The 115,343-nt window shown below is 49.6% G+C and carries 110 protein-coding genes, 3 pseudogenes and 1 riboswitch (1 of these 114 cut by a window edge); of the genes and pseudogenes, 68 read left to right on the plus strand and 45 right to left on the minus strand.

All coding sequences use genetic code 11. From position 1 onward, the window contains the following. Both IC804_RS13140 and IC804_RS13145 read right to left on the minus strand, forming a co-directional pair. Positions 1–63: the 5' end (the start) of an IS1182 family transposase gene (locus tag IC804_RS13140; protein WP_190300613.1), read on the minus strand. It extends 1,506 nt beyond the left edge of the window; 63 of the gene's 1,569 nt are visible here — the first part of the coding sequence; its start codon is at positions 61–63; its stop codon lies beyond the left edge, outside the window. 165 nt (positions 64–228) lie between these two features. Next, a complete protein-coding gene (locus IC804_RS13145; protein WP_008881613.1) occupies positions 229–441 on the minus strand; it encodes an alpha/beta-type small acid-soluble spore protein in 213 nt (70 codons plus the stop codon). A 286-nt stretch (positions 442–727) separates the two neighbouring features. On the opposite strand from IC804_RS13145, the gene IC804_RS13150 reads away from it, so the two are divergent. Continuing rightward, positions 728–970, plus strand: a complete 243-nt coding sequence (locus IC804_RS13150; RefSeq protein WP_008881612.1) for a hypothetical protein — start codon at positions 728–730, stop codon at positions 968–970. Between the two features lie 52 nt (positions 971–1,022). Here the strand turns inward: IC804_RS13150 and IC804_RS13155 are convergent, their stop codons facing one another. From IC804_RS13155 to IC804_RS13165, 3 genes are all read right to left on the minus strand, one after another. Beyond that, positions 1,023–2,135, minus strand: a complete 1,113-nt coding sequence (locus tag IC804_RS13155; protein ID WP_008881611.1) for an ABC transporter ATP-binding protein — start codon at positions 2,133–2,135, stop codon at positions 1,023–1,025. Positions 2,136–2,269: 134 nt separating this feature from the next. Further along, complete coding sequence (locus IC804_RS13160) at positions 2,270–3,157, minus strand: PucR family transcriptional regulator (protein ID WP_008881610.1); 888 nt, start codon at positions 3,155–3,157, stop codon at positions 2,270–2,272. Positions 3,158–3,239: 82 nt separating this feature from the next. Further along, a complete protein-coding gene (locus IC804_RS13165; RefSeq protein ID WP_008881609.1) occupies positions 3,240–3,428 on the minus strand; it encodes a hypothetical protein in 189 nt (62 codons plus the stop codon). Between the two features lie 107 nt (positions 3,429–3,535). Between IC804_RS13165 and IC804_RS13170 the strand changes: the two genes are divergently transcribed. Continuing rightward, complete coding sequence (locus IC804_RS13170) at positions 3,536–3,940, plus strand: hypothetical protein (RefSeq protein WP_029761453.1); 405 nt, start codon at positions 3,536–3,538, stop codon at positions 3,938–3,940. On the opposite strand, the gene IC804_RS13175 is transcribed toward IC804_RS13170, so the two are convergent. The 4 genes from IC804_RS13175 to IC804_RS13190 are packed head-to-tail and all read right to left on the minus strand — an operon-like array spanning position 3,900 to position 8,559. Further along, entirely contained in the window at positions 3,900–5,066 is a 1,167-nt protein-coding gene (locus tag IC804_RS13175) for a YheC/YheD family endospore coat-associated protein (protein ID WP_011886854.1), read from the minus strand. The genes IC804_RS13170 and IC804_RS13175 overlap by 41 nt on opposite strands. Continuing rightward, positions 5,063–6,412 (minus strand): YheC/YheD family endospore coat-associated protein, encoded by a 1,350-nt coding sequence (locus IC804_RS13180; RefSeq protein WP_011886855.1) that lies wholly within the window; start codon positions 6,410–6,412, stop codon positions 5,063–5,065. Before IC804_RS13180 ends, IC804_RS13175 begins: the two co-directional genes overlap by 4 nt. Next, positions 6,409–7,476, minus strand: coding sequence for a YheC/YheD family endospore coat-associated protein (locus IC804_RS13185; protein ID WP_172437898.1), 1,068 nt, complete (start codon positions 7,474–7,476; stop codon positions 6,409–6,411). The genes IC804_RS13180 and IC804_RS13185 overlap by 4 nt, the downstream gene beginning before the upstream one ends. A 6-nt stretch (positions 7,477–7,482) precedes the next feature. Continuing rightward, on the minus strand, positions 7,483–8,559 hold the full coding sequence (locus IC804_RS13190; RefSeq protein ID WP_008881604.1) for a YheC/YheD family endospore coat-associated protein: 1,077 nt from the start codon (positions 8,557–8,559) through the stop codon (positions 7,483–7,485). A 125-nt stretch (positions 8,560–8,684) separates the two neighbouring features. On the opposite strand from IC804_RS13190, the gene IC804_RS13195 reads away from it, so the two are divergent. The 4 genes from IC804_RS13195 to IC804_RS13210 all read left to right on the plus strand — a co-directional run bounded on the left by IC804_RS13195 (position 8,685) and on the right by IC804_RS13210 (position 12,989). Beyond that, entirely contained in the window at positions 8,685–9,818 is a 1,134-nt protein-coding gene (locus IC804_RS13195; protein WP_011886857.1) for a DUF445 domain-containing protein, read from the plus strand. A gap of 72 nt (positions 9,819–9,890) precedes the next feature. After that, on the plus strand, positions 9,891–10,250 hold the full coding sequence (locus IC804_RS13200) for a YlbF/YmcA family competence regulator (RefSeq protein WP_008881602.1): 360 nt from the start codon (positions 9,891–9,893) through the stop codon (positions 10,248–10,250). 144 nt (positions 10,251–10,394) lie between these two features. Further along, positions 10,395–11,261 (plus strand): Cof-type HAD-IIB family hydrolase, encoded by an 867-nt coding sequence (locus IC804_RS13205; protein ID WP_008881601.1) that lies wholly within the window; start codon positions 10,395–10,397, stop codon positions 11,259–11,261. Positions 11,262–11,483: 222 nt separating this feature from the next. Continuing rightward, complete coding sequence (locus IC804_RS13210; protein WP_081157532.1) at positions 11,484–12,989, plus strand: coproporphyrinogen III oxidase; 1,506 nt, start codon at positions 11,484–11,486, stop codon at positions 12,987–12,989. Positions 12,990–13,023: 34 nt separating this feature from the next. On the opposite strand, the gene IC804_RS13215 is transcribed toward IC804_RS13210, so the two are convergent. Next, positions 13,024–13,209: a YhzD family protein gene (locus tag IC804_RS13215; RefSeq protein ID WP_008881599.1), complete on the minus strand. Its 186-nt coding sequence runs from the start codon at positions 13,207–13,209 to the stop codon at positions 13,024–13,026. Positions 13,210–13,356: 147 nt separating this feature from the next. Between IC804_RS13215 and IC804_RS13220 the strand changes: the two genes are divergently transcribed. The 7 genes and pseudogenes from IC804_RS13220 (at position 13,357) to IC804_RS13250 (ending at position 20,400) form a co-directional block, all read left to right on the plus strand. Then, entirely contained in the window at positions 13,357–14,256 is a 900-nt protein-coding gene (locus tag IC804_RS13220; protein WP_060475655.1) for an ABC transporter ATP-binding protein, read from the plus strand. Continuing rightward, complete coding sequence (locus IC804_RS13225) at positions 14,249–15,478, plus strand: ABC transporter permease (protein WP_081157531.1); 1,230 nt, start codon at positions 14,249–14,251, stop codon at positions 15,476–15,478. The genes IC804_RS13220 and IC804_RS13225 overlap by 8 nt, the downstream gene beginning before the upstream one ends. 118 nt (positions 15,479–15,596) lie before the next feature. Then, positions 15,597–16,574 (plus strand): 3'-5' exoribonuclease YhaM, encoded by a 978-nt coding sequence (gene yhaM, locus IC804_RS13230; protein ID WP_008882068.1) that lies wholly within the window; start codon positions 15,597–15,599, stop codon positions 16,572–16,574. Positions 16,575–16,826: 252 nt separating this feature from the next. Then, a pseudogene (locus tag IC804_RS13235) lies at positions 16,827–18,371 on the plus strand (IS1182 family transposase). A 13-nt stretch (positions 18,372–18,384) separates the two neighbouring features. Then, positions 18,385–18,570: a sporulation YhaL family protein gene (locus tag IC804_RS13240; protein ID WP_008882066.1), complete on the plus strand. Its 186-nt coding sequence runs from the start codon at positions 18,385–18,387 to the stop codon at positions 18,568–18,570. 128 nt (positions 18,571–18,698) lie between these two features. Next, positions 18,699–19,781, plus strand: a complete 1,083-nt coding sequence (serC, locus tag IC804_RS13245; protein ID WP_171355418.1) for a 3-phosphoserine/phosphohydroxythreonine transaminase — start codon at positions 18,699–18,701, stop codon at positions 19,779–19,781. A 94-nt stretch (positions 19,782–19,875) separates the two neighbouring features. Further along, on the plus strand, positions 19,876–20,400 hold the full coding sequence (locus tag IC804_RS13250) for a tryptophan transporter (protein ID WP_011886865.1): 525 nt from the start codon (positions 19,876–19,878) through the stop codon (positions 20,398–20,400). A gap of 116 nt (positions 20,401–20,516) precedes the next feature. Here the strand turns inward: IC804_RS13250 and IC804_RS13255 are convergent, their stop codons facing one another. Beyond that, positions 20,517–20,705, minus strand: a complete 189-nt coding sequence (locus IC804_RS13255) for a membrane protein YhzF (RefSeq protein ID WP_029761445.1) — start codon at positions 20,703–20,705, stop codon at positions 20,517–20,519. A gap of 155 nt (positions 20,706–20,860) precedes the next feature. Here IC804_RS13255 and IC804_RS13260 point away from each other — a divergent pair, with 155 nt between their 5' ends. Further along, a complete protein-coding gene (locus IC804_RS13260; protein ID WP_029761444.1) occupies positions 20,861–21,466 on the plus strand; it encodes an HTH-type transcriptional regulator Hpr in 606 nt (201 codons plus the stop codon). Here the strand turns inward: IC804_RS13260 and IC804_RS13265 are convergent. Further along, on the minus strand, positions 21,459–21,800 hold the full coding sequence (locus IC804_RS13265) for a YhaI family protein (protein ID WP_008882061.1): 342 nt from the start codon (positions 21,798–21,800) through the stop codon (positions 21,459–21,461). The two genes, IC804_RS13260 and IC804_RS13265, sit on opposite strands and share 8 nt — an antisense overlap. A gap of 195 nt (positions 21,801–21,995) precedes the next feature. On the opposite strand from IC804_RS13265, the gene IC804_RS13270 reads away from it, so the two are divergent. Further along, entirely contained in the window at positions 21,996–22,175 is a 180-nt protein-coding gene (locus IC804_RS13270) for a hypothetical protein (protein ID WP_008882060.1), read from the plus strand. Between the two features lie 82 nt (positions 22,176–22,257). On the opposite strand, the gene IC804_RS13275 is transcribed toward IC804_RS13270, so the two are convergent. Beyond that, positions 22,258–22,347: a YjcZ family sporulation protein gene (locus IC804_RS13275; protein WP_078172610.1), complete on the minus strand. Its 90-nt coding sequence runs from the start codon at positions 22,345–22,347 to the stop codon at positions 22,258–22,260. Positions 22,348–22,625: 278 nt separating this feature from the next. On the opposite strand from IC804_RS13275, the gene IC804_RS13280 reads away from it, so the two are divergent. Beyond that, the gene (locus tag IC804_RS13280; RefSeq protein ID WP_008882059.1) at positions 22,626–23,462 is read left to right on the plus strand and encodes a peptidylprolyl isomerase; all 837 of its coding nucleotides are present in this window, start codon (positions 22,626–22,628) and stop codon (positions 23,460–23,462) included. Positions 23,463–23,496: 34 nt separating this feature from the next. Here IC804_RS13280 and IC804_RS13285 read toward each other — a convergent pair whose 3' ends face one another. Further along, positions 23,497–23,919 carry an HIT family protein gene (locus IC804_RS13285; RefSeq protein WP_029761443.1) on the minus strand — a complete coding sequence of 141 codons (423 nt, stop codon included), beginning with the start codon at positions 23,917–23,919 and terminating at the stop codon, positions 23,497–23,499. A 473-nt stretch (positions 23,920–24,392) separates the two neighbouring features. Here IC804_RS13285 and IC804_RS13290 point away from each other — a divergent pair, with 473 nt between their 5' ends. The 8 genes from IC804_RS13290 (at position 24,393) to IC804_RS13325 (ending at position 34,861) form a co-directional block, all read left to right on the plus strand. Continuing rightward, positions 24,393–25,130, plus strand: a complete 738-nt coding sequence (locus IC804_RS13290; protein WP_008882056.1) for an ABC transporter ATP-binding protein — start codon at positions 24,393–24,395, stop codon at positions 25,128–25,130. Next, entirely contained in the window at positions 25,127–26,341 is a 1,215-nt protein-coding gene (locus tag IC804_RS13295) for an ABC transporter permease (protein WP_008882055.1), read from the plus strand. Before IC804_RS13290 ends, IC804_RS13295 begins: the two co-directional genes overlap by 4 nt. Before the next feature lie 246 nt (positions 26,342–26,587). Then, on the plus strand, positions 26,588–27,988 hold the full coding sequence (locus IC804_RS13300) for a hypothetical protein (protein ID WP_081156977.1): 1,401 nt from the start codon (positions 26,588–26,590) through the stop codon (positions 27,986–27,988). 203 nt (positions 27,989–28,191) lie between these two features. Continuing rightward, the gene (gene hemE / locus IC804_RS13305; RefSeq protein ID WP_081157087.1) at positions 28,192–29,229 is read left to right on the plus strand and encodes a uroporphyrinogen decarboxylase; all 1,038 of its coding nucleotides are present in this window, start codon (positions 28,192–28,194) and stop codon (positions 29,227–29,229) included. A 15-nt stretch (positions 29,230–29,244) separates the two neighbouring features. After that, positions 29,245–30,195: a ferrochelatase gene (hemH, locus tag IC804_RS13310; RefSeq protein ID WP_081156979.1), complete on the plus strand. Its 951-nt coding sequence runs from the start codon at positions 29,245–29,247 to the stop codon at positions 30,193–30,195. Continuing rightward, positions 30,188–31,630: a protoporphyrinogen oxidase gene (hemY, locus tag IC804_RS13315; RefSeq protein WP_011886874.1), complete on the plus strand. Its 1,443-nt coding sequence runs from the start codon at positions 30,188–30,190 to the stop codon at positions 31,628–31,630. The genes hemH and hemY overlap by 8 nt, the downstream gene beginning before the upstream one ends. A 199-nt stretch (positions 31,631–31,829) precedes the next feature. Beyond that, positions 31,830–32,402, plus strand: a complete 573-nt coding sequence (locus IC804_RS13320) for a TetR/AcrR family transcriptional regulator (protein WP_008879110.1) — start codon at positions 31,830–31,832, stop codon at positions 32,400–32,402. A gap of 74 nt (positions 32,403–32,476) precedes the next feature. Beyond that, the gene (locus tag IC804_RS13325) at positions 32,477–34,861 is read left to right on the plus strand and encodes a YhgE/Pip domain-containing protein (RefSeq protein WP_081156980.1); all 2,385 of its coding nucleotides are present in this window, start codon (positions 32,477–32,479) and stop codon (positions 34,859–34,861) included. A gap of 331 nt (positions 34,862–35,192) precedes the next feature. On the opposite strand, the gene yhfH is transcribed toward IC804_RS13325, so the two are convergent. Next, the gene (gene yhfH / locus IC804_RS18960; protein WP_008879108.1) at positions 35,193–35,330 is read right to left on the minus strand and encodes a protein YhfH; all 138 of its coding nucleotides are present in this window, start codon (positions 35,328–35,330) and stop codon (positions 35,193–35,195) included. A 152-nt stretch (positions 35,331–35,482) separates the two neighbouring features. Here yhfH and IC804_RS13335 point away from each other — a divergent pair, with 152 nt between their 5' ends. The 5 genes from IC804_RS13335 (at position 35,483) to IC804_RS13355 (ending at position 40,866) form a co-directional block, all read left to right on the plus strand. Further along, positions 35,483–36,217: an MBL fold metallo-hydrolase gene (locus IC804_RS13335; protein ID WP_011886876.1), complete on the plus strand. Its 735-nt coding sequence runs from the start codon at positions 35,483–35,485 to the stop codon at positions 36,215–36,217. A 132-nt stretch (positions 36,218–36,349) separates the two neighbouring features. Next, positions 36,350–37,894 (plus strand): fatty acid--CoA ligase family protein, encoded by a 1,545-nt coding sequence (locus IC804_RS13340; protein WP_041264243.1) that lies wholly within the window; start codon positions 36,350–36,352, stop codon positions 37,892–37,894. Between the two features lie 136 nt (positions 37,895–38,030). Then, complete coding sequence (locus tag IC804_RS13345; protein WP_011886878.1) at positions 38,031–39,041, plus strand: ABC transporter substrate-binding protein; 1,011 nt, start codon at positions 38,031–38,033, stop codon at positions 39,039–39,041. A gap of 69 nt (positions 39,042–39,110) precedes the next feature. After that, positions 39,111–40,103 (plus strand): ABC transporter permease, encoded by a 993-nt coding sequence (locus IC804_RS13350; RefSeq protein WP_035498507.1) that lies wholly within the window; start codon positions 39,111–39,113, stop codon positions 40,101–40,103. After that, complete coding sequence (locus IC804_RS13355; protein WP_011886880.1) at positions 40,069–40,866, plus strand: ABC transporter ATP-binding protein; 798 nt, start codon at positions 40,069–40,071, stop codon at positions 40,864–40,866. The genes IC804_RS13350 and IC804_RS13355 overlap by 35 nt, the downstream gene beginning before the upstream one ends. A gap of 59 nt (positions 40,867–40,925) precedes the next feature. On the opposite strand, the gene dat is transcribed toward IC804_RS13355, so the two are convergent. Next, complete coding sequence (gene dat / locus IC804_RS13360) at positions 40,926–41,789, minus strand: D-amino-acid transaminase (protein ID WP_011886881.1); 864 nt, start codon at positions 41,787–41,789, stop codon at positions 40,926–40,928. A 204-nt stretch (positions 41,790–41,993) separates the two neighbouring features. On the opposite strand from dat, the gene IC804_RS13365 reads away from it, so the two are divergent. Both IC804_RS13365 and IC804_RS13370 read left to right on the plus strand, forming a co-directional pair. Beyond that, positions 41,994–42,710 carry an AzlC family ABC transporter permease gene (locus IC804_RS13365; RefSeq protein ID WP_008879100.1) on the plus strand — a complete coding sequence of 239 codons (717 nt, stop codon included), beginning with the start codon at positions 41,994–41,996 and terminating at the stop codon, positions 42,708–42,710. Beyond that, positions 42,703–43,008, plus strand: a complete 306-nt coding sequence (locus IC804_RS13370; RefSeq protein WP_008879099.1) for an AzlD domain-containing protein — start codon at positions 42,703–42,705, stop codon at positions 43,006–43,008. The genes IC804_RS13365 and IC804_RS13370 overlap by 8 nt, the downstream gene beginning before the upstream one ends. A gap of 91 nt (positions 43,009–43,099) precedes the next feature. On the opposite strand, the gene IC804_RS13375 is transcribed toward IC804_RS13370, so the two are convergent. Further along, the gene (locus tag IC804_RS13375) at positions 43,100–43,690 is read right to left on the minus strand and encodes an SCO family protein (protein WP_011886882.1); all 591 of its coding nucleotides are present in this window, start codon (positions 43,688–43,690) and stop codon (positions 43,100–43,102) included. Between the two features lie 192 nt (positions 43,691–43,882). Between IC804_RS13375 and aceA the strand changes: the two genes are divergently transcribed. From aceA to IC804_RS13420, 9 genes are all read left to right on the plus strand, one after another. Next, positions 43,883–45,169, plus strand: coding sequence for an isocitrate lyase (aceA, locus tag IC804_RS13380; RefSeq protein ID WP_011886883.1), 1,287 nt, complete (start codon positions 43,883–43,885; stop codon positions 45,167–45,169). A 105-nt stretch (positions 45,170–45,274) separates the two neighbouring features. Continuing rightward, positions 45,275–45,469, plus strand: coding sequence for a hypothetical protein (locus IC804_RS13385; RefSeq protein ID WP_008879094.1), 195 nt, complete (start codon positions 45,275–45,277; stop codon positions 45,467–45,469). Between the two features lie 132 nt (positions 45,470–45,601). Further along, the gene (locus tag IC804_RS13390; protein WP_008879093.1) at positions 45,602–46,150 is read left to right on the plus strand and encodes a competence protein ComK; all 549 of its coding nucleotides are present in this window, start codon (positions 45,602–45,604) and stop codon (positions 46,148–46,150) included. A gap of 93 nt (positions 46,151–46,243) precedes the next feature. Further along, complete coding sequence (locus tag IC804_RS13395) at positions 46,244–46,867, plus strand: TVP38/TMEM64 family protein (RefSeq protein WP_011886884.1); 624 nt, start codon at positions 46,244–46,246, stop codon at positions 46,865–46,867. Continuing rightward, entirely contained in the window at positions 46,864–47,418 is a 555-nt protein-coding gene (gene lepB / locus IC804_RS13400) for a signal peptidase I (RefSeq protein WP_011886885.1), read from the plus strand. The genes IC804_RS13395 and lepB overlap by 4 nt, the downstream gene beginning before the upstream one ends. Positions 47,419–47,680: 262 nt before the next feature. After that, a complete protein-coding gene (addB, locus tag IC804_RS13405) occupies positions 47,681–51,184 on the plus strand; it encodes a helicase-exonuclease AddAB subunit AddB (RefSeq protein ID WP_301336406.1) in 3,504 nt (1,167 codons plus the stop codon). Then, on the plus strand, positions 51,181–54,909 hold the full coding sequence (addA, locus tag IC804_RS13410) for a helicase-exonuclease AddAB subunit AddA (RefSeq protein WP_011886886.1): 3,729 nt from the start codon (positions 51,181–51,183) through the stop codon (positions 54,907–54,909). The genes addB and addA overlap by 4 nt, the downstream gene beginning before the upstream one ends. A gap of 17 nt (positions 54,910–54,926) precedes the next feature. Continuing rightward, the gene (locus IC804_RS13415) at positions 54,927–56,105 is read left to right on the plus strand and encodes an exonuclease SbcCD subunit D (protein WP_011886887.1); all 1,179 of its coding nucleotides are present in this window, start codon (positions 54,927–54,929) and stop codon (positions 56,103–56,105) included. Then, complete coding sequence (locus tag IC804_RS13420; protein WP_081156982.1) at positions 56,102–59,446, plus strand: AAA family ATPase; 3,345 nt, start codon at positions 56,102–56,104, stop codon at positions 59,444–59,446. Before IC804_RS13415 ends, IC804_RS13420 begins: the two co-directional genes overlap by 4 nt. 89 nt (positions 59,447–59,535) lie before the next feature. Here IC804_RS13420 and IC804_RS13425 read toward each other — a convergent pair whose 3' ends face one another. The 7 genes from IC804_RS13425 to IC804_RS13455 form a co-directional block, all read right to left on the minus strand. Beyond that, positions 59,536–59,757 (minus strand): spore germination protein, encoded by a 222-nt coding sequence (locus IC804_RS13425; protein ID WP_008879086.1) that lies wholly within the window; start codon positions 59,755–59,757, stop codon positions 59,536–59,538. Further along, positions 59,757–60,146 (minus strand): spore germination protein GerPE, encoded by a 390-nt coding sequence (locus IC804_RS13430; protein WP_008879085.1) that lies wholly within the window; start codon positions 60,144–60,146, stop codon positions 59,757–59,759. Before IC804_RS13430 ends, IC804_RS13425 begins: the two co-directional genes overlap by 1 nt. Further along, entirely contained in the window at positions 60,143–60,334 is a 192-nt protein-coding gene (locus IC804_RS13435; protein WP_008879084.1) for a hypothetical protein, read from the minus strand. Before IC804_RS13435 ends, IC804_RS13430 begins: the two co-directional genes overlap by 4 nt. 2 nt (positions 60,335–60,336) lie before the next feature. Beyond that, entirely contained in the window at positions 60,337–60,933 is a 597-nt protein-coding gene (locus IC804_RS13440) for a spore germination protein GerPC (protein ID WP_011886889.1), read from the minus strand. A gap of 83 nt (positions 60,934–61,016) precedes the next feature. Further along, positions 61,017–61,241 carry a spore germination protein GerPB gene (locus IC804_RS13445; RefSeq protein WP_011886890.1) on the minus strand — a complete coding sequence of 75 codons (225 nt, stop codon included), beginning with the start codon at positions 61,239–61,241 and terminating at the stop codon, positions 61,017–61,019. Positions 61,242–61,256: 15 nt separating this feature from the next. Beyond that, the gene (locus IC804_RS13450) at positions 61,257–61,478 is read right to left on the minus strand and encodes a spore germination protein (RefSeq protein ID WP_008879081.1); all 222 of its coding nucleotides are present in this window, start codon (positions 61,476–61,478) and stop codon (positions 61,257–61,259) included. Positions 61,479–61,546: 68 nt separating this feature from the next. Further along, the gene (locus IC804_RS13455; RefSeq protein ID WP_008879080.1) at positions 61,547–61,771 is read right to left on the minus strand and encodes a spore germination protein; all 225 of its coding nucleotides are present in this window, start codon (positions 61,769–61,771) and stop codon (positions 61,547–61,549) included. A 146-nt stretch (positions 61,772–61,917) separates the two neighbouring features. Here IC804_RS13455 and IC804_RS13460 point away from each other — a divergent pair, with 146 nt between their 5' ends. The 3 genes and pseudogenes from IC804_RS13460 (at position 61,918) to IC804_RS13470 (ending at position 64,196) form a co-directional block, all read left to right on the plus strand. Next, the gene (locus IC804_RS13460) at positions 61,918–62,142 is read left to right on the plus strand and encodes a spore germination protein (RefSeq protein WP_008879079.1); all 225 of its coding nucleotides are present in this window, start codon (positions 61,918–61,920) and stop codon (positions 62,140–62,142) included. Between the two features lie 146 nt (positions 62,143–62,288). After that, positions 62,289–62,775 (plus strand): annotated as a pseudogene (locus tag IC804_RS13465) (AMP-dependent synthetase); the annotation flags it as partial. Positions 62,776–63,026: 251 nt separating this feature from the next. Next, complete coding sequence (locus tag IC804_RS13470) at positions 63,027–64,196, plus strand: DUF418 domain-containing protein (RefSeq protein ID WP_081156984.1); 1,170 nt, start codon at positions 63,027–63,029, stop codon at positions 64,194–64,196. Positions 64,197–64,208: 12 nt separating this feature from the next. On the opposite strand, the gene IC804_RS13475 is transcribed toward IC804_RS13470, so the two are convergent. After that, on the minus strand, positions 64,209–64,391 hold the full coding sequence (locus IC804_RS13475) for an aspartyl-phosphate phosphatase Spo0E family protein (protein ID WP_223812822.1): 183 nt from the start codon (positions 64,389–64,391) through the stop codon (positions 64,209–64,211). A gap of 309 nt (positions 64,392–64,700) precedes the next feature. On the opposite strand from IC804_RS13475, the gene IC804_RS13480 reads away from it, so the two are divergent. The 3 genes from IC804_RS13480 to IC804_RS13490 all read left to right on the plus strand — a co-directional run bounded on the left by IC804_RS13480 (position 64,701) and on the right by IC804_RS13490 (position 69,066). Then, positions 64,701–65,609: a fumarylacetoacetate hydrolase family protein gene (locus IC804_RS13480; RefSeq protein ID WP_081156986.1), complete on the plus strand. Its 909-nt coding sequence runs from the start codon at positions 64,701–64,703 to the stop codon at positions 65,607–65,609. Between the two features lie 140 nt (positions 65,610–65,749). Continuing rightward, positions 65,750–66,103: a YisL family protein gene (locus tag IC804_RS13485; protein WP_008879076.1), complete on the plus strand. Its 354-nt coding sequence runs from the start codon at positions 65,750–65,752 to the stop codon at positions 66,101–66,103. A gap of 122 nt (positions 66,104–66,225) precedes the next feature. After that, positions 66,226–69,066, plus strand: a complete 2,841-nt coding sequence (locus tag IC804_RS13490; protein ID WP_011886894.1) for an EAL domain-containing protein — start codon at positions 66,226–66,228, stop codon at positions 69,064–69,066. Between the two features lie 130 nt (positions 69,067–69,196). On the opposite strand, the gene IC804_RS13495 is transcribed toward IC804_RS13490, so the two are convergent. Beyond that, on the minus strand, positions 69,197–69,745 hold the full coding sequence (locus IC804_RS13495; RefSeq protein ID WP_081157088.1) for a DUF2777 domain-containing protein: 549 nt from the start codon (positions 69,743–69,745) through the stop codon (positions 69,197–69,199). A gap of 269 nt (positions 69,746–70,014) precedes the next feature. Between IC804_RS13495 and asnB the strand changes: the two genes are divergently transcribed. Beyond that, entirely contained in the window at positions 70,015–71,862 is a 1,848-nt protein-coding gene (gene asnB / locus IC804_RS13500; RefSeq protein WP_081156988.1) for an asparagine synthase (glutamine-hydrolyzing), read from the plus strand. 52 nt (positions 71,863–71,914) lie between these two features. Here the strand turns inward: asnB and IC804_RS13505 are convergent, their stop codons facing one another. Further along, entirely contained in the window at positions 71,915–73,267 is a 1,353-nt protein-coding gene (locus IC804_RS13505; protein WP_081156990.1) for an MATE family efflux transporter, read from the minus strand. Between the two features lie 127 nt (positions 73,268–73,394). Between IC804_RS13505 and IC804_RS13510 the strand changes: the two genes are divergently transcribed. Continuing rightward, positions 73,395–74,255, plus strand: a complete 861-nt coding sequence (locus IC804_RS13510) for a helix-turn-helix transcriptional regulator (RefSeq protein WP_081156992.1) — start codon at positions 73,395–73,397, stop codon at positions 74,253–74,255. A gap of 66 nt (positions 74,256–74,321) precedes the next feature. Here the strand turns inward: IC804_RS13510 and IC804_RS13515 are convergent, their stop codons facing one another. Beyond that, complete coding sequence (locus IC804_RS13515) at positions 74,322–76,088, minus strand: alpha-glycosidase (RefSeq protein WP_081157003.1); 1,767 nt, start codon at positions 76,086–76,088, stop codon at positions 74,322–74,324. Between the two features lie 248 nt (positions 76,089–76,336). On the opposite strand from IC804_RS13515, the gene IC804_RS13520 reads away from it, so the two are divergent. The 9 genes from IC804_RS13520 to IC804_RS13560 all read left to right on the plus strand — a co-directional run bounded on the left by IC804_RS13520 (position 76,337) and on the right by IC804_RS13560 (position 88,063). Then, positions 76,337–77,611, plus strand: a complete 1,275-nt coding sequence (locus IC804_RS13520; protein WP_081157005.1) for a sugar ABC transporter substrate-binding protein — start codon at positions 76,337–76,339, stop codon at positions 77,609–77,611. 69 nt (positions 77,612–77,680) lie between these two features. Beyond that, entirely contained in the window at positions 77,681–78,961 is a 1,281-nt protein-coding gene (locus tag IC804_RS13525) for a sugar ABC transporter permease (RefSeq protein ID WP_081157007.1), read from the plus strand. Continuing rightward, positions 78,961–79,803, plus strand: coding sequence for a sugar ABC transporter permease (locus IC804_RS13530; RefSeq protein WP_008879065.1), 843 nt, complete (start codon positions 78,961–78,963; stop codon positions 79,801–79,803). The genes IC804_RS13525 and IC804_RS13530 overlap by 1 nt, the downstream gene beginning before the upstream one ends. 73 nt (positions 79,804–79,876) lie before the next feature. Next, complete coding sequence (locus tag IC804_RS13535; RefSeq protein WP_008879064.1) at positions 79,877–81,412, plus strand: alpha-amylase family glycosyl hydrolase; 1,536 nt, start codon at positions 79,877–79,879, stop codon at positions 81,410–81,412. A gap of 16 nt (positions 81,413–81,428) precedes the next feature. Beyond that, positions 81,429–82,448, plus strand: coding sequence for a LacI family DNA-binding transcriptional regulator (locus IC804_RS13540; protein WP_008879063.1), 1,020 nt, complete (start codon positions 81,429–81,431; stop codon positions 82,446–82,448). A gap of 115 nt (positions 82,449–82,563) precedes the next feature. Further along, positions 82,564–84,489, plus strand: a complete 1,926-nt coding sequence (locus IC804_RS13545; protein ID WP_035499118.1) for a sigma-54-dependent Fis family transcriptional regulator — start codon at positions 82,564–82,566, stop codon at positions 84,487–84,489. Between the two features lie 199 nt (positions 84,490–84,688). Continuing rightward, complete coding sequence (locus tag IC804_RS13550) at positions 84,689–85,675, plus strand: thiamine pyrophosphate-dependent dehydrogenase E1 component subunit alpha (RefSeq protein ID WP_008879061.1); 987 nt, start codon at positions 84,689–84,691, stop codon at positions 85,673–85,675. 28 nt (positions 85,676–85,703) lie between these two features. Beyond that, positions 85,704–86,723 carry an alpha-ketoacid dehydrogenase subunit beta gene (locus tag IC804_RS13555; protein WP_008879060.1) on the plus strand — a complete coding sequence of 340 codons (1,020 nt, stop codon included), beginning with the start codon at positions 85,704–85,706 and terminating at the stop codon, positions 86,721–86,723. 29 nt (positions 86,724–86,752) lie between these two features. Further along, complete coding sequence (locus IC804_RS13560) at positions 86,753–88,063, plus strand: dihydrolipoamide acetyltransferase family protein (RefSeq protein ID WP_008879059.1); 1,311 nt, start codon at positions 86,753–86,755, stop codon at positions 88,061–88,063. A 172-nt stretch (positions 88,064–88,235) separates the two neighbouring features. Here the strand turns inward: IC804_RS13560 and IC804_RS13565 are convergent, their stop codons facing one another. The 3 genes from IC804_RS13565 to IC804_RS13575 all read right to left on the minus strand — a co-directional run bounded on the left by IC804_RS13565 (position 88,236) and on the right by IC804_RS13575 (position 94,696). Then, complete coding sequence (locus IC804_RS13565; RefSeq protein ID WP_008879058.1) at positions 88,236–89,099, minus strand: SDR family oxidoreductase; 864 nt, start codon at positions 89,097–89,099, stop codon at positions 88,236–88,238. 343 nt (positions 89,100–89,442) lie between these two features. Next, positions 89,443–92,853 (minus strand): methionine synthase, encoded by a 3,411-nt coding sequence (gene metH / locus IC804_RS13570; RefSeq protein ID WP_029761419.1) that lies wholly within the window; start codon positions 92,851–92,853, stop codon positions 89,443–89,445. Continuing rightward, the gene (locus tag IC804_RS13575) at positions 92,846–94,696 is read right to left on the minus strand and encodes a bifunctional homocysteine S-methyltransferase/methylenetetrahydrofolate reductase (protein ID WP_029761418.1); all 1,851 of its coding nucleotides are present in this window, start codon (positions 94,694–94,696) and stop codon (positions 92,846–92,848) included. The genes metH and IC804_RS13575 overlap by 8 nt, the downstream gene beginning before the upstream one ends. A 72-nt stretch (positions 94,697–94,768) precedes the next feature. Continuing rightward, positions 94,769–94,870: riboswitch (SAM riboswitch) on the minus strand. A gap of 619 nt (positions 94,871–95,489) precedes the next feature. Between IC804_RS13575 and IC804_RS13580 the strand changes: the two genes are divergently transcribed. The 4 genes from IC804_RS13580 to IC804_RS13595 are packed head-to-tail and all read left to right on the plus strand — an operon-like array spanning position 95,490 to position 99,231. After that, positions 95,490–96,581, plus strand: a complete 1,092-nt coding sequence (locus IC804_RS13580; RefSeq protein ID WP_051358533.1) for an ABC transporter ATP-binding protein — start codon at positions 95,490–95,492, stop codon at positions 96,579–96,581. After that, positions 96,551–97,357: an ABC transporter permease gene (locus IC804_RS13585; RefSeq protein ID WP_060475665.1), complete on the plus strand. Its 807-nt coding sequence runs from the start codon at positions 96,551–96,553 to the stop codon at positions 97,355–97,357. The genes IC804_RS13580 and IC804_RS13585 overlap by 31 nt, the downstream gene beginning before the upstream one ends. Then, positions 97,354–98,157, plus strand: a complete 804-nt coding sequence (locus IC804_RS13590; RefSeq protein ID WP_008879051.1) for an ABC transporter permease — start codon at positions 97,354–97,356, stop codon at positions 98,155–98,157. The genes IC804_RS13585 and IC804_RS13590 overlap by 4 nt, the downstream gene beginning before the upstream one ends. Further along, positions 98,158–99,231, plus strand: coding sequence for an ABC transporter substrate-binding protein (locus IC804_RS13595; RefSeq protein WP_029761831.1), 1,074 nt, complete (start codon positions 98,158–98,160; stop codon positions 99,229–99,231). 67 nt (positions 99,232–99,298) lie between these two features. On the opposite strand, the pseudogene IC804_RS13600 reads toward IC804_RS13595, so the two are convergent. Together IC804_RS13600 and IC804_RS13605 are read right to left on the minus strand one after the other, a co-directional pair. Further along, positions 99,299–99,538: pseudogene (locus IC804_RS13600) on the minus strand (DUF1572 family protein); the annotation flags it as partial. A 179-nt stretch (positions 99,539–99,717) separates the two neighbouring features. After that, a complete protein-coding gene (locus IC804_RS13605) occupies positions 99,718–99,924 on the minus strand; it encodes a hypothetical protein (protein WP_081157009.1) in 207 nt (68 codons plus the stop codon). Between the two features lie 176 nt (positions 99,925–100,100). Here IC804_RS13605 and IC804_RS13610 point away from each other — a divergent pair, with 176 nt between their 5' ends. Next, positions 100,101–100,256 (plus strand): hypothetical protein, encoded by a 156-nt coding sequence (locus IC804_RS13610; protein WP_172825300.1) that lies wholly within the window; start codon positions 100,101–100,103, stop codon positions 100,254–100,256. 186 nt (positions 100,257–100,442) lie between these two features. Here the strand turns inward: IC804_RS13610 and IC804_RS13615 are convergent, their stop codons facing one another. From IC804_RS13615 to IC804_RS13640, 6 genes are all read right to left on the minus strand, one after another. Beyond that, complete coding sequence (locus IC804_RS13615) at positions 100,443–100,934, minus strand: YajQ family cyclic di-GMP-binding protein (protein WP_008879048.1); 492 nt, start codon at positions 100,932–100,934, stop codon at positions 100,443–100,445. A 193-nt stretch (positions 100,935–101,127) separates the two neighbouring features. Next, positions 101,128–101,259 carry a DUF3941 domain-containing protein gene (locus tag IC804_RS13620; protein ID WP_008879040.1) on the minus strand — a complete coding sequence of 44 codons (132 nt, stop codon included), beginning with the start codon at positions 101,257–101,259 and terminating at the stop codon, positions 101,128–101,130. A gap of 365 nt (positions 101,260–101,624) precedes the next feature. Further along, on the minus strand, positions 101,625–102,488 hold the full coding sequence (locus tag IC804_RS13625; RefSeq protein ID WP_081157011.1) for a DegV family protein: 864 nt from the start codon (positions 102,486–102,488) through the stop codon (positions 101,625–101,627). Between the two features lie 174 nt (positions 102,489–102,662). Continuing rightward, positions 102,663–102,863, minus strand: a complete 201-nt coding sequence (locus tag IC804_RS13630; RefSeq protein WP_008879038.1) for a DUF3813 domain-containing protein — start codon at positions 102,861–102,863, stop codon at positions 102,663–102,665. Between the two features lie 2 nt (positions 102,864–102,865). Continuing rightward, a complete protein-coding gene (locus tag IC804_RS13635; RefSeq protein ID WP_008879037.1) occupies positions 102,866–103,018 on the minus strand; it encodes a hypothetical protein in 153 nt (50 codons plus the stop codon). A gap of 211 nt (positions 103,019–103,229) precedes the next feature. Further along, on the minus strand, positions 103,230–104,036 hold the full coding sequence (locus IC804_RS13640; RefSeq protein ID WP_008879036.1) for a Cof-type HAD-IIB family hydrolase: 807 nt from the start codon (positions 104,034–104,036) through the stop codon (positions 103,230–103,232). Between the two features lie 118 nt (positions 104,037–104,154). On the opposite strand from IC804_RS13640, the gene IC804_RS13645 reads away from it, so the two are divergent. The 3 genes from IC804_RS13645 (at position 104,155) to IC804_RS13655 (ending at position 107,607) form a co-directional block, all read left to right on the plus strand. Then, entirely contained in the window at positions 104,155–104,922 is a 768-nt protein-coding gene (locus IC804_RS13645) for an alpha/beta fold hydrolase (protein ID WP_008879035.1), read from the plus strand. Positions 104,923–105,119: 197 nt separating this feature from the next. Next, positions 105,120–105,491 (plus strand): ArsR/SmtB family transcription factor, encoded by a 372-nt coding sequence (locus IC804_RS13650; RefSeq protein WP_008879034.1) that lies wholly within the window; start codon positions 105,120–105,122, stop codon positions 105,489–105,491. Next, positions 105,481–107,607, plus strand: a complete 2,127-nt coding sequence (locus IC804_RS13655) for a heavy metal translocating P-type ATPase (RefSeq protein ID WP_029761838.1) — start codon at positions 105,481–105,483, stop codon at positions 107,605–107,607. Before IC804_RS13650 ends, IC804_RS13655 begins: the two co-directional genes overlap by 11 nt. Positions 107,608–108,073: 466 nt before the next feature. Here IC804_RS13655 and IC804_RS13660 read toward each other — a convergent pair whose 3' ends face one another. The 5 genes from IC804_RS13660 to IC804_RS13680 form a co-directional block, all read right to left on the minus strand. Continuing rightward, positions 108,074–108,376: a metal-sulfur cluster assembly factor gene (locus IC804_RS13660; RefSeq protein ID WP_008879032.1), complete on the minus strand. Its 303-nt coding sequence runs from the start codon at positions 108,374–108,376 to the stop codon at positions 108,074–108,076. Positions 108,377–108,546: 170 nt separating this feature from the next. Then, a complete protein-coding gene (locus tag IC804_RS13665; protein ID WP_081157013.1) occupies positions 108,547–109,797 on the minus strand; it encodes a hypothetical protein in 1,251 nt (416 codons plus the stop codon). Beyond that, complete coding sequence (locus IC804_RS13670; RefSeq protein WP_008879030.1) at positions 109,794–110,003, minus strand: DUF2249 domain-containing protein; 210 nt, start codon at positions 110,001–110,003, stop codon at positions 109,794–109,796. The genes IC804_RS13665 and IC804_RS13670 overlap by 4 nt, the downstream gene beginning before the upstream one ends. Then, positions 110,000–110,239, minus strand: coding sequence for a DUF2249 domain-containing protein (locus tag IC804_RS13675; protein ID WP_008879029.1), 240 nt, complete (start codon positions 110,237–110,239; stop codon positions 110,000–110,002). The genes IC804_RS13670 and IC804_RS13675 overlap by 4 nt, the downstream gene beginning before the upstream one ends. 375 nt (positions 110,240–110,614) lie before the next feature. After that, positions 110,615–111,307, minus strand: a complete 693-nt coding sequence (locus tag IC804_RS13680; protein WP_008879028.1) for a Crp/Fnr family transcriptional regulator — start codon at positions 111,305–111,307, stop codon at positions 110,615–110,617. A gap of 229 nt (positions 111,308–111,536) precedes the next feature. On the opposite strand from IC804_RS13680, the gene IC804_RS13685 reads away from it, so the two are divergent. After that, positions 111,537–113,900, plus strand: a complete 2,364-nt coding sequence (locus IC804_RS13685) for a nitric-oxide reductase large subunit (RefSeq protein WP_041264255.1) — start codon at positions 111,537–111,539, stop codon at positions 113,898–113,900. A 67-nt stretch (positions 113,901–113,967) separates the two neighbouring features. Here IC804_RS13685 and IC804_RS13690 read toward each other — a convergent pair whose 3' ends face one another. Beyond that, the gene (locus IC804_RS13690) at positions 113,968–114,135 is read right to left on the minus strand and encodes a hypothetical protein (RefSeq protein WP_008879026.1); all 168 of its coding nucleotides are present in this window, start codon (positions 114,133–114,135) and stop codon (positions 113,968–113,970) included. Positions 114,136–114,263: 128 nt separating this feature from the next. Here IC804_RS13690 and IC804_RS13695 point away from each other — a divergent pair, with 128 nt between their 5' ends. Next, the gene (locus IC804_RS13695; RefSeq protein WP_008879025.1) at positions 114,264–114,497 is read left to right on the plus strand and encodes a DUF2249 domain-containing protein; all 234 of its coding nucleotides are present in this window, start codon (positions 114,264–114,266) and stop codon (positions 114,495–114,497) included. Between the two features lie 104 nt (positions 114,498–114,601). Then, a complete protein-coding gene (locus tag IC804_RS13700) occupies positions 114,602–115,183 on the plus strand; it encodes a molybdenum cofactor guanylyltransferase (RefSeq protein WP_171355370.1) in 582 nt (193 codons plus the stop codon). The last annotated feature ends 160 nt before the right edge of the window (positions 115,184–115,343 follow it).

Here is a 115,343-nt window from a genome sequence, read left to right on the forward strand (position 1 = left end):
GGGAATGAAAATTTCAAGATCCATTGGCAAAATGAGTTGATCTCGGTTATAATAAATGTACATAAGAAAACCGTCCTTTCTTTGGTAGGGTTGTGGTGACTCTATTATACCAAAAGAGGAACGGTTTTCTTCTTTTTTATCCAAAAAAGTGTCCCAAAAGCGAACGCTATGCGAACACTTTTGGGACATCCTCTTTTGCCATCTATTATGAAGTTGTCTGTGAAATGATTATTGAACGTTACCGAATTGGCCACCGAGTTGTTGTTGAGCCATTGCTACAAGGCGTTTCGTAATTTCGCCGCCGACCGAACCGTTTGCACGGGAAGTCGTATCAGCGCCAAGGTTGACACCAAACTCTTGAGCGATCTCGAATTTCATTTGGTCGATGGCTTGTTGGGCGCCAGCGACTAACAGTTGGTTATTGTTATTGTTGCGTGCCATAACTGATCATCTCCTCTTGTAAATTTTAATGGCTGGGTTGGCTGGATTTGCACCAGCACTACACGCCGTAAGGCGTGCTGCCAAGCTTGGCTGAACCCAACGTCCACCCGCTTTTGCCTTCGCCAGCATAGGTGTTGTGGCGAGTGCCTCTTTTGCTGGTGGTACTCATAGTTTGAGTTGTTTTTAGTCCGTTATTCATCTTGATTATATGGTAATTTTTTACGTTTTATCGCTGCTATCATTAGGGAATATGTAAAATAAGGAGCATCTTATAGGAGGAAACAGCATGAATGTATGCCCGCTTTGCAACGGGCTGCGCCAGATAACGGTATATTGCAGCTACTGCCGGCAGCCAATGGAAGACCAAGGAAAAATTACGGACTATTTTGATGATTACAGTCCGTATATGGATGGGGACCTTATGAAGCTTGTTGATGGTTACCCGTACACATATACGAATCATGAGTGTGTTCATTTGTTTTATTGTCCGCATTGTCAAGAAGAGGAAGTACGTTTTATTAAAGAGTAGGCTCTAGCACAATGCTAGAGCCTACTAAATCTATATAGAAACAAATGGGGGCTTACTTTTCATCTGCAGAGCGAATACGCCGTTCCGTTTCGATGTCAAAGAAATGCGCTTTGTTCATATCGAGTGCAAGATCGAGGCGGTGACCCGGCTTAATTTCGGTGCGAGCATCAATGCGAGCGACAAACTCTTGGCCGTCGATGTTCGAGTAAATCATCGATTCAGCACCAAGCAGCTCAGCGACTTCGACGTGAGCCGTAATTTTTGTTGCCGGTGAAGCCTCTAAGAAGAGCGGCTCGTCGTGAATATCTTCCGGACGAATCCCTAAAATGACTTCCTTGCCAATGTACCCTTGGTCGCGCAATACTTTCATTTTTCCTTCCGGAATGCCAAACGATGTGTTACCGACAACAAACTTGCCGTCTTGCAGCGTCCCTTTAATAAAGTTCATGGCCGGGGAACCGATAAAGCCGCCGACAAAAACATTTTCCGGTCTTTCATACACTTCGCGCGGCGTTCCAACTTGCTGGATGACGCCGTCTTTCATGACAACAAGGCGAGTTGCCATCGTCATCGCTTCCGTTTGGTCGTGGGTAACGTAAATCGTCGTCGTTTCCAAACGTTGGTGGAGCTTGGCGATTTCCGAACGCATTTGCACGCGCAGTTTCGCATCCAAGTTCGAAAGCGGTTCATCCATTAAAAATACTTTCGCGTCGCGGACAATCGCACGTCCCAACGCTACGCGTTGACGCTGTCCACCGGAGAGCGCTTTCGGTTTCCGGTCTAAGTATTGTTCGAGTCCGAGGATGCGAGCTGCCTCGCGGACGCGTTTGTCGATTTCTGCTTTCGGGAACTTGCGCAACTTTAAGCCGAATGCCATGTTGTCATAAACGCTCATATGTGGATAAAGGGCATAGTTTTGGAACACCATGGCGATGTCACGGTCTTTCGGCGGCACATCGTTCATCCGCTTGCCATCGATATAGAGATCACCTTTTGAAATTTCCTCAAGACCGGCGACCATCCGCAATGTTGTCGATTTGCCGCAGCCGGACGGACCGACAAAGACGATAAATTCCTTATCTTGAATATGTAAATTAAAGTCTTTAACGGCGGTGACATTGTTGTCGTAAATTTTGTAAATATGGTCAAGAATGAGTTCTGCCATCGTGAATCCCCCTGTTATTGAAATCGTTTTCCTATAGTAATAGTGTATAGAAAAATACGAACATTCGTAAATGGACAAGGTGCACAAAAAATGCCGCCTGTTTTCGGCGACATGACGAGATGGCGTATCAGCGGTTAAGTAAGGCGGCGATGCAAAATAGCTAAGTAGATCGCCACTGCTCCCTTAAATCGCTTGATGTCAATACCGGTTTGCTCCGTCCACTTATCGATCCGGTATTGCAAACTGTTTCGGTGCATGTATAGTTTTTTCGCCGCCATGGAGACGTTTAAATTGCATTGTAAAAATGTCTCCATCGCTCGTATTTCATCTTCATCAAATTGATCAAGGAACGATAAGATTCGGTCGGTCTTATCATCGCTCTCAGCGCTAAGGAGAGGAAGTGGAATGGCATCTTCCCACTCATACACCGTTTGCTTCGGCCAAAAGCGACGAGCGGCGGAAAAACATTCTTTTTCGAGGAGAAACGACTCGTGTAATCGATCATCGACAGGGCGGACCGGGCCGATGAATAGATGGATCGTAGTGTAAAAATCGGCGGCGAGCGCGTCAGCCATTTCCGCCAGCAAGGGCAGTTCAGCCGTCCGTTTTTGCTTGGCTTCGATGATTAGTCCGTTCTTGTCTTTGTCCCAAACGATCGTTATCGGGGACTCAAACAAGTTGTGGATCGTTTCGGCAAACTCGGTTTTATTTGTGATCGGCTGATTGACGGTAAAGTGAATCAGACGGCAGTACGGGGTGGTCAACATGGCAGGCGCTGACGGGTCACCGTTTTCCATCCACCGTTTCCACACTCGCTCCTCTTCACTTTCACGTTCCCGACGATGTTCGGTTGGAGTCAAAAACAGCGCTAACAATCGCCGTTCTCGTTTCGTTAACCGCTGTTTGGCGATGCCGATTTCATCGCCATCGGCGGTGTAAAACCATTCATATGCCTCTGGGTGTTCCGGCTGGCCGTTAATGACGATATCCCCTTCATAAAGTGACTCGAGCTCCTTTAACATCGCGGCGCAACCCTTTCTATCGTTTTTCATTCATTATAACAAAAAGCCGACTTTCCCGGCGGAGGGAAAATCGGCTCATCGGTCAATCGCCTGCTTCATAAGGCGGTTCCTCTTTTACAAGGTCGCGCGCTTCTTCGATATTCACCTCATCATCGTGGCCGTACACATTACCGCCGGCCATCCCTTCATTAATCATGCGGTCGATATCCATATAATACTCATCGCGGCCTTCGTATAAAGCGTCTTGGCGTCCGGCTTCTTTCCGTTCCATCGTCTTGCTCCTTCCTCATTGTTTTTTCTAGTTTGTGCGGAATCGGCATACATTATCCGCTGGCTTCATATGGATAGAGCAGAACAAGCGAGGAGGAGTGATATGGCATGATCGTTCCCATTCAAAAGTTGATCAAAACGACCATCGTAGCTGAGAAAAAGGCGAGGCAGCTTGCCGAGATCAGAAAGGACGAGCCAACATGGACTAGCTACTTAGATGAGGCGCGGCGGCAACGGCAACTCTGGCAATATGTGCACTATTTAGTGGCTGGCGTTGATGTACAATGCGGTGAAGGAAGAGAGAGAAAAGAAGTGGAGACCAGCCGTTTTGACTTGCTGCAATCTCTTGCTGAGGCAGAATGGGAAAAGGCAAAGTTATGCCAGGACATTAGTGGACGACTGGATGGCGCGGCCAAACAGGCAGTCAGCCAAGTGTTTCGCCAAGCTCTTCGATACAGCAGTGAGTTTTTGGCTATGGCGCAAGATGAGCTAATTCGGCAAACAGCTGATTGAGCCTCCTGAGCCGATGCATTTCAATTTCCGGCTCATCAAACACCATCGGTTTGGCATTGATTTCATAAATGTACAGCTGCCGCTCACGACTGACGCCGATGTCAGCGGAAAACTCTCCGACAAAGCCGAATCGCTCGCTGAGCCGCTTTCCGCTCAGCGCAATCAGCTGCTCGAGCTCCTGTTCATCGATACGTTCTTTGACTTCTGTGTATGGCAACACCGTTCCACCATGAAAGACATGGGTTGTCACTGACTGTGTCCTAGCAAGACGGACACCGATGCCGGTAATTGTGTAGCGGTCGTGTTGCCAATGAGCAAGCACGCGCAAATCGTAGCGGCAACCATTCCATGTGTCGGCGTCCGCTGCTGCTTGAACAATGTAACGGCACGATTGGACAAGCGGTGCCAGTTCATCGAGCGACTCCAGCCGTTTTTGGCTGCGGGGGGATTCGCAGACAACCGCCGCCCCAGGCAAAGCGGTGAGGCGGAACAATCCACTTCCTCTTGACCCATTATCTTGTTTTACATAGATGCAACCGTATTGATCAAGCCAGGCGCGTACATCGTCCACCTTGTCAACAAGTGCAGTCGGCAACAAATACGGCCAAAGCCGACGATCAGTCCGCAATGCGTCGTAAACGTCCGATTTGCGGAAAAAGGAGCGGTTGACGAGCGGGATGTTATGGGCGGCAAGCCGGGCGACTGCGGTTTGAAACGGCTCGGTTTGTTCTTCTTTCCAGCTTTTTATTCGATTGTAGACGACATCTGGCAACGGAGTGAGTGCTTCAACAAAACGCTCAAGCGACGGGACGAATACATAGCCGGAAACTGTTTTTTCACCGATGCTGGTGGCCGCACTGACGATGGCGATGCCACCGTCGGCATGGATCGAGCGAATGACTGTCTCAAGCCATCGCTTTTTCCTGCTAAGCAAGGCAGGGATAGATGATTCGCTCACTAAAATACCGACAAGCGGCCCGACCCGTCTGCCTTTCGTTCGGACAGCAAACGTGAGATCAGGAAGAGAAGCGGCGAAGGCGAGCTGACCGTTGCCAAATCGGTAAAGTCCCTTCCTTTCCTTGCAAACCCACTCACCGGTGTCGCGTCGGAAGCCGATTGTGATCATGACCAAAGCGCCTCTGGTTCGGTGATGGCTGTTTTGCTTAGGTGGACAGCATAAGCGAGCGGCAGCAATACCGTGCGCTCATCGGCTTCTTTGAGCCCTGGGTGCTGAAAAATCGAACGTCCTGGTTTGGAGTTGGCTTCGAACATCCAAATTTCCCCTTGTTTATCTACACCAAGATCAAAGCCAATTTCACCGATCAATGTTTCTGATGTTTCATCAAGGCACCGGCTAAGCGTGAGAGCGACATGATTCAGGCGGGTTAGCATGTTGTTTCGCTGAGCAGTGTCCGGAAAAATTTCTTCGAGCGTTTTGACGATTCCACCGCTGTTCATATGAGTGGTGATGCTTTGTCTTCCGGCGATTTTGGCCGCGATAGCGCTCACTTGCCATTGGCCGTATTCGTTTTTATTGGTGTGGACGCGAAAATCCGTCGGTCGACCATTGACGGTCATGAGCGGCACAGCCTGCTGAATGACATAGCGATGAAGCGGCGCGTCGGTGAGTAAATGATGCCATAGCGCCATGGCAGTTGGAAACACGGCGGTTTTCGTTTCTCCTTGTTCGTCGCGAGAGCGGCATTCGTAGACATTGTTTTTTTTCGTCAAATGATAGATGCCGCGGCCGAGGCTGCCATCAGCCGGTTTCACGTATGCTTCCGTGTAGCGGGTGAGAAACTGTTCGATCGTCTGCTTTGTGATGTGTGCGGATGTCGCTGGCAAATATGGTTGTGCTTCAGGATGGGCGGCAAGCCGGCGGTAAATATCCCATTTGTTAAAAAAATGGCCGTTAAAGACCGGAATGCCATAGGCGGTTTGCAGTGTCTCGGTGACCGTTTGAAACATTTCGCTATTTTCGATGCGCCGGTTTGGCAGGCGGTTGTAAATGACCGTTGGCAATGGAACCGTATGGCGTTCCCAGCCTCGTTCTGTATAAAAATAGCCGTTGACCGTTCCGTTTTCCCAATCGATATGGGGGGTGCCGAACAAAAAGGCAAATCCACCGACTTGCTTCTCTTGCGCCAACAACTTGGCGAAAAAGAAGCTCCGGCTTCCAACAGGGCGATGGAGCGACTTGGTGAACCCAGCGGTCAAAATGCCGACAAGCGGGCCGAAATGGACGGCTTCTGCAGTCAAAAAGACATGAACGTTAGCGGCAAATGGAATGGATAGGCGCCGGGCGACGTCACTTGTTATGATCACACAGTCAGTGAGTGTGGAAGAGGATACAATTCGGCATGGGACAAGCAGGCTGCCAAACGCAGCTGCCGTTTGTCCAGACGCTTGAACTGAAGCCGGCAAGGTGACCGTGTTTTCTCCTGTTTCGTCAATCATTAACGTATAAGTCATCGGCTATTCACCCCGCTTGCTAAAAACAAACAGTAGCGGAGCGGTGCTTCATAGATCGCGTTTTGCTGCTCGGGTGGGAGAATGTTGATCACTTTTCTTCCCGGTTTCGAATTCACATCCAAAATCCAGACCGCCCCGTTGTCAGCCACGCCAAGGTCTAAGCCAATCTCAAACAGCGAGCCGAATTCGTTGTCGATATAAGTTGGCAGTGTGCGGATGATCGTTTCGATGCCATCAAGGACTAAGACGCGCTTTGGAGAAGGCAGGTAATCGAGCCAATCGGCAAACGGTCGAATATCGGCGCCAGATCGGATGTTCGCTACCCATGTTCCCGGACGTCCGACTCGCACAGCCCGTACCCGTTCGACCCAACGGCCGCCTTCATCTTTTTGCAATAAAAAGCGGAGATCAAACGGTTCGTGTGCCGGGGTGGACAGCGAAAGAAGAGGCTGCAGCATATAACTATCGCGGCGGTTCAAAGAGGTAACGAGCTTCTCAAGCTCTCTCCGGCGTGCAATGACCGCCCGTTCTTGACCGAGCCCGTCTTGGACGGATAACGTTTTTCCTTGTTTTTGAATAACGTAAATGCCGCGCCCGCTGGAACCGTGCATCGGTTTGGCGACGACGGCTTGTTCATGGCGGAGAAGCTCGAGTATGTCATCGGTGTGTTCAAGGCGAACAGTAGGCGGTACATACGCTGACAAAAGCGGATGGGTAGAAAGCGATTCAAACACATCCCATTTGCCCGGCAATCCGTAGCCTAAAAAGACTAAATCAGGTCGCTGTTTCAGCCAATGCATAATCGGTTTTGCTTTTTTTGAACGGTCGTCATGACCGTAAAAGCAGCGGTCGTATAAAAACGGCGGAATAGTAAAAACGGCATCCATCCATTCGTTCGTCTCCGGCTGAAAGACAAAGCCGTGAACATGTTCTGTCTGTGGGTCGATATTTAGTGGCGAAAAACGATAAACCGAAATGCCATAGTGATTGGCGCGTTTGGCCACCTCGGTAAAATATGTGAGCTCTTGTTGTTCGTCAAGAGTGACAAAACCGAGTGAAATCAACATCGTTCACTCCTTTTCCTCCATCAATGTCAAACAATACTCGATGATCGCTTTCGCCGATGGGCGAACAGTTTGTGGAGCGGACGTCATATCCGTTTGTTTCGACGGCTTTGTATTCACTTCAATGATCCATGGCTGATCATGAACATCGATGGCGAGATCAATGCCCAACTCCCCGTATAACCCTTCCGCCTCAAGCGCCAGCACGGTTGCTGCTTCCATCGCAATTTCTTTGAGAAGTTGTTTTTGTTGGAAAGCGTCTGACGCCGTATACCATTCCCTCAATACCGTATTGATCGCCATCAGTTCCCCGCCGCGAGCGAGGTTGGCGACAAACTGGTCGGGCGGCGCCACACGGGCAACCGCTGAGGTGACGCGCCAATGATTGTTGCGGACGCGATGGCAAAGGAGTCGGAAATCGACCGGTCGGCCGTCAATCGTGTGGATCTCCAGTCCTTGCTGAATGATCATTGGAGCCTTCGTTCGACGTCGCAAAGCGGAAACTAAAGTATCTATCGAGCTGTATGTGGTTGTCGAAGCGGAAGTGGAATGACGGAGGCGAATGGTGCCGTCCGAACGTTCAAGACGGAAAATTCCCCGCCCTTGGCTGCCGTGGATCGGTTTAAGAAAGACAGATGGGAAGGCGGTGAGAAAGGCTTCAAGCGTATCTTCATTGCTCCATAACGCCGTTTTTGGCAAATACGGATGCAAGTACTCATGTTGCTCGAAGTAGCGGTACACTTCCCATTTGTGCAAAAAACGATGATTGAACATCGATCCGCCTTCTACAGCAAGCCGGGTGAGCAATTCAGCAAACAAAGGGGAATGTTCCGATTGTCGCGAGTGGAGCCGGTTGTAGATGACGTCAGCTGGAGGCACGTCCCGTTTCATCCATTCGCCGCCAATCCACTGGTAGCCGATGCGTTGCAAATAAAGCGACGGCGATGTGACGTAAAAAAAGAGGCCGCGCTCTTTTGCGCACTGCGCTAATTCCTCACAAAAACAATGAATAGAGCCAAACGATGGTTGTTCAGTTGTTTCCGTTATTTCCGTTAACACTGCAACGGTTCGTTGTTCGCTCATCGCAGTCCCTCATTTGCGCATTCATCAGGCAAGCTCTATAATGAAAAATTAGGCAAACGTTTATATCGTATCGTATGATGAGGGCTGCCGTTTGGTGACAGCGGCACAGACGAAAGGGGAAGGCGATGAACACGTTCGTTTATTTGTTGTTTATGATGGCAGTCGGGGCGCTCATTGGCGGGATGACGAATTTTATCGCTATCGTCATGTTGTTTCGCCCGTATGAGCCGATATACATATTTGGAAAGCGACTGCCGCTAACTCCCGGTTTGATCCCAAAACGGAGGCGAGAACTTGCCGAGCAACTCGGGAAAACAGTCGTTGAGCATTTAGTGACGCCGGAAGGGCTGCGGCGTAAGCTTACGGATCCCGTCTTCGTCGCAGAGGTGGCCGATTGGGGGCGCGAATGGTTGAAACGATGGCTTTCACGTCGGGAAACGCCGGCACAGCTGCTTGAACGCCTTGGCGTTCATGCGCCGGATGAATGGCTTAGTGAACTGGCAGCTAAGCAAGCAGGGCGGGCGTATGAACAATGGAGTGAAACATGGCGTCTGCGGCCCATTCGCGATCTATTGTCGCCGGAACTGAAAGAAACGATGGAATCACGCATTGAAAGCTTGGCCGACTACTTGGCCGACCGGGTGATCGACTATTTCAGCAGCGAAGAAGGGAAGCGGCAGATTGCTGGCATGATCGACCGTTTTTTTCAAGAGAGAGGGATGGTCGGAGGTATGATGCAAATGTTGCTCGGCAATGTTAATTTCGTCGATAAAGTGCAGTCAGAGCTTGGCAAATTTTTACGCCATGCCGGTACAAGGGCGATGTTAGCCCGTCTTCTTTGGACGGAATGGAACAAATGGATCAGCTATCCATTAGCTGCGGTCGAAGAGATGATCGGCCGCCAGCGCATCAAGGAGACGGTGAGCGCCGCCGCCCGTGGTCTTGTGCGAAACAATGACTGGCTCGACCGTCCGCTCGCCGAGCTGATCGCTCCGTATGAACGAGAACTGTTCGACCGCTTCGTTCCGCAAGCAGCGAACGCAGCGATCCATGCGCTCAGTGATAAGATCGAGGGAATCGTGGGGAAGCTCGGATTGGCGGACATTGTCCGCAATCAAGTTGAGTCGTTTTCACTGAGGCGATTAGAGGTGATTATTTTATCGATCGCCCGCCGCGAGCTGAAAATGATTACGTATTTGGGCGCTTTGCTTGGCGCAATGATCGGCGCCGTTCAAGGAATCATCGGCTTATGGCTGTAGCTGGAGGCATATCGCCGACCGCCGGCGCATACGTTAGAACGTGAACAATATTGATGTAGGAGGATCCTTTTCATGTCTGAATCTCTTCACGCACTTGCCAGACAGCTTGAGCAGGCAATTCGGGCGAGCCAGCCATTTCAGCAATTGAAACAGGCGTACGAAGATGTCCGTCGTGATGAAACGGCCTATCAGATGTTTGCGAATTTCCGCGACATTCAGCTTCGGCTTCACGAAAAACAAATGCGCGGAGCAGCCATTTTGCCCGATGAAATCGAACAGGCGCAAAAGGCGATGGCACTCGCTCAACAAAATGCGAAACTAGCTCGCCTAATGGCGCTTGAACAACAAATGAGCATGACGATTGCCGAAGTCCAACAAATCGCGATGAAACCGCTCGAAGAGTTGCATCGTTCGTTGATGGAAGAAAAATAGGGAAGAACACCCGGTCGGGTGTTCTTTTTTTGTCCGTTTTGTCATAGTCATGAGAATGATAAGAAATGCAAAGCTGCCGCTAGCAGATGAAGAGGCGGCTTTAGTTGACGGAAAACGAGGCACAGACAAAAGGGGGAGACAGCCGTGTATTATAAGCTGTTAGCACTCAACATTGATGGAACGATTTTGAAAAATAACGGCCGCCTGCCACGTGAAACGAAAGAGGCGGTCGCCTATGTGAAGCGAAAAGGAGTTTACGTCACGTTAATGACAAGTCGCAATTTGCTCTCCGCCCGCAAGGTGGCAAAAGCACTGCGACTTGATGGGATGCTCATCACCTTTCAAGGGGCGATGATCGGCAAAACGCTTGATGACAAACTGTTTGAAGCGGTGATTCCTGAAGAGCGGACGTTTAACATCGTGCAAATTTTAGAAAACTTTAACTGCAATATTCGTCTTATGCATGAGCGGTATTCACTCGGTAACCGGAAAAAAGTGAAAAAAAATCTCGTCGTACAGACGGTGCTCTCGTCAAGCGACCCATTTTTCTACCCGACCCAGTTTGTTGATTCACTCGGCGATGTGCTGATCGATGAACCGGTGGCCGTGCCGAAAATCGATGTTTATTTTGCCGAGGATGAGGAGCGAGATGAGGCCGCAGCTGTGCTGGCAAAATCTGTTCCATCCATTGATATGATTATGCATCCGAACGGAAAAATGGAAATTGTCCCGCAAGGGGTATCTAAGCTCACTGGACTGCGTCGGCTTGCTCAACATATCGGTGTATCGCTCAAAGAAACGGTAGTGATTGGCGATGGTGTTGACGATTTGCCGGCAATTGAGGCAGCTGGGCTTGGCGTCGCCATGGGCAATGCACCGGTCGAGGTGAAGAGGGCAGCCGATTGGGTGACGCGCTCAAACGAACAGCTCGGCGTCGCTTACATGGTGAAGGAACATTTCCGCAAACAACAACGAATAGAGTTTTTGCAAAAGCTCAAAACGAAACAGTAAAGGGCAAGGGAGGGTGTTCCAAAAGAAGAGGGACACCTTTTTTCTTGTCTATGCGCATGAAACAATATATTTTACTTCTCAAAGAAAAATGAGCTGTTCAGAATTTATATCGCTCGTTTGAAGCGGCACCTTTCCACAAAGGGCAGCGAAGGAGGTGTATTCTTCCGCTTGACGAGGGAAACAGCAGTTCTGTACACTGAAAGAAGTTTGACAGAAAAGGTGATGAACGTGCGTATCGAAATTCAAGGACTGCCGAATCCTGAACGGTTTCAGCGTCCGCTTGAAGTGATAACCGAGCTGTTTTTCGAATCGCCTGTGCTTTCGTTTGCGTCGCTTCTTGAAGCGGATGCCTCCGTTTCGTTTACCGTTAACGAAAACGGTCGCATCACCGTTTCCGGAATGCTTGTCGACAAGGCGACCGGGCGCGTCGAGGAAGCTACGTATGAGTATGATGCACCAATAGGAGCGGACGGGAAAGCGCGTGAAAAACGGTTGAAAAACGCCATCTTCCATGTGTATGTAACGCTTCTTGAACGCTATACCAACATCATTCAGCCATGGGGCATTTTAACCGGGGTCCGTCCGGTGAAACTGCTTCATCAGCTGCTGCGTTCCGGGATGACGAAAGAAGAGGCGCATCAGAAGCTAGCGGAAGAATATTTAGTAACAAAAGAAAAAATTGAGCTAATGCAAGCGATCGTTGACCGCCAGCTCACGGTTGTGCCGGATTTGTACGATTTGTCCCATGAAGTGAGCATTTATATCGGCATTCCATTTTGTCCGACGAAATGCGCTTATTGCACGTTTCCGGCGTACGCGATCAACGGCCGCCAAGGGTCGGTTGACGCCTTTTTAGCCGGGCTTCATTACGAAATGGAAGCGGTCGGCCGCTTTTTGCGTGAACGCGGTATCCGGATTACAACGATTTATTACGGCGGCGGGACGCCGACGAGCATTACAGCTGAGGAGATGGACCAATTATACGCTCATATGTATAAGGTGTTTCCGGATGTCGACCGCGTCCGCGAAATTACAGTCGAAGCCGGACGACCAGACACCATTACCCCTGAAAAGCTCGACGTCTTGAAAAAATGGCAGATCGATCGTATTAGCATCAACCCGCAGTCATACATTCAAGAGACGTTAAAAGCGATCGGCCGCCATCATACCGTTGAAGAAACGATCAACAAGTTTCACTTGGCACGAAAAATGGGGATGAACAACATTAATATGGATTTAATTATCGGTCTGCCTGGCGAAGGGCTGCCGGAGTTTACGCATACGCTTGCCGAGACAGAACAGCTCATGCCGGAGTCGCTCACCGTTCATACGCTATCGTTCAAGCGGGCCTCAGAAATGACGAAAAACAAACAAAAGTATAAAGTCGCCGACCGTGAAGAAATACAAGCGATGATGAAAGCGGCCGAAGAGTGGACGAGCAAGCATGGTTATGTGCCGTATTATTTGTATCGACAAAAAAATATTCTCGGCAATCTCGAAAATGTCGGTTACGCCTTGCCAGGACATGAGAGCATTTACAATATTATGATCATGGAAGAGCAGCAGTCGATCATCGGACTCGGCTGCGGGGCGTCAAGCAAATTTGTCGACCCGAAAACAAGGAAAATCACCCGCCAAGCGAATCCAAAAGAGCCAAAAGTGTACAACGAACATTTTATGGAATACACAGAAGAAAAACTAAAAATCATGGAAGCCATTTTTGGTTAAATGAAAACACCCCGGGCGTTCCGGGGTGTTTTGCTTAGCGGTGAAACAAAATCAACTTGCCGCTCGCGTTGACGCAGCGGTGGGTTTTATCAAAACAGCCGCGCTCGCGAAGCTTTTGTTCGCCGATTTTTTTTGCTTCCTCATCATTGGCAGCTTCAAATGTCTCATCAAGCAACTTTTCTCCGTTACGTTCAAAAGCGGTCAACGTATACGTCGGCATGTGAACATCTCCCTTCGCTGAATCATGATTCACTTCTTTTTCATTAGCGAGTCATAAGGAAAATTCCTGCTTGTGGTTGAAACTTTTTTTAGGTGGTAGACGTTATATATAGGGGTGGAAATTTCATTTTATTTTGGGGGAATGTGGATGAGTTTAGAGATCATTGATGTGACGAAGCGATTTGGTCAGACGACGGCTGTTGATCATTTGACGTTGACGGTTCCAGAAGGGAAAATGTTTGGATTGCTTGGGGCAAATGGAGCGGGAAAAACGACGACCTTTCGGATGATTTTAGGGCTCCTATTGCCGACAGAAGGCACGATTCGGTGGCAAGGAGAATCGATTGATTACTCTAAAAGTCATCTGATCGGTTATTTGCCGGAAGAGCGCGGATTGTATCCGAAGTTGAAAGTGCAAGAGCAGCTTTTGTATTTAGGACGGTTGCGCGGAATGAAAAAGGCCGATATTGTCCCAGAAATCAATCGCTGGCTCGAGCGTTTTCATATCCGTGATTACGCCAACAAGCGGGTTGAGGAGTTGTCGAAAGGCAACCAACAAAAAATCCAGTTTATTGCCGCTGTGCTTCATCGACCGAATCTATTAATCTTAGATGAGCCTTTCAGTGGACTTGATCCGGTAAACGTCGAGCTGTTGAAAGAGGCGGTGCTTGATTTAAAACGAAACGGAACAACCATTGTTTTTTCAAGTCATCGGATGGAACACGTCGAAGAGTTGTGCGAGCATGTATGCATTTTGCGAAGTGGGCAAGCAATTGTATCTGGGGCGCTGCGCGAGTTGAAACGGTCATTTGGCAGGAAAAATCTTCTCATTCGCGGCGAAGGAGCATTTGAAGAATTGAAAGATTTTCCTGGCGTCCTTCGATACAGTCAAACGGCTGAAGGGGTGCGATTGCAAATCGCCAATGAAGAGACAGCGCAAGCTATCTTCCGCCATATCGCAGATCGGGTGACGGTGCGTCTATTTGCTTTGGAAGAGCCGTCTTTGCATGATATTTTTATCGAAAAAGTAGGTGCTGCGTATGAATAAATTTTGGCTTGTATTAGGACATACGTATGTGACAAAGCTCAAGGCGAAGGCGTTCCTGATTACAACCGCTATTACCTGTCTCTTGATCATCGGATTGGCCAATATTAAGACGATCATCGAGTTTTTCACCAGCGATGAACAGGAGCATGTCGCGGTCATTGACCGTACGGAATCTTTGTACAAAGCGCTCGAAAAGCAGGTGAATCGTGAAGAAATCACGTTAACTAAAATTACCGATATGGAAGACGAAGCAAAAAGGGCTGTCAAAGAAGGAGAATGGGATGGATTGCTCATATTGTCTATGGATGCGGAAGGATTACCGGAGGCAGCTTATTATGCGAATACGATTGCAGATAATCGAACGCCTGAAGAACTGGAGCGAGTGTTAAATGAGCTGAAAACAGCACTTTCTGCTGCTAAAATCGGCCTCACAGAGGAACAAATGGCCGTGCTTTACCAACCAGTTCCGTTTCAAAAGGTGGCGCTAGAAGAAAACGCGAAAACCGAAGAGGAGTTGAACCAAGCGCGTTCACTTGTTTACGTCCTTCTGTTCGCAATGTATATGTTTGTCCTCATGTACGGAGGTATGATGGCTACCGAAGTCGCGACAGAAAAATCGTCGCGTGTGATGGAGATTTTAGTGTCGAGTGTTTCTCCCGTTCAACATCTGTTTGGCAAAATTATCGGCGTGGCGCTTGTCAGCTTGACACAGTTTTTCGTTTTCTTTGCTGTTGGGTTCACCGCTCTCAAAATGAACGGTCAGGAATTGTGGCGCTTTCTAGGGTTTGACAATGTGTCGATGTCGATATGGGTGTATGCGCTCATTTTCTTCCTGCTTGGTTATCTCTTGTATGCGGTGTTATTTGCTGTGCTCGGTTCGCTCGTCAGCCGTGTGGAGGATGTGCAGTCAGCGATTACCCCGGCAATGATATTGGTTATCGTCGCATTTATGATCGCCATGTCTGGATTGAATATGCCGGAATCAGCGTTTATCATTGGTGCCTCGTTCATTCCTTTTTTCACCCCGATGCTCATGTTTTTGCGCGTCGGTCTCGTTTCAGTACCGATGTGGGAAGTAGCGCTCAGTTTTGCCTTGTTATTAGCGACGATTGCTGTGCTCATTTATATCGGCGCGAAAGTGTATCGCGGCGGTGTGCTCATGTATGGGCGGATGAATATTTTCAAAGATATGAAACAAGCCGTTCAGCTGACAAAAAAATAAGTGGTGTAAAGAGACGATGGAGCCCGGTTTCCTTGCCTAGTCGGCAAGGCTTTCTTTTTGCGGTTCGACCGTTATGATATACTAAAGGGTACGTAAAGAGAAACGGAGGAGAACAAACGTGGCGAAAGGCATTATTCATTATGAAGTCGGGGAACAAGTCGATTTGTTTTTGCTCATTAAATCAGCAACCAAAGGCATTGCCAGCAACGGCAAGCCGTTTTTAACATTAATTTTACAAGATAAAAGCGGCGACATTGAAGCAAAGCTGTGGGATGTGTCTCCTGACGATGAGGAACGGTACGCGCCGGAATGCATTGTCAAAGTGGTCGGTGATATTCATAATTACCGCGGCAAACTGCAGCTTCGCATCCGCTCGATCCGCCCCGCCCATCCGAGCGAAGCGGTGCGTGTTGATGATTTTTTAGAGACTGCTCCGCTTACTCGTGAGGAAATGAAGGCGAAAGTGATGGATTACATATTTTCCATGGAAAATCCAAATATTCAGCGCATTACGCGTTATTTGCTAAAAAAATATGAAACGCCGTTTTTTGAGTATCCGGCAGCGACGAAAAACCATCATGAATTTATTTCCGGACTGGCGTATCACGTCGTCTCTATGCTCGAACTCGCTGAGGCGCTCGTTCGCTTGTATCCGTCGCTCAATAAAGACTTGCTTTATGCCGGCATTATTTTGCATGACCTTGGCAAAGTGATCGAACTGTCCGGCCCAGTATCGGCGGTGTATACGCTTGAAGGCAATTTGCTCGGTCATATTTCAATCATGGTCAGCGAAATTAGCAAGGCGGCTGAACAGCTCGGCATTCAAGGCGAAGAGGTCGTCATTTTGCAACATCTCGTGTTGTCGCACCACGGAAAAGCGGAGTGGGGCAGCCCGAAGCCGCCGCTTGTCAAAGAGGCGGAAGTGCTTCATTATATTGATAATTTAGATGCGAAGATGAATATGATCGACCGTGCACTGGAAAAAGTGAAGCCAGGCGAGTTTACCGAGCGCATTTTTGCCCTTGACAACCGTTCATTTTACAAGCCGGCGTTTTTGGCTGTTTCAGCGCCAAAGACAGCGGGTAATGAGAAATAGCTACAGGGATAGGAGGGATGAGACGGGATCGAACCGATCATGGAAATCATCCCAATTCTCCAACATAGTTGAAAGAAGGCTCGAACGAGCGGCGATGACAGAGGAGGAAAGCAAAGGGGAAAGAAAAAACGAGACGAGCATAAGCGTTGTCCCGAAGAAAGAGGCGGTATATCCGCCTCTCAGCTTGTCGACAAAGTCGACAAGCTGTTTTATTATGAAGGTAAGACGAGGGAGAAATGGAGGAAAGGAACGATGCTTCGGCCACACCAAGAAGATGGGCGCTATACCGAAACCACGGTGAAACTGGATGATCTGGTTCCAGAGGATCACTTGGTAAGAAAGCTGGATGCGGCCATTGATTTTTCTTTTATCTATGATGTGGTGAAAGATCTCTACTCTCCTGATCATGGACGTCCGAGCATTGATCCAGTGATGTTGTTTAAAATGTATTTGATTCAGTATGTATTTGGGATTCGCTCCATGCGTGAAACCGTCGAACAAATCCGAACCAACGTCGCCTACCGTTGGTTTTTAGGACTTAGTCTTCATGATCCCGTTCCTCATCACTCGACGCCAAGTAAAAACTATGCGCGTCGTTTCGCTGGAACGGATGTATTCCATCAAATTTTTTCACGGATTTTAAAAGAAGCCTTTGAACACGGATTGGTAGATTCGAGTGTCTTGTACGTAGACTCCACTCATGTCAAAGCAAGCGCCAATAAAAAAGAAGTTTACAACGGAAATGGCAGAAGTCGAAGCCAAAGCCTACCAACAGGAACTCGAAAAAGAAATCGAACGGGATCGGATCGCTCATGGAAAATCGCCGTTGCCATCTGAGAAAAAAAAAAACGGGAAGTAAAAGTAAGCAAAACGGATCCGGAGAGCGGACTGTTGGTGAAAAATGAACGGGAGCGAGTGTTTGCCTATTCGTATCATACAGCTTGTGATCGCAACGGATGGATTCTACAGACCTACGTGACGGCAGCCAACGTCCATGACAGTCAAGCGTTTTTTGTGCTGTTCGAACGAGTGAAACGGGAAATCCAATCATGTCCGGAAGCCGTGTGTGTAGACGCAGGATATAAAACTCCTGCCATTGCCAAGTATTTACTCGAACAAGGGGTAAAGCCGATTTGGCCGTACACTCGCCCGAAAACAAAAGATGGATTCTTTCGGAAATCAGATTTTGTGTATGACGAATATTTTGATTGTTATCTATGCCCCAATGATCAAGTTCTATCTTACTCTACTACGAATCGGGAAGGGTACCGGGAATACAAATCGGACCCGGCGGTGTGCCGAAGCTGTCCGTATCTTCATCAGTGCACGCAAAGCAAGAGCTACACCAAAGTAGTCACTCGCCACGTATGGCAGGACTACTATGAAGAAGCAGAGCATTTGCGGTATGTTCCGGAATACCGGGAACTCTATGCCCTCCGAAAAGAGACGATTGAACGGGATTTCGCCGATATGAAAGAGAAGCATGGTCTGCGCTGGACGCATTACCGGGGATTGGAAAAAAATGAGGCGCAGGCGATGCTTGTTTGTGCTGCCATGAATTTAAAAAAACTGGCGAATTACCTATGGAAGGCGAAGCACCGCCCTTTCTTTTCCTTTGCATGGCTTCCCATCCTACCCACTTTTTTTGAAAACATAGTCTATTTATGGAACAAAATGGGTTTCAGACATTCGTCTGAAACCCATTTTGTCAACAGTCTGGAGGCGGTATATCCGCCTCTTTCTTTATGCATACGGTTGCCTGCTTGTGCGTATAGTTTAGTAAGACAAGCACAGTAAAAGGGGGATGGAGATGCTTAGCTTGCCGTGGTGGATCTACTTAGTTGTTGCCGGTATTATTTTCAGCGGTTATATGACCGTGAAAACAGCAGCGCGCGAGCGGGAAATCGATGAGGCGTTCATTGAAAAAGAAGGGGAGATTTATATGGAGCGCATCCGTCAGGAGCGCGAGCGGCGAAAGCAAGCAAAGTCCTTGTAATCAAGGGCTTTTTTTTTGGGGACATCATTTGAAAGCGCTTTTTCAAAAAATTCCCTTTCTTTTTTAAAAATTCGTGTTAGGATAATAATATCAAAGGGACTACCTGGAGAATAAAGTGAGGGATGACAGTGGAACGCGTGTACAATTTTAACGCCGGCCCGTCGGCGCTGCCGTTGCCGGTACTCGAGCGGGCGCAAAAGGAGCTGCTCAACTTCCAGAACACTGGCATGTCGGTGATGGAATTAAGCCATCGCAGCAAGGAATATGACGCCGTCCACAATGCGGCGAAAGAGCGGCTCAAGCGACTCCTCAACGTACCGGATGGCTATGACATTTTATTTTTGCAAGGTGGGGCGAGTCTGCAGTTTTCGATGGTGCCGATGAATTTCCTCACCGAAGGGAAAATCGGCTGCTATGTTTTAACCGGTTCATGGTCGGAAAAAGCGCTGAAAGAAGCGCAAAAAATCGGTTTGACGACGGTCGTCGCTTCAAGTAAGGAGGCGAACTACACGTATATTCCATCGTTGGACGACGTGAAATGGCCGAAAGATGCTTCCTACGTCCATATTACGTCCAACAACACTATTTTTGGTACACAATGGAATGAGTTTCCAGACGTGCCGGTTGATCTTGTTGCTGATATGTCAAGTGATATTTTGAGCCGGCCGTTTGATGTCAGCAAGTTTGCCTTGATTTACGCTGGAGCGCAAAAAAATCTTGGCCCGTCGGGAGTCACGGTCGTCATCATCCGCAACGATTTGCTTGAACGCATTCCGGATGGGCTGCCGACGATGCTCGACTACCGGACGCACCAAAAAAGCAATTCGTTATACAACACACCACCGACGTTTGCGATTTATATGCTGTCGCTCGTGCTCGAATGGGTTGAAGAACAGGGCGGAGTGGCGGCAATCGAAGCGCGCAACCAGCAAAAAGCAGCTGTGCTGTATGAGGCCATTGACGAAAGCGGAGGCTTTTACAAACCGCATGCGGAAAAAGGAAGTCGCTCGCTCATGAACGTCACGTTCACACTGCCGAGTGAAGAACTGACGAAGGCATTCCTCGCAGAAGCGAAGGAGCGAAACTTTGTCGGACTTGGTGGACACCGATCGGTTGGGGGCTGCCGAGCGTCGATTTACAACGCTGTACCGCTTGAGGCGTGCGAGGCACTCGCGGCATTTATGAACGACTTCCGTCGCCGTTTTGCCTGAAAATTTTTTCTTCACTTTTATACTGCAAAGTGATATAATGATAGAAAAATTCTCAAGCAAGAGAATAGGTGAGGAGAGAAGAGGAGAGATGAGCATGAATGTGAGAACATTAGTATCGATGGCGCTGTTAGTCGGAATCGGAGCTGTGCTGCACGCGGTCATTCCCGGGTTGTTTGCCGGCATGAAGCCGGACATGATGCTGGCGATGATGTTTTTGGCAATTTTGTTGTTTCCAAGTGCTAAAGCGGCTGGTATTGTCGGTGTCGCCACCGGCTTGATCTCGGCAATGACGACGACGTTCCCGGGCGGGCAGCTGCCAAATGTGATCGATAAAATCATCACCGCCTTTGTTGTGTTTGCCCTAGTGACATTGCTGAAAAAATATAGCCAAACGGTTATCGGAGCCGCGGTGCTGACGGCTGTCGGCACCGTCATCTCCGGTGTGGTGTTTTTGACGGCGGTGCTTTTGATCGTCGGGTTGCCAGGTGAAGCGGCGTTTTCGACGCTGTTTGTCACCGTTGTGCTGCCAGCTGCGGCGTTGAACACGGTGGCGATGGTCATCGTCTATCCGATCGTGGCATCGATTTTCCGACGGATGAACGTCACAGCGCACGTGTAAACGGCAAAAAACCCGATCATTGTTGGTCGGGTTTTTTGCTATCAAAGTGGGTAGGCAAAAAAAGCCCATTGCTAGCCTGGTTACTACCTTCTGTTATGTGAAAATTCAAATAAGTGCTAGGCGTAGCCGAGAAGCCAGGCAACGAGCAGACAAATGGACGCTATTCCAATATAGCGCACTGCCTGCTCTTTCAACAGCGCTTTCGGCGGATACGCCCGCGCTTTCCATAAGGAAACAAACGCGTTTATAAAAAAACAGAAAAATAAGAATCCAACAGCAGCAAACAGCCATTGTATATACATCATTATGTTCTCCCCCTGTATGCAGCAAGCGCTTTTATACTTACTAATATGAATATGCAGAAAAAATTATAAAAATAAATATTTTTGTCTTTATTCCTTTTTGTTTTATTGATATAATAGAAAGTAAAAAATACGGTGAGGGAAGAGTGGGTGGAACGATGAAATCGACGGAACAACATTATTCCATCAAAGAGGCCATGTTATTTAGCCAACGGATCGCCCAGCTGAGCAAGGCGCTGTGGAAATCGATTGAAAAAGATTGGCAACAATGGATTAAACCGTTTAACTTGAACATTAACGAACACCATATTTTATGGATTGCGTACCATTTTAAAGGCGCCTCCATTTCGGAAATCGCCAAGTTTGGTGTGATGCACGTCTCGACAGCATTTAATTTCTCGAAGAAGTTGGAAGAAAAAGGGTTGCTTTCGTTTTCTAAAAAACAAGATGATAAGCGCAATACGTACATTGAGCTGACGGAAAAAGGCGAAGAAGTGCTGATGAAATTGATGGAGACATACGACCCAACAAGAAATGCCGTCTTTAACGGGGCGCTGCCGTTACGCGAGTTATATGGTAAGTTTCCTGAAATTTTAGAAATGATGTGCATCGTCCGCAATATTTATGGGGACGACTTTATGGAGATTTTTGAACGGGCGTTCGAAAACATTAAAGAAGATTTTGTTGAGCAAGATGGCAAACTCGTCAAGCGGGCGCCAAAAGCGGAAGAGCACGAGAAAGAACTGGCCAGCCAGGCTAACTGACAGTTCGGATGAGTGTTTTTAGCTCTGTCATGAGCGGCACGAACATTTGTTGAGCCAACATGGCATCAACTGTTTGTTCAAGCGGAAGGTTCGGATGAAGCATCCCGGCAAATTGCACGAGCAGGGGAGTGAAGATTGTCAATCCTTCCGCTTTTTGCTGCTCATATTGTTCAGCGAGCTCCTGGCAAAACGAAAGGAACGCGTCGACTTCTTCTTTTGTTAAATCAGCGCGGATGATGAGAGAATAAAACGGTTTTTTTGCTTCATCCACCATTTCCATCAGCAATGACTGGTGAAATTCGAGCTTGGCCACTCGCTTTTCCAATGATTCCATACACCGTGCTCCTTTGGCTGACATAAAATTATGACGGCTTTTACGTATATTTTACCGAATTTGTTCACATTAACCAATAGAAAAAATCGGTTCGCCATGCTCGGAAGAGAAAAAAAGATTGATTTCTCACTATGAACGATGTAAAGTTAAAGCCATGGGCGGCGTTTGGCTAAGATGGGGAGGAGGGGAACAGCTTTGGCGCTTTATTTTATCCCTCTGGCGGTTATGATTTTGTTTTTGGTGAACAAGCTCACCCACTCGCTCTGTGCACAGCGCGATATTCCGGAGGAGCAACAGCCGGCCGTTTTTCGCACGATTAATGTACTTATTACGATTTTATTGATTTCTTCCTATTTCGAAGTATTGTTTACATAAAAAGCTGCCCGCCCTGCTCACAGGTGAAGATGGGGACGATGAAGAAAAAGGGTGCTCCCGGCGTGGGAGCACCCTCTTTCATTTAGTAGATGACACAAGCACAGCCGACAATGATTAGCAAAATAAACAGCACGACAATTAACGAAAACCCTCCGCTATAAGGTGCGCTCATCGTAACACCCCCTTTCGGCAAGGAGAACACCAGCACAGTGCTTCATCCCCATCATATGTATGGCAAGCGTACATGTGATGGGCAGATGACTAAAATGGAAAGAGGTTTTTTTTTGGCTGTAAATGTGATATAGTTATTGTCGTGGTTTAGGCGGACAGGTGTTTTGTTTCCCCGTGCCGTTGACATGTTGAACAGGTCTAAAAGCTTGATGCCGGAACATCAATAGCCGGCCTCGCGGAAAAGGAAAAACGAAAAAAGATATAGGGGTTGTGAAACAAATGAAAAAATGGATGATGGCTACCGCCGTTGTTTCGCTTATGGCTTTGTCGGCCTGCAATAACGGCGATTCAGAAGCAGTTGTGGAAACGAAAAACGGTGCTATTACGAAAGATGAATTTTATAATGAGATGAAAGAGCGTGTCGGCAAGACAGTGCTACGCGACTTGATTGATGAAAAAGTGTTGAGCAAAAAGTACAAGGTGACCGATGAGGAAATTGACCGTGAAATCGAACGGATTAAGGAAGCGTACGGCACACAGTACGACCTAGCTGTACAGCAAAATGGAGAAAAAGTGATCCGCGAGATGATCAAGCTCGACCTGCTACGGGCGAAAGCGGCTATTGAAGACATTAAAGTGACGGATAAAGAGCTGAAAGAGTATTATGACAATTACAAGCCGAAAGTTCGCGCCAGCCATATTTTAGTGGAAGATGAAAAAACGGCGAAAGAAGTGAAAGCGAAGTTGGACAAAGGCGAGGACTTCGCCAAGTTGGCGAAAGAATACTCGCAAGATCCTGGCTCGGCTTCTAACGGCGGCGACTTAGGCTGGTTTGGCGCAGGGAAAATGGTCAAAGAGTTTGAAGAGGCTGCCTACAAGCTGAAAGTCGGTGAAGTGAGCGACCCGATCAAGACGGATTACGGTTACCATATCATTAAAGTGACGGATAAGGAAAAGAAAAAAACGTTTGACAAAATGAAAGAAGAAATAACGTTTGAAGTGAAACGGAGCAAACTCGACCCGTCAACGATGCAGTCGAAAGTGGACAAGCTTGTGAAAGATGCTAATGTCAAAATCAAAGACAAAGATTTGCAAGATGTGCTTGAGCAACAATAAAAACCGGAAGCAGGAAACCCCTGCTTCCGGTTTTTTAGTTGAGCTGTTCGCGGATTGTGGCGGCGATCGCTTGCAAGTCGGCAGGCGTATAGTCGCTTGCATGTGACTTCCAAACAGCTCCGAACCCGTCGCCTTTGCCATAGCGCGGAATAAGGTGGAGATGGTAATGGAACACCGTTTGCCCGGCTGCTTCGCCATTGTTGTTCAGCAAATTGAGCCCGGCTGGTGAGAACGCTTTATTCAATGCGTTGGCGATCGTCGGTACGACGCTAAACAGCCGGCTGGCCATATCAGGAGTGAGGGTAAAAACGTTTTCTGTATGTACTTTCGGGATGACAAGCGTATGCCCTTTTGTCACTTGGCTGATGTCTAAAAATGCGAGCACGTGCTCGTCTTCGTACACTTTCGCCGCCGGCAGTTCGCCCTTAATAATTTTGCAAAAAATGCAATCGCTCACGGAAACGGTCACCCTTTCCTTTCGTTTTCTTCATTTTACCATAAAAAAACCGGGATGTAATCCCGTGAAACGATTACATCCCGGTCGATGAAAAGGGGAGAGGATCATTCAAATGTGCGTTTGATGAACACCCCATTTGCGACAAAGTCGTTTAGACGTGAGCGCTTCCTTTGTTCAAGGTGACCATCCCCTTTTGGACAGGTTCGTTGCTTTCGAGCAACAAATAGATGGTCTTTATTTATGAACAGTTACAACGTCTTGCAGCTCACAAAGGTGTCTTTGACAAACACCCCATTTCAGATGGATTGTTCATCGGTTTTTATTTGGTGATTCCCCATCCCCTCTTCGCTATTTATCATGCCCGGGATAAGAGCATTTATACAGGACGACGAAAAGAACTTTTTTGGTAACGATAGACGTTCTTTGGTAAAATGGGGACAAACGTGATTCAAGATACGGAAAGGAAGCGAACGATGACGCTTTTGCAAGTGGAGCACTTATACGGGGGATATACTTCGCAAAACGTGCTTGAGGATGTGACGTTTACGGTTGAACGTGGAGAAATGGTCGCATTAATCGGCTTAAATGGTGCTGGCAAAAGTACGACGATCAAACATATTATCGGGCTGATGGAACCGCGTCGCGGTACAATTTCGGTCAACGGATATACGTTGGCTGCGAAGCCGGAAACGTACCGGAAGCAATTTGCTTTTATTCCCGAAACACCGGTGTTGTATGAAGAATTGACGCTTGAAGAGCACTTGCGGCTAGCGGCGATGGCGTACGGACTTAGTGAAGAGGAATATGAGCGCCGCCTTCCGCCACTGCTTCGTGAGTTTCGCTTAGAGCGGCGGCTTTGCTCGTTTCCAGCGCACTTTTCCAAAGGGATGAAACAAAAAGTGATGATTGTTTGTGCTTTTTTGCTTGAGCCGCCGCTTTATGTTATCGATGAGCCGTTTCTCGGCCTTGACCCGCTCGCCATACATGCGTTGCTGGAGCGGATGAATGAACAAAAGGCGAAGGGGGCAGGCATCTTGTTGTCGACACACATTTTAGCGACAGCGGAGCGATATTGTGATTCGTTCATCATTTTGCATCAAGGACGCGTCAAAGCGAAAGGGACACTTGACGATATTCGCCGCCAGTTCGGGCTTAAAGCGGCGACGCTCGATGAAGTATATATCGAATTGACAAAGGACGATGCGCCATGATCGATGCCCGTAAGCTTTGGTGGCAGCGTCTCCGAGCCGAGGGGAAAAAGAGGGCGCGCTATTTGCGCTATATGTTGAACGATCACTTGCTCGTTGGTTTAATCATCGTTCTTAGCGGTGTAGCGGTCACGTACAAGCGTTGGGTCGAGACGCTTCCCGACTCGTTTCCATATGCGGCCATTGCTGCGGTGGCGTTCGGCTGGGCAGCTGCAGCGGGGACGGTGCGCACGTTGTTTCGTGAGGCGGATACAGTGTTTTTGCTGGCTGCTGAATGGCAGCTGCGCCCGTATATTCGCCGGGCATTTCTCTTCTCAGCCATGTGGCATGTATACGGCCTCTGCTTGCTGCTTTTGTTGGCCGGCCCGCTTCACTCCCGGTTTTCTTCGGTGCCGTGGCCGCTTTTTTTGCTTGGACTCGTCGGCTTAAAGTTTTGGAATTTATGGGCCGCTTGGAAAGGAAGTTACATCGCCGAGCCGTCTTTTCACCGCCAAAGCGCGCTCGCCCGCTTTGGGTTAGCCACATTAGCCGTTTATTTTTGGCTGGCAGAGGCGCCATGGCTGTTTTTAGTGACGATTGTTGCGCTGATGGTGGCTCTTTCGATTTACTTAGCACGTTTAACGAAAGATAAAATGTGGAAATGGGATCGGCTTATTGCCGAAGAGCAGCGCGCAGCAAGAGCGTTTTATCGATTGGCGAACTTGTTTACCGATGTCCCCGAATGGAAGGAGGAAGCGAAGCGGCGACGCTGGCTTGACCCGTTGCTTCGTCTGATCCCGTACGGGCAAGGGAACGCCTTTTTTTACTTGTACGTACGCACATTTCTTCGCGCTGGCGGGTATGCGGGGTTATACATCCGTTTGACGATGATTGGGAGCGTGTTGCTCGTTGTGGTCGATCACGAATATGCACAGGCAGCCATCTTGTTTTTGTTTCTTTATGCGACCGCCATTCAGTTATCGGTACTACCTTCTCGCCATCGGTATTTGCTATGGACACAACTGTACCCGCTGCCGCGAACGCAGCCGGCTGCTGCTGCCATTCGGTTGTTCTCCATCTTGCTTATCGGACAAAATACCGTGTTTCATCTTGTGTTGTTTGCTGTTTCCCCGCACTTTCTTTGGCTTGTCACATGGGTGGGTGGAATCGTTTGGGGCGTTTGGACGGCCAAACGATATGTACGCCCGCGACACGAGCGAAAAGCCGGGCGCTAACGCTTTTTGGTGTTGGCGCCGGCATTTTTTACTTTTGGTGAACATGTCTCCGCACTATACACCTTTGTCCACACTCACACTTCTGCTTGTGCTTCTTCCTCACATCTCTGTTCCCGGATTGTGCTTCAGACTGTTGTTTGCACTTTGTTCTCACACCTCTGAGCACGTTTCATATGCTGTAGTACACCGGCCTAGGTGCACGTCCGGGGGGACGGGCTGGAAGTTGGGGAGAAAGGGGATTAGTTTATGGGTGTAGAGCTTGTGGCACTGCACTGGATTTACTTGCTGTTTATCATGCTCATTATTGGGTTTATGGTTGCCCGCAAAGATACATCGCTCGTTTGCATTGCCGGCATTTTTTTGTTGGCGGCGGTCGCCACCCATTCACTGAGCGCGGCAGTGAGCGGGGTGTTTAACAGCTTTATTTACGCCATTACCGAACTGTTGCCGACGATTTTAGTCATCTCGATTATTGTCGCGATGAGCAAAGTGCTGTCGGTGACTGGTATTAACGATGTGATGGTGTCGCCATTTGTCCGTTTTATTCGCACGCCGGCTTGGGCGTATTGGACGATCGGGATGTTGATGATGGTGATTTCTTGGTTTTTCTGGCCGTCTCCGGCCGTTGCCCTGATGGGGGCGGTGCTATTGCCAGCGGCGGTCCGCGTCGGGCTGCCCGCGCTAGGGGTGGCGATGGCGATGAACTTGTTCGGACACGGTATCGCCCTTTCTGGTGATTTTATCATTCAAGCGGCGCCGAAATTGACGGCTGATGCAGCCGGATTGCCGGTTAGCGAGGTAATTGCTGCTAGTGTACCACTCGTTTTTGTTATGGGGGTGGTCACGACTGTCACCGCATTTTATTTGTTGCGCCGCGACATGAAGCGAGGGCGCTTGACGAGTGGGGATGCAGAAATCGCTGCGGCCACCGATTCGACGCTCGAGAAAACGGGTGGGCTGCTGGCCGAGCCAACCAAAAAATGGCTGGCGTTTTTGATTCCGGTGCTGTTTGCTCTTGATGTTGTTGCGATGTTTTATTTGCACTTGCAAGGCGGCGAGGCAACGGCTCTAGTTGGCGGCACAGCGATTTTTATTTTAATTCTCATTTCTATTTTAGCTCACCGACAAGAAAGCTTTGAGGAAGTGACGAATTATTTTATCGAGGGATTCCAGTTCGGGTTTAAAGTGTTCGGCCCTGTTATTCCCATTGCTGCCTTTTTCTATCTTGGCGATGCCGGGTTCGCGAAAATTATCGGTGACTATTTGCCACAGGCGTCACAGGGCATTGTCAACGATTTAGGGGTGGCTTTAGCCCATGCGGTGCCGTTGAGCAATGAGATCGGAGCGGTGACGCTCACAATCGTCGGGGCCATTACCGGTCTTGACGGCTCCGGGTTTTCTGGTATCTCGCTTGCCGGTTCGGTCGCCCATTTGTTCGCAGTTGCCATTGGTGGCGGAGCGGCTACGTTAACGGCACTTGGCCAGATTGCCGCCATTTGGGTCGGCGGTGGCACGCTCGTTCCATGGGCGCTCATTCCGGCGGCTGCCATTTGCGGAGTCGACCCATTTGAATTGGCGCGCCGCAACTTAATTCCAGTCGCTGTCGGTTTAGCGGTCACGACCGTTGTCGCCATGTTTCTCATTTAAAGAAAACGCTGTCCCGTGCGGCCGGGGCGGCTTTTTTGTTATAATAAGCATGTGTTGAAAAATCGGGCGATTTTTTGACAGTTTGTTTCCTTCTCTATACATTGGACAGCGAAAGCTGTATAGTGAAAAAGAGATAAGCAATGTGAATGTGCAAAAAATGAGAAAACGGTTGTCTGGAATAGATGAAAGAAAGGCGGATGGAGATGACAAGACGAATCAACGATACCTTTTTGCGTGCCTGCCGGGGTGAAAAAACGGCTTATGTGCCGGTCTGGTACATGAGGCAAGCTGGACGGTCGCAGCCGGAGTATCGGGCGCTGAAAGAAAAATATTCACTATTTGAGATTACGCACCAGCCGGAGCTTTGCGCTTACGTCACGAGGCTTCCGGTTGAGCAATATGGCGTTGATGCTGCCATTTTATACAAAGACATTATGACCCCGCTGCCAGCGATCGGTGTGGATGTAGAAATTCGCGGCGGCGTCGGGCCGGTGATCGCCAACCCGATCCGCTCGCTCCATGATGTTGAACGGCTAGGGGAGATCGATCCAGAACATGATGTGCCGTACGTGCTTGAGACGATCCGGCTCCTAGTCAACGAACAACTCGATGTGCCGCTCATCGGGTTTGCCGGCGCGCCGTTTACGTTGGCCAGCTACATGATTGAAGGAGGTCCATCCAAAAACTATCATAAGACAAAGGCGTTTATGTATGCCGAACCGAAAGCGTGGTTCGCTTTAATGGACAAGCTCGCTGAGATGACGATCCGCTACGTGAAAGCACAAATTCAAGCCGGGGCAAGCGCGGTGCAAATTTTTGACTCTTGGGTTGGCGCTGTCAATGCAGACGATTACCGGACATTTATTAAGCCGGCGATGGCGCGTATTTTTGCTGCCTTGCGTGAAGAAGGAGCGCCGCTCATCATGTTTGGCGTCGGTGCGAGCCACTTGGCACACGAATGGAATGACTTGCCGCTTGATGTCATCGGTCTTGATTGGCGGTTATCGATTCGCGAGGCGCGCCGTCGAGGCATTACAAAATCCATTCAAGGCAACTTGGATCCAGCAGTGCTGCTTGCGCCGTGGGATGTGATCGAGGAGCGGGTGAAGCGTATTTTGGACGAAGGGATGGAGCAGCCGGGCTATATTTTCAACTTAGGTCATGGCATTTTCCCGGATGTCCAACCGGCGACATTGAAACGGCTGACTGCCTTTATCCATGACTATACTTCAACGAAATAAAAGAGGTGCAACACAATGGCGAAAAAAACGGTCGGACTGCTTGTTATGGCGTATGGAACCCCGTATAAAGAAGACGATATCGAACGGTATTACACGCATATCCGCCATGGAAGGAAGCCGCCACAAGAACAAATTGACGACTTAAAAGCGCGCTACCGAGCGATCGGCGGGCTGTCACCGCTCGCTAAAATCACGGAAGCGCAGGCGAAACAGCTCGAGAAGCGGCTGAACGAAATGCAGGATGAAGTCGAGTTTTGCATGTATTTAGGGCTGAAACATATCGAGCCATTTATCGAGGATGCGGTCGAGCGCATGCATGCTGACGGTGTGAAAGAGGCGGTGGCAATCGTTTTGGCGCCGCATTATTCCACATTCAGCATCCGCTCGTACAACGAGCGGGCAAAAGCGGCGGCGGAAAAGCTTGGTGGCCCGGTCATTTACACGATCGATCAATGGTATGACGAACCAAAGTTTTTGCAATATTGGTCGGAAAAAGTGAAAGCTATTTTCGACGCCATGAAGGAACGTGAACGGGAGCAGGCGGTGCTCATCGTATCAGCCCACAGCCTGCCGGAAAAAATCATCCAAGCTGGTGATCCGTATCCGGCGCAACTTGAAGACACGGCAAAGCGCATCGCCGAGCAAGCCGGTGTCACTCATTACGCCGTTGGTTGGCAAAGTGCTGGAAATACACCGGAGCCTTGGTTAGGCCCGGATGTGCAAGATTTGACGCGCCAGTTGCACGATGAACAAGGTTATACATCGTTTGTTTATGCGCCGGTCGGCTTTGTCGCCGATCATTTAGAAGTGTTGTATGATAATGATATTGAATGTAAACAAGTGACCGAAGAAATTGGCGCCCGCTATTACCGGCCAGAAATGCCGAACACCGATCCACTGTTTATTGATGCGTTGGCGACGGTCGTGCTAAAACGGCTTGCAAAAGAAGGCGATGAGCATGAGTGAAGAGAAACGGACGGTTGTCATTATCGGCGGTGGCATTACTGGTCTCACTGCTGCCTACTACTTGCAAAAAGCGATCAAAGAACAGCGTCTGCCGCTGACATGTAAGCTTGTCGAAGCAACACACCGGCTCGGTGGAAAAGTGCAGACGGTCATCCGTGACGGCTATGTCATTGAGCGTGGCCCAGACTCTTTTTTGGCAAGGAAAACGAGCGCGTTCCGTCTTGTAAAGGAAGTTGGCCTTGAACATGAAATCGTCCACAATGCGACTGGGAAATCGTACATTTTAGTAAACGGCCAATTATATCCGATCCCAGGCGGAGCGGTGATGGGCATTCCGACGCGCATCGCCCCGTTTTTAACGACTGGGCTGTTTTCTCCAGTCGGCAAGCTGCGAGCGGCACTCGATTTCGTGTTGCCGCCGGTGAAAACAAACGGTGACATGCCGCTCGGCCAATTTTTTCGCCGCCGTTTAGGCGACGAAGTGGTGGACAATTTGATCGAACCGCTGCTGTCTGGCATTTATGCCGGTGACATTGACGAAATGAGTTTAATGGCGACGTTCCCACAGTTTTTTCAGCTCGAACAAAAATACGGCAGCCTCGTTCGAGGAGCAAAACGAACGACGCCAAAAGAACAGAAAGAGCGAAAAGGAGCGTTTCAGACATTAAAAACCGGCTTGCAGTCGCTCGTTGAAGAAGTGGAAAAGCGGCTTGAACCGGGCAGTGTCATCAAAGGGACGCGTGTCGAGCGGATCACCCGGGCTGGTTCGGTGTACCGTCTTCAATTGAGCACTGGTGAAACATGGGAGGCGGACAGCGTGATCATCACTGTGCCGCACCACATTGTACCGGACATGCTCGCTGATTATCCGTTTTTCGCCCCATTTCGTTCGGTACCGCTGACATCGGTGGCGACGGTGGCGCTTGCTTTTCCGGAGAAAGCGATCCGCCAAGATATTGATGGCACTGGGTTTGTCGTCTCGCGACGCAGCGATTACACAATGACGGCGTGCACGTGGACGCATAAAAAATGGCCGCATACGACACCGCCTGGCAAAGCGCTTTTGCGTGGCTATGTCGGACGACCGGGGGATGAAGACATCGTTGATCAGCCGGACGATGAGATCGTCCGCATCGTGCTTGATGACTTAAACAAAGTGATGAAAATTGATGGCCATCCGGAATTTGCCGTCATCTCCCGTTGGAAGCGGGCGATGCCGCAATATACAGTCGGGCATCGAGAGCGGCTGGCGGCGATTAAGCAGCATATGGCGGCGGAGCTGCCAGGGGTGTTTTTAGCTGGCAGCTCCTATGAAGGTCTCGGATTGCCTGATTGCATTGATCAAGGGGAGAAGGCGGTCCGTGATGTGCTTGATTATTTGCGGCAAGGGGAATCAAACCGATCGGCAGAAGCCGTGTACAGCAGCGCTCAATAAGCCGTTTAGTCATCGACTCATCAGCCCCCAGGCAATGCTTTGCCTGGGGATGAATGGTGTCGTTTCTTTAGGTAGAGGGTGCCGCAACTGTGTCTTAAGATGTGTATTATTTTTGCCCTTTACGCCGGAGGCAGGTCTATGATAGGATAAAAATGAATTGACCAAATCGTTCATTCAGTCATATTAAAGGATGAGGCTAATGGCAAGCGATCGTAAACGGCAGATTATCGAAGCAGCAGCTCAATCGTTTGCTGCTTTCGGCTACAAGGCAACGACGATGGAACAGATCGCCAAGCTCGCCAACGTCGGCAAAGGGACGATTTACACGTTTTTTAAAAGCAAAGAGGAGTTGCTTGATGAAATCGTTTCGTCCTTGATCGCGGAAATCAAAGTAGAAGCTGAGCAAGCGATGGATTCGTCGTTGCCGTTTTCCGAAAACGTTCATCGAGCTCTGTACCGTATTTTAGAATTCCGCCAGCGCCACCAGCTGACAGCGAAGCTGCTCCAAGAAATGCGCAGTATTGGCACGATAGCGGTGCAGGAAGTGCTGACTAAGTTCGACCGGGCGATGGTTGAGTTTATTCGGCAAAAAATTGAGGCGGCGGTGGAAAAAGGGGAAATCCGCCCATGCAATGCGGAAATAACGGCGTTTTTAATGCTAAAGATGTACATTGCTCTCATTGTCGATTGGGAGAAAGATCATCAACCGCTGACAAAAGAACAAATTGCCGAATTGTTTGCGCTTTATTTTTTACAAGGATTGTCCAAGTAGATAATCCTATCTTTTTTTGATCTTTTTGACTAAATGAACGAATTGGTCATTTGTTTAAAGGAGGGAGCCACTCTATGTTGATAAAAGAACTGCGCACGATTATCTTCCGCCCGAAAGTGCTCATTCCGATTCTAGCGATTTTGCTCATTCCTCTTCTTTATAGCGGATCGTTTTTATGGGCGTTTTGGGATCCGTACGGCCATGTAGATCAGCTGCCGGTGGCGGTCGTCAATGAAGATAAGGGAGCGGTGCTTGACGGCAAGAAAATTAACCTTGGCGACGATGTGGTAAAGCGGCTGAAAGAAAATGGAACGTTTGATTGGCAGTTCGTCAGTCGCAAGCAAGTGGATGATGGTTTGAAGAACCAAAGGTATTACATGGCCGTCATTATTCCCAGTGATTTTTCTGCTAACGCAACAACGGTGCAAAGCGGCAACCCAAAGCCGCTGAGACTCGTATACATCCCAAATGAAGGGGCGAATTATTTAGCTGGAAAGATTGGCGATTCTGCCATTGAGGCAATAAAAGAAGAAATTTCGAAAAATGTAACAAAAACGTATGCAGAAACAATGTTGACGAACATGAAGGCAGCAGCCGACGGGCTCGATAAGGCAAGTCAAGGAGCAAATCAGCTGCACGATGGGCTCCGAACAGCGGGACAAGGAAGCCGTTCACTTTCCGACGGAATGGAAGCGGCGGAGCGAGGAAGCGCTAGTTTGGCCGCTGGAGCGGAAAAAGTCAAGGACGGGGCGTCTGATTTGTCCCATTATTTAACCGAGTTAGCTGAGAAATCATTGACGTTTGAAAACGGGTTACAAGAGGCGAGTGACGGGGCAAAACAACTACAAACTGGAGCGACGGCACTTCAGGATGGGCTTGGAAAATTGGCAGTCGGCAGCCAAAAACTTGCTTCTGGCGCTGTAGAAGCTCAAAATGGGGCATCGTCGCTCGCGAATGGATTGCACACTTCGCTTCATAGTATGAAAGAACTGCAATCACAATTGCCATCTCTCACTAGTGGGGCGAACGAGCTTCGTGACGGGGCGGCTGAGCTGGGTGAAGGAATTCAAGCGTGGCAACAAAAGGCGGGTGAGGCGGCTGACGGAGCGAGTGAAGTGAACATAGGGCTGCAGCAGTATGCGGCTCAACTTGAAAGGCTGATTGAGCAAACGGACGATCCGCAGCAAAAAGCAACTTTGCAGACGCTTTATGAGCAGCTTCAACCGCTTGTAAAGGGAAGCGAGAGTGTAGCAACTGGCATTCGCGGGCTAGCTGACCAAGCGGGACGCATCAAAAACGGTGCTTCTCAGCTTGCTGACGGTGCAGCGGCGTTCGCTTCGGGGCAGCAGGCAGTGCAAGAAGGCATCGGAAAGCTCGTTAACGGACAACAGCAGCTTGTCGATGGCGCTGATCGCTTAGTGGCCGGCCAACAAACACTGGTCGATGGTGCGAAGGAGCTTGAAAACCAGCTTCAAGCCGCTTATCAAGGGGCACAAACAGTCGCAGTCGGCAGCAGCAAGCTGGCTGATGGAGTCAACCAACTTGCTACTGGTTCCAGCCAGCTTGTTTCCGGAACAAGTGAGTTGGCGGACGGGGCGAACAAACTTTCCGACGGCGTTTCTGCTGTGGCTGAAGGTGCGACTTCGCTCCATCAAGGATTTGATAGTCTTCTCCGCGGTGGACGATCGCTGTCAACCGGACTCGTACGGCTTGAACAAGGAGCGGGTGAGTTGGCTGACCGCTTAAGCGAAGGAGCGGAAAAGGCAGATAGTATTCAAGCGAACGAGCGTGTATCCGAGATGATCGCAGATCCAGTACAAAACGACAAACGGCCACTCCACCACGTGCCGAATTATGGAACTGGCTTTGCTCCGTACTTTTTATCGCTTGGCTTGTTTGTTGGGGCTCTGCTATTGACGATCGTCTTTCCGTTGCGTGAACCAGTCGAACGGCCGTCGTCCGGGGTGGCTTGGTTTTTTGGAAAATGGGGAGTATTGGCTATTGTGTCGGCGGCACAAACACTGTTGGCCGATGCATGGGTGTTGTACGGGCTTGACTTGCATGTACAAAGCGTTTGGCGCTTCCTGCTGTTTACGTGGATCATTAGTATGGCATTTATGATGATTGTCCAATTTCTCGTCACCTTGTTTGACAATCCGGGCCGGTTCCTGGCCATTTTGCTGCTCATCGCCCAGCTTATAGGAAGCGCCGGCACGTACCCACTTGAGCTCATTCCGGACGCACTGCAATCGCTTCATCCGTGGTTGCCGATGACCCATGCCATCCATGGGCTGCGGACCGTTATTTCGGGCGGTGATTTCGTGTTAATGTGGAAGGAGGCGGCGATATTGGCTATAGTGGCGACAGTCTTTGCTTTAGGGACACTTGCGTATTTCTGCCTTCTTTATCGCCGCCGCTATGCGGTATGGACAGAAACTGAAACAACGGTTGAAGCGTGATTGGTTTTGACTTGAAGAGCGTCATTTCATGAGCAAAGGGTTGATCCCAAAAGGTTGTAAAACGTCCTTTTGAGATCAGCCCTTTTGTTTGATTTTCATTGTTTCGGAAAGGAATTTCCCTCCCTTTTAAAGCAGCAATCCGTTGTTTCTTTGTCGCAGCGGTGCTATGGTATTATGAGATGAATGAGAGATGTTAGCTGTGCGTCAGGCTTAGCGTCAAAAAAAAGCCCCCTTGGAAGGAGGCATTACGGAAAAGGCAGGCTGCATCGGGGAACAGCCTATCGCCGGCGGGGCAGCCGGCAAACGTGACGCAAGGGCAGCGTCCGCTCACCTATTGGCGGTAAGCGGAGCCAAGGCAGTCAGAACAGATGTTGCCGTAACATTCATGCTGTTCATCCATTTCTTTACCGCAGTGCATGCATTTTTTGGGCGGTAGGTTTTTGAAAAATTCTAACACTTTTACTAACATTTCGATCCCCTCCGTTGTCTTGGTAGCTTTATTGTACTATAACACAAAACGATGTGTCAATATGTGTTTTAAAACAAAAAGGCGACAAAGATGAAAAAATGAACACAATTGTGTATGATGAAGACAAAATGAATGAAGGGAGAGAACAGGAAATGAAAGTAACGGTCATCGGCTATTGGGGAGGGTTTCCAGCCGTCAATGAAGCAACATCGGCGTATTTGTTCGAGCATGACGGTTTTCGCCTACTTGTCGATTGTGGGAGCGGAGCACTTGCTAAGCTGCAAAATTATACGACCGTAGAAGATTTAGATGCGGTCATCCTTTCTCATTACCATTACGACCATATCGCTGATATTGGCCCGCTTCAATACGCGCGCCTCATCCATAAAACATTAGGAGCTGACTTGCCGGTGCTGCCGATTTATGGTCACACGGAAGACGAGGAAGCATTTGAGCGCTTAACGCATAACGGCATTACGGAAGGGATCGCCTATGATCCGAAAGGGGAGCTTGCTGTTGGGCCGTTTTCAATTACATTTCTAAAAACGGTTCATCCGGTGCCTTGCTACGCGATGCGTATTACCGCCGGCGACAACACGATCGTGTATACGGCTGATTCTAGCTATATACCGGAGTTTGTGCCGTTTGCTAAAGGAGCTGATTTGCTCATTTGTGAATGCAACTTTTACGCTGGACAAAACGCAGCGCCTGCCGGACATATGACGAGTGAAGAAGCGGCAACCATCGCTGAAGGAGCGGGCGTTGGTGAACTATGGTTGACGCATTTGCCGCACATTGGCCGTCATGAACAGCTCATCGAGGAGGCGGGACGGACGTTTCGCGGTGTCATTCGCCTTGCCCGAACCGGTCTTGTCTGGGAGCGATAAGTTGAGCAACGAAAGAACAGCAAAGGAAACGCTTTCTCTTGCTCTTTGCTGTTCTTTTTTTTATAATTGGTATAGTTCGAATTTTTTTACTTATAAAATGAATGGGTATTCATTCATTTTGGGGGGATGATGATGAATTTAACAGCGCGGCTAGCGCAAATGGCGAAACAACTACCAGACAAGGATGCATATGTGTTTATGGGGGAACGATGCACGTATCGGCAATTGAATGCTGCCATATCACAATTTGCTGATGGACTGGCGCAACTTGGCATTCGCCAAGGAGACCATGTCGCCCTGTTGCTTGGCAATTCTCCTCAGTTTGTCGTCAGTCTGTATGGAGCGCTTCGGCTTGGGGCGACAGTGATTCCGATTAATCCGATTTATACGCCGGAGGAGATTTCCTACATTTTACATAATGGCGATGTCAAGGCGGCGATCGGACTCGATTTGCTCGCCCCGCTGTTTGCCGAAGCGAAGAAGCGGCTGCCACTATTGAAGTATGCGATCGTTTGTGAAACGCCACAAGGGAAAGAAAAAGGTATTTCATTGTCGGGAGAGATGAAATCGTTTGCAGAAGTGTTGGCTGCCGGCAGCCCAGATTTTACAGGGCCGGAGCTGAAGGATGATGATGTCGCTGTTATATTGTATACGTCCGGAACGACCGGTAAGCCAAAAGGAGCGATGCTTACCCATAAAAACTTGTACAGCAATGCTCAAGACACGGCGGATTATTTAGGCATTAATGAAAATGACCGCGTGATTGCTGCCTTGCCGATGTTCCATGTCTTTTGTCTGACAGTGGCGCTCAACGCTCCGCTGATGAATGGAGGAACAGTACTTATCATGCCAAAGTTCAGCCCATCACAATTGTTTGCGCTAGCCCGCGAAGAAAAGGCAACGATTTTTGCCGGTGTGCCGACAATGTACAACTTCCTTTATCAACATGAAGAAGGAAGTGCAGACGATTTGCGGACGCTTCGTCTTTGCATCTCGGGTGGTGCTTCTATGCCGGTCGCGTTGCTTGAAAACTTTGAGAAAAAATTCAATGTGATCGTTTCAGAAGGGTATGGACTGTCGGAAGCGTCGCCGGTTACGTGTTTCAATCCGCTCGACCGGCCGCGCAAGCCCGGTTCAATTGGAACGAGCATTAAAAACGTTGAAAACAAAGTCGTCAATGAATATGGTGAAGAAGTGCCGATCGGAGAAGTAGGCGAGCTTGTCGTCCGCGGTCCCAATGTCATGAAAGGGTATTACAAAATGCCGGAAGAAACAGCCGCTGCCTTGCGAGACGGTTGGCTGCACACCGGTGATTTGGCGCGCATGGACGAAGATGGTTATTTCTATATCGTCGACCGAAAGAAAGAGATGATTATCGTCGGTGGATACAACGTGTACCCGCGCGAAGTCGAGGAAGTGTTGTATAGCCATCCGGATGTCGTTGAAGCCGCTGTGATCGGTGTGCCAGATCCGGATTACGGCGAGATGGTACGGGCGTTTGTCGTCACGAAAAATCCAGAACTAACGGAGGAGCAATTGCTCGCCTACTGCCGCGAGCGGTTAGCGAAGTATAAAGTGCCGGGTGAAATCGACTTTTTAGAGGAACTTCCGAAAAATGCGACAGGAAAAATTTTACGGAGAGCATTGAAAGAACGGTTGACTGCTTCTCACACTTAATAGTGCTGAATGTTCAGCACTTTTTCTTTTTTTTGAATAGTATATTGAAATTAAAGAGATAAACTTATATAATTTGACACATAAAAGCATAAACGTTCAAAAGGACTAAATTTATCTACATAGGGGGGATCGGATGATGGGCAAACATATGCAGCGGCTTGTGGCGTTATGCGCAGCAAGTATTTTGGCGCTTAGCGGCTGCACTGGAGCGAAAGAAACGGGAAACAGCCAAGGAAACGACGACGGGCAGGAAGCGAAGGAAAAAACATATAAAATTGGGGTGACACAAATCGTCGAGCATCCGTCACTTGATGCGGCGCGCGAAGGATTTGAGCAGGCGCTAAAGGACAAGGGGCTGTCCGTCAAGTATGATGTACAAATCGCCCAAGGCGACCAAAGCAATAACCAAACGATTGCTACAAACTTTGCCTCCGATGGCGTTGACTTGATTTTCGCCAACTCGACGCCAAGCGCACAGGCGGCGCTTAATGCAACAAAAGACATTCCAATTATTTTTACGTCAGTGACCGACCCGGTTGGCGCCCAACTGGTTCAATCGATGGAACAGCCAGGCGGCAATGTGACAGGTACGACCGACACACATCCGGAGGCGATTCCGAAAACAGTGGAGTTTATTACTAAGTATATTAAAGGTAACCGTGTCGGTATGGTGTATAACGCCGGTGAACAAAATTCAGTCGCCCAAGTCGATCAAGTGAAAAAAGCAATGGAAGGCACCGATTTGAAAATCGTTTCTGCATCAGTATCTACGTCGGCCGAAGTGAAACAGGCGACTGAATCACTCGTTGGCAAAGTTGACTGTCTGTACATCATTACCGACAATACGGTCGTGTCAGCACTTGAGTCGGTCATTCAAGTCGCCAATGAACATGACATTCCTCTTTTCGTCGGCGAGCTCGACTCGGTGAAGCGCGGCGGGTTTGCAGCATATGGGTTTGACTATTATGACATCGGTTACGAAGCTGGGGAAATGGCGGCGCAAATTTTGCAAGACGGCAAGAAGCCGGCCGATCTGCCGGTTCAATACCCACAAAAATTAAAGCTTGTCATTAACAAAAAAGCGGCGCAAGAAATGGGAATTGAACTCAACCCAGAATGGGATTCGATCGCTGAATATATCGAATAAACGGTTATCCCTCCTTCCGTGAAGGGGGGATTTATTGCCAAAAAGTAGGTGAGAATTGTGTGGACAGCGATGTTTGGTTCTGTGGAAGTGGGCTTGATTTATGCCATCATGGCGCTTGGCGTCTACTTGTCATTTCGCATTCTGGATTTTCCTGATTTAACGGTTGACGGCAGCTTTGTTACCGGCGCATCGGTCGCTGCCGTGATGATTGTCGGTGGAGCGAATCCGTTTGCTGCTTCGGCCGCAGCGCTTTTAGCAGGTTTTGCTGCAGGGACGTTGACCGGGCTGCTGCATACGAAAGGGAAAATTAACCCGCTTTTATCCGGCATTTTAATGATGATCGCTTTGTATTCAATTAATCTGCGTATTATGGGAAAATCGAATGTACCGCTGTTGCAGCAGGAGACGGTCATTACGAAGATCACAGCTGCTTGGCAACAAACTGGATTCGATGCGGTGCTCAATCAACTGCTTTCCTTTACGGGATTTGCACCGCGGACATGGGCTATCTTATGTTCGATGGCGGTGCTGACGTTGGTGGTCAAAGGGGTTCTTGATTGGTTAATGAAAACAGAGGTTGGGATCGCGCTGCGGGCGGCCGGAGACAACAAACCGATGGTAGCGAGCTTTTCCGCCAACACAGATTGGCTCATCGTCTTTGGACTCGGGCTGTCAAATGCGCTTGTCGCCTTTTCTGGAGCGCTTATCGCCCAGTATGGGGGATTCAGTGATGTCAACATGGGGGTCGGGATGATTGTCATCGGTTTAGCTTCGGTGATTATCGGCGAGGCGTTGTTCGGCGCCCATTCGGTTGTGCGCGCGACGTGGGCGGTCATCGGCGGCGCTATCGTTTATCGTCTTATTTTGGCGCTCGCTTTACGTGTCGAGTTTTTGGAGACGGGCGATGTGAAATTGATTACCGCACTCATTGTCATATCGGCGCTCATCGTGCCAAACGTGTGGGCGGCACAAAAAGAAAAGCGGCGGAAAAAGCGGAAAGCGCAGCAATTGGAAAGGGGGGAGCCCGTTGCTGGAGCTAAAACGAATTACAAAAGTATTTAATGAAGGCACGGCTGATGAGAAAATTGCGTTGCGCGGCATTGATTTAACGCTTTCCCCCGGCGATTTCGTCACCGTCATCGGCAGCAACGGTGCTGGAAAGTCGACGTTGATGAACATCATCGCTGGGCGGCTGTCTCCTGACACGGGTGAAGTATGGATCAACGGCCGCAACGTGACGACGCTCAAGGAGCACGTGCGCGCCCGCTATATCGGACGCGTCTTTCAAGATCCAATGGCTGGCACTGCACCGCATATGACGATTGAAGAAAATTTAGTGCTCGCCTACAATCGGACGAAGCGGCGCACGCTTCGCCTCGGCGTCACGAGGCAAAAGCGTGAATGGTTTCGGGAAACGCTGCAATCGCTCCATTTAGGGCTGGAAAATCGGCTTACCGCCAAAGTGGGCCTTCTTTCCGGTGGAGAGCGGCAGGCGCTCTCGTTATTGATGGCGACGTTTACGAAGCCGGATGTGCTTTTGCTTGACGAGCATACTGCTGCCCTCGATCCGGCGCGGGCCGAGCTTGTGACCGAACTGACGAAGCAAATCGTCGCCCAACACAATTTGACGACACTGATGGTGACGCACAATATGGAGCAGGCGATTCGCCTTGGTAATCGGCTCATCATGATGGATGGCGGACAAGTCATTTTTTCCGCCGAAGGAAAGGAAAAAGAGGAATTGACGGTCGAGCGGCTACTTGAGGAGTTTCAGCGCATCCGAGGCAGCCAATTCGCCAGCGACCGCGCTGTGCTCAGCTCATAAACAAAACGAGGTGTCCCAAGGAAGAGCGTGGGGACACCTCGTTTGTTCAACTAAGCCAGTCAAGCGTTGCTTGTGGCCGGTTGTGTCGCCTTTTGGTAAGCGGCTTGCAACGATTTTGTTACCGTTCCTGGCTGGCCGTTGCCGATTGTTGTGTCATCGACTTGAATGATCGGAATAATAGCTGAGGTTGTGCTTGTTAAAAATAGTTCGTCTGCTTCGGCAATATCATGAACCGAAAACGCTTTTTCAATCAGTGGGATGCCAAGATCGGCGCAAAACTGCTTCACTTTCGTGCGGACGATGCCGTTTAAAATCCGTTCTGTCGCCGGATGGGTGTACACCGTTTCGCCTTTGACAAGAAACATATTGGACGAACTGCCTTCGGTCACGACGCCGTCACGGTGGAGAATGGCTTCAAACGCTCCACGCTCGACCGCTTCTTGTTTCGCTAGCACGTTCGGCAACAAATTCAAGCTTTTAATATAGCAGTACTCCCAACGAACGTCTTTCGTTAAAATGGCGCGTACGCCGTGTGTCATTTCATCTGTTTTTCTTGCCATCGGTTGGATGTAGGCATACAAATTGGGACGATTTTCTGTCGGGAACGCATGGTTGCGCGGAAAGCTGCCTCTTGTCACTTGCAAATACAAAATCGCATCTTCGTGCACATCATTCATACGGCGAAGCTGTTCAAGCCGCTCGGACAGCTCTTCGGGAGCAAATGGGACAGACAAGCGAATAGCCGCTGCCGAACGGTACAGGCGGTCGAGATGTTCTTGAAGCCAAATATATGCTCCGTTGTATAGGCTCACTACCTCATAGACGCCATCGCCAAACTGCAAGCCGCGTTCTTCCATGGGATATGTTACTTGCTCGCAGCGGAGAACGCCACGTTCGGTCAATACATACGGTTTCACTGACATAAAAGTGCACTCCTTTTCAATTGCGCGAATAATAAATCAATTCGATTATATCATAAATTGATTTCCTCCCCTACTCCCGCTTTGCTCTAAGCGGGGGTTTCCTGATTAATAGAAATAAAAGAATTGACATATGTTCGGGTTGCGAAATGACAGCAATTTTTAGACAATAAACATATCAAACTAGTGAAACGGGGGAATGGATGGATGGAAACGACATGGACGGCTAGTAAAATGGCGCCGTTTCGTCAAGGGATGCAGGCCGGAGTGGCGATCGCCATCGGCTATATGCCGATTGCCCTGACGTTTGGGCTGCTTGCCAAGACGACCGGGCTGACGCTCGCGGAAACAGTGCTTATGAGCGTCATCGTCTTTGCTGGTGCCTCGCAATATATTGCGCTCAGCTTGCTTTCGGTCGGTACCGGTATATTTGAAATCATTTTAACGACATTCATTTTAAACATTCGCCATTTTTTAATGTCCGCTTCCCTCAGCGAAAAAGCGGAGCCGGATGAGCTTTGGAAAAAGGCGCTGTATGCATTTGGCATTACGGATGAAACGTTTTCTGTTGCGGCTATGAAAGAGGGAACGGTCAACGCCTCGTATATGTTTGGATTGATTATGATGGCGTACGGTAGTTGGGTTGTCAATTCCGGCATCGGTTATGCTGTCGGGAAGAGTTTGCCGGAAAGCTTGCAAGACAGCATGTCAGTCGCTTTGTACGCCATGTTTATCGGCTTGCTCGTCCCGGCGCTAAAAAAGCAGCGGAAAACGGTATGGTTGGCAGGATTGGCCGCCGTATTCAACTCGCTCGGTACCTTTGTCTTTCATCTATCTAAAGGATGGTCGATCGTACTGGCGACGCTTCTTTCGGCAGTCGTTGTTCAATGGTTGGCGAAAGAGGGAGGGAATAAGGATGAATAACGCGATCATTTGGATGATTATTGGCATGGGACTCGTCACTTACTTGCCGCGAATGTTACCGCTTGTGCTGTTCGGACGCGTCGAGCTGTCGCCATTTTGGCAAGGGGTGCTGAAAAATGTGCCGTACGCTGCACTTGGTGCACTCGTTATTCCTGATATTTTTTTCATTCAAGACGATATTCTTTTTGGGATCATCGGTTTTGCGGCGGCTGTGATTGCGGCCTGGCTAGGAGCGAATGTCATTATTGTCGTGCTTGCTTCGGTCGCAGTTCTTAGTTGTTATTCTATGCTTATTTAAAGTGTCAATCGTTCAATGCGAATGGTCAATAAAAAAGGGAGCAGACAATGCTCCCTTTTTCATTTCCATAGGTTGCCCGTATATCGAACCTTCATGATAATTCATCCATAATCACTTCGTACACTTCATCAACACGAAATCGTGATTCCCCCATGCCGATCTGTTCAATGACCCGTCCGTCCCGATTGAGCAAGTAAGCGAGTGACGTATGCACCATCATGCCGTTTCCGGGGTCACGGTATTGGAAGTTGAAGGCGTCTGCCGTCTTTTTTGTCTCTGCTTCACTGCCACGCAAAAACACCCACCCTTGTCCATCAGCAGTCACTCCAAACGTATTCGCATATGTTTGCAGTTTTTCCTTCGTGTCGCGTGCGGGGTCAATGGTGATCGTAACGAATTCCACGTCACGCCCGAACACTCCAGCTTTTTGCAGCCGGTCGCGCAGTTTCGCCATCTGCATCGTCGTATTTGGGCAAATATCCGGGCAGTTCGTATAGATGAATTCGACGAGTCGAACTTTTGGAGGCAAGTCGTCAAAGGAATAAGGGGCTCCCCATGCTGTTTCCATCGTCACATCATCGGGCAGACGCATAGCAGACGGTTTATAAACAGCAAAGTAAAAGATGCCGATGCTAATGCCAACAAGCACAAGGGCTGCGACAATCATATACCATTTTTTCATGATCATCACTCCTCTACTATTGATCATACCAAAATGATGGACAGAAAAAATATCGTTTTTATGAACGTTATGCGTCTATTTTCTTAATTAAAAAAAGTTTCAAAAAAACACTTGCATTTTTTTCTAACTGTTATATAATAAAAACCGTAAACATAACAATGTAATATAACAATAGGGATGGGGGAAGGAAAAATGGCGTCATTTGCTGAACGTGTCCGACAATTGGAGGAAAGTTGGAAAAATGAAGAGCGCTGGAAAGGGGTCGTCCGTCCGTACAGCGCCGAAGATGTTATTAAACTGCGCGGCTCGCTTGATATTGAGCATACGCTCGCTCGACGCGGAGCTGAAAAGTTATGGAAGCTGTTAAATACGGAAGATTACGTTCATGCGCTCGGTGCGTTGACCGGAAATCAAGCGGTGCAACAAGTGAAAGCTGGATTGAAGGCCATTTACTTAAGCGGCTGGCAGGTAGCGGCCGATGCCAACCTCGCAGGACATATGTATCCGGATCAAAGCTTGTATCCGTCCAACAGCGTTCCGCATGTAGTCAAACGTATTAACCAAGCGTTGCAACGTGCAGATCAAATCCAATATTTAGAAGGTAGTGGAGATGTTGACTATTTTGTGCCGATCGTTGCTGACGCGGAAGCTGGATTCGGCGGCCAGCTGAACGTGTTTGAGCTCATGAAAGCGATGATCGAAGCCGGGGCGGCCGGCGTCCATTTCGAAGATCAGCTGTCGTCGGAGAAAAAATGCGGCCATTTAGGTGGGAAAGTGCTCTTGCCGACGCAAACGGCGGTGCGCAACTTGATCGCAGCGCGGCTTGCTGCTGACGTCATGGGTGTCCCGACTGTGCTCATCGCTCGCACCGATGCGAATGCTGCTGACTTGATCACAAGCGACATTGACCCGCGCGATCAACAGTTTATTACCGGCGAACGGACGACGGAAGGGTTTTATCGCACACGGGCAGGCCTCGACCAAGCGATCGCTCGCGGACTTGCTTACGCGCCGTATGCCGACCTTATTTGGTGTGAAACGAGCGAACCAAATTTGGATGAAGCACGCCGATTCGCGGAAGCGATTCACGAGCAATTTCCAGGTAAGCTGCTCGCGTACAACTGCTCGCCGTCATTTAACTGGAAGAAAAAATTGGACGACGAAACGATCGCCAAATTCCAGCAAGAGCTCGGTAAAATGGGATACAAGTTCCAATTCGTCACTCTCGCCGGCTTCCATGCGCTCAACTACAGCATGTTTGAGTTGGCACGCGGCTACAAAGATCGCGGCATGGCAGCATACGCCGAACTGCAGCAAGCCGAATTTGCCGCTGAAAAGTACGGCTACACGGCAACGCGCCATCAGCGTGAAGTTGGTACTGGCTATTTCGATGAAGTCGCTCAAGTCATCTCCGGCGGCCAGTCGTCCACAGTCGCCTTAAAAGGGTCAACTGAGGAGGAACAGTTTACAACTGCTTAATGTAAATCAACAATGGATGTAGATGAAGGCCCGGTCTCTCCGGGCTTTTTTTAGTGCATAAAAGGAAAAAGATGGCGCACCCTATAGGCATAGGGAGGCGATGGGATGGAAAAGAGAACAAATGATCTGCCGGAATTGATGCCCGCTGAATTTCGCGTTAGTACAGATCTCCATTTTGAACAATGGACGATGAATGAGGAAACGTACGCGGGAGATTCAGTCGGTGAACATACTGCGCTTGAGCAGGCTAATGAATACTTAGCAGCCAAAGAGATCGGCCAAATATTTGAAAATTCATAGCATACCCATGACGATCGTCATGGGTTTTTTTATGATAAAAAGACTAATAATTTTTTTCAAAATATAGAAAAATATAACTTTTGATGGTATGATAGAAGTAGTTATCAGTTGATTAGGAAAGGGGATGAATCGATGAAAGTGAATGAATTTATCGTGCTAGAACATTTTGTCGTAAGCCGTTATACAATGGCAATTCTTCCGTACTTGTTGAACAGCGACATCTATGCAAAAGTCATTGAGGAAGATGGCGAATATATTGTCAAAAAAACGCCAACCGACATCATTAAACAGAGCTGTGATTATTATGGATGCAGCTTCCAAGGTAGAAAAGAAGGAACAAAGGCGTTGATCGGCATCACTCATAAGGCACCGATCGCCGTCGAACCGTCCAATGGAATTTATGTCTTCCCGACTTCTTCCCCGAGAGATTCCGGCTGCGTTTGGTTGTCCCATATGCATGTCTATAGGTATGAACCTGCTAAATATGAGCGAACCGTCGTCTATTTCCGCAACGGAAAAAGCGTATTCCTCGATGTATCCTACAAATCCTTTATCAATCAATTATATCGAACGGCTCAATTGCGGACGAAACTGTCAGACCGAATGGAAGCAAGAGAGCGCAAGCTACAATACATATTCCGCATGCAGCAGAAAAAAGAAAAAGATGTGCCAGAGCATTGATGGTAAAAATGGGCTTTCACAAAGATGAGTTCAAATTGCACGACCGAGCGTGTAAAATAAAAATATAAACGGCATTTGAATGGAGAAAGATGCATGAATATGGAAACATTCGAACAATGGTTCACGCTCGATTACGTGCTTTCCTTGCTCGAACATTACCGCTCATTTGGCGTGTTTCCCGGCATTGCCGCGACGCTGCTCGAGTCGTTTTTTCCGATTTTGCCGATGGTCGTTTTTGTCATGGCGAACGCCGCTGCGTTTGGATTGTGGAAAGGATTTTTCATTTCTTGGCTCGGTGCTTCGCTTGGATCGCTCATCGTGTTTTGGTTAACGCGGAGAATCGGCCGGCAGCGTTTCTTTCATTTTGTCCGCCGCCATCAAAAAGTGCGTCGGTTCATGCACTGGATCGAACGACACGGATTTGGCCCACTGTTTTTGCTTTATTGTTTTCCTTTCACTCCGTCAGCGCTCATTAATATTGTCGCTGGGCTGTCGGGCATCAGCCGCCAACAGTTTGTGCTTGCGGTATTGCTTGGAAAGATGGTCATGATTTTTATGATTAGTTTTATCGGTTATGACATCGTGGCGCTTGTTCGTCAGCCATTGCGCACGGCTGGAATTGCTTTGGTTGTTTTGTTGCTTTGGTATGCAGGAAAACGGGTAGAAGCAAGATTTTCGCTGACAGAAAAACAACATGGCGAGGGGGGTGGGGAATGACGAAAGAAAAGAAAAAGGAAAAACGGAGATATCATTGGCCATGGCTGACCGTCGTTTGCTTCATCGTGGCGCTCCGTTTTTTTGTTTTCAGCAGCTACATGGTAGAGGGAAAATCGATGATGCCGACGCTGCAAAGCGGCAATTTGCTGATTGTCAATAAACTGTCCTACGAAATCGGATCGATCCGCCGATTTGACATTGTCGTTTTTCATGCCAACCAAAAGGAGGATTATGTAAAGCGGGTTATTGGGCTGCCGGGGGACCGGATTGAATATAAAAACGATATATTGTATGTCAATGGAAAAAAAGTTGACGAACCATATTTACGACCGTATAAGAAAAAATTGATTAGCGGCAAGCTGACGGGCGATTTTACCCTTGAAGAGGTGACCGGAGAAAGACGAGTGCCGGCCGGTTGCATTTTCGTGCTTGGCGATAATCGGCTTGGCAGTTGGGACAGCCGACATTTCGGTTTTGTCAAAATCGATCAGGTCGTCGGCAAGGTCGATCTTCGTTATTGGCCGTTTGAACAGTTTGCTTTCCGTTTTTAGGACAGCGACTTGCAAAACTCGGTTGTCGGAGCGCCAGCTAGAGAAAAACTTTATTTCTTTGCCGAAATTTGCCGTCCGAAGCCCATGATTGGAAACGTGAGCTTCGGGCGGCGTTGCTTTGAAATCTTTTTATGGGATTGCTTGGGGTAACGATGTTTTGATGTTTCGTTGCTGTAGTAGATGAATAGAGCTGATACAGCTCGTCAAATACGAACATGTGTGCTAAAATGAAGGATAAAGGAAATGAATGGTGGTGATTGCTATGTCGCTGCGGTTTTTGCTTGGCCGGTCAGGAAGCGGAAAAACGACTGCCTGCCTTGAAGAAATTCGCCGCCAGTTACAAGAAGATCCAAAGGGAAGGACAATCGTCTATCTTGTCCCGGAACAAATGACGTTTCAATGCGAATACGCGTTAATACATACGGAGGGAACGGAAGGGATGATCCGCGCCCAAGTGTTCAGTTTTCCCCGCCTCGCTTGGCGCGTGCTGCAAGAAACAGGCGGCATGAACCGTTACCATGTTCACGACGTTGGCGTGCAAATGATGATTCGCAAAATTATTGAACAGCGCAAACAAGAGCTGAAGCTGTTTGGACGCGCGGCAGACAAAAGTGGTTTTGTCGAACAGCTGCATGAGATGATCGCAGAGTGCAAGCGGTATTGCTTGACGCCGGATGAACTCCGCCGCCATGCCGGAGTGCTTGAAAGTGGATCAGGCCAACCAGGCCGTCGACTGCTAGCGGATAAGTTAAGCGATGTGGCACTCGTTTATGAAGAATTGGAACGAAGCCTTCTTGGCCATTATCTTGATTCGGAAGATTATTTGCGCTTGCTTGTTGAGCACATCCCCCGCTCCAGCTATTTGCATGGTGCTGACATTTATATCGACGGCTTTCATCATTTTTCCCCTCAAGAATATATGGTCATAGAACAGCTTCTTCACCGCTGTCGGCGCGTCACCGTTTGCTTGACGGCCGATCGCCCGTACGATGTCGGGATGCCGGACGAGCTCGATCTCTTTTACTTGCCCGCACAGACATACCGTCAGTTGCGTGAGCTCGCTTTGGCCAACGATATTATGATTGAATCGCCGGTCGTGCTTTCCGTAAACCGTCGCCACCAAGACAAGGCGCTTGCCCATCTTGAAGAGCAGTTTCATCGCCGCCCGCTGCTTCCGTACGAAGCGGAGACCGACGCGATCTGCCTTTACGAGGCGGCCAACCGCCGCGCAGAAATTGAGGCGGTCGCCCGGGAAATCATCCGTCTCGTTCGTGACGAAGGGGCACGCTACCGCGACATTGCGCTCATCATCCGCCAGACGGAGGCATATCGTGACCTTGTGAAAACAGTGTTTTTTGACTTTGACATCCCCTATTTTATGGATGAAAAGGAGCCGATGCATTATCATCCGCTCATTGAACTTGTGCGTGCGGCTTTGGAGACGGTGGTGACGCGTTGGCGCTATGAGGCGGTTTTTCGCGCTGTAAAAACGGATTTGCTCTTTCCGGTTGACGGCGATTTGGCCATGTGGCGTGAGGCGGCTGATAAGCTCGAAAACTACGTACTTGCCCATGGGGTGAAAGGCGAAAAGTGGACGAGCGACGAACGTTGGACATATCGCCGCTACCAGGCGCTTGACGGGCTGAATGTGCCGCAGACGGATGAAGAGCGGCAGTTTGAAGACAAGCTCAACGAATGGCGTGAGGCGTTGGCCGCGCCGCTTCGTCGGCTTGAGCGCCGTCTGCGGAGAGCTGCCGATGGGCGCGGTCTTTGCACGGCTTTATATCTCTTTTTAGAAGAGTTGCAAATTCCAAAAAAACTAGAGCAAATGAGCGCTCAGGCGGAAGCGGATGGACGCCTCGTCGAAGCGCGCCAACACGAACAAGCGTGGAATGCGGTTGTTGATTTGCTCGACCAATATGTCGAAATGCTCGGAGCGGAACCGTTGCCGCTTGCCGAGTTTGCCAAAATTATCGAAGCTGGGCTCGACCGGCTCGAATTCGCTCTCGTTCCGCCAGCGATCGATCAGGTGATCGTCGCTCAGCTCGACCGTTCGCGCCTGATTGATGTCAAGTATGCATTTATCATCGGCGTCAATGACGGCGTCATCCCAGCCAAAGTGAAAGATGAGGGATTAGTGGCCGAGGTCGAGCGAGAGCAATTGCGCGAACTCGGGGTGGCGCTTGCACCAGGAGGGCGGGAACAGCTATTTTACGACCCATTTTTTGTTTACTTGGCTCTTGCCTGCCCGAGCCGACGGCTATACGTTACGTATCCGCTTGCTGATGGTGAGGGGAAAGCGCTCATGCCGTCCCCGCTCATTAAGCAGTTAGTTCAATTGTTTCCGCGTGTATCTGTTCATTTATGCGGCAATGATCCGTTCGATGCTCCCGAAGAGAAGCCGGAGACGTTTGTCACCGTGCCGCGGGCGACACAGACGTACCTCATCAGCCAGCTGCGGGCGTGGAAGCGAAATTATGGTATCGATCCGCTTTGGTGGGATGTATATAACGTGTTAATCAGTCATCCGGAGTGGAGGGCGCGAGTAGAGCAGGCTGTGTCAGGGCTGTTTTATACGAATCAGGCGGTGCTCAAAAGAGAATGGAGCCGACGGCTGTACGGAAAAAAAATTCAGGCGAGCGTCTCGCGCATGGAGCAGTTTCAAAAATGTCCGTATGCCCATTTCGCCTCGCATGGGCTGCGCCTGAAAGAGCGGAACGTCTTTCGCCTTGAGGCGCCGGATGTTGGACAATTGTTCCATGCTGCCATTAAGCAAATTGCTGACCGAGTGCGTGAACAGCACCTTGATTGGAAACAGCTATCAAGATCAGAATGCGAGCGGCTGTCGGCCGAAGCAGTCGAGCGGATTGCCCCGCTCATCCAGCAACAAGTGTTATCAAGTTCTAACCGCTATGAATATATGAAACGAAAATTAAAAAATGTTGTTGCCCGCACGACGCACGTATTGAGTGAACATGCGCGGGCAAGCGGCTTTGCTCCGGTCGGGTTCGAGTTGTCGTTCGGACCGGGCGGCGACTTGCCCCCGCTTCGTTTCCAGCTTCGCGACGGAACAGTGATGGAGCTCGTCGGACGAATCGACCGCGTTGATAAGGCGGAAAGCAGCCAGGGCGTGCTCCTTCGTATCATCGATTACAAATCGAGCGCCAAAACGCTCGATTTGACGGAAGTATATTACGGCTTAGCGCTGCAAATGTTCACGTATTTGGATATTGTGCTGACGTACGCTGAACAGCTTGTTGGAGAGCCAGCGTTGCCGGCAGGGGTTCTTTATTTCCATATCCACAATCCGATTATTCAAGCCAAGCAATGGCTTGACAATGAAATGGAAGTGGCGAGAAAGTTGCTTGAGCCGTTCCGGATGCGCGGGCTGTTGCTCGCCGATGCCGAGACAATTCGGCTGATGGACAGCCAAACAGAAAACGGGCAATGGTCGCTCATTGTGCCTGCCCAGCTGACGAGAACCGGAGCGATCCACTCGCGTTCTTCAGTGGCGAGCGCCTCTGATTTTGCCGCGTTGCGCCAACACGTCCGCCGCTTGTTTGTGGATATTGGTGGGCAAATTGCCGACGGGGTCGTCTCGATCGCCCCGTACAAGCTGAAAAACAAAACGGCGTGCGAGTTTTGCGCCTTTAAACCGGTATGCCAATTTGATGAGGCACTGTCCGGCAATGGATATCGGAAACTCACGCCACAGACGAAGGATGCGGTGATCGAAACATTAGGGAAAAGGGAGGAAGAGTCATGAACGCCACGTTTCGCCCGAAGCCCGCTGGAAGTCGGTGGACGGATGAACAATGGAAGGCGATTGCAGCCGGCGGCCGGGATATTCTCGTCGCTGCGGCGGCCGGATCGGGAAAAACGGCTGTTCTCGTCGAGCGAATTATTCAAAAGGTGACGGCGGAAGAAGGGGCGGTCGATATCGATCGCCTGCTCGTCGTCACGTTTACGAATGCGGCAGCGGCCGAAATGAAAGCGAGGATTGGCGAAGCGCTTGAACGGGAGCTTGCCAATCGGCCGCATTCGCTCCATTTGCGGCGTCAACTCAGTTTGCTCAACCGCGCTTCGATTTCGACGCTCCATTCGTTTTGTTTGGATGTGATCCGCAAGTATTATTATTTGCTCGATTTGGACCCGTCGTTCCGCATTGCCGATGAGACGGAAATCGAGCTGTTGAAAGAAGATGTCCTTGAGGAACTGCTTGAGGAGGAATACGGGAAGGCGGACAATGAGCGCTTTTTCGCTGTTGTCGATGCCTATACCGGTGACCGCAGTGACGCGGAGCTGCAGGAGATGATTTTGGCGCTTTACGAATTCTCCCGTTCCCATCCGGCACCGGACGAATGGTTGGCCGATTTAGTATCGATGTATGATGTCGATGAACAAACGAATGTCGAGACGCTGCCACCGGCACGCTATATCGCCCAACACGCAGCGATGGAGTTGGCGGCGGCTAAGCGGTTTATCGGCTTGGCTTTGGCGCTTGCCGAGAAAGAAAGCGGGCCAAAGCCGTACGAGAAGCGGCTGCGCGAAGATATGGACTTAATCGCTGATTTGGAAAGACGGCTGTCCGGGTCGTGGGATGAGCTATATCATGCGTTGCAATCGCTGTCGTTTGGTCGTCTTCCTCCTTGCCGCGGCGACGGATTTGACGCAGAACTCATCGATGAAGCGAAATCGTTGCGTGATCAGGCGAAGAAGAAAATCGAAGCACTGCGCGACAACGTGTTTTCGCTCCATCCATCCGCCTGGCTTCGCCACATGCGTGAGATGAAGCCGGTCGTCGAAACGATCGCCGCTCTTGTCCGCCGTTTTTCCGCCATGTTTGAAGCAGCGAAACGGGAGAAAGGGATCGTCGATTTTTCCGACTTAGAGCATTACTGTTTGCGCATTTTGCGGCAGTACGATCCGGAAACTGGCGAATGGCAGCCGTCATCCGCGGCTTTGGAATACCAGGCACAGTTTGATGAAGTACTCGTTGATGAATATCAAGATACGAACCTTGTCCAAGAAACGATTTTGCAGCTCGTCAAAAAAGGAAGCGAGCGAACGGGCAACTTGTTTATGGTTGGCGATGTCAAGCAGTCGATTTACCGATTCCGCCTCGCTGAGCCGATGCTGTTTCTTGATAAGTACAAACGGTTTACCGCTGATGGAGAAGCAGGAGGAATGAAAATCGACTTGGCGAGCAACTTCCGTAGCCGTGCTGAGGTGCTTGATGGAACGAATTTTTTATTTGCACAAATCATGGGGGAAGCGGTCGGGGAAATGGTTTACGATGAGGCGGCGCAGCTCAAGTACGGCGCCGATTATCCGGAGGGAACGGATGCCGTTCCGGAAGTGATGATCATCGATCGGCAGCGTACGTCGGAAGAGGACGAAGAGGAAACAGCCGAACTTGAGGCGGCCGAGCTTGAGTCGCGTTTGATGGCGGAAAAAATTAAAGAGATCGTTTCCCGCCCGTTTTATGTGTATGACCGCTCAAGTGGACAACAGCGGCGCGCCATGTATCGCGATATCGTTGTGCTCGTCCGTTCGATGACAAATGCGCCGCAAATGATTGAACAGCTGCAGGCGCAGGGCATTCCGGCCGCCGCTGATTTATCATCTGGTTATTTTCAGGCGACGGAAATTTCGGTTATGTTGTCGCTGTTGAAAGTGATCGACAACCCGTATCAAGATATTCCGCTAGCGGCTGTGCTTCGCTCACCACTATTCCGGTTTGATGAAAATGAGCTTGCTATGATCCGCCTCAGCGACCCAAAAGGCACGTTTTTCGAGGCGTTGCAAGCGTTTTGTCAAAAAACAGCAGAAACGGGTGAGGAAGAGAACGCTAAGGAAAAAGCGATTTCCTTTCTCAACAAGTTGGAAGAATGGCGTACGATGGCGCGCCGCCGTTCATTAGCGGATCTGATTTGGCAGCTGTATCGAGACACACAATTTTATGATTTTGTTGGCGCTTTGCCGGGCGGAAAGCAGCGGCAAGCCAATTTGCGCGCCTTGTATGATCGCGCCCGGCAATATGAATCGACGTCATTTCGAGGGCTGTTCCGCTTTCTCCGCTTCATTGAACGGCTGCAAGAGCGCGGCGATGACTTGGGGGCGGCCCGTCCGCTTGGCGATCAGGAAGATGTCGTGCGCGTCATGACGATCCATAGCAGCAAAGGACTCGAATTTCCGATCGTTTTTCTTGTTGGACTTGCCCGCCCGTTTTATACGCGCGACTTGCATTCCCCGTATTTGCTTGATAAAGAGCTCGGTTTTGCCGCCCGGTTTGTCCATCCGCGGCTGCGCATCAGCTATCCGACGCTGCCGCTGTTGGCCATTCAAGTGAAAAAGCGGCTTGAGCTGCTTGCCGAGGAAATGCGCATTTTGTACGTCGCGCTCACAAGAGCGAAAGAGAAGCTGTACTTGCTTGCTTCCGTCAACGATGCGGATAAGGAGATTGAAAAATGGAAAGGGGTAGCTGCTGAAAGCGGTTGGCTCCTTCCTGACGATGTGCGTGCATCAGCCCGCTCGTACTTAGATTGGATCGGTCGAGCGCTCATCCGCCATCGAGACGGGCGTTCTTTAGTCGAGGTGAATCGGCCGGACGAAATTGCTTCCCATCCGTCGGTGTGGCGTTTTGAGATCGTGTCGGCGGCCAAACTTCGCAACGCTGAGGTATCAACCGATCGGGAGGATGGCGGCGCGCTTGTTGCGCTCGAACAAGGCCGCCCTGTTCCAACTCAAGGGGAATGGGAAGAGGAAGCAAGGCGGCGCTTATTGTGGCGGTATCGCTACGGCAAGGAGACGGTCGTGCGCGCTAAGCAGTCAGTCTCAGAACTGAAAGAACAGCAGGCGTTATTTGGCGAACAGGCGGACGAATGGCTGCCGCGCAAAGGGACGGCACCGCTGTTCTCCCGGCCGCGTTTTATGCAGGAAAAAACGTTGACACCGGCCGAAAAAGGAACTGCGCTTCATGTGGTCATGCGCCATCTCGACTTGCACGCACCGATGGACGAATCGTCAATCCGCAGCCAAATCATTCGGCTTGTGGAAAAAGAATTGCTGTCGGCTGAGCAAGCGGAAACGGTCGATGCCGCCGCGATCGTCGCCTTTTTCGCCACGGACATCGGCCGCCGTCTTTGCGCCGCCCGCGAAGTATACCGAGAAGTGCCGTTCAGCTTAGGGCTTCCGGCTGACGAGCTATACGGCAGCGAAGGGATGGAGAGCGGCCGCCGCCTGCTCGTGCAAGGGGTGGTCGATTGCGTGTTTGCCGATGAACGCGGTTATGTGGTGATCGACTATAAGACGGATGAGGTGACGGGCCGTTTTGCCGGCCAAAAAGAGGAGGCGACCCGCTTTTTGCTTGGTCGTTACGGGGGACAAATGCGCCTCTACCGGCGGGCCATTGAACAAATTTGGCGCGTGCCGGTGGCGGAATGTTACTTATATTCGTTTGACGGTGAATATTTTCTTGCAGTGGAGTGAAGCGGAGGGGGAGAGACATGCGCATTTTGCATACGGCGGACTGGCATCTCGGGCGAACACTCGAGGGTCGAAGCCGGTTGGCTGAGCAGGAGGCGTTTATCGATGAGCTCATCGAAATTGTCGAGAAAGAACAAATTGACGCCATTTTAATGGCCGGTGATGTATTTGATTCCGTCAATCCGCCGGCGGCGGCGGAACAATTGTTTTACGAAAGTTTAGCCCGCCTGTCCGACAAGGGACGGCGGCCAGTCGCCGTCATCAGTGGAAATCATGACCATCCGGACCGCATCAGCGCCGCCCGGACGTTGCTTTCCGATTATCATATTTTTCTGTTCGGCCGTCCGGAAGCTTCCGTTTGCCGAATTGATGTCCCCTCATGCGGGGAGACGATGATGCTTGCTCCGTTGGCCTATCCGTCCGAATCGCGCCTTGCTGAGCTGCTGTCGTCTGATCATCGGGAAGCGGTGCTTCGTGACCGTTATGATGACCGCATCCGTGCACTGTTAGAGATGATGGCCGCTTCATTCACTGAAAAGACGGTCAATATAGTGATGAGCCATCTTTATGTCGCCGGCGGCCGTACGTCCGATTCTGAGCGGCCGATTGAAGTAGGTGGCGCCTATACAGTGGCGGCGACGAGTTTGCCGAAAGCCGCCCAATATGTGGCGCTCGGTCATCTACACCGGCCGCAGGACGTCAAACGGGCGGAGACGGCAGCACGCTATTCCGGTTCACCGCTCGCTTATAGCTTTTCCGAAGCTGGGCATGCCAAATCGGTCACGGTCGTTGATGTGCACCCGGGCGGGGCGGCTAGCGTGACGGAAATTCCGCTTGCCGCCGGCAAGCCGCTCGTCCGTTGGAAGGCGACAGAAGGGCTCGCCCAAGTGTACCGTTGGTGCGAGGAAGGAAAAGACCAGTCGTGCTGGGTTGATTTGGAGCTCCATGTGACTGAGCCGTTAACAATGGAAGAAATTTACCGGTTGCGCAAGCTTCATCCAGGTTTTGTTTATATCCGTCCGGTGTTTCCCCAACGGGTGGAAGAAGAGGCTGAAGTGAGCCGCGAGGCGCTCTCGCTTGAAGAGATGTTCTGCCGTTTTTACAAACGGCAAACAGGGGGACAGACGCCGGATGAAGAGCTCGTCCGCCTTTTTTTAGAGCTGGCGGCGGAAGAAGAGCAGGAGGGGGGAGAGGAGTGAAGCCGATTTCACTGACGATTGCCGGGCTTCATAGTTTCCGCGAAAAACAGACGATCGATTTCACTGTGCTGTGCGATGGTGGCGTGTTTGGTATTTTCGGTCCGACCGGAAGCGGCAAATCAACGATTTTAGACGCCATTACGCTAGCGCTGTTCGGCAGTGTTGAGCGGGCCGCTAACCGCACTCAAGCGATCATCAATCATGCTGAACAAGAATTGTTCGTCTCATTTACGTTTGAGCTCGAAAATGCGGCGGGAGCCAAACGGTATACAGTGGAGCGCAGCTTGAAAAAGGTGGACGAGTGGCGGACGCGAAGCGCCGTCTGCCGGTTGATCGAACATCAACCGGAGCCGGTCGTGCTCGCTGACAAACTGTCCGATGTGGACAAAGCGATTGGACAATTGCTTGGTCTGACGATGGAAGATTTCACCCGGGCGGTCGTCTTGCCACAAGGCAAATTTGCCGAATTTTTATCGCTTAAAGGGGCAGAGCGGCGGCAAATGCTGCAGCGCCTGTTCCATCTTGAACGGTATGGGGACCAACTAAACAAAAAGCTGAAAGATCGGCTTATCGCCGCTGAACAAGAAGAGGAAAAAATCGAAGCGGAGAAGGCCGGGCTTGGTGACGCGTCGAAAGCAGCACTCGAGCAAGCGGAGACAGAGGAGCGGGAGCTGGCAGCGCTGCTGGCGAAGCGAAAAAAAGAGCTTGAGGAAGTCGAAGCAAATGTTGAACGGACGAAACAGCTTTGGGTGTGGCAGCAAGAAAAAGAAACGATCGAAAGAGAGCTGGCTGAGCTGCGTCGGCATGAGCCGGATATCCGTGCACTCGAAGTAAAAAAAGAGCGCGCTGAGCAGGCTGAGCGCATTTGGCCATACTGGGAACAGTACGAACAGGCGCGACGTTCACAAATAGCGGCCCTCAAACGGTACGAAGAGCTGGCGCGAAAGCTGGAGACGGCCAAGGCTAGCCACGAGGAAGCAGTGCGCCGCTATGAGCAGGCACGGCTGGAAAAAGCGAGGCGAGAACCAGAGTTGCTGGCGCAAACAGAGCGGCTGCGCCAGGCGGAACAACTCGAGCGGCAAATGGAGACAATCAAGCGCGAGCTTGCTGCTCTCGATGAGGAGCACAACCGTTTAGCGGTGCGGGAGAAAGCGGCGCAACGTCAGTTCGAAGAGGCGTCTGCTTGGTATGAACGCGGCATGAAGCGGCAGCAGGAGCTAAAAGAAGAGCTGCAACGATATACGGAGGCACTAGCTAGAAAAGGCGAAGTAGAGCGGGCGCATGGGGAGAAGCGGCAGATCGAGCAAGCGGCATCAGCCGTCGCCCGTGTTGATGCACAGCTTCGGCAAAAGGAAGAGGTTTGGCGCCAAGCGGAAGAGGAACGGATCAAGAGGGAACGTCAGGCGGCCGTTGCCGGCGCTCGGCTTCATCAGCTGTTTCGACTTGTGGAGAAAACGTATCATTCCGTCTGTGAGCGGCAGCAAGACATCGAAAAACGGCTGTATGCGTTGCAGCAGGACATCGAGGCGGAGCGGGAGCGGATTGAGGAAGCGCGAACGGCAGAACTGGCGGCTGTACTGGCAGAACGACTCCGCCCCGGGGAGCCGTGCCCGGTGTGCGGGTCGCGCGAACACCCACATCCGTCCACCAAGCCGTATTCCACCGGCCAGGGGCGACTGCCTGATCTTGAGCAGGAGCGGCGACAATGCGAGCAAGATTTACAAACTTTGTTTTCATTAAAGGCGCAGCTCGAACAGCTTGCGGGGCTTGCTGCTGGTCATGGGGTACCTCCTGTCTTTACTGAGGGCCGCCCGACAGAAGAAGTGAGCGATGTCTTCGTTGAAGTACGAGCGCTTCAGCAGGATATCATTGAGCAAAAAGAATCCGTTTATCGGGCGCTTGCACAATGGAACGAAGCGGAAGCAGCAAGGCGTGAAGCGGAAAACGCATGCCGATGGGCAGCAGCTGATATGGAAGCGTTGCAAGCTGAGAGGCGGCGTCTAGAAGAAGAACGGCAGCGGCTTGAACAGCACTGGCGGCAGACCTACCCTTCTTTTTCGCTCGAGACGATCGACATCGTATACGAGCAGCTTCGTGAACAAGAGAAAAAGTGGCGCGATGTGCAAAAACGGCTTGAGGATAGTGTGCCGTTTTTAGAAGAAAAACAGCGGGCAAAAGAGAAAGCGGCTGAAGAACAACGTCGGATCGAGACGGAGCGGGTTCGCCTTGACTCACTCATTAGCACCAAACAGCAGCTATGGGAAGAGTATGAACGACAGCGACGCGAGAAAGCTGGTCCTAACCCGGCGGCTCAGCAACTTCGGGAAGCGGAATCGGAATGGCGCCGGCTGCAAAACGATGAGCAGCAGGCGTATGATGAATGGCAACGTGTCCAAAAAGTGTATCAAACGCTAGAAAGCGAGACAAAAGTGGCCAAGCAGGCGGTCGAAGAAGGCGCACGTCGTGAAGAAGAAGCGCTCGCCCGTTGGCGCCTCGTCCTTGCCGATACTACGTTTGCCGATGCTGAAGAAGCTGAACGGGCGAAAGCGACGAAGGAGCAATGCAGCGAGTGGGATGAAGCCATCCGCCGCTATTGGCGCCAAGTTGAACAGGCGGAGCACCGTCGGGCTCAACTTTCGGCGGCCCTTGGCGAGGAGGCAGTGAGCGCTGAACAATGGGAGATGTTGCAGCGTGTATACGCCGAGCTAAAAGCGGAAATGGAAACGATGACGCAACAACTTGGGGCGGTTCAAGGAAAAGTGGCGGAGCTGAGAAAAAAACATGCTCGTTTTGTTGAACTCGAGGCAAAGCAAACGCAGCTCAGCCGGCAAATCGAGCGGTACAAGCAACTGCAGACATTGCTTCGTGGCAATAGTTTTGTCGAGTTTATGGCGGAAGAGCAACTCGAACAAGTGACGGCCATAGCGGCTGAGCGGTTGCAACGGTTGACAAGGCACCGTTACTCGCTTGAACTTGATTCACAAGGCGGATTTCTCATTCGCGATGACGCCAACGGCGGCGTCAGAAGGCCAGTGGCCACGCTCTCCGGTGGGGAAACGTTTTTGACCTCATTGTCACTGGCGCTGGCGTTGTCGGCGCAAATTCAGCTGCGCGGCGAATATCCGCTCCGGTTTTTCTTTTTGGACGAGGGCTTTGGTACGCTTGACGCCGAGCTGCTCGATATGGTGATTTCCGCTTTGGAGAAGTTGCATACACAGCAGTTGGCGGTCGGCGTTATTAGCCATGTCCAAGAAATTCGCACGCGTCTGCCGCGGAGGCTCATCGTTGAGCCAGCGGAGCCATCGGGCCGCGGCACGCGCGTCCGGCTGGAAACGATGTAGAGAGCGTTCATTCAATGAACGGAACGAGTTTTTGGTAAAGTAAAAAAGGGGGCAGTCTGCCCCCTCTGTTTGTTGGCTTTTGGTCATGTTCAGTTGTTAGCGGTAACGTTTTGGTCAAACACATCTGAGTCAATCGTGTTCGTAAAGCTAATGACGTTGTTCGTCATGATGAGGTCACCAGTATTAAAGCCGCCGGATCCGCCTAGTGCTTTTGTAGCGACTTTCGGTGCAATATACAGGCAATCACCCATTTGGACGACGGCGCCGCCTTCGACGGAATTGATTTTAATCGGTCCAACGAATGAAGGCATTACGAATCCCTCCCTCTTGTTGGCGCAGGACCGTCTAGATGGCGGATATGTTTAATTCGTGACTCCGCCTCTACGGTGGAGGTTGACCCGATATGAACGATAGACGAAGAAGAAATCCCGAGCACGCGGACTGACCGAGCTGAAATGACCGGAGATTGATGGAGCGTCTGCTTTGAAGTGATCGGCGACGGAAAAGACCAGCGTGGGATCGGTTTTGTAAAGACGGGGAATGTTTGTTCTCCTTCTGAACCGAAAAACAACTCGTGTTGCCGCTGAACGGCTAAATCGCATGTACGGGCAGAAATCCGTTCTGAATCGCCGATTTGCAATACAGAGCTAATGACTACTGTTTCCGAATGAAATGCTTGCACAACTGACGTTCGCTTCACGATTCTTCCCCTCGAACCTGCACGAGCGGAACGAACGGACCGATAATAAGCGATTCCGGCGGTGTGTCAAACGCAGATGATAAGTTGATCACATCGGCGTCGCCGATTAAAAACAGTGAGGCGCTGGCGACCGCCACAAGATGGATATCGCTGACGTGCACATCGCGGTTGATGACGGTGTAATTCACGTTTATCCCCCCCCAGAAGGCAAATGTTTGAGAAACGCATCAAGCGATTGTTCGATGTCAGCTTTCACTTTTTGAAAAATTTCATTTTCGACCGTCTCATCGCGGTCACCTGGCGGAACATAACCATTGTTCGCTTTCTCCTGCAAATAAAAACGAATGCGTTCGTCCGTTTGCCGGGCAATGTCTTGCAAAATAAATTGCCGGTACGTATCGTCAAGGCTGCGGCCGTATTGGCGTTCAAGCTGTTTTAGCGTTTCCGGTGCTTCCTTGTTGAGGTAGGAGGCCACTTTTTCTTGAATGGGGCGCATCAGCACGGGTTCCGGCTTCGAAATCACTGTTTTTTCTGGGTCAACGGCAAAGTCTTCAATTGTTTCCCCGGTTCCTGGAGGGGTGATTCCGATGTTTAGCGTCCCTTCAAGCGTCTCGATTTTGAGTTGATCAAATTTATATTCAATCCGTTCGATCGATGTGCGCGGCTGGGCCTCGATTTCCTGAAGCTGGGCTTCGAGAATACGAAGGCGTCGTTCAAGCACCCGTATTTTTTTGGTTTGCCATGATAAATAGCGGTGTAGCTTGACGAAATACTCGTATAAACTCATCGTGCACTCCCATCCTCTCCTAAGAGCCCTCTTACTTCAGTATATGGACGTCCCCTGGTTCTCATCACTCTTTTCTGTTGAGTTTAGAGATTGGCCGAATGGAGAGGAACGAGAGGGCCGACCGGTTGCGCTTGCGGACCGAGCGGTACAGTCGCTTGCGGGGCTGGACCGGTGAATCCACCGGTGTTGGAGAGCGTCGACAGTGCCTGAATGCTGCCAGCACTGCCAATTTGCAAAACGGATGAGTTTGTCACCGAACCGATCCGCAATTGATGAATGCAAATGCTTTGGCTGATATAAAAATTCAACCTCCTTCCCCTCCTCTATACGTTGCCAACGACATTTTCGTCGGCAACATCAGCGTCATTCGTGTTCGTATTGCTGTAATAGTTATAGATATAAAGCCCGTCGCCAGTGTTAAACGAACCGGCTCCAGCGAACGTTTTTGACACACTTTGCGGGGAAATCGCAAACACATCTCCAATATGGAACACGCCGCTGCTCCCGACGCTGTTCAGTTTCACGATTCCGACAAAAGCCGGCATGGGGCATGCTCCTTTCATCACTTCGTAGGTAATACTAGTGTATGGGCACAAGTCGGAAAACGTTCGCTCTAATTGTTGGCTGTATTATTCGAGTCGGAAAAGTCCGGATCTCCTGTGTTCGTAAAGCTAACAAACGTATTCGTCTGCAAGAAATCTCCGCAGTTGCTGCCACCTGCGCCGGCATGCGACTTACCTGTGCTCTTTGGCGCGATTTGTAATACATCGCCAAAATTGACGGTGCCATCCCCGCTCACATGGGTAATTTTAATCGGGCCACTAATAAATGAAGGCATAAGACTTCCTCCTCCCCCCGTATCTTTAATTATATTGTATGAAAGGGGAGAAAAATCGGTTCAGTGGAGGACAGAGGTCTAGGTGGCCGCCAGCTTGGCTGCATACGATAAAAAAAGGGGAATGGAGAGAAAGGAAGGAGAAGGCGATGCCAGCAATCGTCATTGGCGGGATTAAGGTTACGAGCGTGGACGGCAACGGCACCGTAAACATGGGGGATGTGTTACAAATCGCTCCCAAAAGTACATTAAAAGCGAACTCCGGTGCCGGCGGTGGCAATACTGCTGAGTTTTTGCAAACGAACACGTTTTGCAGCGTCACGAATACGATTGATTCAGATGTGTTTGATTCTGGTGTAAAAGGAAACAACTAGACGGTCGACAATGAAAAAGACCGTCTTTTTCTTTTTTTTCTATCTTCACTATATAATGTTATTGGGAATTTTCTAAAATATATGGTCGGGGAGATGAACGTACCGCTTTGTGCATACCCATCGGAATGCCTGCTGAATAAAAGCAGCGGAAGAAAGCAAAAACCGGCTATCCGATGATCGGATGCGAAGTGAAAGTCGTCAACGATCACGGAGAGGAAGTGCTGCAGAGTGGACGGGTAATCGGTGAGGTGATTGCCCGCAGCCAAAGGGGATTGGAAAAATGACGAAGCGACAGTTGGCTGCATGCAGGAGATATGACGACAGGACATAATGATATCGTCAGCCGAAAAAAGGATATTATTAGTGGAGAAGAAAACATTTCCTCGGTTGAAGTCGAAGGAACGCTTTATGCTCATCCAGCTATGCTCGAAACGGTCATTCGTTATCGCCGTGTCGCATGAAAAATGGGGAAACGCCGTATGCATTCGTCGTTGTTCAACCCCGGGCATACGAAGAGGAACTGATCACCTTTTCGCGGGAAAAATTGGCTCACTTTAAGGCGTAGCATTTGTGGATGAACTGCCAAAGACCGCCTTTGGAAAAATTCAAAAAGTGTATTTACACCGTCAATAGTGGGATTCGCTCGAAAAAGCGGGGTGTTACGTAAACGGATGACGTGACGGATGCACCACTGCGCTAACCAGAGACACGAAATGAAAACGACAGGCGGACGAATCGCCTCACATGACGGAAGGGCGCGGTTCGGCGGGGACATGACCGCTAGCTGTAAAGTGAGCTGATGAGGCGTTGGGCGATGCGATGATGTTGCTGAATAGGTGAGCTGGCCTCCTCGACATAACGGAGAGATAGAAAGAAGGGATCATGTGACGCCTTTATCGGCAGATCGAATTGCGGCAGTTGATGTTTTGCGCGGGTTTGCCTTGTTTGGTATTTTGCTTGTTAATATGCGTTATTTTTCGTCACCGGCGTTATATGTGGAAGACGTTGACGGCAACACCTTCAACCGTGTGGTTGCCGCAGCGATCGATCTTTTGTTTGAAGCAAGCGCCTATCCGCTGTTTGCCTTTTTATTCGGATTCGGTACGATCGTACTTTGCCACCGATTGCACCAGCGTGGGGAGCGGCCGTTTCCGATTTTGCTGCGCCGCTTCCTCCTTTTGCTTGTGATCGGCATCATTCATGCATTCGGCCTTTGGTTTGGCGATATTTTAATTCCGTACGCGCTTGCCGGGCTTATTTTGCTTTTGTTCATGAACGCCCCGTCACATTGGTGGCGGATGGCGGCGTTGGCCGGTTTTTTCTTTTTTCACATCCTCGTAATATTGTTGCTATTCATGAGTATGCTGGCCGGGGGAACGGAGACAGCTGAGGGCCAAGCGGCAGAGGCAGCTGCCGCCCTTCACCATTATCAAAGCGGAACGTTTCGCGAGGTATTTTGGCAGCGATGGCACGATTGGTCGTATCTCAATGGTGATGGCGGACTTTTATTTACGTTGTTGGCTGTATTGCCGTTTTGTTTCCTCGGCGGATATGCCGCTAAAGAGCATTGGCTCGAGGCCGGACGCTATCCAACCGCTGCGCTGCGACGTTTGATGAGTGGAGCGCTATGTCTTGGCCTGGCGTTAAAAACGATTCCGTATTGGGCTGGGGCCAACACGTTGACGATGTATATTCAAGACAACTTTGGAGGTGCTGTTTTGGCAGTGTTCTACGCCATTGCTGCCATGTTGGTTTGCAGGAAAACGAACTGGCAGCCAGTGTGGCGATGGCTGCAAGATGCCGGAAGAATGTCGCTTACTCACTATCTCACACAGTCACTCATTTGCACCTCCCTTTTTTACAGCTATGGTCTTGGATGGTACGGACAATTGAACGAATGGCAAGGAGCGCTATTGGCGATCGGGATATATGTCGCTAGTTTATGGGCAAGCCACTGTTGGTTCACCCGATTTCGTTTTGGCCCGGCAGAGTGGCTGTGGAGATGGGGAACGTACGGGATGCGTCCACCTTTTCGACGACAGCCGGGTCAATAAAAAATCCGTCCCTCATTGGACGGATGGAACAGGCGGTTCAAAAACCGTGGTTTGCTGCAAATATTGGTTGATCAATCGGTCAAGCTCTTGGCTGCATTGGATCGTTTCTTTCGCTGTAAATCCATAGGTGAGAGCCAATTCGATCATTTGTTGTCGTTTTTCTTCGATTAGTAGGAGAACCATTTCCTTCACCATCAATTCTATTGAAATGTTGGTTAAGGCTTGTCGCTACCAGTGACCGAGGTGAGACCTTTGTTGTATGACTAAGGTCATAACTGACAGCTATAGTGGAAACTAAACATTATTATACATATAACGACGGAAAAAGGAAGCGATTCGGGAAAATAAGTGGTAAATTTCCTAATTTAGACAAAATTCTACAAAAAACAGGACTTTGTCTCGTGAATAGCGAATAGAATAGTCAATGCGCTGCGATGGGGGGATGCAGTCTGTATGCCTGCTCCCGTGCATTTGAACACTTAGGTAGAGAAGGAGAGGAAGACAGTGAAACTAATTACGGCTATTTTCAATGGAGGAGAACCAGCAATCGGAGTGGTGCCGGAAGGGGAGGAGACGGCTATTCATTTGCGCCGTGCTGAACGGGCGATGGACGGGAAGGAGACCATTCCGTCATCCATGCTAGAGGCCATCGCCCAAGGGGATGCTTTTTTGGCTCGAGCTCGGGAAGTTGCCGATTGGGCTCTTCGCTACTCGGGAGCGAACTACGTCTATCGCCTTGGTGATATTCGCCTCCTTGCCCCGATTCCGCGGCCGGCGAAAAACGTTTTTTGCATCGGCAAAAACTATGTTGACCATGCGCTTGAGCTGGGAGATGCCGCTGATGTACCGAAGCATTTAATCGTCTTCTCGAAAACGCCGACGACGGTCATTGGCCATGAGGAAACGATTTTGCGCCATGCGGATGTCACTGACGAAGTGGACTATGAAGGGGAGCTCGCATTGATCATTGGTAAAAAAGGGCAGGCGATTAGCCGCGAAGAAGCGCTCGATTACGTATTTGGATACACGATTATCAATGATGTGACCGCCCGTGATTTGCAGGAGCGACACCAACAATATTTGCTCGGCAAAAGCTTGGACACGTTCTGTCCGATGGGGCCATGGATCGTGCCAAGCAAATTTGTAACAAATCCGAACGCTTTACGCATTGAAACGCGAGTGAACGGCGAAGTACGGCAGCAGGCGAGCACAAAACAGTTTATTTTTCCGATTGAATCGATCATTGAGACGATCTCAAAAGGCATGACGCTTGAACCGGGCGATATTATTGCTACAGGAACGCCGGCTGGGGTCGGCAAAGGAATGAATCCGCCGCGCTTTTTGCAAGCAGGTGATGTCGTCGAAGTGACCATCGAGGGAATCGGCACGCTGCGCAACAAAGTCGGGGAATGAGCTAAGCACAAACAGAGATAGCATGCCGCCGAAAAGGGTTATCAAAAATAGAGGAGTTTTTCATCTTTCGTAATGTTTGTCAACAGCTTGCCGCCCATGCTATGATGAGAATGGACTTGGGAAAGTTGGAGGGATACACATTGACACATGCCCATATTACGAGCTGGTTCATTATGATTATCTTATTCTTGATCGCTGTATCGATGCAGCGTTCAGGGGCGGCCAAAGCCAACATTATAAAAATGGTTTTGCGGCTGTTTTATATTATAACTATCATTACCGGTTTGCTTTTGTTGCATAGCATCGCCTCGATTTCTGGACTTTACTGGCTGAAAGCGCTCGCCGGATTATGGGTAATTGGAGCGATGGAAATGGTTCTTGTGGCGGGAAAAAAAGGAAAAAGCATGGCGGCAGGATGGACGCAATGGGTGATTGCGCTTGTTGTGACGTTATTCCTCGGTTTGCTGTTGCCGCTCGGCTTTGATTTGTTCTAAACAAAGCGGTAGCCCAACAGCGGGTTGCCGCTTTTTCCTTCGAGAAAAATGTAGTATGTTAAAATCAATAATTATTTTTTAGTATTCTGATTGTTTTGTTGATGGGGGAGGCGTTATTGTTCATGCGTTCGTTGCGTTGCCGCCATGCCGAGGAACTGTACCGGCTAGTCGAGGATGATTTTTCTGCGCTGCCTGGGTCATTGTTCATCCAAGTTGCCGCTGACGATGAAGAGCAGGTTCGCCATACGGTCGAGTTAGCGGCACGCCGTTGGCCGAGCGCCCATCTTGTCGGAGTGGCGGGATCATTGCCGATCATCGGCGAAACAACGTTTTTAGCCAGCGTGATGTCAATGGCGCAATCCAGTGTTTCGTCGCTGGCCTTGTCGGCGGTTGACTCTGCTCATCCGACCGAGCTGGCCGCGCAGATCGCAGAGGCGGTCATTCACGAAGAAACGGCATTGCTCTTATTATTTACCGATTGCCGCGCTGCTTTGCTGCCTCTTCTCCGTCATTTGCCGCTTGCCAACGAACGGATGACCATCGTCGGCTGCACCCTTCCGGACGGTTGCGCTTTATTTTCGCGCGACGGCCGTCTTGATAAGGGGGTGGTCGCTGTCTCATTCAGCGGCGCGTCACTTCGGGTCCGCTGTTTCTCCCCGTTTTTATGGGAACCTGTTGGTTTGGCGTTCTTAGTAACGAAAAGCTCCGACCAACAGATCGGCGAGCTCGACGGGCAAAAAGCATCACTTTATTTAGAACGCTATTTAGGGAAAGAATTTATTGATCGATTACCATTTTCTGGAATGGAGTTTCCTTTTGTTGTGGAGCGGAACGGATATTATGATTGCTTGCCGATCATAGGGATGGGTGAAAACGGAACGATCACGGTCAACGGCCATGTTAGTGAAGGGGAAAAAGTGAGATTTGCTTACATGCATGCTCCCTCATTTTACTCAAGCATGCACGATTTGACGATACAAACGGCTAAGCAACCAGTCGGGGACATGATATTTTACTATAGTACGGCATTAGAAGGGTATACGCGTCCAATGCTTGAGGGGATGGTTTCAGCGTTCGGGAAAGCTACTTCATTTCCGGCTATGGAGGTTATGGTAAAAGACGCGTATACAACTGGGCGCTTAGGAGCGTTTGCTGCTGTTTCATTAATGGAAGGGGCAGTGTCGACACAAGACAGGCCAACTTTGGATATACCGCAGCCGCCGGAAGGGATAACGACGTTAGCTCAGTTGATGTCGACATCATCACGCGATATGGAACGGCTTCATGCCCGCCTGCAGATGTCTGAACAGCGATATAAATCACTGTTTGAACATAATACCGATATTGTGTATTCCACCGATTTGCACGGTCATTTTACAAGCGTCAACCCTGCCTTTGAACGAGTGCTTGGCTATAGGAAAGAAGAAATTTTATATACCAATTCCCTCAAGTATGTTCATTCAAGCGACATCCCCCGCGTCACCCGCTATTTTTACCGGGCACTGCGCGGAAATGTGCAAACGTATGATTTGGAAATTCCGACGAAGTCAGGAGAACGGCTCCTTTTTCAAATGAAAAACATCCCGATTATTGTTGACGGGAAAAAGGTCGGCATTTACGGGATCGGGCACAACATTACAGAGCAAAAGAAAGCAGAGGAGAAAATTTCTTATTTGGCGTACTACGACCCGGATACAAACTTGCCGAATCGGACGAAATGGATGGAATTGTTTTCTAAACAACTGAAAAGAGCGAAACAGAAACAGCAGAAAGTAGTAATCGCCTTAATTGATCTCGACCGGTTTAAATGGATTAACGACAGTGTTGGTCATTACGCTGGCGACGATATTTTGCGTCAACTTGTTGAGCGTATGAAGCGCGTGCTGCCGGCCGGAGCGCAACTTGGACGATTTCATGGCGATAAGTTTTGTTTGCTTTTTCCGTTAAAAACGAGCGCCGGGGCGGCGACCGAAACCGCGCTTCAACTTGTACGCGAAGTATCGAAACCGACAGTGTATAGCCAAAAAGAGTTTTTTATTACGGCCAGTATCGGATTAGCCGTGTTTCCCGATGACGGAGCGGACGAACACACGTTGTTGCGTCATGCCGACATGGCAATGAACAGCGCGAAAAAAAGCGGCGGCAACCGGGTGGAGCGCTACTGTGCTCAAATGAATGAAGAAGCGGTGCACCGGCTGGAAATGGACAGCTATTTACGCAAGGCAGTCGAAAAAAATGAATTGTTCCTTTGCTATCAGCCCATTGTCAACGTACGGACTGGTGCGGTCATCGCTACAGAGGCACTTATTCGTTGGCGGAACCCGCAGCTTGGACTGGTGCGGCCGGATGAGTTTATTCCACTGGCTGAAGAAACCGGATGGATTCATGAAATCGGGCGTTGGGTGCTGCAAACTGCTTGCCAACAGACGAAGCGATGGCAAGAGATGACGGGCAATGACAAACTAGCTATTTTTGTCAACGTTTCTGCCGTACAGTTTCAGCATGAACGATTTGTAGATGATGTGAAACGAGCGCTCAAGCAGTCGAATTTGTCGCCGTCATGCCTACATCTTGAACTGACGGAACATTCGATGCTTCGTCATCTATCGAGCACGATGCGAACGCTAGACGAATTAAGGCGGCTTGGCGTTGGCATCGCCGTTGATGATTTCGGGAGCGGGTATTCTTCGTTCCATTATTTAAAGCAGCTGCCGGCGACTATTTTGAAAATTGACCGGGCGTTTATCGAGCATTTGCATGCTAATGCGTCCGATGCGGCTATCGTTAGCGCGATGATTACAATGGGGCGTGGGTTAGGGCTCGAAACGGTTGCTGAAGGGGTTGAGACGCTAGAACAGCTTGAACGTCTCCGCGACTTACAATGTAGCTATGCTCAAGGGTATGCGCTTTGTCCGCCGCTTATGGCTGAAGAGGTGACTCCGTATGTGGCAGGGCAGCAATAAGTATTTTTATCTAGTTGATCAATAAGGATAACGTCGCCACCGTATCCGATAAAGTGGCTGTTTACTTTTCAGTTGAAGGCGGGATACCCGGTCAGCAGCGAAACAACGCAGCTGCCGACCGCTTTCGTCTTCAGCCGATTTGGGTGCAAATGGCCCGTTCACCGTTGTTCAACGTGATTTCAAATCGGTCGCTGGATGCTTGGCCGCGCTCATAGTAATGGTGGACACTACCGATCTGTTCGGTGTTGTCATAAATGATGAAATTGACGCCGGTTGATTTGGCAAACAATAGGCCGTTGTAGCAATACAGGCAATCGTAAAGAGAAAAACCGAGGCTGTTTAGCCATTGAACGAACTGAAAAAAAGCTGGATCGGGGAGCGAGGCCAGCCATTGCCGATACGCATATGTCAGCCGTTTGCGGAAACGGATACGGTCGCCGTTTGTCAGGGGAAAAATGCCGAGATCAGTAGCGATCATGCCGGTTTCTTGCCACTGTCCGGATAGCCAGTGACCATAGCGGAACAGCTCGATGCCTTGTTCCGCCATTTCTTCGACTAGAGACGCTTCCTCCGCCTCTTCATCAAAAAATATCCATTCATCGTTCACAAACTCTACAGTTCCTTGCACGTAAGCACGGGGCTGTTCAGCAATACACTGCAAGCGCTCTTCAATATCCAATTTTTTCATCCTCCTTGTATTCCTCTTTTTTTCCACTTTTTTGTTTGTTTATTCGTTTGGTTGTTGTCTTCGGACAATTCATCGAAATCAACGATAGTGCATAAAATGGAATCATGCCGAAGCGGCAATGACTATCGCTCTGCTAGGAGGAACGATAGTCGAGGATAGCCGCGAGGAAAAAGGGGAACGGGCGATCGAAAGAACAATGTGAACGGTTCGGGCGAACAAATATTTATTTGCCATTTTTGATAAAGAAAGGATTGGTTCGTATGTGTGGCATCACTGGCTGGGTGCATTTCGGGCGTGATTTGCGCCGTAAGCAAGAGGTGATTACCAGGATGACGGAGACGCTCGCTAAACGTGGACCGGACGATACGAATACATGGCTCGACACTCATGCTGCGTTCGGTCATAAGCGGCTCGTCGTTATTGACCCGGCCGGCGGCAAACAGCCGATGATCCGGAACAAAAACGGACACCGCTACACGATCGTTTACAACGGTGAGCTATACAATACGGAAGACATCCGTAAAGAACTGTTGCACAAAGGCTACCGGTTTGACGGCCATTCTGATACAGAAGTGCTGCTCGCCGCTTATATAGAGTGGAAAGAACAATGTGTCGATCGGTTAAACGGTATTTTTGCCTTTGCTGTTTGGGATGAGGAGCGGGAACTGTTATTTATGGCGCGTGACCGTCTTGGAGTCAAACCATTGTTTTACCGTCAACAGGCTGAAGAGTTGCTGTTCGGCTCCGAAGTGAAGGCAATTTTAGCTCACCCTGATGTAAAAGCAGAAGTCAGTTATGAAGGGTTAGCGGAGGTATTTGGGCTCGGTCCGTCGCGCACACCGGGACATGGAGTATTTTATGGTGTCCAGGAACTGCGCCCGGCGCACGCGTTAACCTTCTCCCGTACCGGGCTTCGCGTCTGGCGGTACTGGAACGTCGAAAGCGATGTCCATCGTGATTCGCTCGGGGAAACGATCGAGAAGCTGCGTTTTTTATTGACCGATGCTGTCACACGCCAGCTCGTTTCCGATGTGCCGGTATGCACCTTTTTGTCGGGCGGCGTTGATTCAAGCGCCATTACAGCGATTGCCGCCAACGCTTTCGCCGCTAACGGGAAAGGACCGCTCCATACGTACTCGATCGATTATGAAGGAAACGATCAATATTTTCAGGCGAACGATTTTCAGCCAAATACAGATGCGCCGTTTATTGAACAAGTGTCAAACAAGTTTCAAACGATCCACCATCGCTGCGTGATCACTCAAGAAGAGCTGTTCCAACATTTGCGTGATGCAGTGATCGTCCGTGACGTTCCAGGCATGGCTGATGTCGATTCTTCGCTCCTTTGGTTTTGTAAACAAATTCGTGAGCAGTTTGTCGTGAGTTTATCTGGAGAATGTGCGGATGAAATTTTCGGCGGCTATCCGTGGTTTCATCGTCCAGATGACTTAGCAAGAAAAGGGTTTCCGTGGATGCGCTCGATTGAAGCGCGCATTGGCTTGTTAAAAGAAGAATGGCGGAAAAAACTTCGCCTTGACGACTACGTGCAAATGCGTTATGAAGAAACGCTTGTTGAAGTGCCGCGTCTTGAAGGGGAAAGTGCCGAGGCGGCGAAGCGGCGTGAACTGTTTTACTTAAATATGATTTGGTTTATGACGACACTGCTTGACCGGAAAGACCGGATGAGCATGGGGGCGAGCCTTGAGGTACGTGTGCCGTTTGCTGATCACCGGCTCGTTGAATATGTTTGGAATATCCCATGGGAAATGAAAATGTACGGAGGACGAGAAAAAGGTATTTTGCGCAAAGCACTTGAAGGGCTGCTTCCGCAAGACGTGCTCTATCGAAAGAAAAGTCCGTACCCGAAAACACACCATCCGCTGTATACGAAGTTGGTGAAGCAATGGCTCAAGCAACTGCTTCGTGATCGTTCTTCTATCTTGCACGAGTTTTTCGATCAAGAAAAACTGACGGCGCTTGTTGAATCGGGAGGGAAGTCGTTCCAAATGCCATGGTTCGGGCAACTCATGACCGGACCACAGCTGCTTGCTTATCTTGGCCAGGTGCATGTTTGGTTTGACCATTACGGCATTCATATTAAAGAATAAGAGCTGCGTGAGGGCGCAGCTCTTATTCTATTGAATAGCAAAGAGAGCAGTACTATGCCATTTTCGCTTGCGGCGCCACCGCTTTTTTCATCCAGATGCGCGACCGCCATCGCCAAAGCATCAATAGTCCGCGCAACCATTCATCAGCGATGAACGATAGCCAAATGCCGACAAGGCCAAACCCGAGGGCAATGCCAAATACATACGCTACCGTCACTCCGACTCCCCACATGGACAAAATGCCCATATAGACAGGGAATTGCACATCCCCGGCCGCTCGGAGCGAGCTGACGATGACTAGATTGAAGGAGCGGCCTGGTTCTAGGATGATGGTCAACAGCAATAGTTTACGGCCAAGGTTAATCATTGACCGGTCATCAGTAAAGAGTGAGAGCAATGGTTCGGCGAACCAATAGGTGACAGCGGCCATTAGCACTGATATAGCGATTGCGCTGTATAAGCTTTTTAAGCAGCGGTCGTACGCTTCTTTGTACCGTCCGGCGCCGACGAAGTGGCCGACAAGAATTTGCGTCCCTTGGCTGACTGCAATGCCGAATAAAAACACGAACATGATAATGTTTTGTGTATACACCCTCACGGTTAGCGCTTCAGCGCCAAGCCATGTGATGAAGTAGGTGATGACCATTTGCGCTGTATTGTAAGAAAGATGTTCCCCGGCTGCTGGAACGCCGATTTTCAGCAACGAGCGCAAATGGCGGAACGGTAGCGTACGAAACGCCCGCGGGGCAAGGGAAATGCCTGCTCGTTTGGACAATAAAGCAACCAACACCGCAAAACCGATCAGCCGGCTTACTGCTGTTGAAATGGCCGCTCCTTCCGCCCCGAGGGGAGGGAGGCCAAACGATCCGAAAATAAGGAAATAGTTGCCGATGATATTCAAGACGTTCATGCCAATCGTTACATACATCGTATCCCGCGTAAAGCCGTAGCTTTTCAAGATGGCACCGACCGTCATCATGAGCGCCTGAATGAATGAAAATCCGCCGACAATGGTTAAATAACGGTTCCCTTCATCAAGCAGCTCTGCCGGCAAATCCATCATCCGCAAAATCGATGAGCTAAACGCAGCCAAACAGGCGCTCAACAGCAGTCCAAACAACAAGTTAGCGGCGATGGAAACAAGTGATACTTCGATCGCTTCTTGTTCTCGCTTGGCGCCTAAATATTGCGCGACGAGAACTGCCGTTGCCAAGGCAACGAAGTTGAACAACACGATCGTTAAGGCGATGATTTGATTTGCAACCCCGACGGCAGCGACCGCATGATCTGAGTACTGGCTGAGCATGAGCGTGTCAGCATTGCCCATCACCATATACAGCATCGTTTCAATAAAAATAGGCCACGTCAATGAAAACAGTGACCACGTTTTGGCCTCACGGCGCATGTTGTGACAACTCCTTTTTCTTATTCCGACTAGAACGATATATCAAGTTTAGCCAGTTTGTTGCATAATGGAAAGAGAGAGAAACGATTTCACTTGCATTTTTCCGACAAGAAAAGAGGGGATGACGATGGACTATGTCACGTTTTCGTTGCCACCTTTGCCTGTGTTCATTAAAGGGGCGGAAAGTGTATTTCCAGCAGGAAAACGTCATTTCCGCCGAACGTTTTCGGTCTTCGACTTGCTTTATGTCAAACAAGGCTGCTTATATATGACGGAAGACGGACGTGAATTTGCCGTTGGCAGTGGACAATATTTACTGTTGATCCCGGGAAGGGAACATTACGGGCATCGTCCGTGCAGTGAACGGACGGAGTATGTTTGGCTTCATTTTTTGTTGACGGATTATGAAGTGGTTGCCGATCACCCAGTCAGTCGGCAAACAGTGATGGAAAAAGAGGCGACGTACACGGAACCGATCCAATATCGGCTCGCCATTCGCCAATATGGGGAATTAAAACAACGAGAGAGGGCTGAACAGCTGCTCAACCAGATTGTTGAGTCAAACGTCGATCGGGATATCGAGCGGCCGCTGCGGCAGTTGCTTCTGTTTGTCGAATTCCTTTGGCACTTGCAAAAGCAAGAGCTTTCTGTTCCAAACGCTTCAGAACAGGTCAGCGCTGCGGCGGTGGCGTATATCGAAAACCATTTCTGCGAGCCAGTGACATTGGAGAGGGTTGCTCGCGAGCTTCGCTTTCATCCGGATTACGTCACTCGGTGCATGCAAAGAACGCTCGGGATGGGCTTTAGCCATTATTTGGCGTACTACCGATTGTCAAAGGCGAAACAATGGTTGGCTGAAACAAATGAAACGGTCGAGGCCATCGCCAAACGAGTTGGCATTGATGACAGCGCTTATTTCTCGCGTTTATTTAAAAAAATGGAAGGGATGACGCCGACTGAGTATCGGCGTATAGCCCAACGCGTATAACACCGGTGCAGCGGCTGCACCGGTGTTCATATATTGGCTGCTATTATGATTGTCTATGAAACAGGTCTACCAACGTTCTATTGCATAAAGTACAAACCCATAGGGCGGTAAGGAGGTGCAAAGCGTTTCTGCCTCGGCTGCAAACCGTTCCCCAGTCAAGAGGTTAACGAGCCATGTTCCTCTTGCATCGAGCGGGATCGGGATGTCGGCTTTTTGGTCGCTCCGATTGATGATGACTAACACCGTTTCATCTCCATCTGTTTTTTTGTAAATAAGATAGTTCATTTCATCATCGGCATGAAGAAAGGAGATTTCCCCGCGGCGTAGTGACCGATACTGTTTGCGCAGCGCTATCAGCTGCTTGACGTGTTGGTGCAGCTCTTTGTTTTGTTGCATCGGATCCCACACCATGCACTTCCGGCACTCGGGATCGTTTCCGCCCGTCATGCCGATTTCATCCCCATAGTAAATGCATGGTGAACCCGTGAACGTCAGTTGAAACAAAAATAACAACTTCACCTTGCGGATATCCCCGCCGCAAACGGTGAGAATTCTTGATGTATCATGACTGCCGAGCAAATTGAATGCGGCCTCGTTGACATTGTTCGGATACGAATGAAGTACATGCACCATTTGATTAGCAAACTGGCGTGCACCAATCTCTTCCTTGGCGAAAAAGCGGAGCACCCCGTCTGTAAACGGGTAGTTCATGACCGCGTCAAACTGGTCACCGCGCAGCCACGGCATCGCATCATGCCAAATTTCCCCGAGGATGTATACGTCCGGTTTCAGTGCCTTTACTGCCTGGCGGAACTCGCGCCAAAATTCGTGGTCGATTTCATTGGCAACATCAAGCCGCCAACCGTCAATGTCAAACTCACGAATCCAATATGTCGCAACATCAAGCAAATAACGCTTCACTTCTGGATTGGCGGTGTTCAGCTTTGGCATTTGTGGCACGAATGCAAATGTATCGTAATTCGGCCGCGGCTCTGTTTGCAGCGGAAATTCATGAATGTGAAACCAGTCCTTATATTTTGAGGACTCACCGTTTTTCCATACATCTTGGAACGGGGCGAACTCATAGCCGCAATGGTTAAACACGGCATCGAGCATAACGCGGATACCTTTTTCATGGCAACGGTCGATGAGCGTTTTCAACGTTTCTTTATCCCCAAAGTGTGGATCGACTTCAAAATAATCAGCGGTATCGTATTTATGGTTTGACGGAGAACGGAAGATCGGCGTTAAGTAAATACCGGTAATACCAAGGTCAACAAGGTAATCGAGATGATCGATAATCCCTTGCAAGTCGCCGCCAAAAAAGCTGGTTGGTGTTGGATCCTCGTTCCCCCACGGCCGCGATCCTTCTGGACTGATTGATGGGTTGCCGTTGGCGAACCGCTCAGGGAAAATTTGATACCAGACTGTATCCTTTACCCAATCCGGCGCCTCGAATAAGTCGACTCGATGAAGAAAGGGAAAGCAAAAGTAGTAAGCCGTATCATCGATTGGAGCCTCAAAGTAAAACCCTTTTTCTGTATAAACGAGCTTCTCCTCTCCTGAATACAGCACGAACCCGTAGCGTAACCGGCGATAGGGAGGTTTGACTTCGGCGAACCAATAATCAAACAACTCGTCACTTCCTGTTTTTCGCATCGGCATCGTTTGAAACTGCCAAGCTCCGTTTTGCCAGTCATACGGGTCACCATGCAGCAGCTCAACACGATCGATATCGTCTTTTTTTGTTCGAAGACGAAGATGGAGTGTCTCACTATCATAGGCATAGGCGTAGTTGTCAGCCGGGCGGTGGTAGATGGCTTCTTTCCTCATTTGGCCTCTCCTCCTTCATATATGAAAGCAATCGTTTGCATGATTGCCATCCTCTGATTAAAGAGTACGAAAAGAGAGAAAAAAAGTCAAATTCAGTAGAAAAAAAAGCTTGTAAAATGAAAAATAGGCGATATAATAGAAATGAGCAGTGCAATCGTTTTCACAGAAATAGTTTTAGTTTATCTGTGCAAACGATTTCCTATTGATTGGACTGCAGTGATTATGTAATGACAAATAGGAGGGGGATTATGAGGAAGGCATTCTCTTTAGTTCTCATGGCTGTAATGTTGATTGGCATGTTGGCTGCCTGCGGACCGAAACGGGACGTTGAGCAATCGAAGCAGGCGAACCAAGGAACGACGGAAAATGCGCAAAAACCGGAAAAGCTCGTCGTTTGGGTAAACGACGACGAAAAACAAAAACAAGCATTAAAAGATATTTTCCAAAAGTACACAGAAAAAACCGGGATCAAAATCGAAATGGTTGCGGTCAGCATGCTTGATCAAACGAAAAAACTAGCGCTTGACGGCCCGGCTGGCAAAGGTCCAGACGTGTTCTATCAACCGCATGACCGCATCGGCGACATCGTGCTGCAAGGGTTGGCCGACCCGATTGATCTTGGTGATGCGAAAGGCGAGTACAGTCCGACAGCGATTGAGGCGGTAACGTATGACGGTCAAACGTATGGCGTACCAACAGTGGCTGAAACGTATGGAGTTTTCTATAACAAAAATTTAGTGTCAGAAGCGCCGAAAACGATAGATGATTTGATGAAGATTGCCAAGGAAAAAACGAATGCGGCGAAAGATCAATACGGATTTTTAATGGAAGCGGAGAACTTCTATTTCGTTTACCCATTTTTTGCTGGCTACGGCGGCTATGTGTTTAAAAATGAAAACGGCAAATACGACACGAGCGACATCGGATTGGCGAATGAAGGAGCAGTCAAAGGAGCGGAGCTCGTTCAATCATGGTTTCAAAACGGTTATATTCCAAAAGAAGTCACCAATGACGTTATGAACGGTCTGTTTACGAAAGGAAATGTAGCGGTAGCCATCACCGGCCCGTGGAACATTGCCTCGTATAAAGAAGCGTTAGGTGACAAGTTGGCGACAGCGCCGCTGCCTGTGCTCGAAAACGGTGAGCATCCGAAATCATTTGTTGGTGTCAAAACGTGGATGTTGTCTGCTTACTCGCAACATAAAGAATGGGCCGTTGATTTCATGAAGTTTGTGACGAATGAGGAAAATTCGCTTCATTACTATGAAGTAGCCGGAGAAATGCCGGCGAACGAAAAAGCGTTGACGAATGAGAAAATTACGAATGACCCATTGATCGCCGGCTTTGCTGAGCAAATCCAATACGGTGAGCCGATGCCGAACGTGCCAGAAATGTCGCAAGTGTGGGACCCGATGGGGAACGCCCTGCAATTTATTGCCAAAGGCGACGACCCGAAAGCAGTGTTGAATGAGGCGGTCAAAACGATTCAAGATAAAATCGCGGCCAGTGGCGCTGGAAAATAACATGTCATACGGTGGTGGATAGGCTCATGTCTATCCACCATTCTTATCCATCAATAGGGGGGAGTTCGGATGTCGGAAGCAAGCGCTCGTCATCGGCCGGAGGTGGCGATGGTGTTGTCATTGCTGTTTGCTGGCCTTGGTCAATTGTACAACCGTCGATATATCAAAGGGATTGTATTTATTGTCATTGAAGCAGCCTTTTTAATCACATTTTATAACTTTTTGAACATCGGGTTGTGGGGACTCGTTACGCTTGGGGAAATCCCGATGCTCGATCACTCAATTTTTCTGTTGATTCAAGGATTGGTTTCGGTCATCATCATCGCTTTTGCAGTCGCGCTGCACATTGCGAACATCATTGATGCGCGCAACGACGCCCGTCGGCGGCAGCGTGGCGAGCCCGCCCCCTCGCTTATTGAATCATGCCGCAATGCGTGGGACCGAGGGTTTCCGTACATCTTTGTGACGCCTGGACTTGTGATGCTTTTGTTTATCGTCGTGCTGCCGCTGTTGTTTATGGTGTCGCTTGCGTTCACCGACTACAATTTGTACCACTCGCCGCCGCGGCATTTGTTGAATTGGGTCGGATTTGAAAACTTTAAAAACTTAGTGTCGATCCCAATTTGGAAGAGCACATTTTTCAGCGTTCTCTCGTGGACGATTGTGTGGACGGTCGTGGCGACGACGATGCAAATTGCTCTTGGGTTGTTCTTGGCCCTATTGGTCAACGATCCGCGCATTAAGTTTAAACGGTTCATCCGTACGGTGCTCATTTTGCCATGGGCCGTGCCAGCGTTTGTCACGATTTTAGTGTTTGCGGCGATGTTTAACGATAAATTCGGGGCGATTAACCGTGAAGTGCTGAGCTTGTTCGGATTGTCCATCCCATGGATGACCGACCCGTTTTGGACGAAAGTGGCGCTCATTTTAATTCAAACGTGGCTTGGGTTCCCGTTTGTATTTGCGTTATTTACCGGTGTTTTGCAAAGTATTTCCCGCGATTGGTATGAAGCGGCCGACATCGACGGGGCGACGCGCTGGCAAAAGTTCAAATCGATTACCTTGCCACATGTGCTGTATGCGACCGCACCGCTATTAATCATGCAATACGCTGGGAATTTTAATAACTTTAATATCATCTATTTATTTAATGATGGCGGCCCGGCGGTGCGTGGGCAAAATGCTGGCGGGACGGACATTCTCATTTCGTGGGTGTACGATTTGACGTTTACGACGAACAACTACAATATGGCGGCCGCGATCTCGCTCATCATCGGTTTGATTGTCAGCGGATTTGCCATCTATCAATTCCGGCGCACCCGTTCCTTTAAAGAGGAGGGGAACATTTAATGAACCGCAAATGGAAATCACACATAGAAGTAGCGCTCATTTACTTGTTTATCGCGTTTATGTTTGTCGTCATCGCCTATCCGCTCCTGTGGACGATCAGCATGTCACTCAATCCGGGCACAAGTTTGTACTCAGCATCGATCATCCCGGAAAAATGGACGCTTGAGCATTACAAATGGCTGTTTACGAGTCCGGATAGCAATTATTTACTTTGGTATAAAAACAGCCTATTTGTCGCGGCGGCCAACGCGGCGTTGTCCGTTTTGTTTACGGCGCTCATCGCCTATGCGTTTTCACGCTATAAGTTTATCGGGAGAAAAACGGGGCTGTATTTGTTTTTAGTGTTACAAATGTTTCCGTCACTCATGGCGATGGTAGCACTGTATATTTTGCTTAATATGCTCCATTTGCTCGATTCACTTTGGGGACTGATTCTTATTTATGTCGGCGGGCAAATCCCGTTTAACGCCTGGCTTGTGAAAGGTTATTTTGACACGATTCCGCGCGAGCTTGACGAGGCGGCACGCATAGACGGAGCCGGCCATTTCGGTGTCTTTTTCCGCATTATGCTGCCGCTTGCTAAGCCGATTTTAGCCGTTGTCGCTTTATTTAACTTCATGGCGCCGTTTACTGACTTTTTACTGCCGTCCATTGTCTTGCGCGATCCGGAGAAATTTACGTTGGCAGTCGGGTTGTTTAACTTTATCAGCGACCGATTTGCCAACAACTTTACCCGCTTTGCTGCCGGTTCCATTTTGATTGCCGCTCCGATTGCCATCGTCTTTTTATTCCTGCAACGGTATTTGATTTCCGGCTTAACAGCGGGTGGCACAAAAGGGTAAGAATCGCTATCATAAATAGTGGGCTTACCCGTTTCCAAACAGAAAAAATAGACAGTAAAGGAGGGAAACGGAAATGGGGAACCGGCTTTTTATGCTGTTCATCCTTCCGTTCCTTCTTTTTTATGCCATGCCGGTTGCGGCGGCGGAAAAAGAAGAACGGACGTGGCAAGACGAAGCGATTTATTTTATTATGGTCGATCGTTTTAACAACATGGATTCAACGAACGACCAAGACGTCAATGTCAATGATCCAAAAGGGTATTTTGGCGGTGACTTAAAAGGGGTGACAGCGAAGCTCGATTATATTAAAGAAATGGGCTTCACTGCCATTTGGCTGACTCCCATTTTTAAAAACAGGCCGGGCGGCTATCATGGCTATTGGATCGAGGACTTTTACGAAGTCGACCCGCATTTTGGCACGCTTGATGACCTCAAGACGCTCGTCAAAGAGGCGCATAAGCGCGATATGAAAGTGATTTTGGATTTCGTGGCTAACCATGTCGGCTACGACCATCCGTGGCTTCATGACCCGGCGAAAAAAGATTGGTTCCATCCGAAGAAAGAGATTTTCGACTGGAACAGCCAAGAGCAGGTGGAAAACGGTTGGGTGTATGGACTTCCCGATTTGGCGCAGGAAAATCCGGAAGTAAAAAACTATTTAATTGACGCAGCCAAATGGTGGATTAAAGAAACCGACATTGACGGTTACCGACTCGACACGGTACGCCATGTGCCGAAATCGTTCTGGCAAGAGTTTGCGAAAGAAGTGAAAGCGGTAAAAAAAGACTTTTTTCTCCTCGGCGAAGTGTGGAGTGATGATCCGCGCTATATCGCTGATTACGGAAAGTATGGCATCGACGGGTTTGTCGATTACCCGCTGTACGGTGCGGTGAAGCAGTCTCTTGCCAAACGTGATGCATCGCTTCGGCCGCTCTATGATGTATGGGAGTATAACAAGACATTTTACGACCGCCCGTATTTGCTTGGATCATTTTTGGACAACCATGATAACGTCCGATTTACGAAACTCGTCATTGATCATCGGAACAATCCGATTTCACGCATGAAAGTAGCGATGACGTATTTGTTCACTGCGCCGGGCATTCCGATTATGTACTACGGAACAGAAATTGCGATGACTGGAGGTCCTGATCCGGACAATCGCCGCCTGATGGACTTCCGTGCCGATCCAGAAATCATCGATTATTTAAAGAAAGTGGGCCCGCTCCGCCAACAGTTGCCATCATTGCGGCGCGGCGATTTTACGTTGTTGTATGAACAAGACGGCATGGCGGTGTTTAAACGCCAATACAAAGACGAAACGACGGTCATTGCCATTAACAACACGAGTGAAACGAAGCACGTTCATCTGACGAACGAACAGCTGCCGAAAAACAAGGAATTGCGTGGCTTTTTGCTCGATGACCTCGTCCGTGGCGATGAGGATGGCTACGATATTGTCTTGGATCGTGAAACAGCAGAAGTGTACAAATTACGGAACAAAACGGGAGTTAACGTGCCGTTTATCGTTGCAATGGTTGCGGTTTACGCACTATTTATCTTGTTTTTATACATGGTGAAAAAACGAACAAAACGGACAAATGAATAAAGAAAGGAGGTAGTATATGACCGTTACGATTAAAGACGTCGCCAAACGAGCCAATGTCGCGCCGTCGACCGTCTCGCGCGTGATTGCCGATAGCCCGCGCATCAGTGAGAAAACAAAGCAACGGGTGCGCGAGGCAATGAAAGAGCTTGGCTACCATCCAAATTTTATTGCCCGCAGCCTCGCAAGCCAAGCGACGCAAGTGATCGGCATCGTCATGCCAAGCTCAGCTGATCAGGCGCTGCAAAACCCGTTTTTCCCGGAAGTGATCCGCGGCATCAGCAAAGCTGCCCATGAAAAACGGTACGCCTTGCAAATGTCAACCGGGGAAAAAGAAAGCGACATTTACGAACGGGTGATCGAGATGTTGCAAGGGCGGCGTGTTGACGGAGTGATTTTGCTTTATTCGCGGCAGAACGACAAGTTAATGAAATACTTGCAAAAACATGGCTTCCCGTTCGTTGTCATTGGAAAACCGCACCAAAAAGCGGAACAAGTGACCCATGTCGATAACGACAACGTCCAAGCTGGAAAAGATGCCACCAACTATTTAATCGACCATGGCCATGAGCGCATCGCTTTTGTCGGTGGCAATCCACAATATTTTGTGACCGCCGACCGTCAAGAAGGCTATGAAGAGGCGCTGCGTGAAGCTGGACTGTTGTACCGACCGGAATACGTCGTTCATGAAGAGTTTTTGCAAGAAGGCGGCCGCGAGGCAATGAAGGAGCTGCTTTCTCTAGCCGAGCCGCCGACCGGGCTTGTCGTTGCTGATGACCTCATGGCGCTCGGGATGGTCAAAACGCTCGATGAAATTGGTCTTCGCGTTCCGGAAGATGTGTCGATCGTCAGCTTCAACAACACCTTGCTCGCCGAAATGTCGCGCCCGCCGTTGACTTCCGTCGATATTGGCATCTTCCAACTCGGCTATGAAGCGGCGAAAAGTTTAATCGAAAAAGTCGAAAATCCAAATGAACCGATCAAGCGCATCATCATCCCACACCGGCTCGTTGAGCGGGGATCGTGTACGAGGCGGTGAATAAGCTTTATCAAAAAGCAGCCGTTGTGGCTGCTTTTTGATTTGAAAAAGGAAATCAACGAGTTGGAGAGAAAAAAGAAAACTAAACGAACACGGAGGTGAACATAGGGTGCCGATGAATCGCGAGCGGGTAAAATACATGTGGGAAAAGTTCGTATTTCATAACGAGCTTGCTCCTGATTTGCCGCCCATGATTCGAGACTCTTGGCTTCGGTCGAAAAAAGCGATGGTTGATCCGTTTCGTCCATATGGATGGATTAAGGAAATTGACAATGAAAAGTATTGCTCATTGATTGATTGGTCACTGCCGCTAATGGAAGGATTGTATTCAATTGTAAAAGGATCCGGATTTTTGGTGATTCTGTGCAATGAAAGCGGGCAGTTGCTTTTGTCGATTGGTGACAGCGAGCCCTTGGCAAGGGCGGAAGAAATCGGGTTTATCGCTGGGGCGGATTGGAGCGAGCAAGTGATGGGAACCAACGCCATTGGCACTTCGATTGCCATCGACCGTCCTGTGCAAATATTTGCCGAGGAACATTATACAAAAATATGTCAATCATGGACGTGTTCCGCTGCCCCCATCCATGACCCTGACGGTAGAATCATTGGTGTACTGAATATGTCAGGACCCTATGAAAAAGTGCATCCTCATACATTAGGGATGGTTGTATCGGCCGTAAAGGCGATTGAGTATCAGTTAAAATTACATGAGAATACCGAAAAAAACGTGATGATGCAACGGTTTTTGGAAGCGACCACGAACAATATGAAAGAGGGCATTTTAATCATCGACCGCGTTGGGAAGATCGTAAAAGCGAACAATCAATTAAAAAAACTGTTCCGCTTACCACAGTTGCAACTGGAAGAAAAAACGATTGATGATATTTTTAGTGATTCCTCTATCTGTTCAAATCATCCGCTGCATTTGCAAAATCAAGAACTGCATCTGAGTGTCAAGCCCTCCAACGCGGTGCATCATGTGCTAGTTGACAAGATTCCCATTTACGAGAAAAAAGAACGAATCGGATCGATGATCATTGTAAAAGAAATTGAAAAAGTGCGCCAGTTTGTTAACCACCTATCGGGAAATCAAGCCAAAATCACGTTTGCAGATATAATTGGGCAACACCCATGCTTCATCCAGAAAATGAACGAAGCAAGACTTGCCGCGGCGACCGATTCAAATGTGTTAATATTAGGAGAAAGCGGCACTGGAAAAGAAATGGTGGCTCAAGCGATTCATAACGAGAGTAAGCGAAGAAACAAACCGTTTATTGCCATCAACTGTGGGGGAATACCACGTGATCTTCTTGGAAGCGAATTGTTTGGGTATGTAGACGGGGCGTTTACAGGAGCGAAAAAAGGGGGAAGCGCCGGGAAGTTTGAGCTCGCTAATGGGGGAACGCTTTTTTTGGATGAGATTGGCGAAATGTCTTTGGAAATGCAAGTGTTGCTTTTGCGTGTCATCCAAGAAAAGGAAGTAATGAGAATTGGTGGACACAAAGTAACCCCTGTTGATGTAAGAATCATCGCAGCGACCAACAAAGACCTTCGCCGAGAAGTGCAAAAAGGTAGCTTTCGTGAAGACTTATTTTTCCGGTTGAATGTCATGCCGATTGTTTTGCCGCCGCTTCGGGAAAGGAAAGAAGATATTCCGCTTCTTGTCCGCTATTTTATTGACAAACTCGCTCATAAACGAAATAAACCGTTTCCCGAAATACGATCTGATTTTTTAGAGGTGCTTATGCAATACGATTGGCCTGGAAATATCCGTGAATTACAAAATATAATTGAGCGAGTGCTGAATCACAGTACAAAGCCGATTTTGACAGCAGCTGACTTGCCGGAAGAAATCTTTCATCCTCCTTGCTCGTTTCAAGTTAGGGAGAGCATAGACATCTCCCGGAATGGAATAAAAAAGCAAGCCATCATCGAAGCGTTAAAGCGGTGCAATGGCAATATTTCCAAAGCAGCCCGTTATTTAGGCATATCGAGAAGCACGTTTTATCGACAAATGGACAAGTGGAATATCCGTTACTGACTGTTTCATTATGTATCAAAGTGTAGCGACAAAGTGAAACAAAATGAAACACTTTGTCGCATTTTTTGTTTAGGCTAGATTAAAAAGGAAACTTGGGACGGACAATTCAGCGGACAAAGATAAGGAAACAAGCATTGGAACGATTTTTGCATTATGGGAAATTGAAAGCGGTATCAATCGAGTGAAGGAGGAGAGAAAGTTGACTATTTTCAAGGATCATCTTCTTTGGATGTATGAAATGATGTACAAAATTCGCTACTACGAAGACAAAATGGCCGAAGCGTATGCAGAAGGGAAATCTCCGGTGTTTAATATCGGCGCAGGGCCAGTGCCTGGGGAAATGCATTTGGCCACCGGACAGGAACCAGCTGCAGTTGGGATATGTGTTCACTTGAAAAAGGAAGATACGGTGACTGCTCCGCACCGCCCGCATCACCATGCGATTGCCAAAGGGGTTGATTTGAACCGGATGACTGCGGAGATTTTCGGAAAAGTCACTGGACTGGGAAAAGGAAAAGGGGGGCATATGCACTTGTTTGACCCCGACGTCAAGTTTTCTTGTGGCGGGATCGTAGGGGCTGGCATTCCTCATGCCCTCGGAGCAGCGCTAGCGGCTAAGAAAAAAGGGAAGGATTGGGTGGCGGTTGCGTTTATTGGTGAAGGAGCTGCCAATCAAGGATCATTTCATGAATCGCTGAATATGGCGGCGCTATGGAAGTTGCCATTAATTGTTGTCGTAGAAAACAATGAATATGGGATTTCCGTTCCGAAAACGGCGTCTACGGCTGTTTCCTCGAATGATGTACGGGCAGCTGCTTACGGCATCCAAGGGTATTATGTGAAAGACAACGATCCGATTGAGATGTACAACGTATCGAAAGAAGCTGTGAAACGGGCGCGGAATGGAGAGGGGCCGTCAATCATTGAGATTGAAACATACCGTTATTTGGGGCATTTCCAAGGAGATCCGGAACTGTACCGAGACAAAAACGAAGTAACGTTGCTTCGAGAAAAAGATCCGATTATTCGACTGCGTAACCGTTTGCTCAATGAATACGGGGTAACAGAGGAGACCATTGCGCAATTGGAAGGCAAAGCAAGATCCGAGGTCGACCAGGCGTATGCGTTTGCGAGAGAAAGCGATTATCCTAAGCCGGAAGCGGCATTGGAAGATGTGTTTGTCTAAATCCAATAGGAGAAAGGAGTTTTGCCATATGCAACAAACAAAACAGCGGTTGTTAACAGGAAATAAAGCGTTGGCTGAAGCGATTCGGCTTGAAATGGAAAGAGACCCTAACGTTTTTGTGATGGGAGAAGATGTCGGAGTATACGGTGGGATTTTTGGAGCGACAGAGGGATTGTTCCAAAAGTTTGGACCGGAGCGGGTTATTGATACCCCAATTTCTGAGACCGCGTTCATCGGTGCTGCCATCGGTGCTGCCGCCGAAGGGATACGCCCGATTGTAGAATTAATGTTTGTCGACTTTTTTGGAGTTTGTATGGATCAAATTTACAACCATATGGCGAAAATTCCGTACATGTCCGGCGGTAGAGTGAAGCTGCCGATGGTGTTGATGACGGCAGTGGGAGGCGGTTATAGCGATGCCGCCCAGCACTCGCAAACGTTGTACGCCACCTTTGCCCATCTTCCCGGAATGAAAGTCGTCGCTCCGGCGACGCCATATGATTTAAAAGGAATGATGATTTCGGCTATTCGCGACGATAACCCGGTTGTCTTTATGTTCCATAAAACGCTGCAAGGGCTTGGGTGGATGGATCAGCTTGATGCTTCGATTGGTCATGTACCGGAAGAAGCGTATACTGTGCCACTCGGAAAAGCAAACGTCGTGCGCGAGGGAACAGACATTACCATCGTTGGAATTCAAATGACGGTGCATCATGCGCTTGAAGCAGCCAAAAGACTTGAACAACAAGGCGTCCAAGCTGAAGTGATCGACTTGCGTTCTCTTGTTCCTCTGGATAAAGAGACAATCATCCAATCTGTCAAAAAGACACACCGTTTGCTTGTTGTTGATGAAGACTATCTGTCGTACGGGATGACGGCGGAAATTGCGGCGATTGCTGCTGAACATTGCTTGTATGATTTGGAGGCTCCAGTGAAACGGCTTGCTGTTCCGGATGTACCGATTCCTTACAGCCGTCCGCTTGAACAATTTGTTTTGCCGAATGCCGATAAAATTTTCCATGAGGCAATTAAGCTTATCAATGAATAAGGAAAAGTTTGTTCCAAGGGAGGCAGCTTATGTTTGTCGAAGTGACATTGCCCAAACTATCCGATTCCCATGATGAAAGTTTAATTACGTTTTGGCACGTTTCCGAAGGAGATGCGGTGGAAAAAGGAGCCACGCTAGTGGAAGTGCAAACCGAAAAGGCCGTTTCAGAAATTCACGCTCCTGAGTCGGGAACAGTAAAAGAGATCAAAAAGAAACGAGGGGATACGGCAAAGGTGGGAGAAGTGCTGGCTGTCCTTGCCGTTGAAGCGTTTGCTCCGGACAGCGGGGGTCCGCAGATAGAGATCAAGATCACCCCGCGCGTAAAAAAATTGGCCAAGGAGCTTGGTGTCGATTGGCGTGCGATCACACCGACAGGAGCGAATGGCAAAATCACGGAAGACGATATTCGTCGTTCGGTGAGCACGAGAAGACAAGAGGTTTCACAAAAAAAAATTGTGGCTGCCCCATCAGTGCGAAAGTTTGCTCGCGAGCAGAACGTGCCGTTAGAGGAAGTCACTCCGAGCGGAAAGAACGGGAGAATATTGAAAAGCGATATTGAAGCGGTATTATCGGTTCAGCAACGAAAAGCAACAGATGAAGCTGCTGCCAGTGTTGAGATTGTCAAGAAGCAGGAAAGCCAAGAAAAAGTGCGTCGAGTGCCGTTGACAGGCATCCGTAAGGCTATCACCCAAGCGATGGTGCGGTCAACGCGGACTATTCCACAAGTCACCCATTTTAGCGAGGCCAATGCGACCCGACTTGTTCAACATCGTCAACGGATCAAACCTCTAGCAGAGCAACAAGGGATGAAACTGACCTATTTAGTCTATGTGATAAAAGCGCTGGCAGCTGTGTTAAAAAAGTATCCAATGCTCAATGCTTCCCTTGATGAGGAACAAGAGGAAATTGTCATTCATGAATCGATTCATATTGGGTTTGCGGTTGACACTGATCGAGGATTGCTCGTTCCAGTGATTCGTGACGCGGATCAAAAATCGTTGTTTCAGATTGCCAAAGAAATCGAAGAATTGTCAGCGAAGGCAAGAACGGGGGCGATTCAAGCAGCGGAGATGTCCGGAGGGACGTGCACGGTTTCAAACATCGGCTCGGCCAACGGCTCGTGGTTCACGCCGATTATCCATTATCCGCAGTCTTGCATTTTAGGAATCGGTAAAATTGATAAAAAGCCAATAGTCATCAATGACTCGATTGAGATCTCCTTCGTGATGCCGCTATCCCTTACTTATGATCATCGTCTGATCGATGGGGTCATGGCGCAACATGCCCTAAATGAATGTCAAACCTACTTGTCTGAACCAGATTGGCTGTTCGTTATGTGACAAAAAACCACCCGCCCCATCCGGGACGGGCTGAGAGAAGAGGGGCACCTTGTCAAGAAGTAGAGGAACATCATAGCTTTATCGTACGCGTTTTTTTACCATCGTGCCATATTTTTGTGAGAAAAGGTGACGAAATTTTATAAAAAATGTTTGGCGTCAGCGGCTGCCGCGGTCAGCCGCTGACGAACTTTCCACCGTCAACGTGAAGGATTTGCCCAATCATGTACGACGATTCATCGCTCGCCAAAAAGACGTAGCACGGGGCGACTTCACTCGGCTGGCCCGGCCGTTTCATCGGGGTGTTGGCGCCGAACGTGGCGACTTGTTCGCTTTTGAATGTCGATGGGATGAGCGGCGTCCAAATGGGGCCTGGGGCGACACCGTTGACACGGATGCCTTGGCCGACGAGCGCTTTGGCGAGCGAACGGGTAAAAGCAACGATTGCCCCTTTCGTTGCCGAGTAGTCGATGAGTTGCTCGTTTCCTTCATAAGCGGTAACTGAAGCAGTGTTAATAATGGTGCTCCCGTTTTTCAAGTGCGGGAGCGCCGCTTTCGTTAAGAAAAAGTAGCCGAACACGTTCGTGCGGAACGTTTTCTCTAACTGTGCGGCGGTGATGTTAAGCAAGTTCGGCTGCGGGTGCTGTTCGGCCGCGTTGTTGACGACGATGTCAAGCTTGCCGAATGTCTCGACGGTCTGTTTCACCGCTTCTTTGCAAAAGGCTTCGTCCCCGATGTCTCCCGCAATGGCTAGACACCGTCTTCCTTCCTGTTCGACGAGCCGTTTCGTTTCCTCGGCGTCCTTATGTTCGTTTAAATAAACGATCGCCACATCGGCACCTTCTTTAGCGAAATGAACCGCGACCGCCCGACCGATGCCGCTGTCACCGCCACTGATGATAGCGACTTTATTTTCGAGCCTGCCGCTTCCTCGATAAGTGTCTTTGATGGTGACTGGCTGCGGGTTCATTTCACTTTGCAGACCCGGTTGGCGTGTCTGGTGCTGCGGAGGCAGCGTCGTTTGTTGCTTTGTGACCATATGTTCTCCTCCTTGGCATGTATTGTCATCGTTAGTATGGAACGGAGGAGGGGAAATATGTGCACAGAGACGATGAAGGAGCCGGTAGTTTTCCACCCACGTTTCACTTCATATCGCGATTTCCTCAATCGATGGTTTATCATTTTCCGACAGAAGACTCCCTCTTCAATTTCGTACAGGGCGTAGGCCAGAAATCAGGGGGAGATGAATGGCAGTTGGTGATAGACAAAACACTTATTCATGATTATAACAATTATAAAGATGATTAAGCCCATTGTCCGATGATCTGTTTGTCGTAAAAATAGGAAAACGAGCCGGCCGATTCAGCCAGCTCGTTTTCTGTTTATAACACATTGAAATACCTTGCTTCCGGATGGGCGAAGACAATTGCTGAGACAGATGCTTCCGGCTCCATCATATAGCCGTCAGTTAGACGGATACCGATATCTTCCGGGTGAAGGAGACGGAACAGTTTTTCTTGATCTTCCAAGTTCGGGCAGGCCGGATAGCCGAACGAGTAGCGCTGGCCTTGGTATTTGGCGGCGAAGCGCTCTTCCATCGTGAAGTCCGGGTCATCCGGGAAGCCCCAACGGTCGCGCATAATTTGGTGGATGCGTTCAGCGAACCCTTCGGCGATCTCGAGCGCCAATGCTTGGATAGCATGGCTTTTCAAAAATTCGCCTTCGTCTTTCCAGCGCTGGGCGAGTTCACGGATGCCGCCCCCGGCGGTGACAGCAAAGAAGCCGACATAGTCGATTTCCCCACTTTCTTTTGATTTCAAATAATCGGCAAGACAAAGGAACGGCGCCCGCGGCTGGCGCGGGAAGTCAAACGTCTCAAGCACGGTTTGCCGGTCGACAGGATCGTAAATATAAACGCGGTTACCGTCGCTTTGTGCCGGGAAAAAGCGATAGACGCCTGCGGGCTGAATCCAGCCGCGCTCCTGCACTTCAGCGAGCAATTCATCGACAACTGCTTTTAAGGCGAGCGCTTTTTCGTCTTTTTCTTCTAACAGCCGCTTCACTTTTCCTTTCAAACCGAGATGATGGCCGAGCACCATTTGCCAGTTGACGTACGGCAACACGTGCCCAAGCGGTACATCACGCAGCACGTGGCGGTCGAGGTCGGCTGGGATATAGACCGGGACATCGGTCGAGACGTTGGATTTGACAGCTGTGGCGGCACCAACCGCCCGTGCCGGTTCGTTCTCTACCCTTTCTTTTTTCATATAATCGATCGTACCTTGTTGGATTTGGTTGGCAAGGGCAAGCCCGTCCATGGCGTCTTTCGCGTACAAGACGATTCCATCATATTCCGGCGCGATTTTGTTTTCTGTAAACTTGCGTGTCAAAGCGGCGCCGCCGACTAAAATCGGGGTCGAAATGCCGGCTTGACGCAAATCTTGGGCGGTAACGACCATCTGTTGGGCGGATTTGACAAGCAAGCCTGATAGCCCGATAATGTCTGGCTCGTGTTGGCGCGCCGCCTCGATCAGTTGCTGCGGGGCGACTTTAATGCCAAGATCGACCACCTCGTAGCCATTGTTGCTTAAAATAATGTCGACTAAGTTTTTACCGATGTCATGCACATCACCTTTGACAGTGGCAAGCAGCACTTTTCCTTTTGTGCTTCCTTCTTTCTTTTCCATATATGGTTCTAAAAAGGCGACAGCCGCTTTCATCACTTCCGCACTTTGTAGGACTTCGGCGACGATGAGCTGGTTGTTGTTGAACAACCGTCCGACTTCGTCCATGCCGGCCATGAGCGGGCCGTTGATGATCGACAGCGGGTCGGAGTACGTTTCAAGTGCTTGTTCCAAATCAGGAATAAGCCCGTCTTTCGATCCCTCGATGACGTAGCGGGCGAGTCGCTCTTCCAAGCTCAAGTTCGTCTCTACCGGTTTGGCGGTTGTGATTTTGCTTCGGTAAAATTCGATAAATGCATTTAACGTTTCGTCACTTGTGTCAAACAGGAGCGCCTCGGCCATCCGCACTTCGTTTTCTGGAATCGAGGCGAATCGCTCAAGCTTCTCGGTGTTGACGATGGCATAATCCAAACCAGCTTGTGTGCAATGGTATAAAAAGACAGAGTTTAGCACTTCGCGCCCGGCTGGCGGCAAGCCGAACGAGACGTTGCTGATGCCGAGCATCGTTAAACAGTCAGGCAGCCGCTCTTTAATGAGACGGATGCCTTCGATCGTTTCTTTTGCTGCACCGATGTACTGCTCATCACCGGTGCCGACTGGAAAAACAAGCGGGTCGAAAATGATGTCTTGCGCCGGAACGCCGTAGCGGTTCACGAGCAAGTCATACGAGCGCAAGGCGATCTCAAGCTTTCGTTCGGCGGTGATGGCCATCCCTTGTTCATCGATCGTCCCGACGACAACGGCAGCGCCGTATTGGTGAAGCAGCGGTGCGATTTTCGCAAACCGCTCTTCGCCGTCTTCGAGGTTGATCGAGTTGATGATCGCTTTCCCTTGCGAATAGGTGAGAGCGCACTCGATGACGCGCTCATCGGTCGAGTCGATGACAAGCGGCACTTTCACTTTTTTGATCACGTGGCGGACGAATTGTTCCATATCGTACCGTTCGTCGCGGTCTGGGTCGGCAAGGCAAATGTCGATGACATGAGCACCGTTTTTTACTTGGGCGCGGGCGATTTCTGCCGCCTCTTCGTACTTGCCTTCGGCGATGAGACGCTTAAATTTGCGCGAGCCGATGACGTTCGTCCGTTCGCCGACAAAGAGCGGGCGCATCGTTTCATCGTACATGAGCGCCTCGATGCCGGAGACAGCGTGTATGTCAAACGAAGACGGGATGACTCGCGGCGGAAGATCGCGCACCGCTTCGGCAATGGCGCGAATATGGTCCGGTGTCGTGCCGCAACAACCGCCGACAATGTTGATCCAGCCTTTTTCAGCAAAACGGCGAATTTTCTCTGCCAACATGTCCGGCGTTTCATGGTAATGCCCTTCTTCGTCCGGCAGACCAGCATTTGGATAGCAGCTGACCGCTGTGTCGGCGAGCGTGGCGAGCGTGCGCAAATGGTCGGTCATAAATTCCGGACCGGTCGCGCAGTTTAAGCCGACAGCGATCGGATTCATATGGCGGATGGAGATGAAAAACGAATCGATCGCCTGCCCGGCAAGCGTCGTGCCCATCGGTTCAATCGTTCCAGAAATCATAAGCGGTACGCGGCGGCCGACGGCTTCAAACGCTTTGGAAATGCCGATGAATCCCGCTTTGACGTTCAGTGTATCTTGGCACGTTTCCAAAAGTAGAAGGTCGACACCGCCTAACAATAGTCCGCGTGCCTGTTCTTCATAGGCGGTAACAAGTTCGTCAAACGTCGCTCCGCCCGTCACTGATAACGTCTTTGTCGTCGGTCCCATCGAGCCGGCGACAAAACGCGGCCAGTCCGGCGTCGAGAACAATTCGGCCGCTTGTTTCGCCAGTTTCGCGGCCTCGATGTTCAGTTCGAGCGCTAAATGCCCAAGGCCGTATTCGTCAAGCACGATGCGTGTCGCCCCGAACGTGTTCGTTTCGATTATGTCGGCGCCAGCTTCCAAGTACGCTTCATGAATATGGCGGATGACATGCGGGGCGGTGAGGGTCAAATATTCGTTGCACCCTTCGTACGCCTCGCCGCCAAAATCAGATGCTGATAGGTTGGCGCTTTGGATCATCGTCCCCATGGCGCCGTCGATGACAAGAATTTTTCGCTGTAGTTGCTGTTCTAAGGTGATGTTAGCCATGAACAACCTTCCTTTCTTTGGCGGCCGCTTCTTTTTCGTGAATGTAGCGGATGAGCTCAACCGTCATGTCATAACGCAAAAACGGCGTAATTAAATAAATGCCGTTAAACAAGTCGAATGCAGCGTCAATAAGCGCTTTGGCGATGGCAATTCCTTCGCGCGTTGCCTCGACTGGGTCGTTGCCGCACGCCGCCATGCGGGCGCGAATCTCATCGGAAAGCGTAATGCCCGGCACTTCATGATGCAAAAAGTCGGCGTTGCGCGCGCTCACAAGCGGCATAATGCCGATGTAGATCGGTGTGTGAAGATGCTTCGTCGCTTCGTACACCTCAACGATTTTCTCTTCTGAATAAACAGGTTGGGTCAAGAAATAATGAGCGCCGTATTGAATTTTTTTCTCCATGCGTTCAACGGCTTTATCTAAATGGCGGACGTTCGGATTGAACGCTGCGCCGATTGAGAAGTTCGTTTTTTGCCCGAGCGGTTTGCCGGAGTACGACAGTCCTTCGTTAAACTGGCTGATTAAGCGGATTAAGTCGAACGATGATAAATCATACACCGATGTTGCTCCAGGAAAGTCACCGATTTTCGATGGGTCGCCGGTAATAGCGAGCACATCGGTAATGCCGAGCGTATGCAACCCCATTAAATGCGACTGCAAGCCGATCAAGTTGCGGTCACGGCACGTAATATGGATGAGTGGACGGACGCCGAGTTGTTCTTTCACGATTGAGCCGACCGCGACGTTGCTGATGCGCGGCGTGGCGAGCGAGTTGTCAGCGAGCGTTAGTGCATCAATGCCGGCATCATGGAGCGCTTTGGCTCCGACGAGAAACTTGTCAATACCTAATTGTTTTGGCGGGTCGAGCTCAACGATCACCGAGCGGCGCGTGCGGGCTAATTCTGGAAGCGGCGTTACTGCCGACGGGTTGTCGGCTTGCACTGATACTGACACGGCACGCCGTTTTACCGTTTTTTTCGTCACGGGTTTCCGATCTTGAAGCGCCCGAGCCATCGCTTCAATATGTTTTGGCGTCGTGCCGCAGCACCCGCCGATTAAGCGCACCCCTTGGTCACGAAACGCTTTAGCCGTTTCCTCGAAATATTCGGCATTTGTCTCATAGACGAGCCGACCGTCGCGGTAGTCGGGGAGGCTCGCGTTCGGGTACGCCGATAAAAAGGCGCGCGTTGGCAGCGGTACTTCTTCCAGCGACTGAAGCATATGGTAAGGCCCGAGCCGACAGTTCAGCCCGACAACATCGGCGCCAAGCGCTTCTAAGCGTGCGAGGGCATCAGCGAGCGGCGTGCCGTCTTGCAAGACGCCAACTTCATGAAGCGATACGTGGGCGATGATCGGTAAGGTTGTCTCTTTGCGGGCGATGGTGAGCACCGTCTCTAACTCTTCTAAATCGTAATACGTCTCAAGCAGCACGCCGTCCACTCCCTCAGCAAGCAAGACAAACAGCTGCTCGCGGAACGTCCGCTTCACTTCCTCAAGCGGCACAGCGCTTTTGTTCAATGTGCGCAGTCCGCCGATTGTTCCGAGTACGTGCGTCCGCCCGTTCGCCGCTTGCTTGGCGAGCCGCACCGCCGCCCGGTTGATGGACGGCACCTCGTCCTCAAGGCCGTAGCGGGCGAGTTTTACATAGTTGGCGCCGTATGTATTCGTCTGGATGACATCAGCGCCCGCCGCGATATATGCCTCGTGAATATGGACGATTTCTTCTGGTTTTGATAGATTCAATTCTTCAAAACAACGGTCAATACCATGGGAATATAGAAGCGTCCCCATCGCCCCGTCAGCGATCAACACGCGTTGTTTTAACTCATCAAGCAATCCCACGTTCCGATCCCCCCGTTTCTCCGTAAATAAAAAGAAAAAAGCCTTCTAAGAAGAAGACTTGTCATTCGCTTCTTCTTATCTTCCAGGCTTCCGCCTGTCTGGATTTAGCACCTTGGCCGCGGCCAGGTTGCTGAGGGTTCACCGGGCCAGTCCCTCCCCCTCTCTTGATAAGAATGTTTGTATGCAGTTGTTGGGCAATGTTCTGACTATTACTCTATAATTTAGCGCATTTTCTGAAATTGTTCAATACAGTAAAGAGGGAAAATTGAAAAAAATGAGGCGAAGGGAAGGGGAGTTTGGAGGAGGATCATCGTAATGAAAGGTGTTGCTAACATGTATGAACATCTGTCTATGGAAGAAGTGCAGGATCGCTGAATCTTTGTTTTTTCGCTCGTCATGTTGAATGCTATTTTGACAGTTGTCTTCCTTCGGCGAAAGCACTTAGGAGTGGTTGTTCATTTTCTGTTGCTCGCTGTCGCAGTCGCCTTAGCGTTGAGGGGTATCATGTTTGACTTTATTGATGTGCAGGCATCGGAATCAATCTTCTTTCTGCTTGGCAAGGCGGGAATATCGGTGAAGAGTGGGATGAGGAGTTTGCTAGTTGAAATCGCAAAGCTTTCAAGGCGATATGAACCATGGGAAGCCCGTCATTCCAAGTTGAGGGGGGGTTCTGTTGCTTTTGTTCTCCCTTATTGATTTTTACTAATGCCCGTCATGATTTTTCCATTGCCCTTTTGTCATTCATATGTTCTAATTAGGAATGATGGAAATGGAAAGGGTAGGGGGTGCAAAGGTGAGCAGACAAGAAATCATCCGCTTTGACCATGTGACAAAAGAATATGATGGGACAGCGGTATTGGATGATGTTAGTTTTGAGATGGAGAGAGGAAAGTTTTATACATTACTTGGGCCGTCGGGATGCGGGAAGACGACGATTTTGCGGCTGATTGCCGGGTTTATTGAGCCAACTGATGGCACCGTTTATTTCCATGGGAAGCCGATGAATGACGTCCCACCAAACAAGCGGCAAGTCAATACAGTGTTTCAAGATTATGCTTTGTTTCCGCATTTGGACGTATTTGAAAATGTCGCCTTTGGCTTGCGCATAAAAAAGATGAAAGAAGCCGACATTCGCCAAAAGGTGAGTGAAGCGCTCCGGTTTGTCAACTTGGAAGGGTATGAGCGCCGGCGCATTCAAGAAATGTCCGGCGGCCAACGTCAGCGCGTTGCGATTGCGCGGGCGATCGTGAATGAGCCGGAAGTGCTGCTTTTGGATGAGCCGCTATCGGCCTTGGATTTGAAGCTGCGCACGGAAATGCAGTACGAGTTGCGGGAGCTGCAGCGCCGATTGGGAATCACGTTCGTGTTCGTCACGCATGACCAAGAGGAAGCGTTGGCTATGTCGGATTATATATTCGTTTTGAATAAAGGGAAAATCCAGCAGTTCGGTACACCAAAAGAGATTTACGATGAACCAGTCAATCGGTTTGTCGCCGATTTTATTGGGGAATCGAACATTTTATCGGGGCGCATGATCGAAGATTTTCTTGTCGAGTTTGCCGGACAGCGTTTCGTTTGTGTTGATCATGGTTTTGCGCCTAATGAACCGGTCGACGTTGTCATCCGACCGGAAGATTTGGAACTTGTGGCGCCGAAAGATGGTCAGATCGTCATTCGTGTCGATTCGCTGCTCTTTCGCGGTGTTCATTATGAAATTTGCGGCTACGATGAAAACGGCAACGAATGGCTTGTTCATTCGACAAGAAGAGCAGAAGTGGGGGAAACGGTCGGTCTCCGGTTTGAACCAGAGGCGATTCATGTCATGCAAGTCGAGAGGGAGAAAGGAGACGTAGAATGGAACGGGCATGGCGGAACTGGTATTTGATCCCCTACGTCGTATGGCTTGTTTTGTTTGTTATCGCACCGATCGTGTTTTTAGTGTATGAATCGTTTTTGGATATTGATGGGCAGTGGACGATAGCCAATTATGAAAAAGTGCTGACGCCCATTTATTTGAAAATGATGGCTTATTCATTCTGGTACGCATTTTTAATTACCATTGTATCATTATTGATCGGTTATCCAACTGCCTATTGGTTGACAAAAACAAAGCATAAACAGCTATGGCTGTTGTTGCTCATTTTGCCGATGTGGGTGAATTTGTTGTTGAAAGTATATGCGTTTTTAGGATTGTTCGGCACGTACGGGTTGGCCAACGCCTTCTTGCAAGCGATCGGCATCGGAGCGCGGCAGCTGTTGTTTACTGATTTCAGCTTTGTGTTCGTCTCGGTGTATATTTTTATTCCGTTTATGGTGCTGCCAATTTTTAATGCGTTAGAAGAATTACCGCCGACCTTGATTGATGCTGCCCGCGATTTGGGCGCTTCGGCGTGGACAACGTTTCGCCGTGTCGTTTTCCCGCTGACGCTTGGCGGGGTGAAAGCCGGCTGCCAAGCGGTGTTTATCCCCGCGTTGTCGTTGTTTATGATTACGCGTCTTGTTGCGGGCAATCGCGTCATTACGCTTGGTACCGCCATTGAACAGCATTTTCTCGTCACCCAAGATTGGGGGATGGGGGCAACGATTGCCGTTGTGTTAATGATCGCGATGGCGATCATTGTCTTCTTGACAGGAAGCGGAAGGAAAGAGGGAAGTCGATGAAACGTACACATCGGTGGGGGCGCTTATATTTGCTGGTTGTGTTTGCTATTATGTACACGCCGATTGGGTACTTGATGTATTATTCGTTCAACAGCGGCGGGACAATGCACGATTTTCAATCATTCACGTTGGAATGGTATCGCGAGGTATTGTCAGATGATCGATTGTTGATCATCGTGCTCAATACGATTGTCGTCGCTTTGTTGTCAGCGGCAGTCGCGACGATTTTGGGCGTCATCGGGGCATTGGCCATTTATTATGTCAAGCGGCAACGGACGAAACATACCCTTCTCGCCCTCAACAACGTGCTGATTGTCAGTCCGGATGTCATCATCGGTGCTTCGTTTTTATTGCTGTTTACGCTGGCTGGCATTAAGCTGGGGTTTACGTCCGTGCTGTTGTCCCATATCGCCTTTAGCGTGCCAATCGTCGTATTGATGGTGTTGCCAAAACTCGAGGAAATGAGTCCGACGTTAATCGATGCGGCGCGCGATTTGGGAGCAGGGCCGTGGCAAGTGCTGTCGGGCGTTGTACTTCCGTTTTTGACGCCGAGCATATGGGCCGGATTTTTTATGGCGCTCACCTATTCGCTTGATGATTTTGCCGTGACATTTTTTGTCACCGGAAACGGCTTCTCGACGTTATCGGTAGAAATTTATTCACGGGCGCGCCAAGGCATTTCCTTATCAATCAATGCGCTGTCGACATTGCTGTTTTTGTTTACGATGTTGCTTGTCGTCGGCTATTACGTGCTCAGCCAAAAAGGCGGGAGAATGTATGGGATAGGGGGGCGGAAGTAGGTGAAACGGCTTGTTCAAGGATTTGCTGCTATATTCATCGCCGCGTTCGCCCTCATGTTCATGACCCAGCAGCTGAACGAAGCGGAAGGATATGGAGGCGACAAGACGGTCAGTGTGTACAACTGGGGCGATTACATCGACCCTGCGCTTATCCGGAAGTTTGAAAAAGAAACCGGCTGGAAAGTGATTTACGAAACGTTCGATTCGAACGAGGCGATGATGGCGAAAATTGCTCAAGGCGGCGCGACGTTTGATGTTGCCGTTCCGTCCGATTACGCCATCAGCAAAATGATTGAGGAAAACTTGCTCTTGCCGCTTGACCATAACAAGCTGCCGAATTTGAAATATATCGAACCGCGGTTTCTCGACTTGTCGTTTGATCCGCATAACCGGTATTCGGTGCCGTATTTTTGGGGGACGGTTGGCATTGTCTACAACCGCGAGATGCTTGGCGGCAAAACGATCACCGACTGGAACGATTTATGGGATCCAAGCTTGCGTAATCAAATTTTGCTTGTCGATGGGGCGCGTGAAGTGATGGGGATGGCATTAAACAGCCTCGGCTATTCGCTCAATGATACGAACAAGCATCATCTGCGAGAGGCAAAACAAAAGCTCGACCGGCTCATGCCGAATGTGAAGGCCATTGTTGGCGACGAAATCAAGCTGCTTCTCGTCAATGAAGAGGCGGCCATCGGTGTCGTCTGGTCGGGCGATGCGGCGGAAATCATTGCCGAAAACGACAAGCTCGATTATGTCGTGCCCGAAGAAGGATCCAACTTATGGTTTGACAATATGGTAATTCCAAAAACGGCGAAAAACATCGAGGGAGCGCACGCGTTTATCAATTTTATGCTTGATCCAAAACATGCGGCACAAAACGCTGAGTATGTCGGCTATTCGACGCCAAATAAAGCGGCGCTTCGCTATTTGCCGAAAGACATCGCCAACGACCAGCGTTTTTATCCGGATTTAGATTCGGTCGGGCGTTTGGAAGTGTATGAAAACTTAGGAAAGCGCATGCTTGCCTACTACAATGAGCTGTTTTTGGAGTTTAAGATGCATCAAAAGTAAACAATCACCGGATGAGCGAGTGCGTGTCTAGAAAAACTCGACACGCGCTCGCTTTTTGTTGAAAAAGTTAGTGCTTTCTTTTTCTCGGGATCGTCAGTGTCTTCCAGTGATCAGCGTTTAGCTGTTTCGCGATATAGACAATTTGTCCGATATGATACGAATAATGATACATTTGCCGCTCAATTGCTTCGATGACGGAATGGGGTTTGCCGCGGATCGTGACCGTCCGCAACAAGTCCGTTGCTTGCAGTTCGTTCAGCGTTTGAAAGAAAGCAGCCCATCCCTTTTCCCAGTAAGCTTCTATCTTACCATACAACCATAAAAAAGCAATATATAGTACGATTTTTTAAAAAACATACTATATAATGTGTTTCGGATAGCTTTTTTTATTTTGTCAAGCAGAAAAAACAATAGAAAACAGGGAAAAAGGGAGAAAAACGAAAAAAGAAAAAGTTCCTTATTCATTGAAGATCTTTTTTAAACCGTTTAACTATTAGCTTTTATTTCATTTTCTAACTCTTCAATTTCTAAATGCCATTTATCTCGTGTACTATACAAAATTTCGCATACTAATTTTGAAAAGGAGTCTTTATTTTGATTTATCTCTTGCTCTAACTCTTTTAAATCCGCTTTTAATTTTTCAACTACTTCTTTTTTTTCGTCGATAGATATATATTCGTAAATTTTTCTCATGAATACCACTCTCTTTTCTACCCGAAGAATTGATCAGAGTTAATTTAATGATTTCTCCCTTACCATATTCACTATAATAATCCAAGTAAAGAAAATAACTCCTTTTTGCTACGTCTGCGCACTACTGGAAAATCTGGTACGCCACGACGCAAAACGTCGCTGCCTCGAATATGACGATGGCCGCCCCAGCGCGAATCGCGCTCGTCGCTTCAACACTCGGCCGCCCTAGCGCGGAAGGAGAAACGATGCGCCTTGTCGGGCCGATTGTCGGTGTGGCGCTGGTGATTATCGTTCTTGGCGTGCTTATCGAGAGAGCAGCGGCGGGAATGTAGAGGTCGCCTGCTTACTTCAGTCCCTGATATCATGTGATCGGTTTTGCTCTAATTCCAAGATAAGCTGCTCTTTTCCCTTGCTATAAGAATCCATATCATAAGCGAACTTGCCGGCTAGCTTCTCTTTCAAAATTCCTATCGTTCTGCTTGTAAAACAAAAAGCGGATGGAGGCTTGCCTCATCCGCTTATCGATAATTCACAAACTGCACATCAATTGGCAAATCCGCTTCGCGAATGGCGGCGATCACCTTTTGCAAGTCATCTTTGCTTTTGCCGCTGACGCGAATTTGATCGTCTTGCACTTGGCTTTTTACCTTTAAGCCGGTGCTTTTAATGATCGTATTGATCTTCTTCGCATTATCTTTGTCGATCCCTTGGACAAGCTTGGCGCGCTGGCGCACCGTGCCACCCGAGGCCGGCTCAATTTTGCCGTATTGGATGTTTTTCGTCGCCACCCCACGCTTAATGAGCTTGCCAATCAGAACGTCCTTCAACTGTTCAAGCTTAAACTCGTCGTCGGAGATGAGAACGAGCTCATCTTTCTCTAGGGAAATGTCGCTTTTGCTTCCTTTGAAATCATAGCGCGTTTTAATTTCTTTCATGGCGATGTTGATGGCGTTGGTCACCTCGGCCAAATCAACTTTCGAGACGATATCAAATGAGCTTTCTTTCGCCATAATAAACCTCCCGGGCGTGTGATGTACTTTCATTATAGAAAAAGGTGGGAGGAAAGACAACCATAATCAAAGGAGGGAGAAGATAGGTTGCATCTTTTAGCCGGAAGAGGTCAGCATGTAGTTTCATGCGGAAAGTGGGGGAGGGGAGAAATATGAAAAAAGGCGGTGTTTCGGCCGCCTTTTATCATTTTGCTTATAAATGATCCGTCTTCTTCGAATACGCGAATTTCCCGGCTTCGCGATTTTTTTCGCGCATCATGTTTTTCTCATGGCGCTTCGCTTGGTTGTCGCGTGCTTTTTTGTCGTTGTCGCTTGTGTTTGGCATGGACAGCCCTCCTTAAATTCCGATCATGTGCCATTAGTATGCAGCAAGTCAACATGAAATATCACGGAAAGGGGGAAGGGAGTTTATGGAAGAGCACCTTGAGAATTTCCATGAAGGGATAGGGATTTGAATAGTCACACCTTCTTGAACTGGGGGCGATAAACGCCAGTAAGGTGCTTGCCCATAAAGGCTTAGGAGATCCAAGTCGGCATCCGCGCGAAGGAATAGGAAAAGCTCGTGCACAAGAGCGTCTTGGATGTCATTTAGACGGCGGAAAGCTTAGAAGGTTCTCGAGATTAACTGCGGTGAAAAGAACAGGCGCCCATGTTGTGCAGGCGCCTGTGTGTTGTTCGACGGGAACGTCGTCAGATTTCAATGGATTTATTCAGAAAAAACAAAGCGATCGTCCCCGGTCCGGCGTGGGCGCCGATGGCGCTGCCGATGTCGGAGAGGAAAAAGCGTGTACAGCCGTACGTTTCTTCGATCATTCGCTTCAGCTCAAGCGCCGTTTCTTCGTCATCAGCATGGCTGATGCCGATCATTTGTTTTTGCAAATCATCGCCGCGTTCGCCCATTAGTTCGACCATTCGTTTCAACACTTTTTTTCGCCCACGCAGCTTTTCGAGCGGGATGAGGGCTCCGTCTTCAACATGGAGGAGCGGTTTAATATTGAGTAAACCTCCAAAGGCGGCGGCGGTTTTGCTGATGCGGCCGCCGCGCGCCAAGTATTCGAGATTGTCGACGGTGAAAATGTGTTCCATATGGCGGCAGTACGCCTCAATTGTTTCGCAAAGCAAGTTGTATGGGGTGTTTTTTTCAGCCAGCTCGACTGCTTTTATGACGGCCAGCCCTTGGCCAAGCGAAGCGCATTTTGAGTCGATGACCGTCAGGCGAAACTCAGGATATTCCTCAAGGAGTTCGCTGCGGACGGCCATGGCAGTCTGGTATGTACCGGATAATCTCGATGAAAAGGCGATGTACAGGCATGGCCGGTTTTCTTTGGCGCATGGCAAAAACAGCTCCTTCATTGCCAGTGGACTCGGCTGTGACGTTTTCATTGCATGGCCTTGGCGCATGGCGTCGTACACTTGTTTCGGTTCGATCGTCACACCGTCTTCGTAGTCTTGGCCGTCCCAATGGACGACAAGCGGCAAAAAGGCGATTTGATGCTCGTGAAGATAAGATTGCGGCAAATCTGCACCGCTGTCGGTAATGATTTGAATGGACATTGTTTGTCCTCCTCTTTTCTCCTTCCGTGTTCCGTGCGTCCGCATCGGATGAACGAGCGGTTTTCGCAGGGGAACAACGATTGATGTCTCTATGTTCAGTGTAGCGGTTTTGAGCCCGGAATACAATGGAAAATCGGCCACGAACAAAAAAGAGCTGCGGGAATCCCGCAGCCGTTATTGAGTGAGCTCGTCAAGCTCAGCTTGAAATTGACGCAACTGCGCTTTTTCGGCCGTATTGGAATGCGCGTAAGCTGAAGACAAGGCGTTTTTGGCGATGGCGATGGCGCGGTCGACGCTCATATCGATCTCGCCGTTGGCTGCTTGTTTCGCTTGCGCAACGGCTTTACGCGCCTCTTGAAATAAACGGTTACCCATCGCTATGCGCCCCCAAGCGACGTTTCTACCGCTTGTTCCGCTTTCCGCGCTTCCGCTTCGGCGTACGTCAAATGGTAAGGGATTCGTTTGTCATGTCGTTCGACTGCGTCGACACTTTGCTGGATAAAACGCTTTGATTTGTTCCGTTTGCCCATGACGGATTCCCCCTTTAAAAAATGAAGACGCACGTTGCGTCACGTATAGTGTAACCGCGGACAGGGAACAGTAGTAAGGAAATTCATTACAAACAGCCGTTGGTCACTGTCAAACGGCTTTGTGCGTCAGGAAGGTCCACAGTCGGTGAGAAGCAGAAAGAAAGCAGTAGGGAGGCTTGTGAAACCTCCCGTGGTGAGATGGATGGAATAGCTATAGGCCTAGAACGTTTTGCAAATATACACCGATGCCATCTTCTTCATTCGTTGTTGTCACATCGTCAGCCACTGTTTTCAATGGTTCGATGGCGTTGCCCATGGCGACGCCAAGCCCAGCCCAGTCAATCATTTCTAAATCATTGTCTTCATCACCAAAAGCAATGACGCGTTCCCTCGGGATGCCGAAGTAATCGGCGACTTGTTTTAAGCCAGCGGCTTTATGGACGCCGTGGCGGATGATTTCAATGACGTGCCAAGGTTCATTCCAACGCCGATGGTGTAACACATTGGCATATACATTGGATAAATGAGATCGGATTTGTTCGATATGCTCACGGTCTGTATAAACGAGCACGCTCGTCGGGTCTTTGCCGAGCGAGCGGCGCAAATCGCCGATTTCCACGGTTGGGTTACCGAGACGGATGATGTCGAGCAAGACGTCGTCATGTTCGTGAGAATAGACGTCGTCCATCACTTCTGCCAAAATGTTTTTGATTCGATACGTTTCCCCGAGTTCGACAATGTCTTTAACGACAGGCAATGGCAACGGAAAATGGCGCATTCCCCATGACGGTTGGCGCGGGTGGTGAACAAACGCACCGTTGAAATTGACAATCGGTGTGGTGAGGTTCAGTTCCTCGTAATACATGCGGCTCGCCCGATACGGCCGGCCGGTGGCGATAACGACCAAATGGCCAGCGTCGATCGCGCGGCGAATCACATCCTTTGTAAATGGGGAAATCGTCTTATCTTCTTTCAACAACGTCCCATCAAGATCTAAGGCGATTAAATATTGTTTCATTACGCTCTCCTTTGCTTTTGGCCATTTTTTTCCTAGTACATAGTGTAACTCTTTTTCGAAATAATTGTCTACATGGTACAATATACCATGATGAAAAGGAAAAGGGGTTTGTATAACAATGGTCATGATCGAAAATGAACAGTTGGCCGAGGTGCCGGTTCTTCATGTCGTTAAGCCGGAAAAGAAGCTGGAACAGCTGCCTCTTATTTTCTTTATTCATGGTTTTACGAGCGCCAAGGAACATAATTTGCATTTCGGCTACTTGCTCGCGGAGGCGGGCTATCGTGTCGTGCTGCCGGACGCGTTATTCCATGGCGAGCGGGATGAAGGGTTAAGCGAACGGAGGTTACAGCTGTCGTTTTGGGACATTGTCGTACGGACGATCACGGAAATAAATGAGATTAAGAATGATCTTGTCCAGCGCGGCCTTGCTGATCCGGAACGGATCGGAGTCGCCGGAACATCGATGGGTGGGATCGTCACGTTTGGAGCGCTCGCTGTGTATCCATGGGTGAAGGCGGCAGTGGCGTTGATGGGTTGTCCGAACTATAGCGCCTTTTTTGATGCGATGATTGAAGAAGGGAAACGGCGCCAAATTGACATTCCGATGCCGCCGGCGTTGCTTGCGCTCGAAAAAGAAAAGCTTGCCCGCTATGATTTATCGAAACAACCGGAAAAACTCGCCGGACGGCCACTGTTCATTTGGCACGGGAAATGTGATGGAGTTGTCCCGTATGCTTATACATATGAGTTTTACGAACAAATTAAACCACTTTATGAAGGAAACGAAGATCGGCTGAAATTTATTACCGATCCGCACGCGGGTCATAAAGTGACACGAGAAGCGTTTTTAGAGACGGTGCGTTGGTTTTGCGAGTATGTGTAAGCAAAGTCGGCAGTGAGCCCGTCGCCGTGGAAAATGAAGAAGGATTTTATGAACGAAATCCGCCTTTCAATGCAAAGAAAGGCGGATTTTTTCGTTTAGGCACCTTTTTTCATTCAAATGAATATTTGAATATAAAAAAGAGATATGATACGCTATATTCAAATGGATGTTTGAATATCGGCGGGAGGAGAAAAGACATGCATCGCCCGGATGTGTGCGACGTCTACTGTTATGATGAAGAAAAGGTCGACCGTGTTCAGCGCCGGCTGCATGATGAAAACATTGCCGCCATTGTGCCGTTTTTCAAGGCGCTGGCTGATGAAAACCGAGCGAAAATTGTATATGCGCTTTGCGGAGAGGAAGAACTGTGCGTCTGTGATTTAGCGAATGTGATCGGGGCGACGGTGGCGACGACATCGCATCATTTGCGCATTTTGTACAAACAAGGAATCGTGAAGTATCGAAAAGAGGGAAAACTCGCCTTTTACTCGCTTGATGACGAACATATTCGCGAGTTGTTACTTGTGGCGCTTGCTCATCGGAAAGAGGGGGATGGCCGTGGCGAATGAACAGGCGTTGGAGCAACTCGAAACAAAAACGTATCGAGTGCAAGGGTTAACGTGTACAAACTGTGCCGCCAAGTTTGAGCAAAATGTCAAAGCTTTGCCCGGCGTCAAAGAAGCGAAAGTGAATTTCGGCGCCGCCAAGCTGACCGTATGGGGGGAGGCGACCATCGAGGAGCTCGAGCAAGCGGGGGCGTTTGAGCGGTTGAAAATTCGTGAAGAACGCGAGCGCATAACCCGCCGGGAGCCGTTTTGGAAGAAGAAAGAAAACTGGAACATCCTTGCCTCCGCCGTATTGCTTCTGATTGGGATTGCGGCCGATGCGGCGGACGGTGGTATTTTGGCGGTCGCTATGTATTTGGCGGTGATTGTGATCGGCGGTTATTCCCTGTTTTCGACGGGGCTGCGGAATTTAGCCCGCTTGCAGTTTGACATGAACACGTTAATGACGATCGCCATTCTCGGCGCAGCGGCGATCGGCGAATGGCAGGAGGGAGCGGTTGTCGTCATTTTGTTCGCCATTAGTGAAGCGCTCGAGCGCTACTCGATGGATCAAGCGCGGCGGTCGATCGCGTCGTTGATGGAAATGGCGCCCGCTGAAGCGATAATCCGGCGCGGTGCAGAGGAAATGACGGTTCCGGTCGAGGACGTTCGCGTCGGGGATGTGATGATCGTTAGACCGGGAGGGAAAATCGCCTTGGACGGCGTTGTCGTCAACGGGGCATCCACAGTTAATGAGGCGGCGATTACCGGTGAAAGCATGCCGTCGGAAAAAACAGTGGGTGATTCGGTGTTCGCCGGGACGTTGAACGGAGAAGGGTTTCTCGAAGTGAAAGTGACGAAGCGGACGGATGAAACGACGTTGGCGAAAATGATCGATCTCATCGAAGAAGCGCAAGCAGAACGAGCTCCGTCACAAGCGTTCATCGATCGGTTTGCCCGTTACTATACCCCGTTTATTATTATCTTTGCGCTATTTATTGCCATCGTGCCCCCGCTTTGGATGGGGGGCGCTTGGCTTGATTGGGTGTACCGCGGTCTTGCTGTTCTAGTCATCGGCTGCCCGTGCGCGCTCGTCATCTCGACACCGGTGGCGATTGTCACCGCTATCGGAAATGCAGCCCGGCGCGGCGTGCTCATCAAAGGAGGCGTGTATCTTGAACAAATCGGCCGGCTGCGAGCGGTTGCCTTTGATAAAACCGGGACGTTAACGAAAGGGAAACCGGCCGTAACCGATATCATCGTGTATGAAGGGAAGCGTGAACGACTGCTGGCAGTGGCTGCTGCCATCGAAAAACGGTCACAGCACCCGCTTGCTTCCGCTGTCGTTCGTCAGGCGAAAGAGGAGGGTGTTTCGTTTCTTGACGTGCCGGTTGATGAATTTCAGTCGTTAACAGGTCAAGGGGTGAAGGCTGTCGTTGGAAACGAAACGTACTACATTGGCAGTCCGTCCTTGTTTGTCGACATGCTCGGCCGTTTGCCGGATGAAGTGGAACAACGAATCGCCGCCTTCCGTCAAGAAGGAAAAACCGTGATGGCAATAGGCACTGCCAGTCGGCTTTTGGGGCTGATCGCTGCGGCTGATCAACTGCGGTCATCTGCGCCAGATACGATCAAAGCGATGCGGCGCCTCGGGGTTAAGGAAGTGGCTATGGTCACAGGCGACCACGAGCAAACCGCTCAAGCCATCGGCCGTCAAGCGGGCGTATCGGACATTCGTGCTGGACTGCTTCCTGAACAGAAGTTAGCAGCGATCCGTGAGCTGAAACAACGTTATGGCATGACGGCCATGGTCGGCGACGGGGTGAATGATGCCCCTGCCTTGGCCGCAGCCGATGTCGGTGTGGCGATGGGCGGAGCGGGAACGGACACCGCTTTGGAAACGGCTGATGTTGTGCTGATGGCTGACGATTTGCGTCAGCTTCCATACACCATCCGTCTCGGCAGCCGGACGCTTGCGATCATCAAGCAAAACATTGCCTTTGCATTAGGGTTAAAAGTGTTGGCGCTCATTGCTGCTGTGCCGGGCTGGCTCACCCTTTGGCTTGCGGTGTTCGCAGATATGGGGGCAACGCTGTTGGTGACATTAAACAGCATGCGCCTGCTGCGGGTGAAGGAGTAAGAAGGGGGCTGTCAGCACACAGTTTCAGGTTACATGTTTTGCTTGAGTAGCAGAAGCGGTCGACTTGATGGAGTGAAGCAAGAAAAAGACACGGGGTGAAATTGCATCCCGTGTCTTTTTGTCTGTCGTTAGTTAGGGTTTTACGCCTAACACCATGGTGGAAGCTCTCTTCGACATTCGGCTGATCAATCGAAAGAAAAGGGGAGATGGCTCCTATGCAAGATTCATTTTGACAAGGGGGAGCGGGTAGCTGTGGCTGCATCAAACTGAAGTTCATCATCAGGCGAGCGGTCCGTCCGTTTCCATTGGCATCGATGAGGATGAGTATATACGAACTAAAAATAGAAACGAGCGTCCAGTTGAATCGGATGAAGAGAAATGTCTGGAAAGCGGTGAGTGACCAAAGGAGAGATGAAAAAGGCTGCCCACCTAATATGGAGGGACAGCCAAAGAACGGTGAGGTCGTTTAGGCAAAGTAGCCAAGCTGCCGCAACGCTTCTTCGCTCATTCGATCCGGCGTCCACGGCGGGTTCCACGTCACTTGGACGCGCACGTCGCGGATGCCGTCGATTTGTTCAAGCGCCCGTTTGACGCCGCCGGCAATCGAATCATGAAGCGGGCAGCCGGGGGTCGTGAGCGTCATGAGCACATCGATATGGCCATCTTGAATTTGCAAATCGTAAATCAACCCTAAGTCGACTACGTTAATGCCAAGCTCCGGATCAATGACGGTTTTCAGCTGTTGAACGGCAAGTTCACGAACATCCATCGTTCATTTCCTCCTTGATCGTGATTCCCGAAAGGCCAAGAAGGCCAGGGGGGGTTCATCTCTTATGCTTGATGAAAAAGAAATGCTATCGTATGGTTTCTCAAATGGAAAAATGGCATGGCCGAGCGTCACCATCCTCGACGTCGCCAACGAGCCACCAACGGATTTCGTTATTTCCGGAAGACGGCTAAAATTGTTCCGGCAAACAAGACGCTTAATCCGGCGAATAGCGCCTGGGCAACGGCAAATAGCGGAACGTTGGCGAACAAAAGCGCCACCGCAGCCAACACCAAAGCGACAGTGAATAGAAGACACTGGATGGTAATCGACCGTTCATTCATCATTTGTTTTAACGTCGGCACGTTTTCTTGGCCGACTTTTTCACTGTAGCGGTGCGTCCACCATAAAAACGGCACGATTTTGAACAAATAGCCGACAATGCTAAAGATGATCCAGCCAAAAATGAATAGATAGACGATGATGCCAAGCAGCCGTCCACTGCCGACAACGACGGCGACCAAGGCCGCAACGTGCAATCCAAGGCCGATGGCGATGGCGAATAACGAAAACTGAAATGGACGGTCGAGCGCTTTTTTCATCCGCTTTTGCAAAATGGTGTACACATGCCAAGCGAAAAGAGCGAATCCGGCTGTTAGCAAAGCGGCACCGATGGTCAACAATGCTCGGCCCGGCAAGAAGAGCCCTATTAGCGCCACTGCGATTCCGCTCGTGTATAACGCGTACACATAGCGTGCCGGCTGCATCGAAAAACCGTGAGCGAGCGAAAACATCGGCGCCATTTTATACGAAAAGCCCATAATGAGCAGCGTAAACCAGCCGCACAGCCCGAACAGCACGTGCAGGCCGAACACCATTTCATGGCTGTTGGCGCCAGTGGCGGCGAAAAAGTGAAACGTAAGCAATGCTCCGGCGGCGGCCGTCAGCAACAAAAACAGCAAGGAAGTCGCGACAAACAGCGTCATGACGGTTTTGTTTCCTTGTTGTTTCAATGTCATTGCCATTTGCCAAACAAACAGCACAATGCCAAAAAATAGAAGTAACCCAGGGAAAAACGCTTGGTTTGGCATAAACGCTAAGTTAGCGGTAAGCGTGACGATGCCGACAGCGGTGACGGCAAACTGCCAGAAACCGAGCCGCTCGCTCCAAATCGGTGTCAAAAAGGCAACCGGAACGAGCTGGTACATCGCCCCCATCGCCGCCATTAGGGCGAAGCCGAGCAAGGCCAAATGGGCCGCCGACCATACGAGCGGCAGCCGAAACGTACCGCCGCTCAGTGCAGGAACAGCCGCTAGCAGCACAAGCTGCGATACGGCAAGCGCCAACACGGCAAAAATGATAAAGGAAAACGGAAGGCGAATGTCCGTTTCCGTTCCGGTGCGGGTCGGAAACATAGTGCTCATCCTTTCGTAATCCGAATTTCAAAGCTGCCGTCTTCACGTGCAATTGTCTCGTGCCGGTAGCCGAGCTCATCAAGCTGCTCGTACAAAAACATCGGTCGGCGGTCGTTAATGATCGTCAATGTCTCACCAGGATTCATCTTAGCAAGGGCAGCGAGCGTCCGCATCATCGGCTGCGGCGGCTCGAGCCCGCGGTTATCGAGGATCATTGGTCTCCCCCCTGCTTGATGAACGTCACTTTCCAATGCTTTTTTTCGATTTGTTCCGCTTCGTACGTAAATCCTTTCGCTTTCATAATTGGAAACAACGGCAGTGGCTTGAACGGAGCATGCAAAATGAACGTATCGCCCGGCTGCAGCGGTTTAATGGCGTTCATAATTTTTTCAAACGGTTCTCGTTTTTGCCGCAAATCTTCGCGTACATCGAGTTCAATCGTTACACCCATGCATATTCTCCCCTTTTTGCTATTATGATAATCATTTTCATTGCTGGATGTTGTGATATAGCTCACAACCATGCGGTCAGAAAACGTTGTTTTTGCCGCTAGTTTGAAAAAGAGTGATGTTTTCCTCTGAATGAGTGATGTTTCTAAACGAACAATCATTTTCTCTCTCGATGGCTCTCAAGTGAAAGGAAAAGCCACATTTATCCAAGTTTCCTGCTGAGCCGCATTTGTTGTGAAATCCAAAGTCTCTCAGAAGATCAGTGCTTGACATCAATGGTTTTGGAGAGCGCTAAACATCAAGGTGTATCTATTAGAGAAGCGCCTTTTTGTGCAGCGGTTTTGATGAAATCGCCACTCTTTTAGACATACGGGGAATTAGAAAAAGATTTCTTTTTCAAGCGCTTCCTGGTCGATCAAATAAAAGCCGTGTTCATCGACATTGATCAACCCTTTCCGCTTCAGTTGGCTCAACGTTCGGCTGACTGTTTCGCGGGCGGTACCGATCATGTTGGCCAGTTCACGGTTCGTCACATGGGTAGTGAGGCGATACCATTTCCCTTGTTTGACAGCATTTGTCCGCGTCAATCGCAACAAAAGCAGCACGATTTGTTCGTACGTATTATGAAGCACTTGTGCTTCGAGCCGGTTTTGCAAGTCAACGATTTTCTCGCCCATAACGCGAAACAGTTTCATGCATAACTCAGGACTGGCCATCAGCACTTGTTCAAAATCATGGATCGGAATGGCGATCAATGTCGCTTCTTCCACCACTTCAGCATGGGCTGGGTACGTGCCTTTTAAGAAGAAGCCGGCGTGCGGAAACATTTCCCCTGTCTGCAAAATCGAGACGATTTGTTCTTTTCCGCTTAAATCAGTTTTGTAAATTTTTACAGTTCCAGAATGAATGAAATAGACACGTTCTAACGGATCGCCCTGCATAAAGACAAATGTCCGCGGCTTGTAGACGCGCACATGGGAAATGGAGACAAGCGATTCGAGTTCGTAATCGGACAGTTCGCGAAACAACGGAACCGTTTTTAAACGATCTTTCATCCAATGGTTCGCCATGGCGTTCTCTCCTTTAAAAATATGAAAAAAATGTGACAGCTGTTAGTTGGAACAGGTGGCAGCGGCTTTTGGAAATCCGCGCCGTTTCACCTTTTCTGTCTTCATTGTATAAACTCTCACACTTTAACGATGTGATATAAATCATAGTTGACATTTGTCTCGGCTCACAAACCGCTGAGCTCTAGAACGCTACAATGAGGGCGAAGTCAAGAGAAGGAGGTTGCTTCATATGGAAGTGAATCGAACGGTCCGCCCCAATATCCAAACGGGGCGGAAAACGACTAACAGTTTTCTTAAATCCATTCTCATTTTTACCATTTTAATTAGTTTTACTGTCCTGCTTGTCGGCGGGTATTGGATTTTTAAAGAAATGGCGCCAAGGCCGAAGGAGGTGCGCAGTGAAAGCGGCGAAGTGTTGATGACAAAAGAAACGATCATCGGTGGGCAAGCCGTCTTCCAAAAATACGGATTGATGGATTATGGCACAGTGCTTGGCCATGGGTCGTATATGGGGCCGGACTATACAGCGGAAGCGCTAAAAGTGTATACGGAAGGCATGCAAGATTACAAAGCGAAAGAACGGTATAACAAACCGTTTGCTGATTTAACGGATGATGAGAAGTCGATCATCCGTGAACAAGTCATTAAAGAAATGCGGAAAAACCGCTACAATCCGGTTACTGATGTTCTCGTCTTGACAGATGCGCAAGTATACGGGTTGGAAAAAGTGCGGGATTATTACCGCGATGTCTTCACCAATGGCGACGGCTGGGGATTGAAAAAAGGATTGATTAAAGAAAGCGACATGCCAAAAGCGAATCGTGCTTGGGTTGCCGATAGCGATCAAATCCAACAAATTGCCGACTTTTTCTTCTGGACGGCTTGGCTGTCGAGCACGCTAAGAATTGGCGACGAGATTACGTATACAAACAACTGGCCGTACTATGAGGATGCTGGCAATACGATGTCGTTTTCCGCGGTATGGTGGAGCGGTGCTAGTGTTACGATTTTGATTTTGTTTATCGGGATTATTTTGTACGTGTTCTATCGCTACCAATTAAGCATGCAAGAGGCGTATGCGGAAGGGAAGTTTCCGGTCATCGATTTACGGCGGCAGCCGCTGACTCCGTCACAAGTGAAAGCGGGCAAATACTTCGTCGTCGTATCGGCGCTCTTTTTCGTCCAAACAATGTTCGGGGCATTGCTTGCTCACTACTATACGGAACCGGACAGTTTCTTTGGCATCAACTGGATCTACGACATATTGCCGTTTAACATTGCCAAAGGGTATCACTTGCAGCTGGCGATTTTCTGGATTGCGACCGCATGGCTTGGCATGGGGATTTTCATTGCCCCGCTTGTCGGCGGACAAGAACCGAAAAAGCAAGGATTGCTTGTCGATCTGCTCTTCTGGGCGCTTGTTGTCCTTGTCGGCGGCAGCATGATCGGTCAATGGCTTGGCGTCAACGGCTATTTAGGAAACGAATGGTTCCTCTTGGGCCATCAAGGTTGGGAATACATTGAGTTGGGCCGCATTTGGCAAATTATTTTAGTCGTCGGCATGCTCCTTTGGCTGTTCATCGTCTTCCGTGGCGTCAAACGCGGGCTGAAGCGGGAAAGCGACAAAGGCGGGCTCATTCACTTGCTGTTTTATTCAGCCATTGCCGTTCCGTTCTTTTATATCTTTGCGTTCTTTATTCAGCCGGATACGAACTTTACGATGGCTGACTTTTGGCGCTGGTGGATCATCCACTTATGGGTGGAAGGGATTTTCGAAGTGTTCGCCGTTGTTGTCATCGGGTTCTTGCTCGTTCAATTGCGACTCGTAACGAAAAAATCGACGGTTCGGGCGCTTTACTTCCAATTTACGATTTTATTAGGCAGCGGGGTCATCGGCATCGGTCACCACTATTATTACAACGGGTCGCCGGAAGTATGGATCGCCCTTGGCGCGGTGTTCTCGGCGCTCGAAGTTATTCCGCTCACGCTCCTTATTTTAGAAGCGTATGAGCAGTACAAAATGATGCGCGACGGTGGAGCCAACTTCCCGTATAAAGCGACATTCTGGTTCTTGATTTCCACAGCGATCTGGAACCTAGTCGGCGCGGGTGTGTTTGGTTTCTTGATCAACTTGCCGGCGGTCAGCTACTTTGAGCACGGTCAATTCTTAACACCGGCTCACGGTCATGCGGCGATGATGGGCGTATACGGCATGTTTGCGATCGCCGTGCTTCTTTACTCGCTGCGCAACATCGTCAAACCAGAAGCGTGGAACGACAAATGGCTGAAATTCTCTTGCTGGATGTTAAACATCGGCCTCGCCGGCATGGTTGTCATCACACTCCTTCCGGTTGGGATTTTGCAAATGAAAGAGGCGTTCATCCACGGTTACTGGGCGTCGCGTTCGCCTTCGTTCCTGCAACAAGACGTCGTACAAAACTTACTCCTTGTTCGCGCCGTTCCGGATACGATCTTTTTGATCGGTGTCGTCGCTTTGCTTGTCTTTGCCATCAAAGCGTTGTTCCATTTGCGCAAGCCGACGCACGGTGAAGGGGAAGAGTTGCCGGTGGCGAACTTGGCAGAGGAAGAATAACAAAAGGGCACAGCGGAATTCCGCTGTGCTTTTTATTGCGATGATTTTTGTTTGTGAGCGTTTTCATTTATCTGTGGCATTTGTCTGGCTGTACGCCTTCTTTTTCCTTTTGCTTTTCATGGCAAGGAAAACAGTACAACGTTTCTTTTCCTTCGCTGATGACGCCGTTTAAAAACCCATGCAAGCAATGGATCGGCTTGCCGCATTGCGCGCAAAAGCCAACAAGCTCTCCCAATCGCCATTTCTCCTTTCACGGGGATTGAAAATGTTCACCAGCCGACTGTGATGTTCGTCACTACTGTCTTAGGCGAAAGCAACTATGATAAGTATATAATTCATTATACTACAAAGGAGGCCAACGTTATGAGCCAATTTGCTGCAAAAATCCATGCACCGGATTATCCGCCGCGCGACCGCCATCCGGCGATTTTTCGATTGTTTGATAGCTTGAAACCAGGAGAAGTGATGGAGCTCACCAATGACCATGACCCGCGTCCGTTGCAATATCAATTTATGATGGAGCGTCCAGATCAGTTTACGTGGGAGTATTTAGAAGAAGGGCCAGATGTCTGGCGTGTGGCCATCGGCAAAAAATAAATCAACCCCCCCCCGTTAGGATTTCCGTCTGCAGGCGGAAATCTTTTTTTCATCCGTTCGTTATGGTACGGTAGGAGTAGACGATGTTCGGAAGGGGAATCGCGATGAAACGAACCATTGCTGGAGCGGTGCTCGCCGGTGGCCAGTCGCGCCGCTTTGGGCGGCCGAAGGCGTTTGCATTGCATCAAGGCGCTCCGTTTTTCACCTTGTCCGTTGCAGCGCTCGCTCCGATCGTTGATGAATTGTATATCATCAGCCATCCGTCGCTTGTTGATGAGTTTCGCCGGCAAACGGACATCCCGGTGTTGTTGGATATGGAGCGATACCGTGGCTGTGGGCCTCTTGCCGGGATTTATACGGCTATGGAATGGAGTCAATCCGACTGGGTGTTCGTCCTGCCGTGTGACATGCCGTATATGCGGAAAGAAGTGACGGAGCGGCTCGCTGCGTACGCCGACTCGGCGTTTGACGCCATCGTTCCGCTTCATGGCGACCGCACGGAGCCCCTCGTTGCCTTATACCACCAGCGGCTTGGTTCGGTGATCGCCGAACTGCTTGATGCCGGTGAACGGCGGATGACGGCGCTTCTTGACCGTGTTCGTGTCCGTTATGTCGATACGAATGACCTTGCCCAAGAACAAAAAGTGTGGCGCAATGTGAATACACAACAAGAATACGAAAGCTGATCGGAGCTGCCGCATTAGCGGAAAGGAACGTCGCCTAGGTAGGTGTTGTCATTGCGCTTCATGGTCTGCTAAGTCACCAGCTTCCGAGGGGAATGGATGAATGAGCGAATGAATTTTCGTGTCTCACGATTGAATGGATGCGCCTTTTGTGTAGATATAC

This window comes from Geobacillus sp. 47C-IIb, assembly GCF_014679705.1.
Classification (GTDB): Bacteria; Bacillota; Bacilli; order Bacillales; family Anoxybacillaceae; genus Geobacillus; species Geobacillus thermodenitrificans.

Coding starts and splice junctions, on each gene's coding strand:
- IC804_RS13175 (WP_011886854.1), bottom strand. CDS start 5,066: ATGATCACAATCGGCTTCCGACGCGACACCGGTGAGTGGGTTTGCAAG.
- IC804_RS13260 (WP_029761444.1), top strand. CDS start 20,861: ATGAAATCGACGGAACAACATTATTCCATCAAAGAGGCCATGTTATTT.
- IC804_RS13555 (WP_008879060.1), top strand. CDS start 85,704: ATGCAACAAACAAAACAGCGGTTGTTAACAGGAAATAAAGCGTTGGCT.
- yhfH (WP_008879108.1), bottom strand. CDS start 35,330: ATGTTAGTAAAAGTGTTAGAATTTTTCAAAAACCTACCGCCCAAAAAA.
- IC804_RS13590 (WP_008879051.1), top strand. CDS start 97,354: ATGAAACGTACACATCGGTGGGGGCGCTTATATTTGCTGGTTGTGTTT.
- IC804_RS13490 (WP_011886894.1), top strand. CDS start 66,226: ATGCGTTCGTTGCGTTGCCGCCATGCCGAGGAACTGTACCGGCTAGTC.
- addB (WP_301336406.1), top strand. CDS start 47,681: ATGTCGCTGCGGTTTTTGCTTGGCCGGTCAGGAAGCGGAAAAACGACT.
- addA (WP_011886886.1), top strand. CDS start 51,181: ATGAACGCCACGTTTCGCCCGAAGCCCGCTGGAAGTCGGTGGACGGAT.
- IC804_RS13290 (WP_008882056.1), top strand. CDS start 24,393: ATGACGCTTTTGCAAGTGGAGCACTTATACGGGGGATATACTTCGCAA.
- IC804_RS13615 (WP_008879048.1), bottom strand. CDS start 100,934: ATGGCGAAAGAAAGCTCATTTGATATCGTCTCGAAAGTTGATTTGGCC.
- IC804_RS13280 (WP_008882059.1), top strand. CDS start 22,626: ATGAAAAAATGGATGATGGCTACCGCCGTTGTTTCGCTTATGGCTTTG.
- IC804_RS13510 (WP_081156992.1), top strand. CDS start 73,395: ATGGACTATGTCACGTTTTCGTTGCCACCTTTGCCTGTGTTCATTAAA.
- IC804_RS13415 (WP_011886887.1), top strand. CDS start 54,927: ATGCGCATTTTGCATACGGCGGACTGGCATCTCGGGCGAACACTCGAG.
- IC804_RS13520 (WP_081157005.1), top strand. CDS start 76,337: ATGAGGAAGGCATTCTCTTTAGTTCTCATGGCTGTAATGTTGATTGGC.
- IC804_RS13155 (WP_008881611.1), bottom strand. CDS start 2,135: ATGGCAGAACTCATTCTTGACCATATTTACAAAATTTACGACAACAAT.
- IC804_RS13335 (WP_011886876.1), top strand. CDS start 35,483: ATGAAAGTAACGGTCATCGGCTATTGGGGAGGGTTTCCAGCCGTCAAT.
- IC804_RS13455 (WP_008879080.1), bottom strand. CDS start 61,771: ATGCCTTCATTTATTAGTGGCCCGATTAAAATTACCCATGTGAGCGGG.
- IC804_RS13295 (WP_008882055.1), top strand. CDS start 25,127: ATGATCGATGCCCGTAAGCTTTGGTGGCAGCGTCTCCGAGCCGAGGGG.
- IC804_RS13170 (WP_029761453.1), top strand. CDS start 3,536: ATGATCGTTCCCATTCAAAAGTTGATCAAAACGACCATCGTAGCTGAG.
- IC804_RS13385 (WP_008879094.1), top strand. CDS start 45,275: ATGGAAAAGAGAACAAATGATCTGCCGGAATTGATGCCCGCTGAATTT.
- IC804_RS13225 (WP_081157531.1), top strand. CDS start 14,249: ATGAATAAATTTTGGCTTGTATTAGGACATACGTATGTGACAAAGCTC.
- IC804_RS13650 (WP_008879034.1), top strand. CDS start 105,120: ATGCATCGCCCGGATGTGTGCGACGTCTACTGTTATGATGAAGAAAAG.
- IC804_RS13535 (WP_008879064.1), top strand. CDS start 79,877: ATGGGGAACCGGCTTTTTATGCTGTTCATCCTTCCGTTCCTTCTTTTT.
- IC804_RS13340 (WP_041264243.1), top strand. CDS start 36,350: ATGAATTTAACAGCGCGGCTAGCGCAAATGGCGAAACAACTACCAGAC.
- IC804_RS13700 (WP_171355370.1), top strand. CDS start 114,602: ATGAAACGAACCATTGCTGGAGCGGTGCTCGCCGGTGGCCAGTCGCGC.
- IC804_RS13350 (WP_035498507.1), top strand. CDS start 39,111: ATGTTTGGTTCTGTGGAAGTGGGCTTGATTTATGCCATCATGGCGCTT.
- IC804_RS13670 (WP_008879030.1), bottom strand. CDS start 110,003: ATGATCCTCGATAACCGCGGGCTCGAGCCGCCGCAGCCGATGATGCGG.
- IC804_RS13215 (WP_008881599.1), bottom strand. CDS start 13,209: ATGCCGACGTATACGTTGACCGCTTTTGAACGTAACGGAGAAAAGTTG.
- IC804_RS13210 (WP_081157532.1), top strand. CDS start 11,484: ATGAACGTGCGTATCGAAATTCAAGGACTGCCGAATCCTGAACGGTTT.
- IC804_RS13255 (WP_029761445.1), bottom strand. CDS start 20,705: ATGATGTATATACAATGGCTGTTTGCTGCTGTTGGATTCTTATTTTTC.
- IC804_RS13645 (WP_008879035.1), top strand. CDS start 104,155: ATGGTCATGATCGAAAATGAACAGTTGGCCGAGGTGCCGGTTCTTCAT.
- IC804_RS13640 (WP_008879036.1), bottom strand. CDS start 104,036: ATGAAACAATATTTAATCGCCTTAGATCTTGATGGGACGTTGTTGAAA.
- IC804_RS13300 (WP_081156977.1), top strand. CDS start 26,588: ATGGGTGTAGAGCTTGTGGCACTGCACTGGATTTACTTGCTGTTTATC.
- IC804_RS13605 (WP_081157009.1), bottom strand. CDS start 99,924: ATGAGAAAAATTTACGAATATATATCTATCGACGAAAAAAAAGAAGTA.
- IC804_RS13540 (WP_008879063.1), top strand. CDS start 81,429: ATGACCGTTACGATTAAAGACGTCGCCAAACGAGCCAATGTCGCGCCG.
- IC804_RS13635 (WP_008879037.1), bottom strand. CDS start 103,018: ATGGGCAAACGGAACAAATCAAAGCGTTTTATCCAGCAAAGTGTCGAC.
- hemE (WP_081157087.1), top strand. CDS start 28,192: ATGACAAGACGAATCAACGATACCTTTTTGCGTGCCTGCCGGGGTGAA.
- IC804_RS13630 (WP_008879038.1), bottom strand. CDS start 102,863: ATGGGTAACCGTTTATTTCAAGAGGCGCGTAAAGCCGTTGCGCAAGCG.
- IC804_RS13530 (WP_008879065.1), top strand. CDS start 78,961: ATGAACCGCAAATGGAAATCACACATAGAAGTAGCGCTCATTTACTTG.
- IC804_RS13440 (WP_011886889.1), bottom strand. CDS start 60,933: ATGAGTTTATACGAGTATTTCGTCAAGCTACACCGCTATTTATCATGG.
- IC804_RS13625 (WP_081157011.1), bottom strand. CDS start 102,488: ATGTCCATTCAAATCATTACCGACAGCGGTGCAGATTTGCCGCAATCT.
- IC804_RS13165 (WP_008881609.1), bottom strand. CDS start 3,428: ATGGAACGGAAAGAAGCCGGACGCCAAGACGCTTTATACGAAGGCCGC.
- IC804_RS13665 (WP_081157013.1), bottom strand. CDS start 109,797: ATGAGCACTATGTTTCCGACCCGCACCGGAACGGAAACGGACATTCGC.
- IC804_RS13610 (WP_172825300.1), top strand. CDS start 100,101: ATGGCCGCCCCAGCGCGAATCGCGCTCGTCGCTTCAACACTCGGCCGC.
- IC804_RS13200 (WP_008881602.1), top strand. CDS start 9,891: ATGTCTGAATCTCTTCACGCACTTGCCAGACAGCTTGAGCAGGCAATT.
- IC804_RS13545 (WP_035499118.1), top strand. CDS start 82,564: ATGAATCGCGAGCGGGTAAAATACATGTGGGAAAAGTTCGTATTTCAT.
- IC804_RS13390 (WP_008879093.1), top strand. CDS start 45,602: ATGAAAGTGAATGAATTTATCGTGCTAGAACATTTTGTCGTAAGCCGT.
- IC804_RS13325 (WP_081156980.1), top strand. CDS start 32,477: ATGTTGATAAAAGAACTGCGCACGATTATCTTCCGCCCGAAAGTGCTC.
- IC804_RS13275 (WP_078172610.1), bottom strand. CDS start 22,347: ATGAGCGCACCTTATAGCGGAGGGTTTTCGTTAATTGTCGTGCTGTTT.
- IC804_RS13240 (WP_008882066.1), top strand. CDS start 18,385: ATGCTTAGCTTGCCGTGGTGGATCTACTTAGTTGTTGCCGGTATTATT.
- IC804_RS13425 (WP_008879086.1), bottom strand. CDS start 59,757: ATGCCTTCATTCGTTGGACCGATTAAAATCAATTCCGTCGAAGGCGGC.
- IC804_RS13515 (WP_081157003.1), bottom strand. CDS start 76,088: ATGAGGAAAGAAGCCATCTACCACCGCCCGGCTGACAACTACGCCTAT.
- IC804_RS13190 (WP_008881604.1), bottom strand. CDS start 8,559: ATGAGCGAACAACGAACCGTTGCAGTGTTAACGGAAATAACGGAAACA.
- IC804_RS13660 (WP_008879032.1), bottom strand. CDS start 108,376: ATGGATGTTCGTGAACTTGCCGTTCAACAGCTGAAAACCGTCATTGAT.
- metH (WP_029761419.1), bottom strand. CDS start 92,853: ATGGCTAACATCACCTTAGAACAGCAACTACAGCGAAAAATTCTTGTC.
- asnB (WP_081156988.1), top strand. CDS start 70,015: ATGTGTGGCATCACTGGCTGGGTGCATTTCGGGCGTGATTTGCGCCGT.
- IC804_RS13680 (WP_008879028.1), bottom strand. CDS start 111,307: ATGGCGAACCATTGGATGAAAGATCGTTTAAAAACGGTTCCGTTGTTT.
- IC804_RS13525 (WP_081157007.1), top strand. CDS start 77,681: ATGTCGGAAGCAAGCGCTCGTCATCGGCCGGAGGTGGCGATGGTGTTG.
- IC804_RS13375 (WP_011886882.1), bottom strand. CDS start 43,690: ATGAAAAAATGGTATATGATTGTCGCAGCCCTTGTGCTTGTTGGCATT.
- aceA (WP_011886883.1), top strand. CDS start 43,883: ATGGCGTCATTTGCTGAACGTGTCCGACAATTGGAGGAAAGTTGGAAA.
- hemY (WP_011886874.1), top strand. CDS start 30,188: ATGAGTGAAGAGAAACGGACGGTTGTCATTATCGGCGGTGGCATTACT.
- IC804_RS13320 (WP_008879110.1), top strand. CDS start 31,830: ATGGCAAGCGATCGTAAACGGCAGATTATCGAAGCAGCAGCTCAATCG.
- hemH (WP_081156979.1), top strand. CDS start 29,245: ATGGCGAAAAAAACGGTCGGACTGCTTGTTATGGCGTATGGAACCCCG.
- IC804_RS13160 (WP_008881610.1), bottom strand. CDS start 3,157: ATGTTAAAGGAGCTCGAGTCACTTTATGAAGGGGATATCGTCATTAAC.
- IC804_RS13345 (WP_011886878.1), top strand. CDS start 38,031: ATGGGCAAACATATGCAGCGGCTTGTGGCGTTATGCGCAGCAAGTATT.
- IC804_RS13250 (WP_011886865.1), top strand. CDS start 19,876: ATGAATGTGAGAACATTAGTATCGATGGCGCTGTTAGTCGGAATCGGA.
- IC804_RS13505 (WP_081156990.1), bottom strand. CDS start 73,267: ATGCGCCGTGAGGCCAAAACGTGGTCACTGTTTTCATTGACGTGGCCT.
- IC804_RS13180 (WP_011886855.1), bottom strand. CDS start 6,412: ATGACTTATACGTTAATGATTGACGAAACAGGAGAAAACACGGTCACC.
- IC804_RS13195 (WP_011886857.1), top strand. CDS start 8,685: ATGAACACGTTCGTTTATTTGTTGTTTATGATGGCAGTCGGGGCGCTC.
- lepB (WP_011886885.1), top strand. CDS start 46,864: ATGACGAAAGAAAAGAAAAAGGAAAAACGGAGATATCATTGGCCATGG.
- IC804_RS13685 (WP_041264255.1), top strand. CDS start 111,537: ATGGAAGTGAATCGAACGGTCCGCCCCAATATCCAAACGGGGCGGAAA.
- IC804_RS13150 (WP_008881612.1), top strand. CDS start 728: ATGAATGTATGCCCGCTTTGCAACGGGCTGCGCCAGATAACGGTATAT.
- IC804_RS13450 (WP_008879081.1), bottom strand. CDS start 61,478: ATGCCGGCTTTTGTCGGAATCGTGAAACTGAACAGCGTCGGGAGCAGC.
- IC804_RS13585 (WP_060475665.1), top strand. CDS start 96,551: ATGGAACGGGCATGGCGGAACTGGTATTTGATCCCCTACGTCGTATGG.
- IC804_RS13620 (WP_008879040.1), bottom strand. CDS start 101,259: ATGCCAAACACAAGCGACAACGACAAAAAAGCACGCGACAACCAAGCG.
- IC804_RS13675 (WP_008879029.1), bottom strand. CDS start 110,239: ATGGGTGTAACGATTGAACTCGATGTACGCGAAGATTTGCGGCAAAAA.
- IC804_RS13460 (WP_008879079.1), top strand. CDS start 61,918: ATGCCAGCAATCGTCATTGGCGGGATTAAGGTTACGAGCGTGGACGGC.
- IC804_RS13145 (WP_008881613.1), bottom strand. CDS start 441: ATGGCACGCAACAATAACAATAACCAACTGTTAGTCGCTGGCGCCCAA.
- dat (WP_011886881.1), bottom strand. CDS start 41,789: ATGTCAGTGAAACCGTATGTATTGACCGAACGTGGCGTTCTCCGCTGC.
- IC804_RS13370 (WP_008879099.1), top strand. CDS start 42,703: ATGAATAACGCGATCATTTGGATGATTATTGGCATGGGACTCGTCACT.
- IC804_RS13565 (WP_008879058.1), bottom strand. CDS start 89,099: ATGGTCACAAAGCAACAAACGACGCTGCCTCCGCAGCACCAGACACGC.
- IC804_RS13395 (WP_011886884.1), top strand. CDS start 46,244: ATGAATATGGAAACATTCGAACAATGGTTCACGCTCGATTACGTGCTT.
- IC804_RS13695 (WP_008879025.1), top strand. CDS start 114,264: ATGAGCCAATTTGCTGCAAAAATCCATGCACCGGATTATCCGCCGCGC.
- IC804_RS13265 (WP_008882061.1), bottom strand. CDS start 21,800: ATGGAATCATTGGAAAAGCGAGTGGCCAAGCTCGAATTTCACCAGTCA.
- IC804_RS13560 (WP_008879059.1), top strand. CDS start 86,753: ATGTTTGTCGAAGTGACATTGCCCAAACTATCCGATTCCCATGATGAA.
- IC804_RS13475 (WP_223812822.1), bottom strand. CDS start 64,391: ATGGTGAAGGAAATGGTTCTCCTACTAATCGAAGAAAAACGACAACAA.
- IC804_RS13220 (WP_060475655.1), top strand. CDS start 13,357: ATGAGTTTAGAGATCATTGATGTGACGAAGCGATTTGGTCAGACGACG.
- IC804_RS13365 (WP_008879100.1), top strand. CDS start 41,994: ATGGAAACGACATGGACGGCTAGTAAAATGGCGCCGTTTCGTCAAGGG.